Origin of the sequence: Paenibacillus sp. FSL R5-192, from assembly GCF_000517845.1 — a bacterium.
GTDB lineage: Bacteria > Bacillota > Bacilli > Paenibacillales > Paenibacillaceae > Paenibacillus > Paenibacillus amylolyticus.
In genome coordinates this window covers 1-104,888 of the sequence record NZ_ASPR01000011.1, presented here as the reverse complement: position 1 = coordinate 104,888, position 104,888 = coordinate 1, and the positions used below count along the sequence as shown (strand labels likewise).

Annotated in this window: 83 protein-coding genes and 1 pseudogene; 51 read left to right on the top strand and 33 right to left on the bottom strand. The window is 45.8% G+C overall.

Annotated elements, in window-relative coordinates; all coding sequences use genetic code 11:
- Window positions 1-111: 111 nt before the first annotated feature.
- The gene (locus tag C161_RS05985) at window positions 112-990 is read right to left on the bottom strand and encodes a PhzF family phenazine biosynthesis protein (protein WP_036668715.1); all 879 of its coding nucleotides are present in this window, start codon (window positions 988-990) and stop codon (window positions 112-114) included.
- A gap of 196 nt (window positions 991-1,186) precedes the next feature.
- Between C161_RS05985 and C161_RS05980 the strand changes: the two genes are divergently transcribed.
- On the top strand, window positions 1,187-2,113 hold the full coding sequence (locus tag C161_RS05980; RefSeq protein ID WP_036668743.1) for an NADP-dependent oxidoreductase: 927 nt from the start codon (window positions 1,187-1,189) through the stop codon (window positions 2,111-2,113).
- On the opposite strand, the gene C161_RS05975 is transcribed toward C161_RS05980, so the two are convergent.
- On the bottom strand, window positions 2,097-2,732 hold the full coding sequence (locus C161_RS05975; RefSeq protein ID WP_036668712.1) for a type 1 glutamine amidotransferase family protein: 636 nt from the start codon (window positions 2,730-2,732) through the stop codon (window positions 2,097-2,099). The genes C161_RS05980 and C161_RS05975 overlap by 17 nt on opposite strands.
- A 200-nt stretch (window positions 2,733-2,932) precedes the next feature.
- On the opposite strand from C161_RS05975, the gene C161_RS05970 reads away from it, so the two are divergent.
- The 3 genes from C161_RS05970 to C161_RS05960 all read left to right on the top strand — a co-directional run bounded on the left by C161_RS05970 (window position 2,933) and on the right by C161_RS05960 (window position 6,192).
- Window positions 2,933-3,670 carry a cyclase family protein gene (locus C161_RS05970; protein WP_036668710.1) on the top strand — a complete coding sequence of 246 codons (738 nt, stop codon included), beginning with the start codon at window positions 2,933-2,935 and terminating at the stop codon, window positions 3,668-3,670.
- A 375-nt stretch (window positions 3,671-4,045) separates the two neighbouring features.
- Window positions 4,046-4,783 (top strand): UMP kinase, encoded by a 738-nt coding sequence (gene pyrH / locus C161_RS05965; protein WP_036668708.1) that lies wholly within the window; start codon window positions 4,046-4,048, stop codon window positions 4,781-4,783.
- 536 nt (window positions 4,784-5,319) lie between these two features.
- Entirely contained in the window at window positions 5,320-6,192 is an 873-nt protein-coding gene (locus tag C161_RS05960; protein WP_084650057.1) for an AraC family transcriptional regulator, read from the top strand.
- A 262-nt stretch (window positions 6,193-6,454) separates the two neighbouring features.
- On the opposite strand, the gene C161_RS05955 is transcribed toward C161_RS05960, so the two are convergent.
- Together C161_RS05955 and C161_RS05950 are read right to left on the bottom strand one after the other, a co-directional pair.
- Window positions 6,455-6,907: an AAA family ATPase gene (locus C161_RS05955; protein ID WP_200869402.1), complete on the bottom strand. Its 453-nt coding sequence runs from the start codon at window positions 6,905-6,907 to the stop codon at window positions 6,455-6,457.
- Between the two features lie 279 nt (window positions 6,908-7,186).
- Window positions 7,187-7,387 carry a hypothetical protein gene (locus C161_RS05950; protein WP_026080945.1) on the bottom strand — a complete coding sequence of 67 codons (201 nt, stop codon included), beginning with the start codon at window positions 7,385-7,387 and terminating at the stop codon, window positions 7,187-7,189.
- A 95-nt stretch (window positions 7,388-7,482) separates the two neighbouring features.
- Here C161_RS05950 and C161_RS05945 point away from each other — a divergent pair, with 95 nt between their 5' ends.
- The 3 genes from C161_RS05945 to C161_RS05935 all read left to right on the top strand — a co-directional run bounded on the left by C161_RS05945 (window position 7,483) and on the right by C161_RS05935 (window position 10,115).
- Window positions 7,483-7,857 carry a hypothetical protein gene (locus C161_RS05945; protein ID WP_156946082.1) on the top strand — a complete coding sequence of 125 codons (375 nt, stop codon included), beginning with the start codon at window positions 7,483-7,485 and terminating at the stop codon, window positions 7,855-7,857.
- Window positions 7,858-8,404: 547 nt separating this feature from the next.
- The gene (locus tag C161_RS05940; protein WP_036668702.1) at window positions 8,405-9,412 is read left to right on the top strand and encodes an ROK family protein; all 1,008 of its coding nucleotides are present in this window, start codon (window positions 8,405-8,407) and stop codon (window positions 9,410-9,412) included.
- Between the two features lie 58 nt (window positions 9,413-9,470).
- Complete coding sequence (locus C161_RS05935; RefSeq protein WP_235193744.1) at window positions 9,471-10,115, top strand: sugar O-acetyltransferase; 645 nt, start codon at window positions 9,471-9,473, stop codon at window positions 10,113-10,115.
- 61 nt (window positions 10,116-10,176) lie between these two features.
- On the opposite strand, the gene C161_RS05930 is transcribed toward C161_RS05935, so the two are convergent.
- The 3 genes from C161_RS05930 to C161_RS05920 form a co-directional block, all read right to left on the bottom strand.
- Window positions 10,177-11,997 carry an ABC transporter substrate-binding protein gene (locus C161_RS05930; RefSeq protein ID WP_036668699.1) on the bottom strand — a complete coding sequence of 607 codons (1,821 nt, stop codon included), beginning with the start codon at window positions 11,995-11,997 and terminating at the stop codon, window positions 10,177-10,179.
- Between the two features lie 77 nt (window positions 11,998-12,074).
- Window positions 12,075-13,586: an ABC transporter permease gene (locus C161_RS05925; RefSeq protein WP_051449601.1), complete on the bottom strand. Its 1,512-nt coding sequence runs from the start codon at window positions 13,584-13,586 to the stop codon at window positions 12,075-12,077.
- A 36-nt stretch (window positions 13,587-13,622) separates the two neighbouring features.
- Window positions 13,623-15,065: an ABC transporter permease subunit gene (locus C161_RS05920; protein ID WP_235193743.1), complete on the bottom strand. Its 1,443-nt coding sequence runs from the start codon at window positions 15,063-15,065 to the stop codon at window positions 13,623-13,625.
- Between the two features lie 150 nt (window positions 15,066-15,215).
- Between C161_RS05920 and C161_RS05915 the strand changes: the two genes are divergently transcribed.
- Window positions 15,216-16,967, top strand: a complete 1,752-nt coding sequence (locus C161_RS05915; RefSeq protein ID WP_036668695.1) for an ABC transporter ATP-binding protein — start codon at window positions 15,216-15,218, stop codon at window positions 16,965-16,967.
- A 114-nt stretch (window positions 16,968-17,081) separates the two neighbouring features.
- On the opposite strand, the gene C161_RS05910 is transcribed toward C161_RS05915, so the two are convergent.
- The 3 genes from C161_RS05910 to C161_RS05900 all read right to left on the bottom strand — a co-directional run bounded on the left by C161_RS05910 (window position 17,082) and on the right by C161_RS05900 (window position 19,828).
- Window positions 17,082-17,861 carry a hypothetical protein gene (locus C161_RS05910; protein ID WP_036668693.1) on the bottom strand — a complete coding sequence of 260 codons (780 nt, stop codon included), beginning with the start codon at window positions 17,859-17,861 and terminating at the stop codon, window positions 17,082-17,084.
- A 114-nt stretch (window positions 17,862-17,975) separates the two neighbouring features.
- Window positions 17,976-18,737 carry a LuxR C-terminal-related transcriptional regulator gene (locus C161_RS05905; RefSeq protein ID WP_036668691.1) on the bottom strand — a complete coding sequence of 254 codons (762 nt, stop codon included), beginning with the start codon at window positions 18,735-18,737 and terminating at the stop codon, window positions 17,976-17,978.
- 26 nt (window positions 18,738-18,763) lie between these two features.
- Complete coding sequence (locus C161_RS05900; RefSeq protein WP_036668689.1) at window positions 18,764-19,828, bottom strand: suppressor of fused domain protein; 1,065 nt, start codon at window positions 19,826-19,828, stop codon at window positions 18,764-18,766.
- Between the two features lie 147 nt (window positions 19,829-19,975).
- Here C161_RS05900 and C161_RS05895 point away from each other — a divergent pair, with 147 nt between their 5' ends.
- The 6 genes from C161_RS05895 (at window position 19,976) to C161_RS05870 (ending at window position 28,433) form a co-directional block, all read left to right on the top strand.
- The gene (locus C161_RS05895) at window positions 19,976-20,269 is read left to right on the top strand and encodes an antitoxin Xre/MbcA/ParS toxin-binding domain-containing protein (protein WP_051449600.1); all 294 of its coding nucleotides are present in this window, start codon (window positions 19,976-19,978) and stop codon (window positions 20,267-20,269) included.
- A gap of 291 nt (window positions 20,270-20,560) precedes the next feature.
- Complete coding sequence (locus C161_RS05890) at window positions 20,561-22,018, top strand: glycoside hydrolase family 1 protein (RefSeq protein WP_036668687.1); 1,458 nt, start codon at window positions 20,561-20,563, stop codon at window positions 22,016-22,018.
- Window positions 22,019-22,153: 135 nt separating this feature from the next.
- The gene (locus C161_RS05885; RefSeq protein WP_036668686.1) at window positions 22,154-23,836 is read left to right on the top strand and encodes an S-layer homology domain-containing protein; all 1,683 of its coding nucleotides are present in this window, start codon (window positions 22,154-22,156) and stop codon (window positions 23,834-23,836) included.
- Window positions 23,837-23,884: 48 nt separating this feature from the next.
- Window positions 23,885-25,309 (top strand): glycoside hydrolase family 1 protein, encoded by a 1,425-nt coding sequence (locus C161_RS05880; RefSeq protein WP_036617361.1) that lies wholly within the window; start codon window positions 23,885-23,887, stop codon window positions 25,307-25,309.
- A gap of 233 nt (window positions 25,310-25,542) precedes the next feature.
- A complete protein-coding gene (licT, locus tag C161_RS05875) occupies window positions 25,543-26,394 on the top strand; it encodes a BglG family transcription antiterminator LicT (RefSeq protein ID WP_036668684.1) in 852 nt (283 codons plus the stop codon).
- 128 nt (window positions 26,395-26,522) lie between these two features.
- Window positions 26,523-28,433 (top strand): beta-glucoside-specific PTS transporter subunit IIABC, encoded by a 1,911-nt coding sequence (locus C161_RS05870; protein WP_036668683.1) that lies wholly within the window; start codon window positions 26,523-26,525, stop codon window positions 28,431-28,433.
- A 70-nt stretch (window positions 28,434-28,503) separates the two neighbouring features.
- Here the strand turns inward: C161_RS05870 and C161_RS05865 are convergent, their stop codons facing one another.
- Window positions 28,504-29,409: a LysR family transcriptional regulator gene (locus C161_RS05865; RefSeq protein WP_036668680.1), complete on the bottom strand. Its 906-nt coding sequence runs from the start codon at window positions 29,407-29,409 to the stop codon at window positions 28,504-28,506.
- 184 nt (window positions 29,410-29,593) lie between these two features.
- Between C161_RS05865 and C161_RS05860 the strand changes: the two genes are divergently transcribed.
- Window positions 29,594-30,181: an ankyrin repeat domain-containing protein gene (locus C161_RS05860; protein WP_036668679.1), complete on the top strand. Its 588-nt coding sequence runs from the start codon at window positions 29,594-29,596 to the stop codon at window positions 30,179-30,181.
- A 50-nt stretch (window positions 30,182-30,231) separates the two neighbouring features.
- Complete coding sequence (locus C161_RS05855) at window positions 30,232-31,575, top strand: uracil/xanthine transporter (RefSeq protein WP_235193742.1); 1,344 nt, start codon at window positions 30,232-30,234, stop codon at window positions 31,573-31,575.
- A 68-nt stretch (window positions 31,576-31,643) separates the two neighbouring features.
- Here C161_RS05855 and C161_RS05850 read toward each other — a convergent pair whose 3' ends face one another.
- Window positions 31,644-32,021 carry a PilZ domain-containing protein gene (locus tag C161_RS05850; protein ID WP_036617371.1) on the bottom strand — a complete coding sequence of 126 codons (378 nt, stop codon included), beginning with the start codon at window positions 32,019-32,021 and terminating at the stop codon, window positions 31,644-31,646.
- Window positions 32,022-32,209: 188 nt separating this feature from the next.
- On the opposite strand from C161_RS05850, the gene C161_RS05845 reads away from it, so the two are divergent.
- From C161_RS05845 to C161_RS05815, 7 genes are all read left to right on the top strand, one after another.
- Window positions 32,210-32,677 carry a DUF6386 family protein gene (locus C161_RS05845; RefSeq protein ID WP_235193741.1) on the top strand — a complete coding sequence of 156 codons (468 nt, stop codon included), beginning with the start codon at window positions 32,210-32,212 and terminating at the stop codon, window positions 32,675-32,677.
- A gap of 28 nt (window positions 32,678-32,705) precedes the next feature.
- Window positions 32,706-33,386 (top strand): hypothetical protein, encoded by a 681-nt coding sequence (locus tag C161_RS05840; RefSeq protein ID WP_084650051.1) that lies wholly within the window; start codon window positions 32,706-32,708, stop codon window positions 33,384-33,386.
- Window positions 33,387-33,413: 27 nt separating this feature from the next.
- Window positions 33,414-34,061, top strand: coding sequence for an SMI1/KNR4 family protein (locus C161_RS05835; protein ID WP_036668676.1), 648 nt, complete (start codon window positions 33,414-33,416; stop codon window positions 34,059-34,061).
- Window positions 34,062-34,075: 14 nt separating this feature from the next.
- A complete protein-coding gene (locus C161_RS05830) occupies window positions 34,076-34,402 on the top strand; it encodes a hypothetical protein (RefSeq protein WP_036668673.1) in 327 nt (108 codons plus the stop codon).
- 34 nt (window positions 34,403-34,436) lie between these two features.
- The gene (locus C161_RS05825; protein WP_036668671.1) at window positions 34,437-34,838 is read left to right on the top strand and encodes a hypothetical protein; all 402 of its coding nucleotides are present in this window, start codon (window positions 34,437-34,439) and stop codon (window positions 34,836-34,838) included.
- A gap of 182 nt (window positions 34,839-35,020) precedes the next feature.
- On the top strand, window positions 35,021-35,569 hold the full coding sequence (locus tag C161_RS05820; RefSeq protein WP_307720268.1) for a sigma-70 family RNA polymerase sigma factor: 549 nt from the start codon (window positions 35,021-35,023) through the stop codon (window positions 35,567-35,569).
- Entirely contained in the window at window positions 35,559-36,701 is a 1,143-nt protein-coding gene (locus C161_RS05815; protein ID WP_036668669.1) for a DUF4179 domain-containing protein, read from the top strand. The genes C161_RS05820 and C161_RS05815 overlap by 11 nt, the downstream gene beginning before the upstream one ends.
- A 124-nt stretch (window positions 36,702-36,825) precedes the next feature.
- On the opposite strand, the gene C161_RS05810 is transcribed toward C161_RS05815, so the two are convergent.
- On the bottom strand, window positions 36,826-38,811 hold the full coding sequence (locus C161_RS05810) for a beta-galactosidase (protein WP_084650049.1): 1,986 nt from the start codon (window positions 38,809-38,811) through the stop codon (window positions 36,826-36,828).
- 114 nt (window positions 38,812-38,925) lie between these two features.
- Between C161_RS05810 and C161_RS05805 the strand changes: the two genes are divergently transcribed.
- The 4 genes from C161_RS05805 to C161_RS05790 all read left to right on the top strand — a co-directional run bounded on the left by C161_RS05805 (window position 38,926) and on the right by C161_RS05790 (window position 44,289).
- Entirely contained in the window at window positions 38,926-39,768 is an 843-nt protein-coding gene (locus C161_RS05805; RefSeq protein WP_036668667.1) for an AraC family transcriptional regulator, read from the top strand.
- 290 nt (window positions 39,769-40,058) lie between these two features.
- Window positions 40,059-41,102, top strand: a complete 1,044-nt coding sequence (locus C161_RS05800) for a pectate lyase family protein (RefSeq protein ID WP_036668666.1) — start codon at window positions 40,059-40,061, stop codon at window positions 41,100-41,102.
- A 303-nt stretch (window positions 41,103-41,405) separates the two neighbouring features.
- Window positions 41,406-42,884, top strand: a complete 1,479-nt coding sequence (locus C161_RS05795) for a methyl-accepting chemotaxis protein (protein ID WP_036668665.1) — start codon at window positions 41,406-41,408, stop codon at window positions 42,882-42,884.
- 196 nt (window positions 42,885-43,080) lie between these two features.
- Window positions 43,081-44,289: a GNAT family N-acetyltransferase gene (locus tag C161_RS05790; protein ID WP_235193740.1), complete on the top strand. Its 1,209-nt coding sequence runs from the start codon at window positions 43,081-43,083 to the stop codon at window positions 44,287-44,289.
- Window positions 44,290-44,413: 124 nt separating this feature from the next.
- On the opposite strand, the gene C161_RS05785 is transcribed toward C161_RS05790, so the two are convergent.
- The gene (locus C161_RS05785; protein ID WP_036668661.1) at window positions 44,414-44,779 is read right to left on the bottom strand and encodes a VOC family protein; all 366 of its coding nucleotides are present in this window, start codon (window positions 44,777-44,779) and stop codon (window positions 44,414-44,416) included.
- Between the two features lie 164 nt (window positions 44,780-44,943).
- Complete coding sequence (locus C161_RS05780; protein ID WP_036668659.1) at window positions 44,944-46,596, bottom strand: alkaline phosphatase; 1,653 nt, start codon at window positions 46,594-46,596, stop codon at window positions 44,944-44,946.
- A 654-nt stretch (window positions 46,597-47,250) separates the two neighbouring features.
- On the opposite strand from C161_RS05780, the gene C161_RS05775 reads away from it, so the two are divergent.
- Window positions 47,251-49,494: a carboxylesterase/lipase family protein gene (locus tag C161_RS05775; protein WP_036668657.1), complete on the top strand. Its 2,244-nt coding sequence runs from the start codon at window positions 47,251-47,253 to the stop codon at window positions 49,492-49,494.
- A 144-nt stretch (window positions 49,495-49,638) separates the two neighbouring features.
- A complete protein-coding gene (locus tag C161_RS05770) occupies window positions 49,639-49,845 on the top strand; it encodes a hypothetical protein (protein ID WP_036668655.1) in 207 nt (68 codons plus the stop codon).
- A gap of 134 nt (window positions 49,846-49,979) precedes the next feature.
- Here C161_RS05770 and C161_RS05765 read toward each other — a convergent pair whose 3' ends face one another.
- Entirely contained in the window at window positions 49,980-51,566 is a 1,587-nt protein-coding gene (locus tag C161_RS05765) for a choice-of-anchor I domain-containing protein (protein WP_036668653.1), read from the bottom strand.
- A 321-nt stretch (window positions 51,567-51,887) separates the two neighbouring features.
- Between C161_RS05765 and C161_RS05760 the strand changes: the two genes are divergently transcribed.
- The 3 genes from C161_RS05760 (at window position 51,888) to C161_RS05750 (ending at window position 55,003) form a co-directional block, all read left to right on the top strand.
- A complete protein-coding gene (locus C161_RS05760; protein WP_036668652.1) occupies window positions 51,888-52,847 on the top strand; it encodes a helix-turn-helix transcriptional regulator in 960 nt (319 codons plus the stop codon).
- Between the two features lie 318 nt (window positions 52,848-53,165).
- Window positions 53,166-54,368 carry an MFS transporter gene (locus C161_RS05755; protein ID WP_036668651.1) on the top strand — a complete coding sequence of 401 codons (1,203 nt, stop codon included), beginning with the start codon at window positions 53,166-53,168 and terminating at the stop codon, window positions 54,366-54,368.
- A 191-nt stretch (window positions 54,369-54,559) separates the two neighbouring features.
- Window positions 54,560-55,003 (top strand): Hsp20/alpha crystallin family protein, encoded by a 444-nt coding sequence (locus tag C161_RS05750; RefSeq protein ID WP_036668649.1) that lies wholly within the window; start codon window positions 54,560-54,562, stop codon window positions 55,001-55,003.
- Between the two features lie 122 nt (window positions 55,004-55,125).
- Here C161_RS05750 and C161_RS05745 read toward each other — a convergent pair whose 3' ends face one another.
- Genes C161_RS05745 through C161_RS05735 form a run of 3 tightly spaced genes read right to left on the bottom strand, consistent with a single transcriptional unit; the run spans window position 55,126 to window position 57,069 of the window.
- Window positions 55,126-55,773: an Imm50 family immunity protein gene (locus C161_RS05745; RefSeq protein ID WP_036668648.1), complete on the bottom strand. Its 648-nt coding sequence runs from the start codon at window positions 55,771-55,773 to the stop codon at window positions 55,126-55,128.
- Window positions 55,774-55,826: 53 nt separating this feature from the next.
- Window positions 55,827-56,384, bottom strand: coding sequence for a DUF1697 domain-containing protein (locus tag C161_RS05740; RefSeq protein ID WP_036668647.1), 558 nt, complete (start codon window positions 56,382-56,384; stop codon window positions 55,827-55,829).
- A gap of 34 nt (window positions 56,385-56,418) precedes the next feature.
- Window positions 56,419-57,069, bottom strand: a complete 651-nt coding sequence (locus C161_RS05735) for a hypothetical protein (protein WP_036668645.1) — start codon at window positions 57,067-57,069, stop codon at window positions 56,419-56,421.
- Between the two features lie 336 nt (window positions 57,070-57,405).
- On the opposite strand from C161_RS05735, the gene C161_RS05730 reads away from it, so the two are divergent.
- Window positions 57,406-59,040 carry a DUF1593 domain-containing protein gene (locus tag C161_RS05730; protein WP_036668644.1) on the top strand — a complete coding sequence of 545 codons (1,635 nt, stop codon included), beginning with the start codon at window positions 57,406-57,408 and terminating at the stop codon, window positions 59,038-59,040.
- Window positions 59,041-59,125: 85 nt separating this feature from the next.
- On the opposite strand, the gene C161_RS05725 is transcribed toward C161_RS05730, so the two are convergent.
- Window positions 59,126-59,689, bottom strand: coding sequence for a TetR/AcrR family transcriptional regulator (locus C161_RS05725; protein WP_036668643.1), 564 nt, complete (start codon window positions 59,687-59,689; stop codon window positions 59,126-59,128).
- Window positions 59,682-60,896, bottom strand: a complete 1,215-nt coding sequence (locus C161_RS05720) for an MFS transporter (protein ID WP_036668642.1) — start codon at window positions 60,894-60,896, stop codon at window positions 59,682-59,684. Before C161_RS05720 ends, C161_RS05725 begins: the two co-directional genes overlap by 8 nt.
- Window positions 60,897-61,115: 219 nt before the next feature.
- On the opposite strand from C161_RS05720, the gene C161_RS05715 reads away from it, so the two are divergent.
- The gene (locus C161_RS05715; RefSeq protein ID WP_036617433.1) at window positions 61,116-61,922 is read left to right on the top strand and encodes an alpha/beta fold hydrolase; all 807 of its coding nucleotides are present in this window, start codon (window positions 61,116-61,118) and stop codon (window positions 61,920-61,922) included.
- 25 nt (window positions 61,923-61,947) lie between these two features.
- Complete coding sequence (locus tag C161_RS05710; protein ID WP_036668641.1) at window positions 61,948-62,931, top strand: sensor domain-containing diguanylate cyclase; 984 nt, start codon at window positions 61,948-61,950, stop codon at window positions 62,929-62,931.
- 130 nt (window positions 62,932-63,061) lie between these two features.
- Here the strand turns inward: C161_RS05710 and C161_RS05705 are convergent, their stop codons facing one another.
- Window positions 63,062-64,549 carry a DUF1565 domain-containing protein gene (locus C161_RS05705; RefSeq protein ID WP_036668640.1) on the bottom strand — a complete coding sequence of 496 codons (1,488 nt, stop codon included), beginning with the start codon at window positions 64,547-64,549 and terminating at the stop codon, window positions 63,062-63,064.
- Window positions 64,550-64,651: 102 nt separating this feature from the next.
- Between C161_RS05705 and C161_RS05700 the strand changes: the two genes are divergently transcribed.
- Window positions 64,652-65,308 carry a DUF2625 domain-containing protein gene (locus tag C161_RS05700; RefSeq protein ID WP_036668639.1) on the top strand — a complete coding sequence of 219 codons (657 nt, stop codon included), beginning with the start codon at window positions 64,652-64,654 and terminating at the stop codon, window positions 65,306-65,308.
- Window positions 65,309-65,460: 152 nt separating this feature from the next.
- On the opposite strand, the gene C161_RS05695 is transcribed toward C161_RS05700, so the two are convergent.
- A complete protein-coding gene (locus C161_RS05695) occupies window positions 65,461-66,801 on the bottom strand; it encodes an MFS transporter (RefSeq protein WP_036668638.1) in 1,341 nt (446 codons plus the stop codon).
- Window positions 66,802-67,082: 281 nt separating this feature from the next.
- Between C161_RS05695 and C161_RS05690 the strand changes: the two genes are divergently transcribed.
- Window positions 67,083-67,466: a VOC family protein gene (locus C161_RS05690; protein ID WP_192133516.1), complete on the top strand. Its 384-nt coding sequence runs from the start codon at window positions 67,083-67,085 to the stop codon at window positions 67,464-67,466.
- Between the two features lie 63 nt (window positions 67,467-67,529).
- Here the strand turns inward: C161_RS05690 and C161_RS05685 are convergent, their stop codons facing one another.
- Window positions 67,530-70,181, bottom strand: a complete 2,652-nt coding sequence (locus C161_RS05685; RefSeq protein ID WP_036668636.1) for a cation-translocating P-type ATPase — start codon at window positions 70,179-70,181, stop codon at window positions 67,530-67,532.
- Window positions 70,182-70,490: 309 nt separating this feature from the next.
- Here C161_RS05685 and hcp point away from each other — a divergent pair, with 309 nt between their 5' ends.
- The 5 genes from hcp to C161_RS05660 all read left to right on the top strand — a co-directional run bounded on the left by hcp (window position 70,491) and on the right by C161_RS05660 (window position 77,494).
- Window positions 70,491-71,783, top strand: coding sequence for a hydroxylamine reductase (gene hcp, locus C161_RS05680; protein WP_036668635.1), 1,293 nt, complete (start codon window positions 70,491-70,493; stop codon window positions 71,781-71,783).
- Between the two features lie 297 nt (window positions 71,784-72,080).
- Window positions 72,081-73,490, top strand: a complete 1,410-nt coding sequence (locus C161_RS05675) for a PTS transporter subunit EIIC (RefSeq protein WP_036668634.1) — start codon at window positions 72,081-72,083, stop codon at window positions 73,488-73,490.
- 227 nt (window positions 73,491-73,717) lie between these two features.
- A complete protein-coding gene (locus tag C161_RS05670; RefSeq protein WP_036668633.1) occupies window positions 73,718-75,343 on the top strand; it encodes a helix-turn-helix domain-containing protein in 1,626 nt (541 codons plus the stop codon).
- A gap of 102 nt (window positions 75,344-75,445) precedes the next feature.
- Window positions 75,446-76,462, top strand: a complete 1,017-nt coding sequence (locus C161_RS05665; protein WP_036668632.1) for an ABC transporter substrate-binding protein — start codon at window positions 75,446-75,448, stop codon at window positions 76,460-76,462.
- Window positions 76,463-76,468: 6 nt separating this feature from the next.
- Window positions 76,469-77,494 (top strand): NAD(P)/FAD-dependent oxidoreductase, encoded by a 1,026-nt coding sequence (locus C161_RS05660; protein ID WP_036668728.1) that lies wholly within the window; start codon window positions 76,469-76,471, stop codon window positions 77,492-77,494.
- A 537-nt stretch (window positions 77,495-78,031) separates the two neighbouring features.
- Here C161_RS05660 and C161_RS05655 read toward each other — a convergent pair.
- A complete protein-coding gene (locus C161_RS05655; RefSeq protein WP_051449599.1) occupies window positions 78,032-79,006 on the bottom strand; it encodes an ABC transporter substrate-binding protein in 975 nt (324 codons plus the stop codon).
- A 198-nt stretch (window positions 79,007-79,204) separates the two neighbouring features.
- Here C161_RS05655 and C161_RS05650 point away from each other — a divergent pair, with 198 nt between their 5' ends.
- Complete coding sequence (locus tag C161_RS05650; RefSeq protein ID WP_156946081.1) at window positions 79,205-81,061, top strand: AraC family transcriptional regulator; 1,857 nt, start codon at window positions 79,205-79,207, stop codon at window positions 81,059-81,061.
- A 216-nt stretch (window positions 81,062-81,277) separates the two neighbouring features.
- A complete protein-coding gene (locus tag C161_RS05645; protein WP_036668630.1) occupies window positions 81,278-82,048 on the top strand; it encodes an SDR family NAD(P)-dependent oxidoreductase in 771 nt (256 codons plus the stop codon).
- A 106-nt stretch (window positions 82,049-82,154) separates the two neighbouring features.
- Here the strand turns inward: C161_RS05645 and C161_RS05640 are convergent, their stop codons facing one another.
- Entirely contained in the window at window positions 82,155-82,787 is a 633-nt protein-coding gene (locus C161_RS05640) for a TetR/AcrR family transcriptional regulator (protein ID WP_036668629.1), read from the bottom strand.
- 164 nt (window positions 82,788-82,951) lie between these two features.
- Here C161_RS05640 and C161_RS05635 point away from each other — a divergent pair, with 164 nt between their 5' ends.
- The 3 genes from C161_RS05635 to C161_RS05625 all read left to right on the top strand — a co-directional run bounded on the left by C161_RS05635 (window position 82,952) and on the right by C161_RS05625 (window position 86,716).
- Entirely contained in the window at window positions 82,952-83,494 is a 543-nt protein-coding gene (locus C161_RS05635; RefSeq protein ID WP_036668628.1) for a CueP family metal-binding protein, read from the top strand.
- 175 nt (window positions 83,495-83,669) lie between these two features.
- The gene (locus C161_RS05630) at window positions 83,670-84,671 is read left to right on the top strand and encodes an ABC transporter substrate-binding protein (protein WP_036617469.1); all 1,002 of its coding nucleotides are present in this window, start codon (window positions 83,670-83,672) and stop codon (window positions 84,669-84,671) included.
- Complete coding sequence (locus C161_RS05625) at window positions 84,668-86,716, top strand: iron ABC transporter permease (protein WP_036617472.1); 2,049 nt, start codon at window positions 84,668-84,670, stop codon at window positions 86,714-86,716. The genes C161_RS05630 and C161_RS05625 overlap by 4 nt, the downstream gene beginning before the upstream one ends.
- Window positions 86,717-87,005: 289 nt before the next feature.
- Here C161_RS05625 and C161_RS05620 read toward each other — a convergent pair whose 3' ends face one another.
- Both C161_RS05620 and C161_RS05615 read right to left on the bottom strand, forming a co-directional pair.
- A complete protein-coding gene (locus C161_RS05620; RefSeq protein ID WP_036617475.1) occupies window positions 87,006-88,178 on the bottom strand; it encodes an aminotransferase class I/II-fold pyridoxal phosphate-dependent enzyme in 1,173 nt (390 codons plus the stop codon).
- 94 nt (window positions 88,179-88,272) lie between these two features.
- A complete protein-coding gene (locus C161_RS05615; protein WP_180361896.1) occupies window positions 88,273-90,348 on the bottom strand; it encodes a methyl-accepting chemotaxis protein in 2,076 nt (691 codons plus the stop codon).
- A 257-nt stretch (window positions 90,349-90,605) separates the two neighbouring features.
- Here C161_RS05615 and C161_RS05610 point away from each other — a divergent pair, with 257 nt between their 5' ends.
- Window positions 90,606-91,634, top strand: coding sequence for a hypothetical protein (locus tag C161_RS05610; protein WP_036668627.1), 1,029 nt, complete (start codon window positions 90,606-90,608; stop codon window positions 91,632-91,634).
- A gap of 79 nt (window positions 91,635-91,713) precedes the next feature.
- On the opposite strand, the gene C161_RS05605 is transcribed toward C161_RS05610, so the two are convergent.
- From C161_RS05605 to C161_RS05595, 3 genes are all read right to left on the bottom strand, one after another.
- Entirely contained in the window at window positions 91,714-92,433 is a 720-nt protein-coding gene (locus tag C161_RS05605) for an SDR family oxidoreductase (RefSeq protein WP_036617480.1), read from the bottom strand.
- A 174-nt stretch (window positions 92,434-92,607) separates the two neighbouring features.
- On the bottom strand, window positions 92,608-97,578 hold the full coding sequence (locus C161_RS05600) for a discoidin domain-containing protein (protein ID WP_051449598.1): 4,971 nt from the start codon (window positions 97,576-97,578) through the stop codon (window positions 92,608-92,610).
- A gap of 254 nt (window positions 97,579-97,832) precedes the next feature.
- Window positions 97,833-98,195, bottom strand: a complete 363-nt coding sequence (locus C161_RS05595) for a winged helix-turn-helix transcriptional regulator (RefSeq protein ID WP_036668626.1) — start codon at window positions 98,193-98,195, stop codon at window positions 97,833-97,835.
- A gap of 203 nt (window positions 98,196-98,398) precedes the next feature.
- On the opposite strand from C161_RS05595, the gene C161_RS05590 reads away from it, so the two are divergent.
- Window positions 98,399-98,935: an NAD(P)H-dependent oxidoreductase gene (locus C161_RS05590; protein ID WP_036668718.1), complete on the top strand. Its 537-nt coding sequence runs from the start codon at window positions 98,399-98,401 to the stop codon at window positions 98,933-98,935.
- 115 nt (window positions 98,936-99,050) lie between these two features.
- Here the strand turns inward: C161_RS05590 and C161_RS05585 are convergent, their stop codons facing one another.
- Window positions 99,051-101,114 carry a family 43 glycosylhydrolase gene (locus C161_RS05585; protein WP_036668625.1) on the bottom strand — a complete coding sequence of 688 codons (2,064 nt, stop codon included), beginning with the start codon at window positions 101,112-101,114 and terminating at the stop codon, window positions 99,051-99,053.
- Window positions 101,115-101,147: 33 nt separating this feature from the next.
- Window positions 101,148-103,082, bottom strand: coding sequence for a carbohydrate-binding protein (locus tag C161_RS05580; RefSeq protein ID WP_036668624.1), 1,935 nt, complete (start codon window positions 103,080-103,082; stop codon window positions 101,148-101,150).
- Window positions 103,083-103,967: 885 nt separating this feature from the next.
- Here C161_RS05580 and C161_RS05575 point away from each other — a divergent pair.
- Together C161_RS05575 and C161_RS32920 are read left to right on the top strand one after the other, a co-directional pair.
- The gene (locus C161_RS05575) at window positions 103,968-104,327 is read left to right on the top strand and encodes a hypothetical protein (RefSeq protein WP_036617491.1); all 360 of its coding nucleotides are present in this window, start codon (window positions 103,968-103,970) and stop codon (window positions 104,325-104,327) included.
- A gap of 34 nt (window positions 104,328-104,361) precedes the next feature.
- Window positions 104,362-104,888: pseudogene (locus C161_RS32920) on the top strand (YVTN family beta-propeller repeat-containing protein); the annotation flags it as partial.

Genomic DNA, 104,888 nt, shown 5'->3' with positions numbered 1-104,888 from the left:
GTCAAGTCTTTTTTCTTATTTTCACACATAAAAAAAGCAGGCTATCTTTTCGATAACCTGCTCATTTTATTGATTTTTTGGTCCTGCGCCTTAACTTAATGACATTGCCCACTAAGGGAGGTGTATTTGAATGTTTTTGATATGAATTGCGCTACCGCCAACCTGAATCTGTGTGATTTCATTAGAGCTGTCCAAAGTTAATCTGGCTCGGATCTCAGAGGGCCGATTCATGGTATACCCTTGTCTGATCGTGTACGTGTGAAGATGAGGATCTGTAAGCTGGTTGTATTGGGATAAATAACAGAGCATGGCACCATTGGATGTGCCTGTCGCGCTCTCTTCCGGTATATCATAAAGCGGTGCAAAATTACGGCATTCTGCCAGAACGTCCTCAGCATCTGATTCGAGTGTAAACACGTGATAACCTATGGCATGATGAGCCTTGCTTATTTCAGTGATACGCTGGAAGTCAGGATCGATACTGGTCAGAACATCAACATCCCTAACAGCTATCAGGATATCGGGTAACCCGGTAGACACAATCTGTACAGGTAGCTCGGAATGCAAATCCTCCATAGAAATACGTAACGAATCGGCAATCTGCTGTCGATCCACGATCTCCCCAAACTCCGGCAACGTCTGAGACAGATAGACTTCTCCATTGACTTCGATATCAACTTTAAGAATTCCGGCCAGTGTCTCCAGTGTATATGTACCAACATTAACGAGCTGCTGTGTCTTCATTAGATAAAATAATGCAATTGTGGCATGTCCACATAGATCGACTTCATCACTTGGGGTGAAATAACGCACTTTGAAATCAGCCTGATCCGATGGCATAACAAATGCAGTCTCTGAAAAACCGACTTGTCTGGCAATCTCCTGCATCTGGGTTTCAGACAAATGCGCTGCTTGTAAAACAACACCTGCGGGGTTTCCGCCATGAGCCTTGTCCGAAAATGAATGTAATGTACTTACTTCTACTTCCATCGTGTTACCTCGCTTGTTCAGTTATTGGGTTAAGATTTAACGTAATCGATAATGGACATTATATCACGATTGTTGAACGGGCTTGTGAATCCCAGATTGCTGTGAATTTTGAATGAATAGGTCAAGTGATCGCCGGGAAAGGGTAATGAAGGGAGAGAGAGTATAACAATAATCAATGGAAAGGCTGGGATTACTAATGAAAGCAATTGTGATTGAGGAATTTGGTGGAGCGGAACAATTGAAGGAACAAGAAGTAGCCAAGCCAACATGTGGAGTGAATCAGGTATTAATTCGAACACATGCCACGTCGGTGAATCCGGTAGACTTCAAAATCAGACAAGGTTATATGAAAGAAGCAGCGGAGAATTTTCCGTTGATTCTGGGCGGCGATGTTGCCGGTATTGTGGCTGAAGCAGGCTCAAATGTCACGAGGTTCAGAGAAGGTGATCGGGTATTTGCACGTCCGCGTCAATTCGGGACCTATGCAGAATATGTTGCTGTTGATGCAGACATTATTGCCCGTATACCGGAGAACTTGAGCTTTGAGGAAGCGGCAGCGATCCCGCTGGCTGCGATGACGGCATGGCAGGCACTTGTGGATCACGGACGTTTAGGCAAAGGGCAGAAGGTACTCATTCATGCTGGTGCAGGTGGTGTGGGAACGTATGCCATTCAGATCGCCAAGTCCCTCGGCGCTGAAGTGGCTTCCACGGCAAGTGAATCAAACGAAGCGTTGCTTCGTTCGTTGGGTGTGGATCATTTTATCAACTATAAAAAAGAAGATTTCTCGGAGATTCTCTCCGGTTATGATGTTGTGCTGGACACCATGGGCGGTGATATTCAGCGCGATAGCTTCAAGGTGTTAAAGTCTGGCGGGCATCTGGTATCCTTGGTGGAACAACCGGATGAGAAGCTTGCCAAGGAAGCCGGAGTAACGGCCAACGTCTTCATGATGGAGCCCAAAGGGGATCAACTGGATCAATTGGCTGAACTGGCTGCGGAAGGCAAGCTCAAATCGATTATTGATGGAACGTACCCGCTAACTCAACAGGGAGTAAGGGAAGCACATGAGAAGAGTGAAACCCATCATACCCGCGGGAAACTGGTTATTCAGGTGCAATAGAATTCATTAACTCGTAGAAGTATTTGGACTCATGAGTCTGATATAGATTGTACCAGGCCTGTAAGGTTTCTGGTGTATAGACATTCAACAGCTTCAACACATGCATTGTAAATTCTAACGGAGCTATTCCAGATGCAGTAACTAGATTTCCATCGGTTACTGCAGGCTCCGTTACATAATAGGTTTCTCCAGTATAATCTGGGCATATCATCTTCAGGTATTCTAAATCATTGCTTGTATGTTGTCTGGAATCCAGTATCCCTATTTTTGCAAGTGCAACTGTCGCACCGCAAATTGCCGCAATAACTGTCCCCTCTTCTATAGAGGCAGCAACTTTTTTCAATAGGGGATCATGGATGGTGTCCATCCAGGTGTTTCCTCCTGGAAGAATGATGAGGTCGTCACCTTTCAATGTACATTCATCAATAGAAATATGAGGAAGGATGTTCAATCCTCCCATGGTAGTTACCGGATGTTTATCCACGCCTACGGTCACGACCTGTAAAGGCTGGATCTCTTTCCTGAAATACCTTCCCGAGTTCAATTCAGCAGTTAGATATCCTACCTCCCAATCCGCCATCGTATCAAATACATATAGATATACGTTCTTCGTTTGCATCATACATGCTCCTTTTGTTTTCATGATTGAATGGATTACTCTTGTATTATAAATTAACTTCACTGACATCTACGGTCAGTGAAGTTTTTAAATTTGAAAATTAACAGCCCTAAGAACCAATATAGGGACTGCTCCCCAATTGTAGTGGAATAAGATATAATAGGAGAAATTTATTCCATTTTGTGCATGAGGTGATCAGGATGTCCAACGAACTCATTCAAGCCATTCAATTGTTAAAAGAAAAGAAATGGGTGGATCTGACCCATACGTTTGGTCCAGGCTCTCCACATTTTTCAGCTTTTGAGGCAGCACAATTCGATACACTGTTTGATCACGATCAAGGTTTCTTTGCCCAGAGCTTCAAGTTCCCAGGTCAATACGGGACACATCTTGATGCGCCGATCCACTTCGTTCGGGATACCCGGTATCTGGATGAACTAGGTTTGAAGGAGCTTGTGCTCCCGCTTGTGGTCATTGACCAGTCTGCCGAAGTAGAGAACAATCCGGATTTCACACTGGATGTGGAGCATATTCTTGAATTTGAAAGAGAGCATGGCCTGATTGAAGCTGGAAGCTTTGTAGCCTTACGTACCGATTGGAGCAAACGCTGGCCTAACCATGAAACATTTGATAACAAGGATGCGGAGGGCAACAGTCATGCACCCGGCTGGTCGGTTAGCGCGCTCATGTTTTTATTCGAGGAAAGAAAAGTGCAAGCCATTGGGCATGAAACCTTTGACACGGATTCAGCGGTGGATTATCAGAAGAATGGAGCACTTCTGGCAGAATATTATGTACTTGCCCAGGATACATATCAAGTTGAGCTGTTAACAAACCTGGATCAAGTGCCGGCTAAAGGCGCGGTAATCTTCAACATTGTACCCAAAGCGGAGAGAGCTTCTGGTTTTCCAGTTCGATCCTTTGCCATTCTGCCGTAATACGGGGTAGATCAAAAGCTGAAATAGTTAAATCAGGCACAGAACTCAGAATGATACTCAAGTAGAAAGCCGGCTAAATAGTCGGCTGTTTTTCAGCTAATGGGCAGGATAGTGGCAAGGTAGCTCTTTGATACGGCTCATCGTAAATCATTCTATAACTTATTGAAATTGCTTGCAGATTTAATATTGACGGTAATTGCAATTTAGCCTCACGTAATGTAAAATTACTTAACGGAAAAACATGGAAGGGGTGGGGGTATGAGGTGGAAAAGTAAGACTTATATTCAGTCGACTTGTGTAATTTCATATTTCCATTCCTGTAGGACACTAAAGCATTTATTGCTTTAGTGTTTTTATTTTATGGGGGTGTATTAATTGTCAAGGTATAAAAGAGTTCTCGTTAAGCTAAGTGGCGGAGCAGTAGCCGGAAACTCTGAATTTGGTTTTGAACCGGAAAGATTGGACCAAATCGCTGATGAAATTATGTCAATAGTAAACTTAGGAGTTGAAGTATCATTAGTTATTGGTGGGGGTAATATTTTTCGAGGTAATATGGCGGAAAGCTGGGGGATAGAAAGGGCAGAAGCTGACAACATTGGAACACTTGCGACTGTAGTAAATAGTTTAATGCTTCGTGGAGTTCTTAAAGCCAAGACCAAAAAGGAAGTACGGGTAATGACCGCTATACCTATTACTTCAGTTGCAGAACCATACATCCGTCTAAGAGCAGTTCACCATCTAGAGAAAGGCTATATTGTAATTTTTGCAGGAGGGAACGGTCAACCTTACGTTACAACAGACTATCCTTCAGTACAAAGAGCCATCGAGGTTAATTGTGACGCTTTATTAGTTGCAAAGCAAGGTGTTGATGGTGTTCTTAATGCAGACCCTAAATTTGATAAAAATGCAAAGAAATTTCGTTCGCTTCATTACAACGACGTTTTAGAACACAACTTAAAGGTAATGGACCAATCAGCTTTCATTTTGGCAAGAGACTACAATTTGCCAATGCATGTGTTTAACTTCGATAAACCAGGTTCGATGAAAGAAATCTGTGAGGGTAAGAATAATGGTACGATAATTAGTGGCGAATCAATTTTAGAGTTGGAATGAAGTATGTTAGAAATACTACTCTTCCTTGATTTAGCGGAACGATAGTTCCACAAAAGAGAAGTTCTATTCAAAATCCCACTCGGCCATGGAGTGGGATTTTGTTTATGTTGATATGTATATCTTGTGATCAAAAGATACTTTATGTTTTGATTCATTACGGTGATCCGTATCATAGGTAGAAGTACAGAACGTTACGCTAACGGGAAACGATAGCTCAATAAATCCAACAAAGCATCTGACCAACGTGATCGGCTGCTTTAGTTCAACTAACGGGCAGGATAGTTTAGGAATAGTCCAAGAATAGTTTGCCACCACAGTTGTTTTTCTTAAGCTATTGGGCAGAACTCTTTCAATATGTGTTAATATAAATCAAAATATGGGTTGTTAATCGGTCAGGAATGCTACATGCTGAAGCATTACATACAAAATTTCTCGTTTTGTACTTGAATTTCTAGACAAAATAGAGCATTTCTAAACAAGAAGGTGTTTAACGGTTCTTTTATACTGTAGGAGAAAGGAGATGAGAGATCCTGGAGATGCTTAAGCAGCTTAGTCAATCCATTGATTATGTGGAGCAACATCTGCACTTGCCGATTGAGATTGAGGACATTGCTAGGTCAGCAATGAGTTCAAAATATCATTTTCAGCGAATGTTTCATGCAGTAACCGGTGTTACCGTGACTCAGTACGTGAGGAATAGGCGGCTAACGCTTGCGGCGCAGGAGTTAGCGGGAACGGATTGTAAAGTCATTGATGTCGCGCTTAAGTACGGTTATGACAGTCCGGCGGCATTTACAAAAGCTTTTCGGCGGATGCATGGGGTAACACCTCTTGCGGCTAAGAAAATGAATGTGAAACTTAAAGCATTTCCTCGAATTTCCTTTCAAATTCAGATTAAAGGGGAAACCGAGATGAATTATCGAATCGTGGAGGAAATGGAATCAACAGTATTTGGTAAGAACGTTACTATCCATAAAGATGCCTATGAGGAGATACCCGTGTTTGTGGAGGTAATTTGGAGGAATGGTATTCATGATCAGATTAACGAGTTGGTAGGGAGACCAGCGGGATCATTGCTGTACGGTTATCATTTCGACTTTGACGAGGATGGGTCAAAGTGCTATTTGTTGGGAGCGGAACTGCCGGAAGGAAAACAGGTTCCAGATGAATTTACCGTCCTTAATGTTCCTAGTCAAACTTATGCGGTATTCGATAGTCGTGAGACGATTCCGAACGATGTAGAAATCGGATTGGGTATTCAAAATATCTGGAAACGCATCTACACAGAATGGTTCCCCTCGGTGAGTTTTGAACAAGTTGAAGGGCCATGTATAGAGAAGTATTACTGGGTTGATGACACGCACAAAGATTCAATCTGTGAGGTATGGATTCCGGTTAGTAAAAAGTAGAGACGGTTTCTTCCAGTTATTGGTCACCATTAGGTGGCCATTTTTTAATTAATACAATCAATGTCAAGTGTTTGAAGGACTTTGATGAACGATAAGAGTAAACTAATTATTATAATTAGCTCCAATATTTCTTTATTAAACTAACGGGAAACGTTAACTCAATAAAACTAAGAAAGCAGCCGATCATTGTGATTGGCTGCTTAGTTTGACAAGGTACTTAGATTGGTCGAACTGGGCGGTTTTGTACAGTGTGAGGAAGTGATCAGCTAGTGGAGTTGGCAATGAGCTCAAGCTCGGTTACAACTTCATCAAGCGGCTTCCTGATATCGATCTCAACAGTAGCTCCAGCACGTAAGAGAGGCTCAACACTAGCGACGTTTTGTATAATTTCTTCACGTTGATCGACGGTTTTTCCATAATCGTTCGTCTTACGGGAAGCTACACGTTCAAGGATTACTTCGAGGGGGGCACTTAACAACACTACTGCATCAAACAGCGGGTAAAACTTCCCCTGATTTGATACACAACCCGAAATGAATAAAGTACCTTCGCTATGTTCAGTGAGCAGCTCATCAATTCGATTCTCGTGCCATAACCACCCAGAACCATCCACATTCTCACTCCAACCATCATAATCGGTATCGATAATTCTATGCCCCCTATGAGCAAGTTCGCTTAGAACCGTTGATTTACCTGTACCCGACATCCCTGTCACCAGAATTATCACCTTCTTTTTTGATACTGAACCCGAAGTATTTGTCATATTTTCACTCCCTTTATAAGAAAGTCCTTTGGACTAGATTAACACATAAAGGCAATAAACTGGCAAGAGGCAAGTAAGCTTATCAGGAACCAAGTTCAGCTAGGATTTGACCTATTGGAAGCATAAATGTTTACTTTGGCAAACTTATGGGTTGAGTCACAACTAATGAATTCTAAATAATTCACTTATGTAAATAGCAAGGGAGGCGTATTCCGCCTCCTTTTTATGTTGTTACTTTTGATCCGAGTGAGGATCTTGATTAAATCTTTGAGAGATTTTTTTCTCTGTTTTCTTACGCCGTATCCAGCGCTTGAGTATGCCTTCTTCTTTGCGTTCTTGCAGTGTTTCCTTCAAACCTTGAATCATAAATTCCGATCTTCGTCTGTCATCCCGACTAATCTCGCGTAATTCCTTAATAAATTTGTCGTCCATATCTGCCTCTCGCTTATTCAGGATAATCCCATTATACCGAACGTACGTTCTTTTATCAAGTTTTTCCATTACGAATGATTTTCGAGATCTATATAGTGAAAAGAAGCACAGGAACAATACGCGGCATGTGTGAGAATGGTACTAGAGGGTTTGAGCATAATCCTCTTGCCAGTTTTTTGTTCCCGGGGATCATCCTATTGCTGGTTCTTGGCGTGATGCCTACAACGATTGCTATTTCGCTCATCCGCTACGTTCATTGGGGGATGGGTGAGAGAATGAATCTCTATCCTGACCGCTATTGGGCTTGGACTTTTTCGTTGTATACGGGGTTTGCTCTCATCATATGGATTATGGCGCAGGTGTACTGGATTCAGGATGTCTCTATCATTCACTTGGTCTATTTTGCATGGGGAGTGGGTATTCAAGTTGTGACCTTATTGCCCGGGGTACAGCGAATCTATTCAAAATAAACTGCTTGTATATTGAACAAACGGCTGCCGAAAGAATCGTTGAATGATTCTTTCGGCAGTTATTTTTTATAAGCATCGAGATAATACGTGTTGTTGTAGTCATGTTGTCCACATGTTCCTTGGACTGAAAAGGGCTCGGATAATTCTAAATCATATTGACAAAGAACCATTATTCTCGCATACTTACGTAATATACTTTATAAAGTCTGTTTATTAACTAGAGGAATAGTCACATGTGGTAAGTATCGCAAAATCATAATCCGCATGAAACAGGGAGGTAAGTATGGATGGTCTACGTTATTATGGCAGTTATAATTTGGGCAGGTACCTATGCAAGTATGGCCTTGTCAAATCAGCCGATGGAAGTGAAACCTGTGAAATCGATGGATGATTTGTTTGAGTGAACAAAGTAGCTCTGCCGATTTCGATCCATTGCCAGCACGATGGAACTCATGTGTTCGGGTAAGGCATTATGTTATGATATGGTGTGAATGACATCCATACCATTGCTTTGGCTCAATTGAACCAGAGTAGAAACGAGAGGGTTATGAAAAAAGCCAACGCTACAATGATGAAATACATCAATTTGAATAATGTGCGTGAAGTCATGCAGCAGATTGAGACGGCGACCAAACCGCAATTAGCTTTATTAACCAATCTTAGTGTTGTTACCATTAATGCGCTGATTCAGGAATTATGTGATGGCGGAGAGTTGTTTCAGGATAAAGTGGTTCCCTCTAACGGCGGTCGTCCTGCTCAGGCATATCGATATAATTATAACTTCAAGCTTGCTTTGGTTCTTTACATCAAAGAGATGAAAGGCCAGGAGTTGATTTCGGCGACGGTCATGAATCTGGAGAATAAGGTTGTGTTGAAGGAAGAGCGCATCTTGCCTGCTTTTGATAAACAGCATATGCTGCAACTTATCGCGCGTTTCATTAAGGAATATCCCTCCATTGATATGATCGGCATCGGTATTCCGGGGCAAGCCGTGGATGGGGACATCACGGTGAGCAGTCATGAAGAGCTTATCCATTCACATCTGATACGGGAGATCGAAAGCGAGTTTCAATTGAACGTTCTCGTGGAGAATGATGTTAATGCAGCGATTAGCGGATACTGTACACAGCATGCGGATATGAAGGAACAGAGTGTAGCAGGAATTTATTTTCCGAACCGATACCCGCCGGGTATGGGGATGATGTTGAATGGACAGATGATCCGTGGGAAAAACGGGATGTTTGGTGAGATCAAGTATCTTCCTTATTCACCTGATTGGCACCGTGACATGAGCAAAGATGATTTTGTAGTGAACGTATGTCACATCTTGCAAACGATTAATGCCGTCGTTGCCCCGCACCAGATTGTCATTTATCAGGAACGGGTGGAGAGAGAAGAGCTGGATTTGGCGTGGAAACAATACGGGAAGGATCACCCCATGCCGTCGTTGCCCGAGATTGTACATCAGGATTCGTTCCAACATGATTTTGATGCTGGGTTACGAGGAATGGTGCTTCAGGCGTTGAAGTCAGGCATTCTATCAGAAGCCTTATAACCCACAGTTCATGTCTGTGGCTTTTATTTTATAAGCTAACCCTTGTAGAGGAGGATTCATGATGCGTGAAGAAGAGAGAATCATGAAAGGCGTGTTGTTCAGTCCAAGTGATCCCGAATTAAAGATCATCAAAAGGCGGGCCCATAATCTCAGTCAGCGTTACAGTCAGACCTTTGAAGAACAGACTGAGGAAAGGAATCAGATACTACAACAGTTACTGGGGCAGATCGGTGAAGGTGGATTCATGCAAGGCCCCATCTTCTTTCATTATGGTGTGCATACCCGGATAGGCGAGCATTTCTTCGGTAATTACAATCTGACGATACAAGATGACGCGCAAGTGACGATCGGGGACTATACCAGTTTTGGACCCAACGTTACGATTGTTACCCCCATTCATCCCATGATTGCCAGCGAGCGGAGACAGATGGTGGACCAGAACGGTGATGTGAAGTCGCTATGTTATGCCAAACCGGTCACGATTGGTAACGATGTATGGATCTCGGCAAACGTCACAGTGTGCGGGGGCGTAACGATTGGAGACGGCTGTGTGATTGGAGCAGGTAGCGTGGTGACTCGTGATATTCCACCGCATTCTTTTGCAGCAGGCGTACCGTGCAGAGTTATTCGCAAAATTACTGATGCGGACAGCATGCGAAACTATCCCGATGTTCTGGCAGATTGCCGTGTGCTGGAAGAATAAAAAAAGGCTGCCATCAGGATCAAATAGATGATCCTGGTGACAACCTTTTTTTGTTATGCGTTTACTTGGAGGCGTTGTAGTTACTCAAGAATTCTTTTACTTTTGCAGGATCAGCTTTCAATTCATTCCCGGTCTGAACGAGCGGGCTTACTGTAGAGTATGCTTTGAGTTTGTTGTTCTTGTAGAAACTCAAAATCTCATCCTGATTAATGGAGTACAGCACGGCTTTTCTCAGGTCACTGCTCTTGGCAACTTCACGATTGGCCGTGTTGAACAACAGATAGGAGACAGCGTTACTTGGCAGACTTTGAAGTTTCAGTTTGCTGTCATTTTCGATGATGTCATACTTGGTTTCAGGTACACCGTAGTATAAGTGGATTTCACTGCTGCGAAGAGCAGAGAGGGCGCTGTCTGCATCCGCGATGAATCGGACGTTAACCTGAGCAATTTTTGGCTCATCTTCCGTGCCTTTACGGTAAGCCGGATTTTTTAAGAATACACCTTCATAGTCATTTTTATAAGACAAAATATAAGGTCCGCTAGTATAAAGGGTGTTATTGTATGCTGCGCCTTCAGTCACCGTGTTCTGATCACCGTAAGGAATATCTTTGTTGACATCAAAGGAAGCTACATCATATGTGTTGATGCTCTCCACCTGTTTTTTGGACACGATACCCGCAGATTGGTGAGCCAAATAGTTCAGTACTTGCGGGAAAGGTTCAGTTGTTGTCAGTTTAACGACCTGATATTTACCTGCGCTATTATCTGCTTTGGTTTTGTCCGTCACGAGTTCTGTAATTTTGCTACCCAATCCTTGTTCCAATGCTTCGAGGATTGTGCCCTTACCGCTGGATTGTTTGATGGATTGCAATGCACTCAGATCCGTTACAACCTCAGCTTCTTTGATATGTTCATGCAAACTGTACGTCCGGTGATCCGGAACGGAATCTTTATTTTTAGCACGATCCAGGGAGAAGATCACATCATCTGCACCGACACGTTCTCCTGTATCTACGGCTTTTTTGTTATCAATCTTCGCAAAGTTGATATCGTCTCTGAGAACGAAGTAGTAGTCCGAATTACCTTCAGCAATACTGAAATTATGGGACAGTGATCCATCTGCTGTCAGCTGATCGTCATCCGTCAAGTTAACGAGACGTACATACATATTGGTGTTCAACTGGTTGATGGAGCCGTCGTTTCCTTTGATTGGATCAAGGGAAGTCAGTACGGATGCACTTTGCGTCAGAATCAACGGATCTTTGGCATTTTTGGAGCTGTCCTTGAACTCAATCGGTTCCCAAGCCATGGCGCGGGATTTGGAGAGACGAACGGTGTCGACATTCAGAATGTCTTGGTTCACAGCCTGACTTTTCAGGGAAATGTACAAAGGAGCGATATACGCCTGATCCGTTACCAAGCGATCTTCCAATTGTTTGTACGTGTCTTTGTACTCATCCGGAGTTTGAGTAGCTGCCTGATCGATGAGTTTATCAAGTTCCCCATCCGCAAGGATACTGTAATCTCCACCTGTTTTGAAAAGGGAACGCACCGCATAATCGGGATTTCCCGTTACCGTTGTCCAGCTGGACAAGGCAATGTCATAATTCCCTGCATCCTGCTGGGATTTGAAGCTGCCGTAATCCGGCTGCAGGTTCAACTTCACATTGAAGCCGTTTTTAGTCAGCTGGTCGCGCACAATGTTTACATCATTTTCGGAAGAACTCATGGCGAGCAGTTCAATGTCAGCCGGTTTTTGTGCAGTTTCAGTTGTGTCCGCTGGTGCGGTCTCCGCCTGGGATTCAGTTTTCGTTTTTACACTGCAGCCGGAAATCACAATGACGAGAATTAATAGTAATGAGATCAGTGTACGTTTTTTCATGGGATTACCCTCCATATCTTGAATGTGTGATGTGTGATTTCTTTTTTTCTATATCATTCATTTCAATGACGAATCTTTTATGCCTTTTCCAGCTTGGGATCAAGCGCATCACGCAGACCGTCACCGAGAAAGTTAAACGAAAGAACCAGCAGAATAATAGCCAAGCCTGGATAAATCGCCAGATAAGAGTGGGTCTCCAGGTATGTACTGCCGAGCTTCAGAATGTTACCCCATTCCGGAATATGCGGCTCCACGCCGAGTCCCAGATAACTCAAACTGCTGGTAGCGATAACCGCTCCACCAATCGTGAGTGTGGACTTGATAATCATGGGCGCAAGGGAGTTGGGAATAATGTGTTTGAAAATAATCGTACGATTGTTGTACCCCAGTGCACGTGCAGCTTCCACAAATTCAAAAGTAGATACATAGAGCACACTGGCTCTCATGGTACGGGCGTAAGTTGGGATCGAACCCAGACTCAGCGCCAGAATGAGATTGACCGTATTGGCTCCAAACGCCGCAATAATGGCAATGGCGAGCAGAATTCCCGGAATCGCATAGAGAATATCCAGCAGCCGCATGATAATGTTATCCGTATGCCTTCCGTAGAAACCGGAGAATGCTCCGAGGACTCCACCGATCAACACAGGAATGATGGTCGACATGCAACCTACGATCAAGGAGATCTGGGCACCAAATACAATCCGGGAAAATAAACATCGTCCGAAGTCGTCCGTTCCCAACGGATACGCAAGGGAAGGCGGTTGAAGCAGCGCCGAGTAGTTATTTTCCACAGCCATGCTGTAGTCAAAGGTGAAAAAGCTGCAAATCGATATCGAGAACAGAAAAATGATAAAAAACAAACCGGACATGGCAGTCATATTTGGAGCAAGTCGCTCCCACAGATCATTCCAGAAGTTTGATTTTTGTTTCCCCTGTCTGCGAATGCGCCCAATAATGGAAATGCCGAGCAATAGGGCAAATACATTACCTGTGATTGAGGTCAGAATCAGTACTACACTGACACCGATCATCCAGCGAGGGAGGATAGAGGTCGCGTTATATCGGGATACGATAATCAGTACGACCAGGTCGATGACCAGAATAAATATGAGCACCGCCATAGCTGGCAGAAAGTTGTCAGCCACATAAGGTTTGAAAACATTTAACGCAGATACACCGATGACGAACAGCTGGGTTAACAGCATATATACCGCAAAGGTGTACTCCACATTCCTGGCTTTTCGAATCAGATGAAAGGCTGCCGTTACGATAAATATGTTGCCAGAAATGATGGCAAGCAGCTGAACCCAGGCTAACCTGCGGGTCAAAGTAGAGATCGTACCTGTACGGATCAAGTCTTTTCGAATCCGAAGGGTGATGACACTTTGGACCAGTGTGAAGAATACATAGATCCCAAGTATCGTTAGCAGAAATGGTTTGAACGTCTGCCCGCTCCAGTCATAACTGTTGAATAGCAGCAAGGCAGTCAAGAGAAGGGACGTGATCCAGGCGAAGCTGGCCTGACTGTATTCTCGAGAAGACTTAAGCCGGAAACGCATTTCTTGTGTTAAGGACGAGTTTGTCATAATACACCTGCTTTAAGAGGTAGTTCAACACACACTTTAATATTGTTTCATCTTGGAGCGCACTCTTGGATCAATAAAAGCGTACAGCAGATCAACCGCTACATTGATAATGGAGATCGTAATTGCTGTGTAGATTACTCCGCCCATGATACTCGGAATATCGGGGATGAATTGTTTATCCACAATATAGCTGCCGAGACCGCTGATATTAAACACTTTCTCCGTCACTGCTGCCCCGCCAAGCATGGCTCCGAATTGAAGTCCAACCACAGTTACGATTGGAATCAATGCATTACGTACAGCGTGTTTAAGCATGACCTGACGTTCGCTTAACCCCTTGGCGCGGGCGGTCATCACATAATCCTCATGAATGACTTCCAGTGTAGAAGACCGGGTCATCCGTGCCACCGCAGCCGTAAGTCCTGTGCCCAGCACAATGGTTGGCATAATGATCGACAGCCAGTTCTGCGGGTTGAAGGTGGCGGGAAGCCACTGTAATTTGATCGAAAAGTTCAGAATGAAAATAAGTCCTTGCCAGAAATTCGGGATCGATAATCCAATCAGAGCGATGAACATAAACGTATAATCGAACCATGAATTAGGCTTAATCGCTGAGATGATACCGATGGGCAATGCGATGACGAGTGCTAGCAGCAGGGAGATGACCGCCAGCGTCAATGTAATTGGAAACTTTCTTGCAATCGTTGCTGTTACGTCTTCATTTCCTGCAAAAGACTTGCCAAGATCGAAGAGAGCAACTCCCTTAATATTGTTCCAGAGCTGTGTAAGATAAGGCTGATCCAAGCCATACACCTGATTGAATGCTGCAATCTGTTCCTGCGTTGCTGTCTCTCCGAGAATGTTAGCTGCCGGGTTGAACGGAGACAGATACAAAATCGTAAATACGAGTGTGGCTACGCCCAGAATGACAAATACCGTCATCAGTATTCTTTCAAATATGTACTTTAGATAAGGATTTCCATACAAAAAGAGGATGCCATACATCAGACAGCCAGGAATAATGGATATCGCTAAAAACCACGGTTTGTCGATAAGGGTGTGGAATGTATCGGCCATCGTAAGACGTTGACTTCCCTGTTCCTGAAGTATGCGAGAAGTCCGCTCCTTCAACTCTTTCTGAACCGTTTCTTCCAACCATTCCTCGGTCTGACGTCTGAATTCTTCCTCACTGACCTGCTGCTGGAAAAAACGATGTTTGCGTCGTAGCTGTTCTTCGACTTCCAACTTCATCTTGTTCCGATAGGAAGAAGCGAGCAGTTCTTGCTCAGCCGTCTGCCTGGCGGCTACCCAGCCGTCATTTTTTCGATTCGAACGCCATATTAGAAACACGACCAGATTGATCGGTAATCCAAGAATGAACAGAACATATCGGTAGGAAGGGTGAATCAGCATTTTGCCATAAATAAAACTTAAATTGTGCACCAACCGCGAGAGTCTGCTGCTTTCTGCAAGATTCAAACCAAGCGTGCCTCCTTTCATTCAGGTTTAAATTGCATTATTCCGATTGATATAGTATATATTATTTAGGGTCTAAACAATTGTCAAGGAATTAAATGGTATACATATGAGATAAGTGAATGTGAAATACGGATGAGAGCTGGTGATAACATGGAACCTTTATTGAAAGTTAATGATCTATCGGTCTCTTTTCATTCTGGAGAGAGTGAGTTTCATGCAGTACGAGAGGTAAGTTTTGAAGTGCGCAAAGGAGAGACACTAGGCATTGTAGGCGAATCGGGTAGTGGCAAGAGTGTAACCGCACGTTCCATTATGAGGCTGCTTGCATCGCCGCCTTCACAGATGAAAAATGGAGAGATTCTGTTCAAAGGGGTCGATCTGGCGAATAAAACGCAGAAAGAGATGGAGAGCATTCGTGGGCGTGATATTGGCATGATCTTTCAGGACCCGATGAGTTCTCTTAATCCGACTATTAAAGTGGGTAAACAGATCTCCGAAAGTCTAATTAAACATCAGAAGGTGTCCAAAAGGGAAGCCAAGAAACAGGCGATTGCCATGATGGAGCGGGTGGGGATAACTCGTAGTGAAATACGCTACAACCAATATCCACACGAATTCTCCGGAGGCATGCGCCAGCGGGTCATGATCGGTATTGCACTTGCTTGTCGTCCTGAATTACTCATTGCCGATGAGCCGACAACCGCACTTGACGTTACGATTCAGGCACAAATTCTTAATTTGATGAAAGATATGCAGGACCAACTGGGCACATCGATTATCCTGATCACGCATGATTTGGGCGTAGTAGCAGGCATGTGTGATCGGGTTGTTGTTATGAAAGAAGGACAGATTGTGGAAACCGGGACAACAACAGAGATTTTTGCTAATCCCAAACACCCGTATACGATCAGACTTCTGAATGCATTACCACGTCTGGATCAGAAGAAAAAGCCCAAACCGGTATCGTTGGTCCCGAGAGATCTGGAAGACGATCAGCCGTTGCTTGAGGTGAAATCACTCAGACAACATTTTAATCTGGGCAAAGGTAACACCTTAAAGGCGGTTAATGATATTAGCTTTCATATTCGTCAAGGAGAGACGCTTGGCGTTGTAGGGGAATCCGGTAGCGGAAAATCAACCACGGGCCGTGCGATTCTGCGATTGCATGAGCCAACAGGTGGAGATGTACTGTTTAAAGGAGTCCCGCTCAATCGTTTGTCGGCTTCGGAGATGAAAACGATGCGTAGACATATGCAAATCATCTTCCAAGACCCCTATGCATCTCTGAATCCCAAAATGAGGATTATGGATATCATTGGAGAAGCGCTTGATATTCATCAACTTGCAGGCACTGCCGCTCAGCGGGAAAAGCGTGTGGAGGAATTGCTGGAGATGGTGGGTCTTGATCCCACCCATGCGCAGCGTTATCCACATGAATTCTCGGGTGGGCAGAGACAGCGGATCGGTATTGCACGAGCTCTGGCTGTGGAACCTGAATTCATCGTATGTGATGAGCCATTGTCTGCACTGGATGTGTCGATACAGGCTCAGATCGTACAATTGCTTGAAGAGTTGCAGCAGCGACTCGGATTGACGTATCTCTTCATCGCGCATGACTTGTCCATGGTTAAACATATCAGTGATCGAGTGGCGGTGATGTATAATGGGAAAATTGTAGAGCTGGCCGAGAGTGAAGAACTCTATTCCAACCCGCAACATGCCTACACCAAGGCTTTGCTATCTGCTATTCCCGTGCCTGATCCGGCGGTAGAAGCGAAGAAAAAGAGACATGTTGTCAAAGAAACAACTAAAGAAAATGTTGAAGTAGAGGACCGTTATAATCTCGAACATTCCAAGTGGGTAGAAGTCACGGAAGGGCACTGGGTAGCCATATCTAGTTAGATAGTGAAATATATAGTCTGTTTCAACGACAAAAGAACCCCGACGATGATCTCCACAGATCGTTATCGGGGTTGAGTTATATGTTCTTCGTATAATGGCAGTAATCAAAAGCGATTATTTGAATTGAACCGATTTCTTGATGGTATCAATCTCGGCTTTGGTCTTATCATCCACGTAAGTGAATATGAAGTTGAAAGCATATCCTTCAATAATTGTACTATAGTAATCTTGAGTAACGGTTGAACCGTCACCTGGATCCATCGTGATTTGCATCAGATCCATCTCTTTACCACCGATGGTTTCCGTTGTCATTTCCTTATAATCGTAAGGGAACTGGCTATCCACCATGAATTTTTTGGTTGCTTCCAGGTAGTCTTTACCTGTACGAATGCCTTGCAACAAGCTTACTTTCTCAGCAATGGCCATAGCGGAAGGGCCAACTTGACCTCCGTCCAATGGGTACTTTGAAGCCATAAGCAGATTCAATGTTTTGGTCTGAGACAGTTCAATTTGTTTTTTCTTTGTTTCATCATCACCAGCAATCGCTTCGGATGAAGCACTTGTCAGCTCATTCATGCCTGCAGCATCCTGGAACTCCCATGCTTCCGGGAATTTCAGAGATACGCCAAAATAGTCATTGGTGTAAGAACCTTTTTCCGTAGTCCCCAGCTCAACGTCTTGGGAATTATCAGTTTCTTTGGGCTCTTCGCTTGCTGGTTCTGTGTTCTCTGTTTCTTCTGTAGTCGCTGGTTCAGAATCAGTACCAGTCGTTGTTTCTGTCGGGGTAGTCTCTTCTGTTTCGGCTGTGTTATCTGCTTTGTCACCGCAAGCGGCTGCAACCAGCATAATCATAATGAGCATGGCGAATAAAGAAGCTTTTTTTGGAATTGTCATATTACCCTCCTGAAATGTGTGTGTGTTTGTTTCTCTCTCTCTACATGTTGCCTGCTTCCTAAATTGTAGCACAAACGTTCTCATATACTACCTATAGGAATCTATAGGGGTCTTCTATACATAAGACATTCGGCTGGCAATTGAAACAGCTTCTGTGCTGGATTGCACACCTAATTTGTTAAAAATCACTTTTTTGTGATGATTCACGGTGCATTCCTTGATCTTTAATTTCAAAGCAATGGCTTTTACCGTGAGGCCTCCGGCTATCATCTCCAGAATGGTTAACTGACGCTCGGTGAACTCCACCGCCGGTTTGTCGCACACTTCAGCAGTCTGTTGACTCTGGCAACAGTTCTGCATGTACGCTGGAATTAGCTTGGCAATGGCAATCAGTTCACCTTGCATATCTGCATTAATGGTGGACACATCCAGATAACCTACATGTTGCGATCCCATGAACAGAGGTGCGGCGTAACAATGCCAGCTTTGAAAATAAGGACTTTCATGCTGCTCGGGCAGCAACACTACAGGCTCGTTGCTGTCCATCGTTACAGATATGGCGTTAACTCCACAGCTCTGTGCAGTGAAGAACATGCCCGGACGAATGGGGGAATCTTCTACTACAGCTTTAAGATCTGAACTGTAATTCATCGAGAGGAGCACACCGTTGCTATCTGTGAGTAAAAAAAGATAAGTGCCCGTTAAATTCTCTTGTATAACCGAGATACTGTTCTGGAATGCATGAATCAGGAAATGATTGATTTTACGAAGCCTGTCCAGACTGGGTTTTGGTAAATAGTCAAACGGTGCCGTTCCTGCTGAATGTGAGCAAGTCGGAGACTCTTTGTGTCGTGAGGTAAATGTAATGGCAGGCATGTTGTTTCCTCCTTGCTGCACAGTTCTCATCCAATCGTTTGAATGACGTGTCCTTCCTGGTTCTTAATCTCTGTTCTAACAATCTGAACGATAATATGATCCAATGAAGTTATCTCAAATGTTCCTTCAAACGGGCGAAGGTTCTCTGCCAGCTCATCAACAATTTGTTTGTTCACCGTCAGGGTAACTTGTCTGTCCGATTCCAATACAGCTGGATGTTCTCCTGCTTCGAACAGAATATTAGTATCCGGTCCGATCAAGGATAGAGAGGCGCCTTTCGAAATTCGGCTACGAAGGATGGTGCCAACTAATACGGCTTGTTTGGCTCCAAGCTGGAGTTTGGCCGGAACCGATTTTTGCAGCAATTTTTTGCGAGGAGATTCCCAAGCCAGTTGTTGTATGAATAAAAATGCTGTGCTGGACCCGTCCTGTTCCATTCCATCCTCAACCGCTTGTATAACCGAAGGAATATCTGCGTACGAATTTCTCATCAGATCCGTCACATATTTGGGCATGAACATGGAGGAGGCAGACAGGAAGCCACGAGCATTCCAACTTTGAATCATTTCCAGTTCCCGACCTGTAATGCCAACCATCTGAATAAATTGCACTGAACCATTAGGCGTTGAGACCGCGGGTAGGTCCGGATCTTCAATAAACGAGAGAGCAGTCAGCAAAGTATCGGATTCCAGACAGATGGGGCCATTGGCGTCCATGTAATCTCCTGGCTGAAAGATATTTCCGCTGTTGAACACGTAACGTCCTACATTCTGTAGCAGATTCAGCGCCCAGGCTGGCGGATCAGTCTCTGCTTCACTGCGTGTAAGACGAAAGGTGAGCTCAAAACCATACCCGCTCTTGGATGCATCCTGCATCTCTTTTTCATACAATTCAGAGAAACCGTAGGTAACAAAATGCCAGTGAGGCATAGGGTAATCGACAGCATAAACGCTAATGCCATCGAGTGGATCGGGACCTCCAAGAATATACGGAAGGGCAGTGCCGTAGTGTTTTGGCTCTTGTTCCCCATACAATTCACGCATGGATTGATCAATCGCATCCCAACCAGATGTGTTTTCTTCCTGAGTCATTATTGAATCCTCCTTGACTGTTCTTTCCCCCGAAAAACATTTAAAATTAAGTCTACCTGTTACAGAAACGGATTCAAGCGGCTTAAGGATGAATTGTGTCAGATAGGACTTCGGTGTTATTAATTGCAATCCAGGGAGTGAAATTACATGAGTATGAAAGGTATCTATTTAAAGGAGTTTAATCATACAAGCTGGGACTCATTTTCCGAATTGTTCGAAGAACTTGGACAAAAGTTGGACCCTGAATGGGTAGAACGTGCGCGATTACAAGGGATTCCGGCAGATATAAGCCGCGTGCTTTTGTGTGAAATGGGGGAGTACGTTTTTGAATGGATAGCGAAAGATATCCCGGCTTTAGGGGACCAAAGTCCCGCTGTTTACCTGGAAACGGAGGAAGGAGCGCAGGCATTAAGGGCGGCCATTATGCGTATGCCACGTTAATTTTTTCGATGGTGAGAGTGTGCGAGCGATCATATGATCCAGTGAAGTTGATTTTGCAAAATAGATATGTTACGCTTACATTACAAGAGCAAACACAACAGAATATGCAATAACATCTTTTGATGGATTGTAACTGTGAAGACAGGCAAAACCTAAACTGATGGTGAAATGAAAGCTCCTTTTTTTGGTGCTATTTTACCTTGAGTTTAGGTTTTTCTTGTTTTCTGCTCTAAATCACACCATTTTTTACCTGGAAAAACCAAAATAAATTTCGAAAAGAGGTTGTTGTTCATGACCACGGCAAAAAAAGGATTCCCCGAAAACTTCCTATGGGGCGGCGCTACAGCTGCCAATCAATTGGAGGGTGCATTCGATAAGGACGGCAAAGGCCTCTCCACAGCGGACATGATCGCTCATGTTCCCAAAGAGAAGCGTACAGGCGGACATGCTATGGAAATTTCCTCTTCCCGAATCGAAGAGATCCTCTCCGGCAAATTTGAAGAACGTTTCCCGAAACGTTTTGGTATCGATTTCTACCATCACTTTAGAGAAGATATTGCATTGTTCGCTGAAATGGGCTTCAAAGTATTCCGTTTGTCCATTCACTGGGCACGTATTTTCCCGAACGGTTATGATCAAGAGCCGAATGAAGCAGGCTTGAAATTCTACGATGAAGTATTTGACGAATTGTTGAAATATGGCATCGAGCCCCTCGTTACATTGTCTCACTACGAGACACCGCTTGGCTTGACGCAAAAATATAACGGCTGGGCTGGCCGTGAAGTAATCCAGCACTATGTTCGGTATGCAGAAACGGTGTTCAACCGTTATAAAAATAAAGTGAAATACTGGCTGACGTTTAATGAAATTAACGTCATGCTGTTCAGCCCGTACACTGGCGGCGGCATTCTGATCGATAAAGTGGATAACAAGCTGCAAACCACTTATCAAGCGCTGCATCACCAATTTGTAGCAAGTGCATTGGTAACGAAGCTTGCTCACGAGATTATGCCTGGTTCCCAAGTGGGTTGTATGCTTGCTCGTATGGAAACTTATGCAGCAACATGTAATCCGGTAGATGTTCGTCTGGCTCAACACGAGAATCAGATTAACCTGTTCTTCACGGACATGCATGCTCGTGGTAAATACCCGAACTACATGGCTCGTTATTTTGAAGAAAACGACATCGTGATCCAAAAAGAAGCGGGCGATGACGAGATCTTGCTGAACAATACCGTTGACTTCATCTCCTTCAGTTACTACATGTCCGTAACCAAATCTGCATCTGCAGACAAGGAAGAAACATCGGGTAACCTGACTGGCGGCGTGAAAAACCCTTATCTGGAAGCATCCGACTGGGGCTGGGAGATCGATCCGATCGGTCTGCGCGTAACCTTGAACAACTTCTGGGATCGTTACCAGAAACCATTGTTCATCGTAGAAAATGGTCTGGGTGCATATGACCGAGTTGAAGAAGACGGTTCGATCCATGACTCCTATCGTGTGGATTACCTGAAAAAACACATCGAACAAATGAAAGAAGCCATCAAAGATGGCGTCGATCTGATTGGATTTACAGCATGGGGCCCGATTGACCTTGTGAGCATGTCCACTTCCGAAATGTCCAAACGTTATGGTTTCATCTACGTGGATCTGGATGACGAAGGTAACGGAACACTCAAACGTTCCAAAAAGGATTCATTCGACTGGTACAAAAACGTAATCTCCAGTAATGGTGAGCAACTGTAGTTCTCACGTTTTCTGAGCGGGCAAACCTGATATAACAGTTAGTGTTTAATGGAATTTAATATTCCTGAGGGCCTGCTGATTAGCGTTTGTCCGCTTTTTTATGTGCTGCAAACATTACATATGGAGGGATATCTTTTGAAAAGATGGAGTATGAACACAAAAAGTATGGGATGGATGCTTGCCCTGACACTAAGTCTGAGTGTGATCTGGCCAGCAACCGTTGGTGCTGAAAGCACCCAGGTTACTCGAATCCAGGCCAATACCTATGTTGGTGATCCTGGAGAGATGGTAGAGTCCTTTGACATTACTGTAGCAAATCCGGAGAAATATCAGAATCTGAAAGCTTCAGACTTCGAAATTACTGGCAATTATGATGGCTATCCTTTAAATGAAGCGGAAGAGATCATACAGAATGAGTATGAAGATGACGGGATAAAATTGACGATTCAGGATCATACCATCCATATGGAGGTCGAGCCGTTTAAATATCCAGGTGGATTTAAGTCAGCATTTGCAGTCACAAGCAAGGCGTATCCTGAACTTTCTTTTGACGATAAAAATGTAAATGTAGTCAAAACGCGTACGGTCGATGAGTTTGAAAAAGGACAATTTACAGGCAGTAATGGTGCGAATTTGTCCTACCAACTGAAACGAAGCACGTCCGAAGAACCGAAGCCGCTCATGGTATGGCTCCATGGTGGTGGCGAAGTTGGTACGGACGGGCGCAGCCATCTTACTGCAAATCGTGGAGCTGTAGTCTGGACGGAATCGGGGTATGATACTTCCGTACTGGCCGTACAGTATCCTGAGAATTACAGTTTCAAAATCTATGATAACCCGGAGCAACTGGCCCAGATGCAGGCGTACTTCGTGGCGCAGTATGAGTTGATTCAGAAGCTGGTTGCTGAAGGTGAAGTTGATCCGAATCGGATCTATCTGTCTGGTGTTTCCAGTGGCGGTGGTGGTGCCTTCCGTTTCTTGACACAATATCCCGATCTGTTTGCTGGAGCGATTATTGTAGCGGCCAAGGATACGGTAGCGGATTACACCGGATCTGTAGAAGCATTCAAAAAAGAACTGAAAGATATTGTGGATGTCCCAGTATGGATTATGCATGCCAAAAATGATCCAACCACTGACAGCCGGACAAGCTCTTTGGCTTATCAGGCTTTGACTGAGCTTGGAGCCAACCATGTCAATATGACGCTGTATGACGATGCATACATGGATAGCCAAAGACTGTACGGTGGCATGAAGCATTGGTCATGGGTACCGGCTTTTGACAACAAGGAAGTACTTGCCGACCTGTTCCAAATAAGCAAAGGTACTTCAGGGGAACAGGATGGAGGTAACATAGAGCAGGGAACAAAACCGACTGAGCCTGTGACAAGAGCGCAGATCGCCCTCGTGCTTGCCGACAAGTTAAATCTTCCTGAAGTATCCGAATCTGCTTACCCGTACACAGATTCTGCTCCTGAATGGGCTCGTCAGGCCATCGCAACAGTGACTAAGGCAGGATTGATGAAAGGTGTCAGCAATCAGATATTTGCCTCGGGAGAGGAAGTAACACGTGCACAGATGGCAGTGATCGTAGACCATATTTTGACGAGTCGCGGCTGGAATGATGCAGACGAGTCAACTGTAGTATTGTTCAAGGATTTGAATGATAAGCATTGGGCTTATGAAGCCGTTCAAAATAGTGCCAAAGCCGGTATTATGTCCGGTATGTCCAAAGATCAATTTGAGTCATCGAAGTCGGTTACAGGTGCTCAGCTGGAGCTGATTCTGCAACGATTGGAACAATTGCCAACAAACTAAGTTCAATAAACAACTTTATAATGATAAATAATGAGAGGAATGATTGACATGACTACACCATTTCCGAAAGACTTCCTATGGGGCGGCGCTGTAGCAGCCAACCAACTTGAAGGAGCTTATAATACAGATGGCAAAGGTCTGTCTGTTCAAGATGTAATGCCACACGGGATTACAACGCCTAGAACGGAAGCACCTACAGAAGATAACCTGAAACTGATCGGTATCGATTTTTACAACCGCTACAAAGAGGATGTTAAACTGTTTGCTGAAATGGGCTTCAAAGTGTTCCGTACATCAATCGCTTGGTCCCGTATCTTCCCTAAAGGTGATGAATTGGAGCCAAATGAGAAGGGTCTGCAATTCTACGATGACCTGTTCGATGAGTGTCACAAATACGGGATTGAACCACTCGTAACGATCTCTCACTATGAGACACCGCTGCATTTGTCCAAAACATATGATGGCTGGGTTAACCGTAAAATGATCGATTTCTACGAGCGTTATGTAACAGTTCTTTTCAACCGTTTCAAAGGCAAAGTTAAATACTGGCTGACGTTCAACGAAATCAACTCCATTCTGGAAGAGCCATTCATGAGTGGCGGCATCTATACGCCAAAAGCAGAACTGTCCAAACAGGATCTGTACCAAGCAATTCATCATGAATTGGTAGCCAGTGCCCTGGCTGTGAAACTGGGTCATGAAATTATGCCTGAAGCCAAAATCGGCTGTATGGTACTGAGCATGCCTACGTATCCGTTAACTCCGAACCCGGATGATGTGGTTGCAGCGATGCATGCGGAACAGCGCAATGATATCTTTGCTGATATCCATGCACGTGGGTATTATCCGAAATACATTAATCGTTATTTCAAAGCGAATAATATCAATATTAAGTTTGAAGATGGCGATGCTGAAATTCTGAAGCATACCGTAGACTTTATCTCGTTCAGTTATTATGTAAGTATCTGTGAGACTGGTGATCCCGAGAAACGTATCGAAGGAAAAGGAAACCTGTTCGCAGGTGTGCAAAACCCTTATCTGAAAGCAAGTGAGTGGGGCTGGCAGATCGATCCGCAAGGACTGCGCGTAACCTTGAACAAATACTGGGACCGTTATCAAAAACCATTGTTTATTGTCGAAAATGGTTTGGGCGCAGTCGATGAGCTGATTACGGACGAAAATGGCAATAAAACGGTGAACGATGATTACCGTATTCAATACTTGAATGACCATCTGGTACAGGTGGGCGAAGCTCTTGAGGATGGCGTAGAAGTGATGGGTTATACGTCATGGGGCTGTATTGACCTGGTAAGTGCTTCAACAGCAGAGATGAAGAAACGTTATGGTTTCATCTATGTTGACCGCAACAATGATGGTTCAGGAACATTGGATCGTTACAAGAAAAAATCATTCCATTGGTACAAGGAAGTTATTAGTACAAATGGCGCAAGTCTTAAAAACAACAACGAGTAAATACTAGTTCTATAAGCATAGTTGTGCAAGCACCTTCTGATGTCAAATTAACGCACATTAACCGCTTTCACAAAAACATTGTCATATGGATAATTATATGGTAAGATGGGCCTAAGGCTAATGAATACTGGATTGTTACTGTTCAATCAGGCAAAACCAGAAGCGGGGCATATTTCGTGACCTGCTTTGGTTTTGCCTTTTACTACTTTGACGGTGCAAGGTGATGTGAAGAAATGAAAATTGAGAAGGTGCTGAACAACAACGTAGTTACCGTAATTGATCCGGGAGGAAACGAACTGGTCGTTATGGGACGTGGAATTGCCTTCAAAAAGCATACTGGTGAATCGATTGACGAGAGTCTCGTCGAAAAAATATTCTCGCTTGAAAGTAAGGAAGTATCACAGAAACTCAAAACGCTTCTGTCTGATATCCCGGTTGAATATGTCGAGTGCTCGGATGAGATTATCCGTTATGCCGAGACGGTGTTAGGTGAGAAGCTGCATGAGAGCATCTACATTTCACTGACGGATCATATTCATTTTGCCATTGATCGACATCGTCAAGGATTGCAGATCCGTAACGCATTGTTCTGGGAGATCAAGCGCATGTACCGGAAGGAATATGCCATTGGACTCAAGGCGCTACAGATTATTGAGGAAACGTTAGGTGTCCTGCTACCCGAAGACGAATGCGCATTCATTGCAATGCATCTGGTTAATGCCCAGATGAACGGTGAGATGAGGGAAACGATCAGTATTACGAATATCGTTAAGGACATACTTAACATCGTAAGACGTAGCTTTGTGATTGAACTTGATGAAGATTCATTGAGTTATTATCGGTTTTTAACTCATCTGAAGTTCTTTGCCCAACGTGTATTGCAAGGAACGGCGATTGAAGATAAAGAAGAAGATAACCCGCTTCATGACTTGGTGAGCAAGCAGTATCCGGAAGCACATGCATGTGCAGTAAGGATCAGCGACTATACGCGTAAGATTTATAATCGGGTGTTGTCCAAGGAAGAAATACTGTATCTGACCATTCATATTGAACGAGTTGTCAGAAATGAACAAACAATTGAATAAAGTTGGGATTGTTACTGCTAAAAAGGCAAAACCTAAACGTTGAATAATGATAAGCTTTTCTGCTTTGTCATTATTCAGTGTTTAGGTTTTTTTTTAACCTTCATTACACATAAAAGGAGCAAAACACAATGGATAAACAACAATTGTCCAAGGATATTTTGAAGCTTGTTGGTGGCGAAGAGAATATTGATCAAGTCACACACTGTATGACAAGACTCAGATTTAACCTGAATGACAACCAAAAAGCGGACAAAGCGACGCTAAAAAATACACCAGGCGTTATGGGCGTGATGGAGAACGGTGGACAGTTCCAGGTTATCATCGGTAACGATGTGCCTATCGTGTATAACGCACTCGTTGGCAACATGTCCAAATCACCAAACGCAGATAATGCAACCTCAAGCGCTTCAACTGGGGAGAAGAAAAAGAGAAATCCAATAAGTGCGCTGTTCGACTTCATCTCAGGTATGTTTACACCAATCCTGCCTGCAATTACGGGTGCAGGTATGATCAAAGGTATCGTGGCCATCTTTGTCGCACTTGGGTGGTTGTCCGACACTAGTTCAACCTATATCATTTTGTCGGCGATTGGTGACGGTGCATTCTACTTCCTGCCAATCATTCTGGCAATTAGTGCTGCACGTAAGTTGGGAAGTAATATGTATATTGCCGCGGCGCTTGCTGCGGGCATTATGCACCCGACCATTACAGCATTGCTGGCCGATGGTCACAACTCATCATTTATGGGGATTACAGTCATAGCGGCAACGTATTCTTCTACAGTTATTCCTATTGTTCTAGCAGTTTGGATTGCTTCATATGTAGAGAAAGCCGTTGATCGTGTAACACATGCTTCACTTAAACTCTTGGTGGTTCCAACAGTAACCCTGTTAATTATGGTTCCACTGACGTTGATGACAGTAGGTCCATTGGGTACGGTTCTTGGTAATGGTTTGTCCGGTGGTATTTCATGGTTGTTCGACAACATGTCCATCTTCGCAAGTATCTTGATTGGTGGTACGATGTCACTGCTGATCATTACAGGTATGCACTATGCGTTGCTGCCAATCGTTGTTGGTTCAATGACAACACTGGGTTACGACTTTATCATTCCACTGATGTTTGCAGCTAACTTGGCACAAGGGGGCGCAGCATTTGGTGTAGGTCTCAGATCGAGAAATAGCAAAACCAAATCCCTCGCGTATTCCACAGGTCTTACGGCTATCATGGGGATTACAGAACCAGCGATGTATGGTATCAACATGAAGTTCAAAAAACCGTTTATTGCAGCCCTTATCGGGGGAGCGATTGCCGGTGGGTTCATGGGTATCTTCAATGTTAAATCGTACGTTATTACAGGACTTGCAGGTCTGCCGAGTGTGGCAGCATTTATCAGTCCAGCAATTAGCACACTGCTCTATGCTCTGGCTGGTGGTTTGATTGCCATCGTAGCTGCGGCAGTACTGACGTACATTCTTGGGTTCCAAGAAGAAAATGCATCGGAGCCAGTAGCTGCACCAGCAGCTGAGCCGGCAACACCAGCAGCAACAACTTCTGCTGCTGTAACTGAAGAAGCAAAAGCGCAAGATGAGCAAGTATTCAGCCCGATCACAGGTGAAGTTAAACCGCTGAGCGAAGTGCCAGACCCTGCGTTCTCTGAAGAGATTATGGGTAAAGGATTCGCGATTCAACCATCTGAAGGCCGCGTCGTATCTCCGATCAACGGAACCGTGTTCTCGTTATCGAAGAGTGGACATGCCATTGGTCTGGTAAGTGATACAGGCGCAGAAATGTTGATTCATATCGGGATTGATACCGTGAAGTTGAAAGGTCAGTTCTTCTCTCCTAAAGTTCAAGCAGGTGCAAAGGTATCTGTAGGTGATGTACTGATGGAGTTTGACCGGGAACAGATCGAAAAAGCCGGTTACACAACGATTACACCAGTCATTATTACAAACATGCATCAGTATGAGTCCATTGAGTCTGCTGGTCGCACTACGATCAAAGAAAAAGACTTGTTGTTCACAGCTAAAGCTTAACCATAAAAATGAAACAGCAGCTTCACCGGAATGTAATCCGGTAAAGCTGCTGTTTTTTGCTTATAGCCTTTTACACCACGGGAAGCATTCCCTGAACCAGTTGTACAAAGTGTTGTGCAGGCTTGGACAGATAACGGTTCTGCAACCAGACCAGCGCCGAGCCAACCGTGGAATGCTGATCCTGGATACGATATACGTGGAATGGGTGCTCGTGATATAGCTGTAGTACCGTGTGAGGCACGATGGAACTGGCGAAGCCGAGTCGGACCAGCTCGAGCAACATATTAATGTCTGAGCACTCACCCATGATGGAGGGGGTAACCTGATGCTCCCGGAACTTGTCCAGAATCAACTCGAACATGCCGAGTCCCTCTGTACTTGGAAGCAGTAGGGGGATACCTGTAAGCTGCTCAAAATAAGTCCCCATCTCCACTCCTGGTCCCATCTCTGTCGGACTATCAAGCGGTGTTGAAGAAATATAGAAAAGGGGCTCCTGTGGCAGATGCAGCACCTCATAACGTTCAGTCTGTACAGGCATGCGTACACAGGCAAGTTCAACTTTGCCATCTTCCAGCAATCGGCATAATTGCGCAGATTCATTTTGTTGAATTTTATAGGTAACCTGTGGATGGGTGGTGCGAAACTGTTGCAGTGCTTGCGGGATCAGGCGATCTGATATGGTATTGATGCCGATGGCGAGTTTGCCCCGTATGCCGTGACGGAAACTTTGCATCTCCATTACAGCTTCCTCCATATATTTGGTCAAGGTAACTGCATAATCATAGAAGCTGCGACCCGCCTGCGTTAGCTCCATCATACGCCCTTTGCGTTCAAACAAAATTACGCCAAGCTCTTCCTCCATTAACTTAAGCTGCTGACTTAAGGGTGGCTGAGCCATGTGAAGTCTTCGGGCTGCTGCTGTAATCTGTTTCTCCTCAGCAATGGCAATGAAATAGCGACATTGTTTGATATCCAAGTGGTTGTTCTCCTTCGCCTGCAATGTATATGTAATTCGTATGGAAAGGCAACAAAACATGTATTTTTAATATACTACGATCTTATGTTACCATACATTAGATTTGCATACCTGACTAACAGGGTTTGGTTTCTATATGAATATTACTGCATGAGAAAGACCTTGAATTGGAGGATAAAACAACGTGGTTAGAACAATACATGATGCTGCTCAAGCGGGCCATACCGATGAGGTCATTCGATTTATCACACAACAGGGTAGCCGGTTGAATGAACGGGATGCATTGGGGCGAACACCTCTGCTGGCTGCGGTGCACGGTAACAAGATAGACACGGCAAGGATGTTAGTGGACGCCGGAGCCGACATTAATCTTCGGGATGCACGATTGGACAACCTGCTGTTATACGCGAGTGCTGAGGGTATGTATGACATGGTCGAATTGGCGATCACAGCAGGTGCAGATACGAGGTTAACGAATCGTTTTGGCGGCACAGCCCTTATCCCAGCAGCGGATCGGGGCCATGTGGACATTGTGGAGCTTCTGCTGACACGCAGTGATGTGGATGTGAACCATATCAACAACCTGGGGTGGACAGCCTTGCTGGAAGCGGTCATTTTGGGAGATGGTGGGCCGCGTCACCAGCAGATTGTTGCCTTGCTTTTGCAATATGGTGCAGATCCAAAGATCGCGGATCGGGACGGGATTACACCGCTTGCACATGCGAGCCGGAATCGGTATGCCGAGATGGAACGACTACTAACCCAAGCCTGAAGAGACTTATACATTTATGAAACAGAACAGTGAAAGGATATTCCAAACGAATGAACAGACATCAAGAGCATTTTTTACAAAAGAATATGAAGGACGTATCTTCACTGATTTTGGCAGGTATACAGTGGTTTTTCTTCCTGTTTACCAATACCGTTGTTGTTCCGCTATCCATTGGACATAATTTTCATCTGTCTCCGGATGCCATCGCTGCCTCCATGCAGCACGCATTTATCCTTACCGGAGCAGTGTGCATTCTTCAAGCCGTATTTGGTCATCGATATGCGATTATGGATGGTCCGTCAGGGTTATGGTGGGGATTGACGCTAAGTTTGACGGTATCTGCTTCATCGGCCGGTATGAGTCTGGAGCGTATTGGCGGTGGGTTGGCTGCAGGTTTTCTGTTAGCGGGACTAACGATGGTGATTCTGGGCTGGCTGGGAGCAGCGCAAGTGCTGCAAAAGCTGTTCACACCTATGGTGAAGAGTGCCATGTTGTTTCTAATGACGATTCAATTAACGATGAATTTTTTCAAAGGTATGATTGGATATACGGAGTTTGGTCGTTTCAATCTGCCTGTTGCCGCATTGTCCGTTGTCATTGCATTTTTAGTGGCATGGATTCAATTAAAGGGTAGGGGGAAGCTGGGGAACTACGCGATCCTGATTGGGATTGTGGCAGGATGGATCGCTTATAGTCTATTGTTTCCTGGACAACATGGCGGACAGCCTAATCAGGCCCCGGCTGGTCTCGAACTGTTTCCGTGGGGAGCACCCAGATGGGAAGCGGGTATTGTCATTACTGCATTTTTCGTAGGACTGGTGAACATGACGAATTCGATCACCACATTAAGCACAGTTGAGAAACTATACCGGACAGAAACAACAAGCCGTCAGTATAGGCATTCCTATGCACTAACGGGTCTGTTCACGATGTTGTCAGCCTGTGTAGGTGTGCTGCCCTTTGGTTTATTTGCATCATCGATCGGATTCCTGGAGAGTACTCGCATTCTGCGTCGTGCTGCCTTGATAATTGGAGCGGGCATGTTGTGTGTGATAGGTCTTACACCTTCAGTGACAGCATTTTTTGCACAAATACCACCAAGCGTCGGCAGTGCGGTTTTGTTCGTGGCTTATCTTCAGATGTTCGGCACGGCACTAAGAACGCTTGAAGGTACAACGTTTAATTCTAAAACGATCTATCGTGTAGCGCTGCCGGTCCTCACGGGAGTTGCAGTCATGAATATTCCTGCTGAGGCCTTTCAAACCTTGCCCATGTACCTCATTCCGATCATAAGTAATGGTCTCGTCATTGGGGTATTGGTCTCACTGGTTCTTGAAAAAACCGTGAACTGGTCCAAAATGGAACAACCAGCGACAGTAAGTAAAGCGGCATAAAGAGTTTCACTTGCGACAGTCCAATTTGATTGGGCTGTTTTTTTGTTTTTTGTTATCAGGCTATATGGCTATTTCACGATAATTTTGCCTTGTCCTGCAAGCATTCGCATCTCTCTAGATAGACGGTCCTGGTTCCCATCCTGCATTTCGAGTTGAACACCATAGTGCCATGAGGTATTTTTTTCTTGACCCCAACGGAGAGTGCCTTCCATATATAGAGGGTCTTCAAAGAGCAGCATATTCATTCCAATCCGAATATCGTTATTCTCTACAGGAAGGGATAGCGGAAATGACAGCTGACAGCCGGATCGACTGATATCGCAGAGTTCGGCCTGAATGGGTTTGGCTGGTGCGTTAACCCCGTTGATGCTGAGAATATAGATCTCAAAGTGGATCGGTTCCTTCAATGTGTAGCGAAAGGGTTCTTTTCTATTGTTAATTGACATGGCTTGGCTTCCTCCATCAGGTTCAAAAAAAGTCAGTTATGCTTATATCGACCATTTGGAGCGAGAAATGAAGAGTTGCGCAAGCAGAGATGGTCCATGGGTTCCTTTTACACGTGTATCAGGCTTGATATAATGATGGAATATATTTCTGAGGTCAGACTTGGATCAGACAGAAGGGACGGATGAATATGAGAGGAACATTTCAAATGGTTACAGATACGGCAACATTGTGCCTGTATGATCTGGCAGCGTTAAAACATCGGCTTGAGGATACTTCGGACTGGTGGTCCATTTCAGTGGATGAGCTGGCTGAGGTGAATGCAGGTCATTGTCTGTTCTTGAATCTGGGTGCGGATGGAGTGTATGAGGTGGAATGGAGCCTGGAGGATGTAGAGGAGGATTCAGATCCAGATCACGGAGCGGAACGGGAAAAGGTGTATCATCTGCAAGTTCCGTCTGGGCACGTCTATCTGGGAGCGGCGGATGATGTCACTGGGGGTGAATTGGAGCCGGATGAGACGTGTGAAGGGGTTCTATTACAGTTAAAGCCGGGAAATTATGCGTGTATCGTCTCCAGAGAAGCCAGTCGGATCACCATTGTCATGACACCAAGTATTCAGGGAAATAACACGCTGGATGAATTAATCCGGATATAGTGTACATATACGAACAGGAGGGATTCACGTGCAGGATTGGAACGAGATAACGATGATGAATGCAGATGCCCTACGTAAACAAATGAGAATACTCGCTGCTTTGGATATCATCTTTTCGGAGGAAGAATGGTTACGCGTACATCATTATGAAGATAAACTTCAGCCAGGTGTGGCATGGGGAAACATCAATAACGGCGCAGGTGATCATCTGCATGTATTGTTTACGAACTCAGGCACGTTGATCAAAGGATTTGATCATGAGTCACCCTTGAGCCCACATGCTCGTGAGGACGGAGAAATCTATCCGGGCATGTATGATGAAGTGCCGGAGGCCTTGATGGCTGTACTGCGAGATCATGAGGAAACGTTGGATCTGGAGGATGTGACCTTTTGCCTATGGCAGGAAGGGAACGACTTGCCATGGAAGGTTGGTAACTGGATTCAGCTGGCGATGGCCGAGGAAGGCAAAGCGGACGCCAGAGGTGGCGCAGAATTTTTGCTGGGATATTTGGAAAAGAACCCGGAAGATTACGTTGATTGGGCCAAAGGGTACTATGACTTGCCGGATCTGCCGTTGGAAGCCGTAGCTGAAGTATGTGAAGGAAAACCGGTGACCGCCAGACTGATTAAGCAGTTGTGTCCTGAGCGAGATGTGGCAGCCACACTGGGTGAGTTGCAGCAACGCGGGTACGCCGTGGAACAAACGTAATGGAGTAGCAAAGGAGGGAAGTAGGCCATGTACAATGTACAACTGGAACGTATGCGTGAAAAGTTGATCACTCTCCGAAGTCTGGACCCGGATCTGGAGCTGTTTGGCGCAGAAAACCATGAATATGAAATGGCACCTGTATGGACACAGAAGGATATTGCGCAATTTGAACAGAAATGGCGAATTGAGTTGCCGGAGGACTATAAGCTATGGCTTCTTCATATGGGAACGGCTGGTGCAGGACCTTATTATGGTCTGGAAAACCCGGATGATGGCGTATACGCTGTGCTTGGTTATGATGATGAGCTGAATGCGATCTCGGACCCTTTCCAATTCACGGAAGCATGGAACTGGAACTATGACTGGTTCGATGATAGCAAGGAAGAAGAGGAATGGGAAGCGCTGGAACATGAATATTTTGATCCAAAATGGTCGGCAGGCATGCTACGCATCAGTGATTTTGGTTGTGGCATCTCCATGAATCTGGTTGTTAAGGGGGCCTCCTACGGAGAGATCTGGGTTGATGACCGGGCTAACCGCAATGGAATCTATCCTGATCAGTATTGGGGCAATACGAATCGATTACATTTTCTGGACTGGTATGAGTTGTGGTTGGATCGTTCAATCCATCAAATGCATGAACAAAAGCAACAATCTGGAGCGAACGAAGTCTGAAGGAGGTTGTACATATGGGCTGGGAATATGGGATTAGAACAACGGAGCCTGCGATTTTACCTGAAGTTGTGAAGCGTTTGGCAAGTTCATTAAAATTTACCGAAGTGTATAGTTTGGAACACCAAGCCAACGGCTTTGTATTGAAACGTGAAGATCCTTCCTGGCCTAGAGCCCTTGAAGTGTGGATAGAAAAAGCTTCCGGGATGGAAGAGATTGTGGATGGGGATTCGTATATCTACTGTTTGTTTCATATCTGGGGTGAAGAGGCGCGGAGCTGGATGCATCAGATGGAGCAAGAAACCAGGCGGGTTGATGGTGGTTTAATCTGGTTTGAACTCTGATGGGTAGAAGATTTGCCTGAAACAGGAGGAGCATATGGCTAAAAAATCAAAGAGAACAATTCCTGCGCTCATGTATCAGTATCAAGGTCCACAGCGGAATATGGGTTTTGTTTTATCCCCTTTATACATAGAAGAATCGGTTGAAGTAGAGATGGAAGACATGCTGTTCATATATAATGAAGACTTTGACTATATTCGTCCCGCATTGGATCGCACATTTCCCTTAACTGACCCGCGAACTGGAGAAGAGATGAAGGCACTTGATCCCTGCTGGGAGAATCCGATTACGAAGGAAGTGTGGGTGGGGATTTTATCAGAGCTGGATCAACAGGTGGTTGCAGAGCCAGAATTACGGATTTTTTTGAATCGGTTCACCACTTGGGTGAGAAATCATCTGCAATTGGCCGACGGGATCGAAGTCACCGGCAATTTGTAAGTTAGTTGATCTTGAATTGTTCATGCGTGTACGTAATTCAGTATATCGGCAGACGAAGTCCTATGTAATCAAGCTCCCTCATGATGATGGCGGAGCTTTTTTTGATGAACAAATATTAAAAACCGTTTGCTTCACTCACCCGTCTTATACCACAGAAAGAGAGAGAGAAGGAGGGATGCGGGGTGGAAACAAAAGCAGAGATGAACCAGAGGATCTATGTACAGACCGAAGACGAGACGGCATTTGTGCAATCTATTATGGAACATCAAGATACGCTCATTTCTATTGCCTACAGTTATCTGCGTAACCAGCAAGATGCGCTGGAAGCGGTACAGGAGATGACGTGCCGAGCTTGGATCAAACGTCGTACGCTGAATAATGAGAAGGCGTTCAAGTCGTGGATCATTCGGATTCTCATCTATGTCTGCATCGATGAACAGAGGCGCCGCAAGCGGGCAACACCTCTGGCGAAGGAGGATATGGAGGACAGCATTCCGGCGTCTTGGATGATTAGCGTTGACGATAATCGAATCGCTATGGAATCTCTTTTGCAAAAGGTGAAACCGAAATATCGCCATGTATTATTGCTGAAATATTATAACGACATGACACTGACGGATATTGCCTCCATCCTCGGCAAACCGGAAGGGACGATCAAGACCTGGCAGCACAAGGGACTCCAGCAGTTGCGCAAGTTGATGAGGAATAGGAGGGATTGGCATGACCACTAACCCGGAGGAGAAAGCACTTCTTGCAGATGCATATCAGGTGAAAAGAGAGAAACAGCAATGGAATCCGGCGGATACGACTGTTGCGATTCAACGTGGTCTCGCGAAGGGCAGAACAAAACGATCAGGTAGGACCGTTCATATCAAATGGATTACGGCAGTGCTGGTCACGGCCCTGGCCGCGGGTTGGTTTCTCTTAGGTCCGCTTGGGAGTTATGGTCAAGAGCAGGCAACATATACTGAGCCTGTAACCCATTGGGGAGTGCTAGAGCCCTTTCGTGGCCTGCTAACTTCGGATATGGACCGTGCTACGATTACTTCAACGCTCAATCATGGTTATGTGCAACTTGTGGATCGGACGGTTACATCGGGCATATATCAGTTTACCGTGAATGCGGTTATGGCAGATGAGAACAGGATAACCGTATTGTATACCGCCAAGACGGATGCTTCGCAAGAGATTTATTCGATAGTCAATACCAAGATGACGGATGCAAGAACAGGTTATGTCCTTGATAACGGAAATATAGGAGGTATACATTTTTCGAAGGATAAGCATACCATTTATGGCCGGAATACAATTGAGCGTAATCGAAATAAACCGCTGCCTGAGCAAGTGAATCTTCAGTTCCAGCTTTCTTCCGTTGTTCCAGATGTGGTGGAATATTCAGAAAACGGGGAAAAGGAACGGAAGTATCAATATTCCCAAAAAATGAATCTTTCTTTTGCGCTGGATCCTAAATTCTCTATCCCCAAAACGGAAATCCTCAACGTTAATCGTACGTTTACCGTTGGGGGTTATGAAGTTATGTTGTCAGAAGTGGAATTATCACCGCTTGTTACTCGGGTTAGATTTGTTTTTGAGCCGGAGCAAGAGATCGATTACAAAACGAAGTTGTCGATCAGTGAAGTCGTTCAGCCTCTTGAGATTGTAACTACCACTAAAAACGGGAAACAGACCAAGTTATCCATGGTAGGCGGGAGCGGAACGGAAGACGGAATGATGTATTCTTTCAGTAGCAATCTGTTGGACCATCCGGAGTCCATGGTATTAAAACTTCGTGGTAAACCAGATAAGGTCTATGATGATTTGCAGGAAGCCAAGAAGGATGAACTGGAAATCAAAATCAAATAAGATGAACTAACTGGCAATACTCTTATTCAGATTAGGTGGATGTTAGTGAAAGCAGAGAAGGGATGTCCCTCAAGGTTGTAAGCCTTGTGAGACATCCCTTCTTAAATAAGAAAAGCTGCTGATCTTATACAGTTAGTATATCTACTCCCAGAGCTGGAAGAGTCAACTTCTGATCCAATCTCTCGTTAGTCAACAAGCTGCGATAAGGAACGTCCAGCGTAATCTCTCGTTGCTCATTCGTCAGATTGATCAGAAACAGGAAGTTTTGCTCCCCCTTCGTTCGAATCGACAGCTCGACACCTTCCGGCAACTGGATTTTGGGCGCCAAATCCTTTTCCTTCAGTATGCCTTCAAACAACTGATAGAAATACGATGGCTCCGGCCAAGTGCCGACATAATACACTTCACCTTCACCAAACTTATTGACAGTAACTGCCGGTACACCCTCGTAAAAGTCGTTGTCATACCAGGCGATCGGCTCTGCACCTCGCAGTTCCAGTAGATCACACCATTGCTTCGCAGCGAAAGTCTTGCCCTCCGCGTTCCGTATCCGATGCTCACTGTTGCCGATGGCATCATATTCACTTACGACAACACCCGCCGCTTCACCCAGTAGCCCTGGCAGAGGCAGCATCTCACATACATTCCTCATGTTCTTCACGCCAGTCCGATTGGTAAGGACAACCGTACCACCCTTGGCTGCGAATCGCTCCAGCCGCTGTGCTACTTCTTCACTTAACAGGAAGAGGGAAGGGACAATGACCAGCTTGTACCCATCGAGCTCCTCAGTCCAGTTGATAACGTCTGTACCGACGCCCATTTTCAGAAATGCATTATGCATAGAGGACAAGTTGTCTATATAGTGCATTCCCCCTTCCGCCTGCGGCTGAAGGGAAAGCGCCGTATGCTGATCATGCGAATGCAGAATCGCAACCTGAGTAACAATGGTTGAGTCGGCCAAGAGTTCTCCTAACTGGTTCACCTCGCGAGTAAGCTCCGCGAACTCCCTGAACCTGCGTCCAGGAACATTGCTGTGGTCGATCAGCCCATGCCAGAACTGTTCCGCTCCGACGGTTGCACTCCGCCAGCGGAAATGGACGACCATATCCGCACCGCGGGCGATTGTCTGCCAGGAGCGAGCTCGGATCAGTCCAGGATACGGGGTGCGCTGAATCGGCATCCAGGCGCCCTGCGCTCCGCTGAGCTGTTCCATTACCCAGAAATTCCGGCGTTTGATGCCGCGAACCAAGTCCAGCGTAAGCGCTCCGTTCCTCGGAAACCGATCGCCATAATCGCGATACAGCTCATTCGGATAATAATCAACAGAGACGAAGTCCAATTCGTTGTGCATATCATAATAGTCCAGGCTATTCGGATATTGCCACATGTTATGCGTCACGAATTGATCTGGACAGTTACGGCGTAAAATCTCAAGCTGCCATCCCAGCAGATAGCCTACGCTGTCAGAACAAAACCGCTTGTACTCGAGAAGATAGGAAGGATTCATCGGTTTGCTGGCACCGAGTGGCGTTGTTACCTCAGCCCAGCTGCTGTACTCACCACTCCAGACGACCGTACCCCACTCCCGGTTCAACTCCTCCAGATTGGAATAACGCTTTTGCAGCCAAGCGACAAACGAACGATTACATGTATCACAATGGCATTCCTGGTAGTGCATCTCGTTATCGATTTGCCAGCCAATAACGGCGGGATGCTTACCGTAGCGCTGTGATATCGCTTCCACAAATTTGGAGCCCAGCATTCTCAAGGAAGGGCTGTTGTTGCAACGATGTCCACGCACACCTGGCCGAATGATGTGGCGTTGTTCATCCATGGGCAGCACATCCGGATACCGGGTTGTCATCCAGTTTGGCGGGGTATTGGTGGGAGTGCATAACACAATTTCCATACCACGCGAAGCGAATACTTCTATAGCCGCATCCAGCCATTCAAACTGATAATTACCCTCAGTCGGTTCCATTCGGCTCCAGGCGAACTCCGCCATTCGCACAACTGCAACCCCCGTCTGTTGCATAAGTATGGCATCTTTCTCCCATAACTCCGGGGTCCATTGCTCTGGATAATAATCAATTCCGATCTTAATTGTCATCCTGCGATCTCCTTTATTTATCAATATATTGCGATTATATGTTATATTAATTCGAGTGAATATCTTAAAAAATTAATATCATATAACAATATTAAGATCAGGAGAGTTAGTCGTATGCCTCATCCCAATCGTAATTTTCCAGTTTTATCTGCCCGAGACAAACTGCTCCCTTTTTATTTGCTTGGCATCGGCCTGCATCATGAACAGGAGCATATCCGCCGAGACCAAGGCATTGAGGATTATCAGTGGATACAATGTTGCAGCGGTGTGGGCAAGCTCAAGCTAAGTGAAACGGATCATATCGTCAAGCCAGGTATGGGCATGCTGTTGTTCCCTGGGCAGAAGCACGAATACTATGCGCTATCCGACAGTTGGGAAGTCGACTGGATCATTTTTGATGGCAACGGGTCAGCAAACTTATTTGAAACCGTGGGCATTGTCGACACATGTGTATACACGCTTGCACAACCTGAATATCTTCTATCCCGAATGCGGGAGCTGCTGCAAGCTGCCTTAACACCACAAGAGCAGACATTAAGCAATTACGCCTGCTCCGCTGTCCTCTATACCTTATTGACAGAGATTATTCAACGCGTATCTGTCGAGGGCAGCGATACCGTCGGGCAGCAGTATGAGCGAATAAAGCCGGTTCTGGACTATATTGAACAACATTATGCTGAAGAGATTACTTTGCCAACGCTGGCTGGATTGATCTGTGTCACACCAGAATATTTCTGTCATTTGTTTAAGAAGACGACAGGTATTCGTCCCATCAGCTATGTTAATCAGGTAAGAGTCAACAAGAGCAAGGAACTGCTGCTCGATAATGTGCAGCACGGGATGGAGGATATTGCTCGTCAAGTCGGCTTCGAATCTACGAGCTATTATGGAGCCATCTTCAAGAAGCTGGAACGAATCACACCTGGCGCCTTCCGCCGCAGCTATCAGAAGTCGTAACATATTATTATCCGCAAGCGAATGGTTTTTCTTCAGAGGCCTTAGGAACTGATCCGAGGGCGGATCAGTTCCAAGTTGTATCACATAGTACTCGTTAATAGAGCCGCTAATTAGCGGCTCTATTTTGTGTGAACGAATGGCCTGGTTTTACGTTTTTTCACTATATCTGATCTGCTGTTGCATAAAAATGATAATTGTTGTCTTTTTGCAATTTTTATATTGTCACAGCCAAAGTTACACGATATAATCGAGTTGTCTTTGAGGATAATATTATAAAGGATGGTGAAATTTTGAAGAAATTTTCGATGCTTTTACTCGCTGTAACTCTATTGTTGCTAACTGTCTCCACAGCCCCGTCTACATATGGTGCGGCCAGTTATCCAAACACAGGTACGAATGGGTTGACTGGTTTTGCAGGCAGTGCCAAGAATGAAAATGGTGTATCCAAGTCAGCTACGACAGGTGGCAAGAACGGTCAGGTGGTTTACGTTAGTAATCTCAATGACTTGAGAACACATATGGCAGGCTCTACAGCCAAAATTGTCGTTGTTGAACAGAATATTTCTTCCTCTACACTGCAAAAGGTTGAATTTGGAGCGAACAAGACACTTGTAGGTTCCTTTGGCAAACATACATTAACGAATATTCATTTCAGATCCACAAGTAGTTCAAGCAATGTGATTTTTCAGAATCTGACTTTTGAACACGCTTCCAATATTAATGCCAATGATGATATCCAGATGTATATCACTTCAGGCTCCAATTACTGGATTGATCATGTGACGTTTGCTGGTCACAGTTACAGCTCTGGCGGTAGTGATCTGGACAAACTTCTGTATATTGGCGATCGCGCCGACTATATTACGATTAGCAATTCCAAATTTGCGAACCATAAGTATGGCGTCATCCTCGGTCATCCAAATGATGGTAACAGCAGTTACAATGGAGTACCTCATGTGACGATGTCCAACAATTACTTCGAAAATTTATATGTACGTGGTCCTGGGCTTTTAAGATATGGTTACTTCCATCTCAAAAACAATTATGCAAACAACTTTAATCAGGCCATCACAATTGGTGAAAAAGCACGGATTTATTCCGAAAACAACTACTTTGGTGCTGGCGCTGAAAAGGGAGGCATCCTGGATGACAAAGGAAAAGGTGAGTTTACGGATACGGGCAGTACACCAGCGCTTAATAGTCCGATTTCTCCTAAAACGAACTGGAGACCAAGCTCCAATTACAGTTATCAGGTAGAAAGTGCCAGCTACGCGCGTGAGTTCGTCACCAAGTATGCAGGCTCCTCCAATACAACACTTGTATTCGGAAAGTAAGAGCTGCTACACATCGATTCATGACCAAAAAGGCCTGTCTTGTGCGTCACAACGCATAAGACAGGCCTTTTTTTATTTGTAAAATGATATGCTTACATATCATTTTACATTTCATATTCATTTTAAATGTTGAATACCGATATACATAAAGTAGCGCTGGTTTCATACTTATGAAGTTAATATGTACTATGCTAAGGCGCTGCGTATTTGCGATTTGCACATAAGCAGGACCAAAGACTACTAGATGTAGTACAGAAAGGCCCTACAACTTACATTTAACCTACATAAAAGGACGGGGTATGCATGGATCGTATGGACGAAATTATTTGGAAAAGGAACAAATTAATCGGTATCATTTTGTGGATTATTATTGCCATTGGTATGGGGCTGGCCTTTACGATGCCGAAGTTACTTGTGTCCAATGGAGTAGCTCTAGTCTTTGTAGTTTGGATTACATACGCTAATGCGAAAAAGAAACATATTCATCTCATTCCATGGCTGATTACCGTATTACTAACAATATGTGGAGTCTATGTCGGTTGGGGAACGGTCAATTTTGCGTTAAGTTTGGTCATAACCGCAGTTCTACTGTTATTTCCTAACAAGAAATTTTTTGTGGTTGGATTTTCGGTATTACTAGTCAACAGTGTTCTTCAATTATTTGTTATGAATACCGTTGACTCTGTTGAGCTAATAGGTAATATCGTAAATGTGGGACTATTCGCTCTCACGGGGGCCATTCTGATGCTGGTCTCCCAGCTGAATCAAAGGCTCTTCCATGAAAGTGAAGTACGCCAGAATGAGGTGGAGCATTCTAAGCAAAGAGTGGAAACCATGCTGGAGCGTGTGAAGGAATCGGTCGAAGGTCTATCACGTTATACAGATCAATTGAAGCAAAAAGTAAATGCGACTGGTTCTATCACCAATGAGGTGACGCTTGGGTTCAGTGAGGTTGCAAAAGGTGTTGAGTTCCAGGCGACCAGTGTGGCCGAGATCTCGGAATCCTTATCTGTATCGGATCAGCATATCAAGGACGTTGCTTCGTATTCGCAGCAGATGAAAGAGTTGTCCGCAAGTATGGCAACGAGCACGCAAACTGGAAGCACACAGATGGACCAGCTAAACATCCAGATGCAAGATCTATATGAAACGATCAATACAACTGCAAATGACATGCGAAAGTTCAACGAGGAAAGTGAATCCATGACGCTTATGCTGAACAGCATAGCGGATATTGCGAGTCAGACCAACCTGCTCGCGCTTAATGCAGCCATTGAAGCCGCTCGTGCGGGTGAGCATGGACGTGGGTTTGCTGTTGTATCAGAGGAAGTTCGCAAGTTGGCAGAGAACTCAGGTCAGTCCGCAAGTGATATCGGAACCATCCTGTCTCGATTAAAAGGACAGACGCAGGCACTGACAGATCGATTCGAACGTATTCGTCTATCTTTACAACAAGGAAGAGATAGCGTCCATACAGCAGAGGAAGTATTCCGTACGATCAACAGCAACTCTCAGCATGTGTTGAATCAAGCGACAGATATCGAGACTAGTTCGGCTACAATGAAGGAATCTTCCACCAGAGTTGTGAATGAAGTTTCCGAAATTTCGAGTGTAACGGAGCAATCCAGTGCAGCGACAGAAGAGATTCTGGCGAGCATGGAAGAACAACGTAACCTGACACAGAAGATGGTAGAGAGCTTTGGAGAATTGGAGCAACTGATTGTAGACCTGAATGAGTTAGTCTCGGATCATCAGGCTTCTTCCGTTGAGAATAAACTTTAATATTAATAGTTGAGGGCCTGTCGGTACGTATTTAGCGTACTATACGGGCTTTTTTCATCTGGAATACAGCTTGATGCCGACATTTTTTTCCTATACAGTGATGTGTAGAGTATGAAGAGCGTAGAACTGAAACTGTAAATGGTAGTTAAAAGAAGATGTAACCTCATGGGGGAGTAGAAGGTTGAAGGATAAAGGAATGAAAGATAGATTGGACTGTGATGACAGTACATATGAGGTTAGGAATGATAATAGGGCTGCACGCGTACGTTTTTATGATCAGCAATCGTTCAATGACATGGACTGGCCCGATACGGAGGATGGCAGATATGCCAGAGTCTATCTGGAACCTATGATGCTAGACGGGACCCAAAGCTTTATGTCCAACGTGGAAACGACATTGTTGCTCGCCCGAATTGATGATCTCGTTATTCCGCTGACGGTGAATGATACAGAGTATGATAATGCTTACGTTTGTTCGCCATATACGCATTATGTGAGTTACGCCAAGCAAGAATTGACCATGTTGCAGAAGCCTGTGTTGGAAAAAGGTCTTTCTGTGCTGCTCAGTCTAATAGGTTGGGGAATGAAGCAATCGCAAATCAACAAAGTTGTGCATGTGAACAACTGGTTGTTGTCCACCAATCTGTATCCAGCCATGTCCGGTGAACAAGCAGAATGTTTGCTTACAGCGGTACAAGAGCGATACCCTGAACATGTCATTGTGTTTCGCTCTTTGTGCCCTGGACTTCATCCCGATCTGACGGTGAGGCTAACGGAAGTGGGGTGTCGACTAATTCCGAGCCGACAAATCTACCTGTACCATGCGCATGATCCGAATTTTGGCAACTCGAAGTCACGTTGGCTGTTGAAGCGGGATTACGAATTATTGGGCAAGCATGGATACGAATTCGTTTCCGAATTAGATATGACGGATGCAGATATTCCGCGAATTGTGGAATTGTACAAGCTGTTATACCTTGAAAAGTACTCCTATCACAATCCGCAATTCACTGAGCGGTTCATTGCTGCTGCGATGGTATCAGGAACACTCAGACTCTATGGACTGCGGAAGGAAGGGTGCCTGGACGCGGTGATGGGTTATTTCTGCCGAAATGGAATCATGACAACGCCGCTGTTTGGTTACGACACAGCGGTGCCCCAATCCGTCGGACTATACCGCATGTTATCAGCTTGTCTGATCGGACAGGCTCGCGAAAACGGGCATCTGTTACATGAGAGCGCCGGGGCTGCGCAGTTCAAACGCAATCGCGGTGCTGTGGCGGATTTTGAATATTCCGCTGTGTATGAGCGCCACCTTTCGTGGGGCAGACGCTGGTGCTGGCTGCTGCTTGATCGGTTGTTGAATCGCGTAGGTGTGCCGCTGATGCGCCGCATGAAGCTGTAGACAGACATAAAGCTTACCGATACCACACCATTTTGGGGTATTGTGTGCATGTATGCAGTTTTAGCTTCACACATGCACACACAACTGGTCATCGTGATAAGCACATTTGTGCGCAGTTGCCTAATTAGACATGCTCTGAGAGTTGCACCTCGAAGCCATCTGGATCTGTAATGTAAATAAACCGCAGATGCGGATTGGGCTGGATGGGGCCACGCACAATCGGAATATTCAGTTCTGCCAGTCGTTCCATGGCTTCATCCAGCGAGTTCACCTCATAGCCGATCGACACGCCGGCCTCTGGTTTAAGAATGGATTCACTGCCCTCAATCAGTTCCAGCTTGGCTTCATTTTCCATGCCCAGCATGGCAATCTGTCGTCCACGGCTTTCGAATCTGCGCTGAATGGGAAGTCCGAGCATGTTGTGGTAGAACCCGAGCGAAGCTTCCAAATTACTGACCCTCAGCGTGATCCAGTTTAATTTGATCAACATGGGTGAATCTCTCCTTTTTCTTGCATGATATGTATTTTTGTTACGTTCATTATACGATAGGCGCTAGCAGGAACCTACTCCTTAATAATAAACAGTAAAATAGCTGCCGAAATATTCGGCAGCCAAATGGTGTAATCTCCTGTAGTCCTAGTATTTCTAACGAATTATTGAATCAGATCAACGGCCGTTTGTGGTACAAATGCCTCTACACCGTTATAAACAATGACACCCTCCAAAGTTGTCTTTTTGCCGTTCACCAGTGCAATATTTTTGTAGATTTGCAGTTCCAGTTTGGTGTTACCTTTTGAAACGAGGATCTTCGGATTTTTGGCGTCCGTCAGGTCCAGTTTGTATGTCGCGCCTTTGGCTGTAAATGCCTGTTTGGCAGGTACAAACAATTGTTTGCTCACGCTGTCAAGATCCAGATCCAGTACTCGTGCCATATATTTGGCGACATCCGTGTTATCAATCACACCGAATGGACGGTCATTGTTCGGAGCATACGTGTACAGCACAACATCTCCACCTGTATGACCACCGGTTGTCCAGCCAATCCCTGCACGTTTGCTGATCATTGGACCGATTGCATAGTTAAGACTGCCTGGCTCGGCCGCTTTAATGGTGGCAATCTCTTCGGAAGTCAGGTCGGTAATGCCATAGTATTGTTTCATCACTGCTTTGATGTTTGTACGCTTGGCATTCAGCTTCGCTTCAACGCCCTCGCCTGTCAGTTTGGCCTTTTTCAAAGGTCCGATAAATGTGGACAACGGCTCTTTATCGTATGTGCCGCTAGTTGCGTTGTTACCAATGGTGAGTCCACCATTACCGTGGTCCGTAACAGCCACAACGGCAGTCTCTCCATCCGCTTTGGCAAAATCCATGGCTACCTTTACGGCATCATCAAAAGCCAGCACGTCACTGATAATACCAATCGGATCATTGGCATGAGCTGCCCAGTCGACTTTACTGCCTTCGACCATCAGGAAAAAGCCATCTTTATCTTTGGACAGAACTTCAATGGCTTTGGATGTCATCTCGGCAAGGCTTGGCTGTTTTGCAGGATCACGGTCCATATTATAAGCCATGCCCGCTGGCGCGAACATACCCCATAGCTTGTTCGAATCGGATGCTTTCATTGCAGCTGGTGTAGTGACGTAATCGTAACCCAGTGCCTTGATAGACGAAACCAGATTCTCGCCGTCTTTACGTCCGGCTGGCTCAAGGTATTTGCTGCCTCCACCCAACACAACGTCCATACCATTGTAGACTTGTTGTTTGCTGAGTGCATCGTAGTTTTTACGGTCCGGATAGTGAGAGGAGAAGTCCGCTGGTGTGGCGTGCATAATCTCGGATGTAGCGATAATGCCGGTTGCTTTACCCGCCAGTTTGGAAGCTTCCAGTACAGAAGCGATCGGTTTTCTTTCGTCTCCAGGCGCAATAGCCTTTTGCCCAGGCATGGTAGCCTTGTCCGGCAGTACACCAACAAATCCGGTATGAGATTTATAACCTGTAGCAAAAGCAGTTCCGGCAGGGGCCGAGTCCGCAATCGGCGCATCGGCGGAGTGTGTCCGAACCATGCCACTTGCCATGGAGTCCAGCGTCAGGGACGAGCCCTTATACCAACGAGCCAGAGCGGTAGCATCGTTAGCCATACCGTCAGGAATCAGAATAATCACATTTTTAATCGGTGATGCAGATGTCGTTGAGGTGGTATCTTCCACAGCCCACGCTGCACTGCTTCCTCCGAGTGTAGCCGTAACAATTGTTGTCACCGCGAGCATCATTTTGGCTGCACGGACATTAAACCGGTTTAACATGAATGCATCCTCCTAGAATATATGTATATTGGTATCCCAAACCAAGTGTATACAACAATTGCTAAACTAACGTATGAAATGGGTTAACTATATGTAAAATTTACGATTAGTGAAGGATGCTGGAATTCCGGTGAACTGGACAAAGTGAGGAGTCGACGAATTAAGAGACAGTTCAAAGATCATATAGTGACGATTAAAAAAAGATATTGCGAACGCTTACATTATGTGCTAACATCACCATAACAACAGGATTGTAACCGTGTTCAGGGCAATACCTGTGTCAGTTCATTCGTTGGTTGTTTGTTCATCAAACGATTGATTGCGTTTACATTTTCATATGGAATGAACCTCATTCCTCAGGGTTGTTACTGATTGCAGGCAAAACCTGAATTGAGGGCAGTAGACCACGCTAAAGCGATGTCTGTTTGCCTTCGGTTCAGGTTTTTTTATATAAAAAAATGCCTGATGGCATGACCGTAAGCGCCGTAGCAGATATTTCAAGCAGAAAGGAGCGCAGCAGATTTAATTTTTCATAAAAATAGATATAGACTCATCCAGACATTGGAATACTGATTCTTAGATACGCATTTCAACTGAACATTTCCAATGAACTTATCCCATCACACACTATTCGACAGCGAGGAGATTTATGACATGAAAACCATTAAACGTTCGATTGCCGTAGCAACTATTCTGGGGTTATGTGTATCCGCTCTACCAGCTTATGCAGCAGGCAATAAAGGACCTTCTTCTTCTGCAGCGATGGACAAGCTGATCCAATCCGAGCTTATTCGCGGCAGCGGTCAAGGTGTTAATGCAGCTTATCTGAACAAAAAGGCAACACGCATTCAGGCCGCAGTACTTTACTTGCGTTTGTCCGGATTGGAGAAAGAAGCACTCGCTTATCAGGGATCGGAAACGTACGACGATGCGGCTCAGGCAGGCAAAGTATTGCAACCGGTCGTTGGTTACTTGAAGCAGCATCCGTATGTGTCTGAGATCGTAACAGGAACAGATAAGTTTGAACCTAATGCACCACTTACAGCGGAAGGGTATGCCGAAATGCTTCTGAAGGTGCTTGGATATGAAGCAGGTACGGATTATGAGCAGGGAGCGGCTTCCACCTATGCGGCTGGGAAAGGAATCATGGCGCTTCAAGGGAAGGGAGCGAGTCAACTTACCAACCGCCTGATGGCAGAGGCAACCGCACAGGCTTTGCAGATACAGCTCAAGAATGGCAGTGGAACCTTGGAGCAGAGTTGGTTGAAACATAAAGAAGCTGGGGCGTTCAAACCTCAAACGGTGCAACAGACCAAGTATGGCGCGATTGATGGCAAAACCTATGAGCAATATGGCACACTCGGCTGGCTCGGTGTTCCTTACGCGGCACCTCCGGTAGGGGAACTGCGCTGGAAAGCCCCGCAAGAACCAGAAGCATGGACAGGAACCAGATCGGCTAAGGAATTTGCAGCGAACAGCTTGCAGATCTCCGGCAAGACTACAGCAGGAAGCGAGGATTCGCTGTATCTCAATATCTGGCGTCCCGACACAACCAGTTCGAAACTTCCGGTTATGGTGTTCCTGCACGGCGGCGGGAATATGACCGGATCAGGCAAAGATTTTCAGGGTGAACAGCTTGCACGGAGCACCAACAGCATCATCATTTCCGTGAATTACCGTTTGGGAGCCCTTGGATTCTTCGAGAATGCAGCACTGAAAACAGGCAATGCCCTGGATGACTCAGGTAACTATGGTCTGCTTGACGCATTCCGTGCATTGGAGTGGGTGCAGGATAATATCGAAGGCTTTGGCGGAGATACAGGCAATGTTACATTAGCCGGACAATCTGCTGGTGCACGTGATGTGCTGGCAACTCTGATCTCTCCACTTAGCAAAGGATTGTATCAAAAAGCAGTTGCTTTCAGCGGAGGATTGACGACAGCATCACCGGAAGAAGGCGAGCAAAAATCCGAGGATGTGCTTGTGAAGCTACTCGTGCAAGAGGGGAAAGCGGCTAATGCAGAAGAAGCAAAAGCATGGATTGGCAAGCAATCTCAGGCACAGCTGGAGAGCTATCTGCGTGCACTGCCTGCGGACAAGTTGGTCACTGCGTTTGGCGCAACGGCAATCCGTATGGACCCATTCCCGCATCTGTTCCGGGATGGCACAGTGATTCCAAAAGAAGGATTTGACGCCATCAATAATGGAAATTATAAGAAAGTTCCTGTATTGCTCGGCAGCCTGGAAACAGAGTTCTCCGGATTTGCCTTCGGTGATCCAAACTTCTCTCCATCCATCACGGATGAGACTCTGTTTACCGATAAAACCAAGGCGGAGCAATATGCTGCTGCGTTGAAATACGGTAGCGAAGCTTATGCAGGCTTTAATGCAGAGCGTGTAGCGGAGCAATTGACCAGTGAAGCAGGTCAGCCACCGGTATATGCGTATCGTTTTGCATGGGGCACACAACCTGGGGTCATCTCTGAGCGTTTGCTCACGTTACTGGGCGCACCACATGGTGCCGATATGGACTTCTATACAGGACACGCAGACGGAATTGCTGCCTATTTCCCTGATGGGTACTTTAGCGATACAAACAAACCAGGACGTGATCAGTTGTCCGCCGCGATGGCAGCATATCTGAAGCAGTTCCTGTACACAGGCAATCCAGGCACGGGTGGATCACCTGATCTAGCGGCATGGACACCTTGGACGAAAGATGCTCAAGCCCCAATCATGCGTCTGGATGCTAGCAATACAACGGCAGAGATTGGCATGTCCACACAATATAATCAAGGCAAAGACGCCGTTATGGCAAAGATGAAAAAAGAATTGCCTGAAGAAACGTATAAACTGTTGACGGAAAAAGTGTTCGCAGGGCGTTTCTTCTGGGAATAAGGATCACCGGATAGGAAGGTATATATAGATAAATTGAAGCCAAGGGAGCATGCTGTCTTGGCTTTTTATACTGTTCGTTATGCTTAATTATGGTATTGTTGTAAATAAAATTAATAGAATGTCGGAAAGGGGAAACGTAAAGTTATGATTAGCTCTATAGGTATTGCAGGTATTATAACGCTATTAATTTTCTTTATTATGATTGGTCTTGTATTATATCTGGTTTTCTATCTTGTAATGAAGAGGTCTGGCGTCAAAGAGGAAGTATCCGCATTAAGGATGGAAGTACGAGTGTTGCAAGAGGAAGTCGAGCGGAACAGGCGGGAATTGGAAAATATGAAGCGTCGATAACCTTTGCAGCATTATATGTGGATACGTGGAATAGCGCGTACAATAGTATGAGAGGACAGGGGCTCTACGCCCCCACCTACTCAATACAACGTGACACCGCTCATTTCAGACTTTACATACCAAGGGTGCTCGAACTATTTCTTGGCAAAAAAACTAAGCGTTCCGGTGCTTTCATCTGCACTCACAAACAGGCTACGTCCGTTAACACGATGAATTCCCTCTGGTGATTCTCCGGCTGTAGGAATCAGACCCAGGTAGTCCGGATTGACCGGATCAGCAAGATCAAAGAACAAAATGGCATCTGCCCTTTCGGAAGCTACGGCTGCATACGTAGTGCCGTCTACAGTAGCAACGGTCAGGTTCTCCACTTCACTTCCCTTGTTGGGACTGCGATCATCCGGATACAAGCCGACCATAGCGGTTGCCTCGTCAATGAGATTCTGACTATCGTACATCCGCTGGCCTTGCAAATTCCAGACAGCAATATTACGTCCGCCTGCTTTTACACCATCCTCAAATTCATTCTTGCCCAAATCCCCTTCGTTAGCTGTCAGCAGGTATTTGCCATCTGCCGAGAAAGCAATTCCATCCGGTTCATAACGAGCGGTCAACGTCTCTTTAAACTGAACGATACCATCATCTTTCAGATCTGCTTGATGTGAAGTGGTACCCAGAGCGAAGATTGAGCTGATTTTTTTTGTCTCCAGATCTACGATGGCAACGACATTGTTTTCCTGTAGCGTGATGGCTGCTGTTTTACTATCTGGACTAATAGCAACATACTCTGGTTGTGGATCATGCGGATAGATGGCGCCTTCTACATTGTCCAGAGATACCGGCAAGTTGGTGATCTCACCCTCCAATACGTTCCCGCCAGCAAAAGATACAACCATAATGCTACCCGGACGTTTGGTGTTGGCATAGTCAATTTCATCGGCAGCTTTATTCAGCTCTTCATCCTCTATGGCGATCACCGCATGCAGACCGTCAGGTGACAGTGCAATCGAGTCAGGACCAATGCCCAGTTCATACGTTTTGACGGTTTTGTAGGTTGTCAGATCCACAATGGCAAGCAACCCTTCGTTTGCTTCACTGTCTGTATCCCCTGTACGAATAACAGCAAGACCGTATTTGCCATCTTTGGACACGGTTACGCTTGTGACTTCAGCTTTGGCGGAGAGGTCCTGGAAGCTGACTGTCTTTAATAGGTTGATGTTTTTCAAGTCAGCAATGTCCAGTACGGAAATGCTGCCATTGTCTGCTTCGGTTACGAGCAGGCGTTGTCCATCTGGCGTAGAGGCTGATATTTCTGCTTTTCCACCAGGCATCTGAAACGTTGCGGTCTGTTCAAAACCGGTTTTATTTTGTTTCAGGATCAGTTGATCCGTAATTAATTTTAGCGTTTGGGAAGATACATACGTTGTACCTTTGGTGATGTAGCTTTTACTGTCCAGAGGAGTTTTCACACCGTTGATGGTGACTGATGACGTTCCTATAGGAAGTTGTACTTTAGTATCTGCGATCTGGATATCAACACTGCGACTGCTTCCGTTCCATGTGACCGTACCCTGCATATTTTGGATGGCTGTGCGCAGTACGACATGATCATTGGTGGTTTTAGTTGCGTCAGCGGCATGAATCATTGATGTGTAGCTGGTTGCTCCTGCGGTAAGAATGGCAGTCATCGACAGAACGGCGAGCCATTGATTTCTCTTTTTCAATGTTCCAGATCCCCTTTATCGTTTCGTGTGTAATGAGTTGTACAATTGTTTTAGTATAGGGAGCTTATGTTAAGGAGAGGTAAGAGAAGTCTGCGATTTGTGTAAAAGGTTAGATAAGAGATATTTTTCCAAATTGGATATGTAAGTTAGCGTATAAAATGATGTTGCCACATGAAGAAAAAAGCAGACGTGAACCTTCATATATATAGGACTGGTCGAACGGGAGAAAATACGCTAAAATTATAATTGAGAATCATTATCAATTAATTCAGGCTTTCTTTACTGACAAGTCTGATCAAGATATAGGTGAGGTGAATACCCATGCGCACGCATGATGCATTAGGCGTAGTATATCAGCATTACCTGACCCAGGAACCTTACAGTCAGCAAGATGAACACACGTATCTGCTCTCTCCCAAGGCGGGCAGTGGTAATATTAAAAGAGTAACGACATACAGTGGCATTGAGATTTTATATTCCCAGGTTGAATATCATCAGCCTTATCCTACGTATTTTGCGTCCGAAACGCCCATTGTGGAATTGCAATTTGCCTTGTCAGGAGAGCGAAATGTGGATATATCCGGTCAGGATTATTCATTATCGATAGGGCAAGGGGCCCTTATTTTTATGCATGATTTCGAAGCGTGGTTCCATCCTCCGGCAAGGGAGCTGTATACGTCCTTTTCGCTGGGGATTCCGGTTTCTCTGTTCAATTATGCTGCGGCACAACTGGGCGGTTTCAAGTCGATTGCGTTTAATCAGGTGTTGGGACGAAAAGTGTTCAAGCCGATTGTATTTCAATTGGATAACCGGATACGAACGATGATTGACAGTCTGATTGTAGAATTAAACAACAGTTATCGATCATCCTTAATGATGGAAGCGACAGCGTTGGAGATCTTGAATCGATTTATGATCCAATTGTTTGATCTGGCGCCAATTCCCGCGGGATTCTCCAGAGAGGACATCCGGAAGTTACATACGGCACGGGAGATTATGGAGGCTTGTATGGTAGATCCTCCATCTTTGCTAGCATTGTCCAGACAGGTGGGTCTTAACGATTTTAAATTAAAAAAAGGATTCAAGGCACTTTTCGGAAGCACGGTGTTCGAATATTTGCGTCAGGTTCGTCTCGACAACGCCATGAAGTTGTTGCGCAATCAGAATAACAACGTCACCGAGGCCGCGATTGCGGTCGGTTACAGCAATGTCAGTGCCTTTTCGCAGCAATTTTATCGCAAATTCGGCGTGAAGCCCTCAGAGATGAAAAAGATTTATTAAATAAGATGAACAGAAACTTTACACGAGAACGAAGAGTGCAGAACCAGTCTGGAGAAGCGGAGCGTTCGCCTTTATCAACGGATTTCTCCCTTTAATAGAAGGGAATCACGGAAATCCGGTGATAACAGCGATCGGAAGATGGTACTGTAATCGTAGTGGTCTGGTGTAAAGTTTTAAGGGTTGATCTTATTTAAAAAATAAGATTAATAAATCCGTCTTGCCGTGAATTGTTCCGTATAGAGGCAGTAAGAATTCTCTCAGCCTTGTATACTCCAGGTACAGTGGGTACTGTACTGAAATATAGAGGAGTGTACAAACATGAATAGAATCAGAGGAAGTATTTTTTTTAGCGTATTTGCAGCCATGTTGGGTCTGATGCTGATTGCACCCATTATGCCACCACTTATTCGCGAGTTGGGCATGAAAGAAAGCCATTCCGGTCTTATTATCTCGCTTGGGTCCATTATGATGGCTGTCATGGCTCCGGTATGGGGCAGATGGAGTGATATAAGAGGAAGAAAACCAATTATATTGATTGGATTCATAGGTATGTCCGTGAGCTGTGCATTATTTGCACTGGCATTGTACGGGGGATTAAATGCATGGATCGGAGGGGGGCTCCTGTTAACCCTTCTGATTGTGACGCGCAGTCTGATCGGCATGTTCATTCCGGCGGTGCTGTCTTCTGCCCAAGCCTATATGGGTGATGTGACAGAAGGTGAAGATCGGGGAAGTGGGATGGCGATTATCAGTGCTGCGAATGGACTGGGCCTTGTATTTGGACCTGCGATTGCAGGAGCTTTTACCCTTATCGGTCTGCTCTGGCCGCTTTATTTTGGCATTTTTATAGCGATAGCTGCGTTTATCATTGCCTTGTTGTTAATCCCGTCAGCCAAACCGGTCATTCAGGCAAAACCGCCTAAAGTCAACCCGTTCCAACGTGGTTTACGAATGTACCTTGCTGCCGGCTTAGTCACGATGATGGGTATCATGACACTACAGGTTGTCGGGGGATTTTATTTTCAGGATCAACTGGCTCTATCCTCAGCGGGGACGGCCCGAATGGTTTCGTTTGGACTCATGTTCTCTGGAGCAGCGATGTTGATCATGCAGGTCATTCAGATGAAATGGTTGAAATGGAAGCCACGCCCAATGATTTTGTTCGGGTCCCTTTTCCTGATCGCAAGTATGATCCTGTTTTTGGTCTTTAATGTGTTATCCATGTATTATTTCTCGTTTTTCCTGTTTGGCATGGGTTCGGGTCTGATGATGCCGGGGTTCATGGCAGGTGCTTCGCTGGCAGTTAGCAAAGAACAGCAGGGAGGTGCAGCGGGATTGGTAGCAGCGATTCAGGGGATATCCGCCGTCATTACGCCTTTACTTACAACGACACTTTATCAGGTGGACAAACATGTTCCATTTATGTTCGTAGCTGTTCTGGTTGTCTTGCTGGCAATCATGATGATGGGAATGCGGAAGAATGAATCCAATACTGTAACGGACCCCATTCATTCGTTATAGTCAGACAAAGTCAGAAGATCAAATAAGGTCAAAATAAAAGAAAAAAGGATCTATTTTAAAATAGTGAACCATGATGAAAGAAAATCGGTTTTTTTCGTCTTTTACAGACTTTGAGCCTTATTTGCAAGGGTATTATAATAATCAATGTAAGCAACACCAATAAACCAACCACACAAAAGGAGCTGATTTTCATGTTTGATCTGATTCCGTTTCGTAAACGAAATGAAGACCCGTTCGGACACATGTTGAAATCCTTCAATGACATGGTTGAGAACTCATTCCTCTCCCCTTTTGGAACTGGCTCCCAGCCATTCCGGACCGACATTCGTGAGGAAGAAGACAAATATTCGGTAGAAGCCGAGCTTCCGGGCATCGCCAAAGAGGACATAGACATTCAGGTTCAAGGTAATGAGTTGATTATTCGTGCCAAACGCAATGATGTAGTGGAGCAGAAGGATGACTCCAATCGAATCATACGGCAGGAACGCCGTTCCGGCGAATTTATCCGTCGATTCTATGTTGATCATATTGATGAGGAGCACATTAAGGCCAGATTGGAAGAAGGTGTGCTGAAGCTCGAGATTCCGAAACGTCCTGGTGATGATCAATCTCGCAGACGCATTCAAATTGACTAAACCAGATGCAAAATGTGTAGCTGAAGAAGTTGAGCTATCCCTTTATGGTAATAGGCATGGAAGAACATCTGTAAAGATGTTTTGTCATGTTGTCCCATGAAGGGATTTTTTACATAACCGGGTTAATGGAATTGAATATGAATTGTGCTGCATAGGAATGTAGCGGAGAAGCCGGATACGGCATCCAAGTTAACACGGATCTGATCGGCTGCATAAGTGAAACTTAGCTGTAAACAAACGTTAGATGCCTCCACAGGGGAGAACATCTCTTGCTGAATATGTTCAAAATGGAAGTGCACCTGCTGTTCCCATTCCTGATCAGCATTATGCGTTAGCACAAGAGAGAGGGATTGTATATTTTGGACTGTTTCCAGCTGCACATCCGTAATTTCGTCATAATGGAAGGGAGGGAAATAGCCCAGAGTTTCGATTACATGTTGCGCTCCGAGGATGGAAGCCAAAGGAGAAAATTCACGTTCCAACCTCCGAATATCCATTAACTGTGCCTCGTACTGAGGACTTGTATAGAGCAGGAGAGAGTCTGGTTCGCATTCCACGACTGTTCCGATAAAAGCAGCCCAGTTCGCGGTACCTTCCTCACCAACGGTAACAAGCAGTTGATCTTGAGCAAGCAAGTCGATTGCCCTATTGGTATGGAATTTCACTCGAAAACCTTGTCCCTGTATCTGCCAGGGAGTCTGGGGTGCATACCAGAATGGTTCCCGCTCTACGGATCGGACGCTGACGTTTAATGTCCATGCTCTGTTCATTAGACTACCTCCAATTGCCACAAGCTGCGTGGCATCATCTCCACCTGTCTGTATTATTTCTCTGCTGCTGCTTGCATCAGGGCATATATCTTACGTGTGGTATTCACATTTCTAACCGTCATATAGGCATATACTTTGGATCCCACAAGCTTGTTCATGCCACTTTTGGATGCATCTTCTCTGCTGACTGAGTATAAAATCGCTCCGGGAACATAGATTAGTGTGCCGATTCCCGGTTTGATGGGCAGCTGGTCCAGCACGGAGGGCTCATTGATCTCATCCCAGAGGAACATCACATCACTTTTGGCTGTGTCATCATTAACCCATTCTTCTGGCAGTGCCTGAATAACACTTTGGATTTCATCCATATTCCGCACCATTACCCTGATCTGTAAGCCAAAATCGGCGGCGATGGCCTGTTCTAACACATGGGATATCTCCCAATTTGCATCGGCACGTTCCTGATGATCGGCAAAAATAATATTGCCAGAATTGATATAGGTAACGACATCCAGCATGCCTGCTTGTTCAAATGTTTCTTTCAGCTGCTTCATATTAATTTTATTGTTCCCGCCTACATTAATGCCTCGTAGCAAAGCCACATAGATCATATGGGCGCCCCTCCAATTCCTTCAATTCACTGTTTTAACAAAAGGACAGATATTCGAACAGATGAGCAGTATACTCTTCTCCCAACAGATCTTGCAATAAAGGTTCCACTTGCTCCAGATACTGGGGCTTGGTTTCATAGGTTTCTTCATCTTTTACTTCTCCGGCATAGGTACGCGCCGCTTCAATCAGGATGGCTAGTGCACTGAAAAAGTCTGATAGTGAATCAGCAACACGGTTTGGTTCTCCACCTGTAAAAGCGGCATATACGGGAGAGTTTGGTGCTTCCACATCTACAATTAACGGATCATCGTTAAAGTTTGCGATGACAACGTGAGTTTTTGGCCAAGTGGAGGACTCCTCATAAGGTTCATTCATGCCAATCCAGCGGAACCCCAGTTGCTGACGAAGCAGATGTTCAGGTGCGACAAAGGAAATAAGTGCGGCATCACCGATTTCGACGGCGGCATTTTTCATTTTGAGTGTACCTTCCGCATCCGCATCCATCATTTCATAATGATTGTACAGATACTGAAGTTCTGGAGAAAGAGGTATTCGTGTATCCACTTCCGGCTGGTGATGTTGTTCGCGGGGACGCAGATCATGATTTTTGAAAAGTCCATAAGCTTCATTATATAAATCCTGCTGTTCCACCAAACGGCTTAAGGCCGCATCCAGTTGTTGCATGATGTCTGAGTCCTCCTAATAACATTGATATAATAACAGGCCGATTCGTTTGATTCTTGGCTATAAGCATTATACTATATCAAAGATAAATTCAAAAAAACATTTGAATACGTTTACATTCATGAGTGGACATGATATACTTTCACTCAAATAAGGATTGTTACTGCTTCGGGCAGGCAAAACCTGAACATCACTATGCGTGGACTTTGTTCCATTCATAATGTTGTTCGGGTTTTTTTGCATTCTACGGTCCATATTAAGGATAGAAAAAACAGAGGACGTACTTATTTCCAACCCAACACTAACATCACGCTGTACAGAAGAAAGGGGAGCATTATGAACAAGAGAAAATGGTTAAACGGTTTTGCCGCAGGTTGTCTCAGTATCATCCTGGTGATTAGTGGGTGCGCATCCAAAGCGCCACAAACCGTAAGTGACACACCGAATCAGCCGACAGAACAGACAGAGAATGAAACCCAGGAACCTGCAAACAACCAAGCTGCCAAAGGCAGAACAGTGATTACAACCGACGGTGAAGTGGATGATATGAACTCCGTCATTCGTTTCCTCTTATATTCGAATGAAATGGACCTTGCCGGAATTGTACTGACCAGCTCGGTGTATCATTATGCTGGAGACGAGGAAGAGGGGATCAAACCCTTCCGCTGGACAGGCACACAGTGGGTGTACGATATGATCGATGCCTATGGCGAGATCTACCCGAACTTATCCAAACATGCGGATGGGTACCCGGAGCCGGAACAGCTTCGAGCGATGACGAAGATCGGTAATATATCCGATAAAGGGGAGATGGAGAAGGAAACCGAAGGTTCCGAGTTCCTCGAAACTCTTTTCCTCGACGATGACTCCCGAGACCTGATTGTTCAGACATGGGGGGGCACCAATACCACAGCCCGAGCGCTAAAATCGATTGAAGAACAGTACAAGGATACGGCCGAGTGGGATACGATTCGCAAAAAAGTCAGTGACAAACTGGTCCTGTACATCATCCTCGATCAGGATGACAGCTACAACGAATACATTGCGAAGAATTGGCCAGATATCCGCATTCTCAACGACCAGTCGAACTTCTGGCATTTTGCCTATGCATGGAAGATGCATGCCGAAGAAGTGAACAGTAAGCTTCATGGCGACTGGATGGTCAAGAATATTCTGAACGGACATGGCAAGCTGATGGATATGTATGCATCGATGGGTGATGGTAAAATGATCGAAGGCGAACTAGCCGAAGAACAACGGGGAAGTGCTGAGTATCTGAAGAACAATCCACAATATGACAAGTACGATTTTATATCTGAGGGTGACTCTCCTTCCTTCTTTTATCTGATTGATAATGGGCTGCGCAGTATGGAAGACCCTTCCTACGGCGGTTGGGGTGGACGCTTTGGGGTTGTGAACGACAAGCTGTTTAGAAACAATGTGCTTGATTACGATCCCTACACCAAACGCTATGAAGCCGAATACTCTCTGATGAGATGGTTTGACGATGTGCAGGATGATTTTGCAGCACGTGCAGACTGGGCAGTTGCAGACACTTACGAAGGTGCCAACCATAATCCGTCATTAACGATTAAGGAAGGGCTGGATCTGAGTGTTAGTCCTGGGGAGGAAGTTACTCTTCACGCGGAAGGCACAGACCCGGATGGAGATCAACTGACCTATACGTGGTGGAGATATTTCGAAGCGGACACTTATGAGGATTCCAAAGTAACACCGAACAAAGTTCAGCCTGAAATGGCGGGTGACCTGCAGCTTGGATTGCATCGTGAACTTGCCAAGGATGAGCAGGTGGATACGATAAAATTACAGGGCAGTGACACCGAAGCGGTGACATTTACCGTTCCTGACGATGCCAAATCGGGTGATACCCTTCATATCGTTGCCGAAGTACAGGATGATGGAGAGCATCAGTTGAAGCGTTATCAACGTGTGATCCTAACCGTAAAATAAAGAAATAGAGGGGCTGTCCCAAAAGTCATCAACATGGCTGGTGGGACACCTCTCTTATTTGTGTAGTCTGATCGTAATTGATCCGTTAACGCTGGACGCCTGACCAGAAGACATTCCAGGTGATTGCCAAAGCTTGTTCATAGGATTGCCGTGTCTCATACACGAGCTGTACATCCAATCCATCCATCACGGTGACAAAAGCTACGGTGGCTTCTTCCGGACTCAGGCGTATATCGGAATGTCTGGTAAATACGGCTGCCAGCTCTTCCTTCAGTGTCCCGAGGTACGTTCGATACTGGGCTAGCACAAAATCATGCACCTCCAGCGGTGTGATAAAAGACAAGATATACATAAAAGCAACGTTTGGGTGAGTCAGAAAGCGATTTTTGTGTTCATGCAAAAAGGCATATAGCTGCTGATCCAAAGTTTGGGTAACAGACTCGCTGAAGAATTGGCGTACAAACTGTTGTTCCTCCTGCACAACTTCCTCATATAACTCCAGCAATAACGCTTTTTTGGATGAATAATGATAAGCCAGGGATTGCTTGCGAATGCCTGCCTCTTCGGCAATCTGCGCCATCTTGGTCCCCTCGTAACCCAGACGATTAAAATGTTGAATGGCAATTTCCTTGATTCGTTTTTTACTCAATGTCTACCTCCAGTTGGCGAGCTGTATACCTCTGCTGTTTTTGGGAGTATACCAAATATAACAAGATATATACCACAAAAATGCCTATAGAGATAGCATACACCACCGTATAGGAAAATGCAGAAGCCACAACGCCCAGGATCAACGAACCACCGCCAATTCCGAGGTCAAAGAAGTTAAAGAAGGAAGCCATCGCACTTTCGTGCTCATGTTCTTCTACAAGATTCACACACCAGGTCTGAATCGCCGGGAATATGGCACCAAAACCAAAGCCGTATAACGCACCGGCGATCAGGAATTGCACATCACTCTGGGCGATAATCAGAACCAGTAGCCCCGCGATTGCAAACACGGCAGAAGGTAACAACACGGAACCTGGTCCCCATCGATCAAACATTTTCCCCGAAAACAGTCGAACGGCGAAGCTGGCAATGGCAACGATGAAGAAAAACCAGGCTATATTCTCGAACCCTCTTTCGGCGGCAAATAAAGCCACAAAGGACATGATTGAACCCGCTGCAATGCCAACGAGCATAATGAGAAGGGAAGGGAAGAGTACCTTCTTTTCAATCAGTTTCACCGAAGGGACATGAGTTTGCATAGACTCGCTACTACCTTCTGTTTTCGGCTTTCTGGATACAAACACTGTCATTAGGAGAGCTAACAGCAAAATGCACATACCTCCCATAAACAGGCTCTGGTAGTCGTACCTAAACAACAGGCTTGTTCCAATCAATGGACCAATGGATATAGCGACCGTCTCCCCTACGCCGAAATACCCCATACCTTCTCCCCGGCGATCTCTTGGTATGTTTTCAGTGGCAATCGTTGCAAAATATGTCGTTGCCAAACCAAATCCGAATCCGTGGATCACTCGAAATACAAGAATCATCCAAATACCTGACGATAGGTAGTATGCGCCTGTCATTAATGCACAGATAGTGATGCCGATAATCAATAGATATTTTTTATCTATTCGAGCTGCCAAAACAGAAGTGAAGGGTCGAATCAAGATGGCAGAAAACATAAATACGCCGGTAACAAGCCCAATTTGGGAGGCTTCGCCACCAAGACTTGAGACAAACAAAGGCAAGGTCGGAAGCAACATTTCAAATGCCATAAACAATAATGCGTTGGCTAACATGATAAATAGGAATGATCTTCCCCAGAGTTGCTGAGGTGTAGAGCTATGTGTTGAAGTACTCATGGTTTTCCTCCGTAATATTGATCTCTGTCGCGCGACATGTTGAACTGATTTTACCTGACGATCGTCAGATTGTAAAGCGCGTATTCAGAGCAGGAGTTCATGATTTTTTAGTGGATGAGAGAAGTTATTAATTATTTTTAATTCATATTCCAACATTTTCCGGTATACTAATCAGATAAAATGATTCAAGTGAATACTACCTCGGAGAGGTGATATGCAATGACGGTTGATATACTTGTAAGAAATAATGTTAAGGTACTTGGCTCGGGTAGCCAAACGATTGTATTTGCTCATGGTTTTGGATGTGATCAGGATATGTGGCGTTACATTATTCCAGGTTTTATGGAGAACTACCGTGTGGTGCTGTTTGATTATGTTGGATCTGGCGAATCTCAAATTAACTATTATGATGCTATCAAATATAGCAACCTTCAAGGATACGCCCAGGATGTGCTGGAAGTTATGGAAGCGCTCGAACTAAAGGACACCATATTTGTCGGGCATTCCGTCAGTAGTATGATTGGTATGCTGGCGTCAATTCAGAACCCCAAATATTTCAAAAAAATTATAATGTTAGGGCCCTCCCCACGTTACGTGAATGATCTGCCGAATTATTATGGAGGTTTCGATCGGAATGATATCGATGAATTACTTGAGATGATGCAGATGAATTTTATTGGGTGGGCGAGTTATCTGGCACCCATTGTGATGAACAATCCGGAACGGAAAGAGCTGACGGAAGAGTTGGAGAAAAGCTTCTGCTCCAGAGATCCGCATATTGCGAGACAATTTGCCGAAGTGACGTTTTTATCGGACTGTCGTATTGATCTGGAGCAGGCAACTGTGCCAACATTGATTCTTCAGTGCTCGGATGACAGCATTGCCCCGGTAGAAGTAGGGGATTATTTACACGCTCATCTGAAGAATAGCCGATTGCAACAGATGACGGCCAAGGGACATTATCCGCATCTAAGTCAACCGGAAGAAACCATCCGAATGATTAAGGATTATTTAACGAGCGCATAAAACGCGGAAGAAAGGCAGTTATTCCATGGATATACAATTAGATCTGGCTCCCTGTGGATACTTCTCTATCTCTGATTCGGGCGTCGTACAGTCGATTAATCAAACTATGCTTACGATGCTTGGATATGAACGCGATGAGCTCATAGGGCAACATATTGAATCCACCATGTCGGTAAGCAACAAGGTGTTTTTCCATACGTATTTCTATCCCTACATCCAGTTATATGGACATGTGGACGAGATGTACTTCACGTTCCGTACCCGTGATCAGCAGGCTGTTCCCGTTCTGCTTAACGGTGTTCGTCAGACCCGTAACGGAGAAAGCGTGGTAGATTGTGTCGTTGTAGTCATGCGTAAGCGAATCGAACATGAGAAGGATATTTTGCATACCAAAACGAAGCTACAAGAGTTGTATCAAGCGACGCAAGAAGCGAACAAGGAGCTTGAACGACTGCATGAGGAATATAAAATTAAAGAGCAGGCGTTAATCAAAGTGAATGATCAGTTGGAGACACTGGCCTCCACCGATTTGTTGACAGGATTGAAGAACCGCAGGTTTTTCCAGGAAAAAATGCTTGAAAGTTTGATGATGTTCCAGGAGAAACAACGTTATTTCTCCCTTCTGGTTGTGGACATTGATCATTTCAAAAGCATTAATGATACGTACGGACATCCGATCGGAGATCTGGTGCTTGGCAATCTGGCAGGGCTGCTGCAAACGGTATCGCGAAGTACGGATGTGGTTGCACGTTACGGTGGAGAGGAATTTGTTGTCATTCTTCCAGATTGTGAAGAGGAGCAGGCGATCGGTATTGCAGAACGATATCGTTCACAGGTTGCTTCAGCCGACTGGGGTGAATATAACATTACTGTGAGTATCGGTGCTGCCACTGTAGTAGAGGAAGATACGGAAAAGTCCTTGTTCCAAAGAGCGGACAACGCCCTGTATGCCTCCAAAACCGGAGGACGAAACCGGGTGACACATGCAGCTCAGATGGTGAGAAGTTAAGGATTGGATTGCATCAAAAGAAAGCAAAAAGGAGCCTGTGTATGATGAGGGAGATGATCCCACATGCACAGGTTCCTTTTATTTGCGTGACACAGATTGACTAAGTTGAGATGGCAGACTCAGGGTTAATCTATCGCGGAGCAAGGTAACCATACGCCTTAGCCGGAGAGTTCGCCTGAGGACGAAAATCTTCGCTCGGTTCATCCATAAATGCCGGGTTCACATATATGGAGTGTGCGTCATTGCCAGATCCCTTGATGTAGGCAGCGATGCCGGAGTAGGCTTTATTTTTCCAAACCCACAGGGCATCTTCCTGCTCACCTGGTGAGTAATAGACATTATGGTCAAACATATTGCCGGTATTGCTAGTATATTCGTTGTATATCAGTACTTCCGAGCTGCCCGATACGAGAATGTTACGCATGAACGTATTGTTCTTTGTCCGTGACTGCATGAATAACTGTCCATTGCCTGCATTCAGGGTATCATTCCCCACAAGTGTATTGTACATAATCTTGCTGTCCTCGGTAGCTCCTCGTTCCTCGTCATAACCTCCCATGGCAATACCCGTCAATCTGTTGGAATAAATCAGGTTATCACGCACGGTAATGTTGCTGGTTGAACGTCCGGCATGCTCAGAGGCAATCTCAATTCCGATGTCGCTCCGATATACCCGGTTCTGGTCGATGATATGATCTTTCCCGCCATCTACATAGATGCCGCCCGCCGAGTTGGTATCATTGGGCAGGTCTTTACCGTAGGAGGGGTTGTTATTGGACGTAATATCGTATACTTCGTTGCCTCGTACAATGCCGTTCCGAGCCTGATCGTATGTATCGTCCTCGGACGTACCCTCGTACCCGATCAGATCAATACCAATATTATCGGAATCATGGATGATATTGTCCTGTATGGCAAAGGTATCAACATTACCGTTAACTGCGAGTGACTCGCTTGAACCGAGTGTAAGATCATACAATTCATTATCCTTGATGATGATATCGCGTAAAGCTTGAGGGTGCTCTGTGCCATATATGGCAATACCGTGGGCATCCCTGCCCCGCAAATCGGGACCTTCAGGAGTTGCGTAACTAGCAATCGCGTGTATGGTGTTGCCTAACAGCTGAATATGTTCACCTGCTCCGTGGACATAGATCCCGGATGGAACTTGGCCCCCAAGTTTGGTTGTAAAATTACGAATTTCGAGATTCTGAATCGTGATATAACTGGCATTTTCAATTTCAATCAACCCTTCAATGCCCCGGACAGATAAACCTTTACCATCAATGATAACCTGCTCCTGAGGATAACTTGAAAATAGGGTTGGATTAGCGGAAGAATTACCGCTCCGGATGATTTTGACTTTCTGATGATAGACACCTTCACGCAAATAGATCGTGCTTCCTGGCGAAGCATGGTCTGCTGCGTGCTGCAACGTTTTCCAAGGAGATTGAATCGTTCCTTTATTCGAGTCGTTTCCTTGGGGTGATATGTAATGGATGACCTGGGGATCAGATTTTTGAACAGAAACGGGTTCCTTCATGGCAGATGTATGATTCTGACAACCGGATACAAGCAACATCAGAATCGGAATCATAAGTATAACTACGCGAATCAAATCGTTTCCCCCTTGAATTTAGCTTTGAAGATAGATTATAGCAGATTTGAACGGGTTAATAACCCATGATATGCTCTTATAAAATCAGCGAGGAGACTGCTCATGAATACATTAACGATAGCTGAATTAGTAGATCGGGAGAATCACGCATGGGAAGAACTTAAGGAACTCCTGGATAGTGGGCAAAATACATATGTGTATGTTCCAGCAAAACAAGAAGCTGGAGAGGATACCCTTTATCGTCTGCAAATAAGCACCAAATCCTATTTGGGGGCTGTTGCTTATGAGACAGAAGGTATTGTACTGGACCATGGCTGGATCACGCTGCTTGGTGCGGGTGGTGACAGTACATCGGGGAGTCTCACCAGTTGGAATGGTGTAAGTGAGCAACCTTGGGTAGATGTACTGGAAGGTATGATGGTCGTTGCATATGATGCGGCAGGTGGTTTCTTCGGACTGGATACAGGCAAGTATGGCCGCACGGGACACATTTATTATTTTGCACCGGATACACTCGAATGGGAATCGACAGAACTGGCATATTCAGGTTTCATCAACTGGCTGGCGAATGGTGATCTGGAGCAGTTCTATCGGACCTTTCGCTGGAAAGGCTGGCAAGAGGATATGTCTCAGCTCCAGACAGGACAAGTATTTGCGTATTACCCACCACTTTGGACGCAGGAAGGTGACGGCGAGAGCAGTAGTAAAGCCCCAATTAGCATAATGGAGGCCTGGAAGTTTGCACTGGACGGTAAATAGTTGGCATGCTGCTGTAGGACGAAATCAGGAAATTAACCGGTAAATTCAAGTTCATTGAGTGATCTACTTTAAAAAAACGGCATTCTGTTCCAAACTAAAAAAGGCTCGCGCTTGGCGCGGGCCTTTTTGTTCTGAACTTTAAACATCAATTATCAATTGTCCAATGTAACAGGTTTAATGCTTGAGCGTGAAGCTCTGCTATGCCAGACGGTCAACCCGAGTGAAACAACGCAGACGAGCAACAGACAAGCATACACCACATGATAAGCTTGCTCGACCGAGACTCCCGGAATACTGTGTAGCAGCAGCCCACATACGGCTACAGACACCGAACCACCGAAGAACTGAATCAATTGTAACATGCCCATACCGGAACCGATTTGCGCTTTGGGCAGCACACGTGACGCTTCATTATTCAGTGAAGCCATGGAGGCTGACAGTGCCGGTGAGAAAAAGAGATAACCACTGGTAATGATCAAGGCGGATTGATCCAGTCCGAGCATAAATAAGGCAAGTACCGCTGCGAGCAGGATGTGTCCAATGATCATAAATCGCATATTGCCATAACGGTCGATCCAACGCCCGACGAAACGGGTGCAGAATGCTGCGACGATTGCCCCAGGAGCAATCAGCAAACCAATGGCGAGCGAAGAGCGCCCATATAGATCAGCAAGCACAAGCGGCATCAAAAACAGATTGCCCAGATTCACCACCAGCACGCAGAATCCGATAAGGATTAACCGGGTGTATCCTGGCGTTTGGAACACTTGTGGATTCACAAACGGAAGACTCGCTTTCCGAATATACAGGAGATGTGCAATAAGCGAGATAACGCCTATGGCGAACCATAACCAGGATTGCTGGGTGATCGCTACCAGAAGTGTAGTGGCATTAATGACGGTTAATATGGCACCAATCACATCGAACGGCTGATCTGTTTTGACGGATTCACGGGGGAGAAAATAGAGCAATACAGGCAGAGCGAGCAGGACAAGCACGGTTATGGCAAAAAGTCCGTTCCAGCCCCAGTACTCGCTAATGAGTCCGCCGACAATGGGGCCAAGTCCAAAAGCCATGGCGCTACCTGATGAGATCAGCGCGATGGCAGCTCCGCGTCGTTCCACCGGGATGTAACGACTTGCAATGACGAGACCCAACCCGGCCATAACTCCTGCACCCGCAGATTGCAGAATACGTGTCAGTAACAGGATTGCAAAGTTATGCGCGAACAACCCTAGCAATGAAGATAACCCCAGGATCAGAAGCCCGACCGTTAACAGTTTGCGTACCGGGATACGGTCTGACAATCGACTGTAGATCACCGTCGACAGGGCGTAACCAATTGAATAACTTGAGATGACCCAAGACCCCAGGTCCGAGGTAATCTGCAGATCATGAATAATGACTGGCAAAGAAACGTTGAACATGGTGGTATTCATCACAACGATGAACAGGCAACATGTCCAGAGTGGCATGACAATTTTATCTTTCACGGTACCATTCCTGTCTTGGGTATGAATATGAAGTCGGATAGAGCTTTGATGAAAATGTGATGAAAAGCAATATATCATTTTACACCCCATTTCATCATATGGCAATAATGTCATACTAATTCATTTGGTGTGATGAGCATAGAAATATTAATAATAAACAATAGACGGATTTCCTGAATTTAACTAAAATGATCATTGAACATACATAAGCAGATGGATCAGCGGTTAGGTAACTAGATATGTAAGTAATTAGCATGTTTAAAATGAAGGAGATTATACCCATGACTCATGCATTATTAATGTCCCATAGCGTATTTCCGACGCTTGATATGAATCGAACCGCGCAGTTTTATGAAGAAAAGATGGGCTTTCGGGTCGTCGAATATCTCGATGCCGCGGAACCTCATATCTGCCTGTATCGTGATCTTACCGAGATTATTTTGACCCAAAGCAATGGACAGAAGGTCATACCCAACAGAGAATTATATGGCTATGGATATGATGCATATTTTATTACCCAGAACCAGGAAGAGCTTCAACAGGAATTGATCAACGCAGATGTGAAAATCGTACGTGCCCTCAATCATACAGACTATAATAACAAGGAGTTTGTGATCGAGGATATTGATGGACGCTGGATCGCTTTTGGCATCAAACAGGGATAATTAGATACAGAAACAGGCGCTCCGATAACGGGCGCCTGTTTGTGCATGTTATAACTGCAGATCTTACGCCACAGTAACTTGTTTGCCGCGATTGCGAATCCACTTGATGACATCCATGAGAATGACTGCAGCAAGAGCAAGTCCGCCTGCAATCAGGAACTCATTCCAGCCGAATGTATCCGGGATGGCGAAGACACCGCGAACACCTGGAATCAGTGTGATTGCATAGAGACAGAGACATACCAGAATGGAGCCAAGCACGAATTTATTGGTCGTGAAACCCACCTGGAAGATCGTCTGTGTGTTGGAACGTGCTGCAAAAGTTTGCAGACTGCGTGCCAGAATCAAGGTTGTGAATGCCATAGCCACACTGATTTCCTCCGAGATGCCAAGTCCAATATATTGGGACACAATAACAGCCGCACCAATCAGGACACCACGCGTAATCACAGCTTGCAGGGTTCCGCCTGCGAAGATACCCTCGTTAATATCACGCGGTTTGCGTCGCATGACATCCGGCTCGGGTTTCTCTGTACCCAAAGCAATGGCAGGCAGGGAGTCGTTCACCAGATTGATGAACAGCAGCTGTAGGGCCGTAAATGGATTAACCCAGCCGACGATCAAGGCAAACAAAATGGCGATAATCGCGCCGAGGTTACCGGCAAACAGGTATGCGATGGCTTTTTTGATGTTATCAAATACCATCCGTCCAACACTGACCGCATTCACGATGGAGACAAAGTTATCATCCGTCAGAATCATGGCAGCCGCATCCTTGGCGACATCTGTTCCGCTACCCATCGCTACGCCGATGTCGGCTTGTTTCAGCGCAGGTGCGTCATTAACTCCATCTCCGGTCATGGCTGCAACTTTACCTTTTCGCTGCCATGCACGCACAATCCGGATTTTGTTCTCAGGTGATACTCTGGCGTAAACCGAGATATGTTCAAGTTGTTGATCCAGCTCCTCATCAGACATTTTGTCCAGTTCGGCTCCGGTAATGGCGAGGTCATCCGGTTCGGCAAGGCCGATATCCACACCGATCGCCTGAGCCGTTGTTTTGTGATCTCCAGTGATCATGATGGTGCGAATGCCCGCTTTTTTGGACTCTTCAATAGAACCGTATACCGCTTCACGCGGTGGGTCAATCATCGCTGTCAAACCAACCAGTGTCAGATCATGCTCGTCATCAATGGTGACCTGGTTTTTATCATCGAATTTTTTGTACGCGTAGGCCAGCACACGGAAGGCACGTTTCGAGAAGGCCTCATTTTTTTCTTCAAACTGTGTGCGAATCTCAGGTGTGAGGGGCTGAACCTCACCGTTGATAAACACATGACTACAGCGACTGAACAGCACATCAGGTCCACCCTTGGTCAGCAAAGCCGTCTGTCCCTCAAAGGTATGCACCGTACTCATGAGCTTTCGATCCGAGTCAAAAGGAAGCTCAGCTTCACGCGGGAACTGGTCACGGATTTCATTGTAATCCTTGTTCACCCGGTTGCTGAAGGCAATGAGGGCCACTTCGGTTGGATCACCCAATTCCTTGCCTTCCTGGTTAATATTTGAATCATTGCAGAGCACTGCAATATGTAACAGACGCCGTTCCTCTTCCGACCACTGATCGGGATCATCGGGGAATTCGTCCTTGGTGCCATGGGGAATGTAATAATCAACGACAGTCATCTTATTCTGAGTTAGCGTTCCTGTTTTATCCGTACAGATGATACTGGCAGAGCCGAGCGCCTCAACGGCAGGCAGTCTACGAATGATCGCATGTTGTTTGGCCATCTTATTTGTTCCGAGTGACAATACGATAGTCACAATGGAGGATAAGGCCTCAGGAATGGCAGCAACCGCAACAGCTACGGCAAACATCAGTGCATTTACGATGGAAGGCCCGATATTCTCCGTACCTTCGGTCAACCATACACGACCGGCTTCAATGCCAAAGATGAGAATCGACAAGCCCAGGATGAAAAAGCCCAGTTTTTTGCTAAATGATTCCAACTTGCGCTGTAATGGTGTGTTCTTGGCTTCGGCATTTTCAATCAGTTCGGCAATTTTGCCGATTTCGGTTTTGAGAGCTGTACCTGTAATGACAAGCATGCCCCGTCCATATACGACCAGTGAGCCACTGAAGGCCATATTGCGACGATCTCCGATTGGAGCCTCATCCGGGATGGTATCGGCGTGTTTCTCCGCAGCTTCGGACTCTCCGGTCAACATGCCTTCGTTGATTTTCAAACTTCCTGATTCCAGGATACGCCCGTCTGCCGGGACATAATCACCTGCATCCAGCATAACAATATCACCGGGAACGAGTTCCCTCGCTGGAATGGTTTTTTTCTGCCCGTCACGAATGACCTTGGCTTCAGGTGCAGACATTTGTTTCAGCGCGTCAAGTGAACTCTCGGCTTTTTTGGTCTGCACTACACTGATCACCGCGTTGAGCAAAATAACCAGGAATATGATCAATGATTCAATCAGGTGTCCAAGTACAACCTGTACCGCGGCTGCAATCAGCAGCACGATGACCATCGGATCTTTGAAATTTTCGAGGAACAATTTCCAGACGGGTGTTGCATCTTTACCTTTTAACTCGTTATATCCTTCCGTTTCAATTCTCTTGGCAGCTTCGGAGGTCGTAAGTCCCTTGGAGGAACTTTGTACATCCTGAAGGGTTTCCTCCGCACTGTGTCTGTAATGTTGCAATTGACCAGCTCCTTGAATATTAGATTTCTCTGTGTATTACCCTTACGGGCAAAATCTAGAATCGTTTCATTTTCGTATTTTTTTAAGATTATGGATTTATACGTTTTTAGCTGTACACAGTATTTTTCATAATGATCCGAGATATGCCTTTTTTTGAATGTTATTATTTCCAGTTTGGATGATAATCTGGAGAACCAAATATAGATGTTGGATCAGAAACTGTGTGCACCATCACACTAGCTCATATCAGGGTCTGTTACGCTATTACATAACGAACTGCGTTTAATCTAAGTTTGGAGGGGAAACCATATGTTTTGTTATCAGTGCGAACAGACGCCGAGTGGCGGGTGTACCGTGGTAGGGGTATGCGGCAAAAACGAAACAATCGCAAGTTTGCAGGATACGATGATTTTTGCGTTAAAAGGCATCGCTGCTTATGCGACACATGCACGCCAGTTGGGATATTCTGATCCTGAGGTGGATCGGATTACACATGAGGCATTATACATGACATTGACGAACTCGAATTTTAATGTACAGGAACATCTGGAGATGGCGATGAAGGTAGGTAATGCAGCAATCCGCATTATGGATGTGTTGGATCGTGCGCACACGGACCGCTTTGGTGTACCGCAACCGATTACGGTTAGCCAGAACCAGATTGAAGGACAGTGCATCGTGGTAACAGGGCATAATCTGTATGCATTGGAGGAGTTGCTTCGTCAAACTGAAGGGAAAGGAATCAACATCTATACCCACTCGGAAATGTTGCCTGCACACGGTTATCCGGCGCTGAAGAAATATGCCCATCTCAAGGGTAATATCGGTAAAGCATGGTACGATCAGCGCAGACTGTTCGAACAATTCCCGGGTGCTATTCTCGCAACGACGAACTGTGTTATGCCGATCAAAGGCACATATGCAGACCGCTTTTTCTCATACGAAGTGGCGGGTCTGGAGGGCGTTGCCAAAATTACAGAGGATGACTTCTCACCCCTGATTGAACGCGCATTGTCACTGCCTGCGGCTAATGTACAGTCCGAGCAAGTTTTAACGACAGGATACCATCATGAGACCGTGATTGGGCTTGCGCCCGAGATTATTCAAGCGGTGAAAGACGGGCATATCCGTCGATTCTTCGTTATCGCTGGTTGTGATGCGCCAGGCAAAGGTGGCAACTACTATCGTGAACTTGCGACATCCTTGCCGAATGATACCGTAATTCTGACGACTTCCTGTGGTAAGTTCCGCTTCAACGATGTGGATTATGGTACGGTTGGAGACACGGGTATACCGCGTTATATCGATCTGGGTCAATGCAACAATTCCGGTTCTACGGTGAAAATTGCAATGGCTTTGGCGGATGCTTTTGGCTGTACCGTGAACGAGTTACCTGTCAGCATTGTGCTGTCCTGGTTTGAGCAAAAAGCAGTTGCGATCCTGCTTGGCCTGTTCAGCCTTGGCATTCAGGACATTCGTATTGGACCAAAACCGCCTGAGTTTATATCGGAAGGTGTCTTGGATGTACTCGTAGATATGTTTGGTCTAAAGTTAATTATAACGGCAGAAGAAGATATGAACGCGATGTTGGCACTGTCATAGGATGAGGATGTATATTTACGTGCAACATCATCTGATGACTGCGAATGTCGGTTGTGAGTATGAAGAGTATGACTCATAAGTACAGATGGATAAGAGCCTACATAAAAGTAGGCTTTTTTGCTTTTTCGACTTTCATAGGTCCATATACCTTGTATAAATGAACATGAAATGTCAGGTAAATTAGTTTTTTTATCCTATTGAAGTTTTTTCATGGAAATGTGTATATAGATAGAGGCATATTAGATCATAACACATCACAAAACACGGGTTTACCGTAATATGAGGAGATCGTACATAATGCATGACACACAAATTGAAGATTGGTTGAAACTCGCAGGTGGCAAGGAGAACATTAAGCTCGTAGAACATGATAAGGACACAACGACACTGGTACTGAAGGACAGTACACAGTTGAACATGTCGGCTCTTACCTCCGCAGATGTTGTAGCAAATATTCGGGTAACAGGTGAGCATTGTCATCTGGTAATAAGAGATGAATCTTCACTCATCTACAATACGTTACTGGGTATGGACGCTTGGGATTCGACAGGGACAGCGTTGCAGGAAGCGGGACACGCGAAGAAAAACGGATTCTCGATCTTACATTTTGTATCCGATGTATTCAGGCCCTTGATGCCTGCGATTCTCGGAGCCGCTGTTATTAAAATTATAGTCGCCATTATTGCGTTAATGGATACGTACAGTTCTGCCGACTCTTCAGCATTGATGGACAGCCAGACCTTTACGATCTTCAGGATCATTGGAGACGGTGTATTTTATGTACTGCCTATATTGGTAGCAATCAGCACAGCTTATCGGTTGAAGAGCAATATCTATGTTGCAGCATCTATTGGCGGACTCATGTTTTATCCGGAGATGACCATGCTGATGTCAGGGGAAAAAGAGGTGCATTTCCTGGGTTTGCCACTTGTGTCTCAGCCTGCTTTTTACTCTACGCCCATCTGGGTCATTCTAACGATCTGTGCAGCCGCCTTATTGGAAAGAGTCGTTGAACGATGGAGTCCAAAATTCTCCAAAGGGATGGTTGCTCCATTCCTGACGTTACTGATTCTTGTTCCGCTAGTATTGATGATACTTGGTCCAGTCGGCACCTGGATTGATGAATATCTGCCGGAGGCATTGAATTCACTAGTAGCTAATGCTCCAGTGTTGTCGGTGATGTTACTGGGAGCTGTCTTCTCACTGATGTTAATTATGGGATTACACTACTGGCTGATTGCCATCATCATTAATGAAATGGTTATGAATGGTGGTTCTATGGTGATTGCTGCCATGTTAGTGGCGATTGTTGGACAAGCGGGGGCTGCGCTTGCAAACGGAATCCGCTCGAAAGAGCCAACATCCAGAAGACTTGCTTTCTGGGCTACTGGAACAGCCCTCCTTGGAGTTGTAGAGCCTGCATTGTATGCGGTCAACATGAGAAAAAGATCCTCTTTCTATGCGGCATTGCTGGGTGGAGCTGCGGGTGGACTATATTTCGGATTGTTATCTGTCAAGGCATTTGCTATGGTGGGGAATCCGAGCTTGGTCAGCCTCCCGCTCTTCATCGAAGAGGGTAGCCTGAATCTGTTACACACTTGCATTGGTGTGGTTATTGCGTTTGGTGTCTCAGGTGGACTAACGTATTGGATGGCAGGAAAAGGACAGAAACGGGGACAGGGGTCACCGAAAGCCAGCATTGAGTAATACGTAAAACGTAGCATTGAAAAGTAGTATTAAAGTTGTAAGAAAGAGCCTGTGCCTTGTGGTACGGGCTTTTTTGTTGTGTTTTTCTGATTAATGTAAGTATGAAATGTATAATCGCTGTCCTCCATGTTATTCAAGCCATACCTTGTTGGTTATGGAGTTGTCATGTATTTTGATATAGTGAAAACTATAAATCTGGATTACTAATCCCTTTGAAAGGATAACCTATGTCTGACAACATGGAATGGATTGCTCAATGGAAGTCAACGAATGCACTAAGCAACGCATGGATAACAAAAGGCGAGCTGCATCACTTTTTCAGTCACACCTTGATATTTATCATTGATGGAAAAGCGATCTGGAATATAAATGGACACCGAGTTCACGTCTCCTATGGAGAATTAATTGCGGTTGAAGAGAACTCCGTAATGGAGGTCATTGAAGGTGGCAACCTGGATCTGGCAGGCTGGCATGTTCAGTTCGATACATATTCGGTGCTGCATGATAGACGGGAAGCTCAGAAGTTCGAATGGCGGTTACCGTCAGGAGAGGCGTATCAGAAAGTGCAACTGTCCGGTGGAAGTCTGGCAAGTATCATTCAGCATTGGAGTGAAGTGCATACACAGGATCAGAGTGCAGAAAGGGTTGGCAATCAGCATTTGTTATATGAGTTGTTAAGTAATCTATATCGGAAACAACCGGATGACGAGTTGAAGCCAGAACACGGTATACTTCGCTCCATTGACTACATGCAGCAGCATTATGATCAGGTCATTACACGTACACAGTTAGCTCAGATTGCCGGAATCAGTCCATGGCATTACTCCCGCAAATTTAGTGAGCGATATGGTAAGCCACCTCTGGATTATCTTGCACACTACCGGATCTATCGCGCGCAGGAAGAACTGATATTAACCGCTGCAACCTCACAGGATATTGCCAAAAAGTCTGGATTTGAAGATGCTCATTATTTTAGCCGGCGCTTCAAACAATTGACTGGCGTATCACCTAAGATATATAGGCAGACGATGAAGCAGCGCAAAATCGTATCACTTTCTCCAATCTGTGCAGAAATTATGATTCATCTGGGTGTCATCCCCCATGCCGTAGTGGTAACTCCGATCCTGTTGTCTCCACATCACCGTGAACAATTTACCGCTCATGGAGTGAAGATGCTGGAGGTGACACAGTATGAGGTGGAGATAGAACTTGTTCGACAAGTTCAACCGGAGATGTTGATTGGAAACGTATTGACGGAAGAGGTCAAAAGGGAACTGCGCACAATTGCACCGATTCTAACCGGACTTCATCAAGATGTAGAACCAATGCTCAATCAATTGGCAGCCTGGTTTTATAAAGAAGATGAGGCTTATAGACTGCATCAGCAGATGAAACACGAAGTCAGCGTAGCTAAGCGACAGTTGCAACCCTTCATCCAATCCGCGTCCACTGTCATGCTGCTGAGGGTAGAAGCATTTGGTTATCGATATCTGGGTGGGCATTCACACGGGGTATCACACTTGTTATATGAACAGCTTGGATTAACACTGCCGCAAGCACTGGATTCAGGTACAGCATGGTTTAACCCTTGTTCGCTTGAACTGCTCAAACAAGCCAATCCCGATTACCTCTTTGTGGAGAAGCGAATCATGCAGCACTTCAGTGCTGAAGAGAATATGAGGAAACTATGGGAGAGTCCGCAATGGAACGAGCTGAAGGCTGTGAAAAATAATCGGGTATTTTACGTAGATACTCACCTGTGGGTAGACGGTCACGGAATAACGGGACACACTCTGATTCTTAATCAGATCATTCGCCATTTTGCGGAATCTTTTCATGAGAGAGCACAATAATCCAACTGAATACGCACGATATGCTATGGAAGCAACACTTCTTATTTGATACTATTTGATAATAATTATCATTATCAATATACATAAGGGGCGAAGTATATCATGTCACGAAGATTTAAAGGGTTGGGCATCATGCTGTTGGTGATCAGTATGATGTTGGCGGCATGTTCCGGTGGAACCAAGGAAGAGAATGCTACAGCTGGAACAGCAGGGGCTTCAACTGAAGGAGCAGCGAGTACTGCAGAAGAAACAGCGACTGAAAGTGGGACTAAGGTGGTGAAGGATCAGTTTGGAGAAGTAACGATTCCAACTCATCCTCAAAATCTGGTTGTGTTTGATTCGATTTATGCCGAGTATCTGATTGAAATGGGTGTTACACCCCAAATCGTTTTGTTAACTCCAGAAGTTGAAGCGGAATACCGCCCTGATTATTTGAAAGAACACGGGGTCCAGATCATTGAAGTCGAGCAATATCAATATAATTATGAGCAGTTGCTTGCGTTGTCACCGGATATGATTCTTACCGCTGGCGAAGGTATGGAACAGGGCGTATATGATGAATTGTCCAAAATCGCTCCTACAGTGGCACTTGATGCCAACAGTGAAATGAAACGTGCTATGCCAAAGCTGGCTGCCATATTTGACAAGAACGAAGAATCTGCCAAAGTACTGGCTGAATTCGATGAGAAAGCCTCACAAGCGAAAGAGAAAATTGCGACAGCCCTGGGAGACAAGACCGTATTGGTTCTCCGGGTAGAGCACAATCGTTACCGTTTCATGGGTCCCAAAGGAGGAAGCAGCAGTGTTTTCTTCTATGATATCCTGGGTCTGAATAGTCCTGAAGCGATCAAAGACTCTACAGATTGGTTTAGCCAGTTCTCTCTGGAATTCTTGCCTGAGATGAATCCGGATTATATTTTCCTGGAAGACAGAACCCTCGTAGGTTATGACACGAAGAAATCTATGGAAGATCTCAAAGCAAGCCAGGTGTGGTCGAATCTGGAGGCTGTGAAGAATGATCATGTCTTCCCGTTGAAGACAAGCCAATTCGTATCGGGTGTGGGTCCAATTGGCTCTGTAAAATTGATGGACTATGTTGTTGAAAAGTTGGTGCCATAGATGACGATGGAGACACAATTGGATATCTACGATATTACCATCGTTGGTGGGGGACCTGCTGGAATGTACGCCTCCTTTTATAGTGGCATGAGAGCCATGCGTACCAAGATCATCGAAGCCAAACAGGAACTCGGCGGATTCATGCGTACATACCCGGAGAAGCTGATCTGGGATGTGGGCGGGGTTGATCCGATTCGCTGTGAGAAGCTGATTGAATCGCTGGAGAGACAAGCGAGAACGTTCGATCCAACGATTGTATTTGGGCAGGAAATTGCTGAGCTTGAACGACGTGAAGATGGTGTATTTGTACTCATGTCTAAAACAGGGGAGCGCCATTACACACGTACCATCCTGTTATGTGCGGGCAGAGGCATGACCCAGGTGCAAAAGCTGGATGTCGAGGGTGCCAATCGGTATGAGCTGACAAATCTGCACTATACGATAACGGATCTGTCCCGATTTGCCGGGAAGCGTGTTCTGATCTCGGGTGGTGGTGATTCCGCAGTCGACTGGGCGAATGAAATGGGCAAAATAGCAAGTGAAGTTACGGTGGCACACAGACGTCATGAATTTACCGGACACGAGTCGCCAGTTGCTCAGATGAAAGCTCAGGCCAACGTCATGACGCCATTTAACATCTCACGCTTATACGGTACAGGTGATAAAATCGATCGTGTTGAGTTGGCCCATGTAGAAACTGGTGAGATCACACATGTTGAAGTGGATGAAGTTGTCGTAAGCCACGGATATGATCGTGATTTCGGTAACCTTGTGCAATGGGGACTGGCGCGTGAAGATTACGGCGTGTCCGTTGATCAGCGCATGCGTACCAACATTCCAGGCATATTCGGAGCAGGTGATTTCATTACTTATGGAAGCAAAGTCAGGCTGATCGCAGGTGCTTTTAACGATGCGGTGCTCGCAGTCAACAGTGCCAAGACGTATCTGGAACCTGCTGCTTCCGATATGGCAGGGGTATCTTCTCACAATGCCCGGTTTTATGAGAAAAACAAAGCGCTCTCCAATACGTAGATAGGTTTGCGTGAATGGAAGGCAATCTGAAGAGCCCGACACAATTTCGAGATCTCCTCGAAATTGTGTCGGGCTTCAAAAAAAGTTTACACAAACAGCGCCCACCAGAACGAGGTGGCGCTGTTTTATTTGGTTTGAACATGTCACTATTATCAATAAGGATACGCTGAGATGGATAAACGGTCTTGAATCTCCAGACTGCCGATCTTGGCGAATGGATAGATGATTTTCTAAGGAACTCAGGACATCTTATTTGGCCTTCAGCTCATCTTCTTAAATTGTAAGGTCCATCAGACACGTTATCTACCAAAATCCCCTTATAAAAAAACTGAAAACGGCTTGTTAATCGGATATAGAGTGTCTCAAGTTCTTTAGGTTTCTGTAGGCGCTTCAAATCGTTGAATAAGACGTCTCAGATTCGTCAGTGCCTGCTCGCACTTGAAAGGTACGTTCTCATACATTCAGGATTCAGTGCGCTTGCCTACGCTGAACACGTTCAGGTTCGGTTTCGGGCCTCACTAGAATTGAAAACTCGCGCTAATTCAGCTCAGTCTGTCCACTTGCGAGTCGATCTGCGATCTCTTCGGCTTGTAGAATGGAGGTATAGGGATCAGCAGTGAAATATTTATGAATATCCAGTTTGTAGATATGGTCGTTCTGCACCGCAGGCAGATTGTCCCAGACGGTAGGCAACAGGGAGTGATCTTTCGTGCCTTCTGTAACCATCATCAGTAGGTAATCACCTACATACTCTCCAAAGACCTCCGCGCTAGCTTCCAGGTTTTCTTTGCCTTGGTCCAGAAGATCTGATTTTACCTTGGGTGCCGGAGTTAGTCCAAGCAATTCATAGGCTGCTCTTCCACCACGATTGGCGCTGTTGCCGATAATGGCTGGGTTCTTCAAAAAGTTAAAATCGGCAACGGTGAAGGTGGCACCATCCGGAATGACACCTTTAATTTTGGCCTGAGCTGCTGCGATCCGTTGTTTAAATGATTCGTTCCAAGTTATAGCTTCTGCTTCGCGGTTCAGAATCTCGCCCATGGCTGTCACTTCTGCTTCCATGGAAGCATACTGATCGGGTACGAATACGACAGTCGGAGCGATTTTGGAATAGGTCTGAAATTTCTCCTGGTCCCATGTGATAATCAGATCCGGTTCCAGCTCTACCATTTTCTCAAGTGAAACCTCACTGTGGTTACCCAAATCCGCGCTATCCACAAGTTTGTCACGCAGGAATACTCCATAATCCAGCAGGCTACTCGGCACACCAACTGGTGTTACGCCGACAGCCAGAACATGTCCTATATTCCAATCAACGACAACCCGCTCCGGGTTGAGGGGGACTGTAACGTCTCCCATCATCGTGGAGAGTGTTCTTGTTTGCGGTGCGGTGTTTCCTGTTTCTGTCGCCCCAGGTTTCACGGTCTCTTTCTGGGTACAACCACTAATGAATACGGCCATGATCAGCAAAACAGGCAGGGTGATACGATACCAAGCTTTCTTAAACAACATGACGAACCCTCTTTCTAATTGATAATGATTTTCATTTAATATAACTCTAGAGACAATCTAACGATTGCACAATAACCAATTCGGAAGCGGAAGCATAACCATTTCAGAACTCAATCGACAGGTTGAACTGAGAATGATTATCATATATGATGAGGCGAAGCTTTGGATGTGGTAACGAGGAAACACAAAGAAAGGTCCATGACGATGAACATAGAAGAATACGGGGCATTATGGGAGCATATAACAATCCGATTACTGGATATTCGGATTATGACCGTTAACATCAGTGAAGATCCTAATACGTGGACGCTTCCCTCGAATGCTTTTTTACTAATTACGAATGGCAAGGGGAAGATCTGGCTTGGTCAGGCGATGCATCACATTAAAGGGACATATATTCTGCACGCCTCCAAAGGAACGCGCCTGGATTGTCTGGCTAAGAAGCCGATGGAAATACATATGTTGTCTTATTCGTCACCAGAGTCAGAGAAGCCAAATACTGAAAGATCCCAAACATATACTGGGTCGGAGTCTTTGCAAGTAAGTTTTGGTTTTGAACCAGCGTGTCCATTGCCATTAATTGAAATCATGCAGTTGATATACAGACAATGGAATGAACTACAGTCAGCAGGCCGGATTCAAACCAAGGCGCTGTTCTACCAATGGCTCGCCGAGATGCTGAAACAAATGCAGGAGCAGAAGTTTAACGATGCTAAGCTGGATCGGGTAGATCAAGCGGTGCATTATATGAAACGTCACTTCGGGGAACCACTCAAGATAGAACAGGTAGCTGAAATGCTGAATTGTAGTCCAAGGTATCTAAATCAATTGTTTCAGCTTCAATTAAATACGAGTCCCAGCCGTGTGCTGTCACAGATTCGGATGGAACAGGCATTAAAACTACTGGTGAGCACGAATGGGACCTTACAGGAAATCGCGGAGAGAGTAGGCTATGAGAACGGCTACACGCTAAGTCGTTATTTCAAGAAACATTATGGTGTATCTCCTGAGTTTTACAGAAAGCGTCGAGAGTGCAGTGCTCCAGATGTAGCCCTGCAAACATTCCAACCACTTGCCGTTCTGGAAAGTCATTATTCGGGATGGAGCGAACGAACGGTACCCATACTTGAAGCCGACCAGACCTGGCCAGAACAGGAGATTGTAGATTTGAAAGGAGTCCAAGTGAGGAAACCCCCAGCGCCCGCGGTACCAAGAGCCAGAACTCGGATGCTTGCCACAAGCATGGGCGAGATTACGATACCTAACAAGCCTAGCCGTGTTGTCGTCGACTGGAATTTGGGAGAAGTACTGGCATTGGGAGTGACGCCTCTCGGAGCGCCGCATTCACTCATTGAAAGTAACCAAATGCTGGAGCCTTATATCTATGATCAAGTACAGGATATCGGCAATCATAATTTTATCTCGCTCGAAAAAGTGCTTGAACTGGAGCCCGATTTGATTATCACCTGGAATCGTGCTGCTTACGCTTCCTATGCCAGAATTGCACCAACGGTGGTCTATGGAGGGACTGGTTACGGCTCTGTCGCGGAGGAGATTCGAGAGATGGGACGTATTCTGAATCGCCAGACAGAAGCCGAAACATGGATTAACGAATACGGGCGGAGAGTACATACTTTGCAGCAAACGATCCCGGGCAAGGTCTCCGCAGAGAAGACATTTACCGTCATTGATCCGAACTGGGGAGAACATATTACCCTTGTGGGAAATACGGGAACTCGTGGAGGTAAGGCAGCCTACGGATTACTGAACTTGAAGCCAGCAGGCAAGGTTCGCCAGGAACTATTGGAGCCGGGCCTGGAATACCTGGATATTGCGCGGAGTGCGGTAGGTGGGTACCTGGAGGACTACCTGTTGGTGTTGGATAATGGTCCAAGACACGAACTTGATCAAGCTTCAGGCAAACCATGGCAGAAGTCTATCGAGACAGATCACTGCCAGATTATTAGCCTTGACTGGAATAGATATTTCCTCTCCGACCCGTTGTCTGCGGTGCTGCAAGCCGAGGAAATGGCAGACCGGATTATGGCACCTTGAGATGGAATACAGTATGAGAGTGAAAACAACAGATTGGTTTAGATTTGTGGATTAACTTTGACATAACAGACAAAAGGAAGCACACATTATCGGTTATCCCACAAAAGCCTGTCTATTTGCTGATTGAAAGAGCTTTCATTTCATCCGTATACTAAAGGTGTTAATAGATTGGGTGTCGTAATGAGGCACTCATCGTAATAGGAAAGGATGATATGAATGGGCAGATTAACTGGAAAAGTTGCAATTATAACCGGTTCCGCAAGTGGAATGGGATTGGCAGGTATTCAATTATTTGCAAAAGAAGGAGCCAAGGTAGTGGCTACCGATGTGGCAGTCGAAGCTTTGGAGGAACAGGTTAAACAGATCGTAGCTGGTGGCGGTGAAGCCATTGCGTTGAAGCTGGATGTGTCCAGCCCAGAGTCCTGGAAAGCTGTTGTGGAAGAAACCGTATCGAAATACGGCAAAATAGATATTCTGGTCAACAATGCGGGAATTCATATGGCCAAAGGCATTTTGGAAGCTGAGTTAGAGGATTGGGACAAGGTTATGTCCATTAATGGTACAGGTGTATGGCTCGGCATGAAGGCAGTCATTCCTTATATGCAGAAGAATGGACAAGGTTCGATCGTTAATACCTCTTCCATTGCAGCAATCATTGGTGGAATAGCGGATGCCCAGGGCGCGGCTTATAGTGCTTCCAAGGGATCTGTACGTTCATTGACCAAACACGGGGCACAGTGGTTTGCCAAAGACAATATTCGTGTGAACTCCGTACATCCGGGTGCTGTGTTTACGGGTATGGTGGAGAAAGCAGGCATCAAATCACAGGTGGAGATGGGGGAGAATTACAAAAATCTTGCTCCATTGCCTCCACATGCTGGTGAATCTATGGATATTGCTTACGCCTACCTGTTTTTGGCATCTGATGAATCCAAATTCATTACAGGTGTTGAGTTGCCTGTAGATGGTGGATGGATCAGCAACTAATTAAAATAAACGTTTCGACATATTAAAGAGGTACTGTATCTCAAGCTTCAAGGGAGACAGTACCTCTTTTTAACAACAGATCCCACTACAGAGTTATGGCGTAACGTTATCTTGATGGACTCGTTGCAGAATGGAGATTAGACCGATAAATCTCTTGGGATCGGTTCATGCGTGTGAATTCCAACAGTTGTTCAGCCATATAGGAGGCGCTGTATTTGAAATTGCTTTGCACCCAACCCGTAACTAAACCAAGAACGGCATTAGCCTGATAACAGGCGAGAAGTTCCTTATCCAACCGTGGATCAGGCGACAGATCGGTTACATCCTCCAGATACAAGTTCTTAAGTGTTATATAGAGTGTATCCCTGAAATCCAGTAGCACGTTAGAATTAACCAGCAATGTATAGAAGGAGGCATGAGCCAGCACATGGTCAAAAATTTGAATTGCTGAGGCGTTAAGGTCCTTAATATCGAAATCTCGGAAATGCTGATAGGGTGCTCGATAGGCTAATTTTAGATCGTCAATCACGTCATTTAACAATTCATCAAACAGGTCTTCTTTGTATACATAATGCTTGTAAAATGTGCTGCGGTTCAAATCGGCGGATTTGACAATATCGGTGATGGTTATACTGGCCAAGGGCTTACGGGACATCCATTCCAGAAGGGCTGTTTTCAGAGCCAGTTTGGATTTGTGTACTCTTCGATCGGTGTCAGATACAGATGGAGACTTAAACATATACACAACCTCCCTTACTTATCAATGATACAGTGCACAGGCAGCAAATTACTCTTGCTACAATACAAAAATGTGAATATATGGTTACTTTGGTGTCGTAAACTGTCCGTATCACTGTGTTCTCCCTTATAATAAACCAAAACGGACGAGGAGATGGACTCCAAATGAAGAAACAAATGTGGATCATTGCAAGTGTTGCAGTTGTGATTGTAATCGGAACCTATCTGTTTGCAAACAATACGGGCAAGGATGAGGCGGGCACAGCCAATGCGCCCAACATCCGAAAATTGGTGGAAGATATCAGCACAGGAAAAGAGACACCGGAATCTGCCTCCATTAATGCCAAACAGTTAATCGTCACCGATCAAGATGAAAAAACCATTACATATGATTTGCCTGAAAATGAATTTTTCCTTTCCATTGCACCCTATGTGGACCAGACCCATCCCTGTGCAATTCATAGCTTGACCGGTTGTCAGGGGGAAATGAGCAATAAGGAATTTAGCGTTACCATTCACGATTCTCAAGGCAACACTTTTATGAAAGATGAAGTAATTAAGTCTGGTGCAAACGGATTTATGGATTTTTGGGTGCCTAGAGACAGAACCTATCTGATTCGTATTGTTGGAGATGGAAAGGTTGCAGAAACGCAATTGTCTACATATGAAAATGATAATACATGCATCACTACGATGCAGTTGAGTTAACAGCAATCAATAGAAGGGAAGGATGGCTTTTGAGCTATTCTTTCCTTTTTTATTTGATAAAAGAATGGGAATAAGGTACTTTCCATTGACAAAAATTCATTCCTACGGCATAATCCAATAGTGATAATGATAATTGTTATCATATAAATACATATTAACAGGGGAGAAAAGAGATATGAAAAAAGGGTTGAATGGACTGTTGATTATGCTGGCCTTTGTGCTGGTTTTGGCGGGTTGTGGTAAAACCACGACTACAACAGATACAAGTCAAGGTAGTGGCTCGGGTAGTGCTCCGGCTGAAGAGACAGCAGGTCCTGTTACCGTGAAGCATAAACGTGGAGAGCTTAAGCTGGACAAGCCAGCAGAACGTGTTGTTACGCTTGAATGGACATATACGGAAGATGTCGTTGCCCTGGGTGTTCAACCAGTAGGTAACGCAGATAACGCTAACTATAAAGTGTGGGTAACATCCGAAGCAGCACTGGATGACAGTGTAACGGATATCGGAACACGCAGTGAACCCAACCTGGAAGCTATTGCTGCATTGAAGCCAGATCTGATCATTGCCAATGCGGATAATAACACGGCGGTCTACGATCAGCTGAATGCAATTGCTCCAACGATTGAATATGACCCGTATGATGGTGACGGCTATGATTATGACAAGATGACAGAGATCTTTAATAACATTGCAACAGCTCTCGGTAAAGAAGACAAAGCAAAAGAAGTTCTGAGTGATCTCGATCAACACTATGTAGAAGCCAAAGAAAAACTGGCTGCTGCGGGGAAAGAAAACTTCAACTTTGCACTGACGCAAGCGTTCACATATCAAAATGCAGTCAGCCTGCGTATGTTTACCGATAACTCGGTTGTGATTGGTACTTTGGACAAAATCGGACTGGTTAACGAATGGAAGCCGGATAAAGTTGAGAACTATGGCTTCTCTACAGTAGGTATTGAATCCTTAACCGATGTAAAGGACAGTAACTTCATTTATATTACACAACCAGACGATGACGTCTTTGGCACAGCCATGAAAGATAACTCGGTATGGAACGGACTGAACTTTGTGAAGGAAAAACGCACATATCAACTCGATAGTACAACATGGACATTTGGTGGACCGATCTCCTCCAAAGTATTGGTTGATGGGGTAGTCGAGGCGATTACCAAATGAGTTCGGTTCAAGGATCTAAGCCAGCTATGAATTGGCGCACAATAAGCATATATGGGGGCGGTCTAACCGCTCTCATCGTGCTTTTTTTTGTAAGTCTGTGTTATGGAGAAGCTTCCATTCCTTTGCATGTCGTTTGGGACGCTCTTACAGGCAGACAGGATTCATTAGAGCACAATATGGTCTGGGACTTGCGCATGCCGCGTACAGTAATCGGTATTCTTGCGGGTGGCGCACTGGCTGTTGCGGGCGCTTTGCTGCAAACGATTACTCGTAATCCATTGGCTGCTTCAGATACGCTGGGCATTAATGCAGGAGCGTACTTTGTGGTGGTGCTGGGAGCTATCGCTTTTCCAGGTCTATTAAGTCAGTCGCCTTTTCTTTTCGCAGCACTAGGTGGTTTGCTGGCAGCATTTGCGGCTTATTTCATGGGCGGCGGACGAACATCAAGCCCGGTTCGACTTGCGTTGTCCGGTATGATTGTATCGATGGTGCTTGGTTCATTTACAAGTGCATTACATATTTTTTTCTCCATGGAGACACAAGGGTTGTTCCTTTGGGGTTCCGGAACACTTGTCCAGAATGACTGGAGTGGAGTGTTTTATGCTTTGCCTTGGGTGGTTGGTATTACCCTTCTCGCGTTAATCCTGTCCAGACAGTGGGATATGCTGGAGTTGGATGAATCAACGGCTTCTTCCTTGGGACAAAAGGTTACATTGGCTCGTGCAGTAGGGTTAATTCTTGCTGTATTGCTGGCCGCTGTGATTGTCAGTGTAATCGGACCGATTGGCTTCGTGGGACTGGTTGCACCTCATCTGGTTCGATTGAGTGGTGTACGTTCTAACCGATTACTTTTACCCGGTGTGTTCATATGGGGCGCAGCGCTCCTGGTTGGAGCAGATGTCCTCGCCAAGATGGTGCATAACTCCAGCATGGAACTGCCAACGGGTGCCGTTATGGCGATCATTGGTGCACCGTGGCTCATCTGGCTTGTTCTTACACGCATGAAGGCTGCAAACGGATCAGGCATGTCTACTTCAATGAGCACAGGAGGAGCTGCGCGTCGCTTTGCATTTGGCCCGATGGCTGTATTATTCTCAGTCATAACGGTCGTGCTTATCTTGCTCAGTACGATGTTTGGCGGTATGCGAATTCCCCTGGCCGATTGGTTACCAAGTCTGTTCCAATCGGATGGACTGTTCTCCGCGCTGATTCAGCTTCGGATTCCGCGTACACTTGTTGCCGCAGGTGCAGGAGCTGCACTGGCAATCAGTGGTGTACTCATTCAGATGGCGGTACGTAACCCGCTGGCAGATGCTTCAATTGTTGGTGTGTCCTCAGGTGCAGGGCTTGGAGCGATGATGGTCATCATCTTATGGCCGGGTCTTCCGATATACTTGCTGCCAATTGCGGCAATCATCGGTGCAGCCATTGCTGCAGTGGTGGTGTTCTCCCTCGCCTGGAAGAAAGGACTGAACCCTTCGGCGGTTGTGTTGCTGGGGATTGCAATGTCTGCCATTGCTGGAGCAGGTATTCAGATTCTGATTGTCCGTGGTGCGGTTTACGGTAGCAGCGGATATATCTGGCTGACAGGAAGCACCTATGCTCGTACCTGGGAACAGGTGAGGGTTATCGGATTATTTTTAGTTATTCTGGTACCGGTGGCTTGGTGGCTGGCACGCAGATTCGAACTGCTGGTATTCGACGACAATAGTGCATCCGGGCTTGGTCTCGGAGTACGTCGTACACGATTATTGGCCATGACAGTGGGTGTATTACTTGCAGCAGGTGCGGTTGCTTGTGTAGGAACCGTTGGTTTTATCGGTCTGATTGCACCACATATGGTACGGCTACTGACGGGGAATAAGTTAAGACGATCCATGTTCCTATCCGCATTAGCGGGTGCAGTCATGCTGGTGCTCGCCGATACAATCGGCAGAACCGTTATGGCGCCGACAGAGATTCCATCAGGCATACTCATTGCGATCATCGGAACGCCGTACTTCCTGTATCTGATGTATCGTTCCAACTGGCGCAAGTCTGTGTAAAAAAGTTCAAACCTGAAGCCTGCTCCCCGAGCAGGCTTTTTGCTGTCACGGTATGCCCTCCAGCCATGATCTTATGTTCCTGTTTAACCCGGTTGCATAGATATTGGATCATTGGACCTGACGTGGTACCCACAGATAACCTTACCCGATGAATGGCTAGTTCATCTGCAAATGACAAAATCCCCTCACGTCTACAAGAAGTAGAGACCACGTTATCAAACGTGAAACTCTTACTCTCTGTGGACCTTGAGGGGACTTTTTGCTTGAGCACATTCGAATCGTACTCCCGTTAGCTGGATTTCAGAATCCCGCTGTCATCGACGGATTGTACCGCTTGTTGCAATATTTCATTATCCTGAACAAGCGCGAATCGAACGTAACCTTCGCCTGAAGGACCAAAGGCACTGCCTGGGGTTGCGATGACTCCTGCATGTGTAACCAGATCCATGGCAAATTGCTCCGAGCTGTCGTAGTGCGCCGGAATCCGGCTCCAGACGAACATCGTTGCTTCAGGTTTAGCGATGGGCCAACCGAGATTGCTGAATCCATCACAGAGGATGTCTCTTCGCTGTTCATAGATTGCTCTGACCCGTTCAACCTCGGATTGATCACCGGTAATGGCGGCAATTGCTGCTTTTTGGACCGGTAGGAACATCCCGTAATCCATATTGGATTTTAGCTTTTTCAGCATGGAGACCATGGTTGCATTGCCCACACAGAAGCCGATTCGAGCTCCTGCCAGTCCGTACGTTTTTGACAGGGAATTGAATTCCACACCGACGTCCATGGCGCCAGGGAATGCGAGGAAGCTTCCACATGACTTTCCGTCAAACACGAGCTCGCTGTACGCATTATCGTGAAGCACGATAATATCATACTTCTTGGCAAAGGCAATCAGGTCAAGATAGAACTGATCCGGTGCCATCGCAGTTGTCGGATTGTTAGGATAGGAGACCAGCATGAATTTTGCTCGATGAGCGATATCTTCCGGTATATCCTGAAGCTGAATAACATACCCGTTTTCTTCTTTTTGCGGCATATAATACAGTTCTGCACCTGCCAGTAACGGTCCATCCGCAAAGACTGGATAGCAGGGGTCAGGGACTAACACCAGATCACCTTCATCGACAATGGAGAGGGATATATGTGCCAGCCCTTCCTGTGAACCGAGCAAGGAACAGATCTGTGTTGCTGGGTCTAACTCGACCTGATAGCGTTGCTTGTACCAATCGCTTGTAGCTTGCAGCAACTCACTCTGATCATTCACAGCATATATATAATTAGCCGGATCAGCAGCGGCCTCGCATAGTGCAGTTATAATATGCTGCGCAGGTGGGATATTCGGCGTACCCACACTGAGATCAATAACGGGCTGACCGTTCTCCAGTCTGCGGCGCTTGATCTCCAGCAACCTGGTGAAAATTCCTTCGTTGAAATGATCCATTCGTTTGGCAAAGTTCATGATGATGATTCAGCCTCCAATCCTCTTCGTACGCATATTCATTAATAATAAATGGACAGCGACTAAAAGAGAAGAGCAGGGGAAAGCTTGCGGATCATGACTTTACTTTAAACTGACTTAGTTCGTCTTGCAGTTTGCCAGATAGCTGGTTCAACTGTTTCGACAGATCCGCTACCTGTTCGATACTATCCAGCTGATCCTGCGTGCTGGCGCTTACTTCTTCCGTCGATGCCGAGTTCTCCTCTGTGGTGGATGAGATAATCTCCAGTGCCTGGAATATCTCATCTTTGTGTTTGTGTACATTGGCGGTATTAGTGGTAATCTGCATCATACGTTGCTGTAGATCTTTCAGGTCTTTGTTAATACTGAAGAAAACATGTTTGGTATCTTCTACGGATTTGGCATTCTCCTCCGCAATCTTCATACCGCGCATGGTATGTTCAACAGACAGGGTTGTTTTCTCTTCAATAACATTCACCTTTTTGTTGATTTCCTCTGTTGCCTGAGCCGTCTGTTCTGCAAGTTTGCGGACCTCTTCGGCAACGACGGCAAATCCTCTTCCATGTTCGCCAGCACGTGCAGCCTCGATGGAGGCATTCAGGGCGAGCAGGTTCGTTTGAGAGGCAATCTGTTTGACTGTATCCACAAAACTGGATATTTCATTCCGACTCAGGTCAATCTCCTGGATAATAGAGGACATTGCTTGGGTGGACAGGTGGTTTTCCTCGGACCATTTCGATAATTGTTCCACGACCGCAAGTCCTTGGCTGCTTTGATCAGCAGATGTCTGCACGACCGTTCCCATAGCCTGCGCATCGGTAGCAATTTCATCAATTTGGCTGGATAATGAGCCTGTTTTGCGTAAGATATTTTCCGTTTCGATGGACTGATAATTCGTAGCATTGGCAATCTCGTTGATGGCTGTTGATGTGTCATTCATGGTCACAGCCGTTCGTGAGGAGATGGCTTGCAGATCATTCGACGACTGGTTCAGGATTTGCGCCGAGCTGCCGACCATTTGCAGCATGCCCTGAATTTTCTGCACCATGGAATTCAAGCCGGTGGCGATCTGTCCAATTTCATTATTAGATTTGATATCCAGTTTGACAGTCAGGTCACCTTGTTCAATCTGTTTAATCTTGGCCAGCAGCTGTGGTATGGAGCGTAACAGACGGCGAAGGGTAATGTAACAGATAATCACAAGCAGAAGGGTGGCTGCAGCAAAACCGCCAAGTGTAATCCACGTGAATGTTTTTAATTCCGCAAGAACTTCTTCTTCGGATATAGTCAGACCAACGGACCATCCCGTATCTTTGCTGGTAGCGTAGCCGATATATCGACGTTCCCCATTGTCGTTCATAAGTTGTACGCCGTTTTCACCCGCAAGCATTTTCTTGCCGATGTCTCCCATGTCCCCCGTACTGTTCAGGATGTTCTCCTTTAATACCTTCTCTTGATCCGGATGGTACAGAATTTCCCCGCTCTTGGACAGCAACATGGAATAGCCCGTGCTTCCAAGGGAATAACTCTCCATAATCGCCGGGATATCCTTGAATGCAATATCCGCTGCGGCAAAGCCGATCGTGGTATTGTTTTCGTCTTTGATCGGATAAAAGATACCCATGAGTACATCGCCTGCTGCAATATCAATGTACGGATCGGAGAAATAAAGTCCGTCTGCGTCGGTAACCGGCTTGTAGTATGGACGTGATTGGATATCAAAGTCCGGTGCAGATACGACACCATCATTTTGAATCCAAAAGCCTTTTCCATCCAGACCCGCGACCCAGGCATCGGCAAACGAAGGCTCTGCCTTAACGATAGCGGCGAGTGTCGCCTGTGTTTCCGCAGCGTAGGTTGAACTTTTCGCATCCGCAGCAGATGCTGTTGTTTCTATGTATTGCTGAAATAATGTGTTGGTGGACATTTGCTTGACCAGTGCACCTTTTTCCTTGAATAGTGCATCAAATTCACTAACAATGGCTTGTGTCTTGGTCTGGAGCATGGATTCCTGCTGTTTCACCAGAATGTTTCGTGTGCTTGCAAACATAAATGTTCCCAGCACGGCAAAGACAACTACGATAATGATCAGCAGCACAATGGACAACGTATTTGCCATACTGGATGTCCGTGCTCCCGTTTTCCCCCACTTGTTCAACATGTTCGACATATTCCATCTCCCCAGATGATTAATAAAAAGCTCAAAACGCCTAAGTTATATGTCGGCTTAATCTATAGTTTTATGTAGATTTCTGTCGAATAATCCTGAAAGCGACGGAAAGGAAAGGCATGAGTATGAGAAGGATGAAAGGGGAGGGATGAAAAAAGAGGAAAGGAATGAAAAACGGGAATGGGTGGTGGTTCATCCAGTCGATCTTGTTTATAATGGAATGAATTGGAACTATGGATGGAAAAGGGGGATTATCTGTGAGTGAGTTATGGCATGCTTCAATACAGGGGGTTCCATGGAATGCCGAAAAGATGCACCAGGCGGTGCATCTGTTGCGTCGCAGAGCAACGGTTCATTTTCGCGTTGACGCGGATACATACGAGGACCTTGCCGAGCTCGATGCCAAAGTATTCTTTGCCCGGCCGGATCTGATTCTGCACATATCACATATGGACCCTAAAGGGGTGTATTCATCCGGATTTTTGGGGCGACTGGCACAGTTGAAACATGTGTCTGCCTTGCAGCTTGATCTTTCGCAGGCTCAGGATTTGACGATACTGGGTGCGATGGAGCAACTGCAGTTTCTAAGATTGAATTCACCTGCAAAGGCGACCGTGCTCGATTTTATTAAACACTACAAACGATTGACCTTTCTTGAACTGCGTGGCAAATTCAACGGATTTGCTTCCATTGCGGCATGTCTCCAACTGCATACGCTCATTCTGAACTGCACGATCGAAAGTGCTGATGTGTTAGCGGAACTGCCTATGCTTCAGTATCTATCCCTGGATCACTGTGAGTTAAAAGGGGGACTGGATGTATTGACACAGTCGACCATCTCGATGTTGAAGCTCAGCTCTGTTCGCAAACTGACGAGTATTCAGGGACTCGAACAGATGCGCGGGCTGGAATATCTGCATCTGTCCTTGCCCAAGCTGGAGCAGTTATGCGACTTTTCCCATATGACCTCTCTCAGACAGCTCGAACTGGACTATATGAAATCGTTGCGGGATACCAACCATCTATGGACAGCCCGTGCTTTGGAGTCTATTGAACTGAAAGAGATGAATACGGCACTCAAGGCGGATTCTTTTGCTGGACTAACAGGGTTGGAGCACTTACGCCAAATCGATTTTCGTTTTATTGATGTTAACAAAGGACGAATTGCAGCTATGCGTGATCACCTGGACAAGGCCGGAAAATCCCATTTGTTATATGAAAATATCCCTGAGCAAGAACGCCTGAATTCTATAGGTATTGCGCACTTGTCGCATGTATTAATGTAAACGGGCTTCTGTCCAGCGTGTGTATACAGAGCGCACTCCGGTGAACGGACCGATTGAGGCGTGTAGATGTCATTGCTATCTAGGTGTTCGTATCCGTTAATGCAGGCATGTTGATCTCTTTCACGCAGGCCGCTTTGGACAAGCTGATGATACATCGAACGATGGAGACCATGTCCTGCAGGGGAATGCGGGTCCCATCATACTCGGCCAATGCACGTTCCATCCCGTCTTCATACGGAATTTCTGCCGCCAGTTCTCCCGGGTTGATGCATGTCACCGCGATGCGGTCATTTCTCGTATGTTCTCTTAGAGCTTCCGTAATACCCCGTATGGCAAATTTGGAGGCGACAAAAGAAACCTGGCTGCTGCCTGCATTGCTCAAACCGGCTGTTGAACCAATCAGGATGATCTTGCCTGCTTCAGACTGGCGGAGCTGAGGCAGTAAAGCCTGTATACATACAATTGTAGAAGTCACATTCACATGGATCAGCTGACTGATATCTGCGGGTTCATCCTTATCAAACGTGTAGTGCTCTTCAAATCCTTCCTTTTCCCAGATCCCCACGTTATAAATAAGCACATCCAACGTCTCGCCTTGAAGTTGGCTGGCAACTTGCTCTGCGGCCTGAAGCTCGGAAAGATCAGCCTGAATCCATATTCGCTCGACGCCATCCTCCACGGACAGACTTTCCGGCTTGCTGCGGGAGACCACCCAGACCTTATCACCGGATTGTGGCACACCTCTGACAAATGCATCGCCCAATCCCTTGCTTGCACCAAAGACAATTATATTTTTCAAATAAAGCCCTCCTTATCGATTAGAAATTAATAATATTTACATTAATCTATATCTTACTATAAAGGTGATATATGGAACATGAAGTTTACATGAGGTATGCTTCATCCTTATCAAGAAAAACCACCCCTGCCCCGCAAGGACGGGAGAGAGATGGTTGGAGAGATCATGATAACATTAATGGTAAAGTTTTAACTCGGCGATGGACCACCACCACTCGGGAGTGTCCGCGGTCAAGGCAATTTTGATGTATCGCGCCGTTTGTCTGGAGAACGTATGTGAGATGACAGGTCCTGTTCCCAGTGCTTCCGTAACCCCTTCCCAACGTTCGCCATCATCAGAAGTGAAAAGCTGGAAGCTGCGAGCATAATCGTTGCTGCTGCTGCCTGAGTCCATTGTCAAGCGGCTGAAGCTCTGCTTGCTTCCCAGATCAATCTGGACCCATTGACTGGCATGTTGACCAGATGAAGAGGTCCAGCGTGAATTCAGATCGTCGTCGAGCATCGCCGCAACATCTTCAGAGGTGGAGGCAGTCGCTGTCCATGATGTTCGATCCAGTTCAGCAGGTAGCAGATGATCCTGTTCCTCGGATATCCAAGGTGTCTGATCAGCGGTATAGACCTCTAATTCAGCCACGGACCACCAATGAGAATCGGTACCCGTCTGTACGACCTTAATATAACGTGCCTCATGCAGTGTAAAAGCGATAGAAAGTAGCGCATCTGATCCTTCACCCGAAGCCAAGGCTTTTCCCCAATGCTCTCCATCCAGAGAAGTATATATTTCATAACCGCGAGCAAAGTCTTCCCGGCTGTGCGCGCTGTCCAGCACAATCCGATTCACTGGCTGCGAGGCTCCCAGATCAAGCTGAATCCATTCGCCGCCTGTTTGAGTCTGACCGGAGGTCCAGCGTGTTTGGTCCGAGCCGTCGAGTATAGCCGATGCATCGTCTCCGGAGGAAGCTGTCACGGACCAGCCATCTGGCAGCAGCCTCTTTTGTTTGCCCGTTCCATTATGATGAACAAACAACTCGGAGATCGTCCACCATTGATCGGAATCCCCGATCTGCACCATTTTCACATAACGTGCTTGCTGTTCAGGGAAAGTGATGGACATGCGTCCAGGCGTGCCTTCGCCGCCCGCAATGGATGTGCCCCAGTGTTCACCGTCATCCGAGACATAAATCCGATACTGTCTCGGATAGTCTTCTTTCGCATGGCCCGGGTCCAATTCTATGGCATCGAAAAAACTCTTTTGGCCGAGGTCAATGGTAATCCATTGTCCTTTGGTTTGCTTCCTACCGTTTGTCCATAGTGTATCTGAACTTCCGTCCAGCATATTGGCTGTAACATCTGCTCCTTGAGTAGAGGAGGCGGTTACGATCCATGAAGAGCGATCTGGAGGCGGTACGGGCTGTGGGAGCTCTGGTGTTGCTTCAAGTTTGCCAAATCGGGCAAGCTTTAGTTCAGAGATCGACCACCAGCTGTCTGCAGAGGAAGTCAATACAATTTTGACATAACGGGCGGTTTGCATGCCCAAATCAACGGACAGACTTGGAGATGTTCCTGCTCCCTCTGCGATAGGCTCGCTCCAGTTCTCGTTATCTTTGGATACGTAGATTTCGTACCCGTGAGCATAATCACCGCCGTTGTTGCCGGAGTTCATGAATACCGTATCCATAGTCTGTTCGCTACCCAGATCGATATGCAGCCAATCGCCGGGCTTCTGAATCTGTCCGGATGACCAGCGTGTAGTCAGATCACCGTCCACCATGTGCTCTACCGGCTCCGAACTGGAGGATGCCGTAATGGTCCATTGGCTCCGATCGAGATAGACTACACCCTGAGAGGCATCCGGCTGTTTAACGACGGAATGTTCCAGCGGGTTAACCTTTACTTGCGCTTTGGCATACACGGTAGCCGAACCCAAAGCGCCATGGGCATTGTAGAAATGAACGGTTTTGACAGTGTCGGACGGATTCCAGATTTGAGCTGTATAGACGCCGTCTTTTTCATACACGGTTGCTGCCGGATCATCTGCCCATATATCCATCGTGCGTGTTCCCGTAGAAGCCATGCTGTGCATGAACCAGTACGCGTTAAAACCTTCATTTTGCTGCATCTCGCTCGTATTCCATTTGGCTAGAGCACCTTGCGGGTCTCCAATGGACTGGAATGGCCAGATAATATGCTGCCATGTGCGCTCCTGCTGACCACCCAGGTCCTTAATGAGACCATTGTAGAGAGCCTTAGTATTCTGCGGATCACGTCCATAATAGGTCATCCATTCCGCTGGCGGCAGCCAGTGAATACCGTAAATATGCTCCGCCTCATTAGAGAAGTACGTTCCATACAGGTAGGCGCTGCCGTACACATGACCTATCGTAGCGTGTTGGTAATCCTCCAGCCAGTTATCCCCGTCATAGTTAAACCAGTATTGCTCGGCAGCTTTCTCTTCAGTCATGAAGCCCCAGATCCCGGTGTCGCGATAGGCTTTGTTGCCTGTCACCTCACCCCACATATATTGGCCGACCCAACTAAAGAGCGCTTCTCCTGCGGCCTCCTGGTTATTCCCGCTGCGATTATCGGCGTAACCACCTGCCCAGGAGTGACCAGCGTACGGATCAAAATTGCGAAGCCATGGAAACTGATCATCTGTCCGTGAAGGATTGGCATAGTCCCGAATCAGAAGCTCAACCATGTCGCCGTAATCTTGCAAGAATGTTTTGTCATATGTGGCCAGTACAGCCGATGCAAAAACGTAATAACCGTAGGTGAAATGATGATCTGTCAATCCGGTATTAACACCGAATCCACTACCGTAAGGGAAGATGGTTCCCCATTCATCCGAATAATAAAAATAATACGAGTGCAAAGGTTCGTCCGGCGAATAGGTATACCAATCTGTCAAAATGGTTCGAAGCAGGGACAGATAGTTGTCTCGTCGTACCGTATCTCCTATCTGGTCGCTGATGAGTACACCCAGTGCAAGTGGATGAAGCTTTTTCCCTTGCCAGTAAGGATCCTCGCTCATCAGATTGCCTGCGGTATCCGCGTCAAGCTGATCCAGATAGCTGATTAATTGTGCACGCGAGTAGGTTGGATCATCTGGCTCCACAAATTGCGGAATAATGCCATAGAATCGATCCTGTGTCGTAAACGTATTGCCTTCACTTACTTTCATCATGCCGCGAATGGAAGGGTAAGCAAGCTCCGTTACCGGAGTAGTCGCTAGTTTCCATTGGTGCGGCAACAAGGCCATCAGTGTCTCGGAGGAAAAGCCTGCCCGCTTCGTCCGGGTTACCGAGTTGAAGGTAGTCGTTACAAGTGAAGTGCTCTCATTATAATTGTAGTCCACTGTTGTATCGGTTACAAAGGCGTAGGCATGCCGGTAATAATAAGACAGTTCTGCCGCGGACGGCAGGGTAGCCAGGGACAGATAGTCTTCGCTCTGGCCCAGCTTGATTTTGAGCGTATTGCCAAGTTTCATAAATACGGTTCCTTCAGGTGCAAAGATCCCGTAGTTTCTTGTAAAGGTCTGAGGCGTGGGCGCTCTGTCCTGATTGGTTACTTCAACACCGATATGATCGGCCGTCAGCGATTCTCCATCATTCAGAACAATTTCACGGTTCTGATCATCGAAGAGACGTGTGATGTTGGGAGAACGAACAATAATGGTGTCCGGGTTATCGAAGGTGTTGTACAGGAAAGGGGAACCTTTCACAAACGTGGTATTCATTTTGGCTGTGTCATCATCGCTCATGATGATCGTTGCGGAATAATCCCCATATCCCGCCACCTTGGTATTTACCTCCGCCGGGTTCATATTGCTGGTGCTCATGATCAGATCCGGTTCACCGTCAGCGTCCATAGAACCACCATCAGCCGAAACGTAACCAGCTCCGGGATTCAGAAGTTGAAGTCCTTGTTTGGTATATCTGCTTTTAAGCGGAAGTGTGACCAGACTGTTGCCATCCCCCAGATCGGATACAAGAATAGACTGCCACCAGTCATTGGAAGGGAGGGGCGCTGTGATGTCAGCCGTGCGATTTTTCGGGTTTTTCGGCTGCAGCATGGTGATGTCATTTACAGCGTAACTGCCGGAACCCACCTTTACCGAGGACGGTTCAGGGATATTCGGAATTGTATGCACAGGTTTGGCATCGCCTTCGATATACTCGTAGACGTCGAATGCGTACAGGGAGTATCCGTTGGTTGTTCCTCTGCCAAGTCCGGCTAATTTCACATACCGTGCTTCGGCGTATACCGGAATCTCATCCCGTCCACCGTCGCTGTGCAGTTCCCGGTATAATGTAGTCCACTGGTCTGCATCATTTGATACTTGAATATCGTATGCACGTCCAAAAGCGTTTTCCCATTGTAGGGATACGTTCCCGATTTCCCGGACTAGTCCAAGGTCTACAACAATCCATTCCTGATCCATGTAGATGGAAGACCAGCGTGTATCCGGACGGCCATCCGTTACATTCCGGGCTTCGTAATTCCCTTTTTCCATTTTGGCTTTATCCTCGGCTGAACGGCTGGGCTCATCAATTTCTTCCGAAGATGCTGTAACCGGTTGTCCTAGTGCAAGGTTCATTGCTAATGGTTTGGGAGGTGGATTTGCTCCGCCCGTCCCATATACATTGAATTCGTATACAGAGACGCCATAGGCTGGCTGTGCTCTTTGATGACTGAACAAGCGCACATATCGAGCCTCCGCTGTGACCTCAATTTCTGTCAGGCCGCCTTGCCCCTTCGTTGTTGAGTAAACAGACTGCCAGTTGACCTCGTCGTTGGATACTTCCAGATCAAAGGCGGAAGCATACGCATTTTCCCACTGGATGGAGATGCCCGAGATGGAGGCCACCGTGCCTAAGTCAACATAGATCCACTGCGGATCTTGCTGCCATATGCTTTCCCAGCGGCTGTTTTTGTTGCCGTCAACCACAAGATCTGCCGTATTGCCGCCCAGAGATGAGGAACTGTACACAGGCCGGTTCAGGGATAACAGATGATGTTCCTCATCTGCGGCGTTCACTTTTGAGACCGGCCACAGCGGGATGCTGCTAATCAACAACAGAACAGATAACAGCAAGTTCATGTAGATGTTGTGTGTTTTTCCTCTTTGACTCGTTCGTACCTTCATATGACTACTCCTTTGTTAGCCCTTGCCATCTCACCAGACAGAGCTTCTCTTATTCTCTTACTCGCTACCGTATGTATCATTTTGTTTCCCGTGTTGCTTTTGTGAGATGTGAATCCAATGCTCAACACGGGATATTCAGGTGCCCCATTTTGTATATCGATCATTTTGTCTGGAATATAAAGGTTTTTTAATCGTTTTCGTGGAAAAAGAGACATATGTCCTACATAATGTATGGGGAATGTGCAACTGTGAAATCAAGATTTGGAATCGTTGTTCTCCAACAATACGATATCTTCGCCCCGTTGTTGCCTGTGAGCAATATTGTCCCTCCCCCAAGCACACATGACATCCACGATGGTGTTGGCGGTAACGCCATATTCTGTAAGTCCATATTCTACTTTGGGAGGCATCTGTTGGTAGACATGTCTGGTGACAAGGCCGTCCCGCTCCAGCTCGCGCAATTGTTGAATCAGTACTTTTTGCGAAATGCCCGGGATGCTGCGCCCTAATTCGCCCGTTCTCTTTACTCCGGACATCAATTGACAGATGATCAGCGCCTTCCACTTGCCACCTATAATTTCGAGCGTCGCTTCAATGCCCAGATTGTATTGTTTCATCCTGATTCACCTCAGTTTAAGTTTTACGTGTTATATAGGGTGTAACTATTTATTTTCTCACGGTTCTGACACTGAAGTCCATACACACTTTGAGGTAACCATCTTACTTCATTGTGTGTATTTTCTTTTGACTGGATGTGGTCGATAATGGTCCATATTCAATAAAGAAACCAGCACCCTGGATGGGAAGAAAGGAACTTATGATGAAAACACTTGTTATTCTGGCACATCCCGATATCGAAAGTTCAAGAGTCAATCGTCGCTGGAAGGAGGAGTTGTTGCAGCATACAGATGATATTGTTCTTCACGAATTATATTTGGCCTATCCCGATTGGAAGATTGATGTTTGCCGAGAACAAGAGTTGCTGGAGACGCATGATCATATGATGTTGCAGTTCCCGTTATATTGGTACAGTTACCCACCGCTGCTAAAGAAATGGTTTGATGACGTGTTTACCCATGGATGGGCGTACGGATCGAAAGGTAATCGATTGAAGGGAAAGCGGATGGGTCTGGCCATGTCCATAGGGGATAAGCAGGAGAATTATGCGAAAGATGGTTCCATCGGTTACAGCGTAGAGGAACTTGTTGCACCCTTCGTAGCAAGCATGAATCATGTAGGGGTTCAGGCGCTGCCGTATTATGCAGTCTATGGTGCCTCGTTCCAGGCTACGGATGAAGAGATTAACCGAAGTGCTGAAGAATACATGCGTTATATAAAGCAGTTCCGGGATTTTTGAAGTTAAAAGGTGAAGCTCTTCATAGAAAATGTACTGAAAAGGACCTGGCTCACACATGGTGGAGTCCCAGGTCCTGATCAATAAACGAAAAATTAATAACCGAATAAAACTACATTTATTCTACGCGGAAATAATCGAAATCTGCATATCCTCCGGTAGACTTCGTTGCATAATTGAATAGTGCAAACCGATATCCCATAAAGTGTGGCAGGGTGTAAGACATTTGAAGTGTATTGCCAATGGTTGTCCAGTTGCTGCCGTTCAGGCTATAAGCAAAGTAGGCTTTGTCGGTTTGGTTCGTAAAATCACAGATGACGCGTAGATAGATTCTGTTCTGGTTGAATGGCACAGTTGCTACTTCAGTCATGGTGCCGGAACTGGCATTAGCCATAACGATGGATTTAGTGCTGCCCGTCATTTTTACGCCGACAAAACCATATTTGGCCTGAAAAGCAGCGAGTCCAGCATAATCACCATCCTTCATGCCGGCTGTATCCAAAGCGGTCATCCCTGTGCTTTTTGGACCAAAGGTTCGTTGTGACAGCGTGTTGCGGGCTTCTAACAGGTTTTTGCTGATTTTGCCCGCGGTTAACCGCATGAAACCGGGCCGCTGGAGCAGGGACCAGTTGGCAGCATCAGGGTTATGATTCCACTGCCAGAAAGTAGCGAGACTGGATGTACCGGAAGATGAATTGCTCGTCAGGGAGACGTCATCTACATAAAACGCCATCAAATCATTAGTCGGGTCCGGATTCGAGTTATACGGTGTTTCCACAAAAATGAAGCTTTGGGACAGGTCTGCATTCGACGGAACGGTATACGTACCTTGAATGGTACCCCACTGTCCGCGGGTTAACGTCGCACTGCCCATAATGGTAATTCCGGTATAACTTGCACCGTTCTGGATGCTAAGATTGAACGTTTTGGTTGCAGGACCAGTAGTGTATTTGATCTTTGCCGAAAAAGAGTATGTTCCTCCCGGTACTAGCTTCCCTGTAACCATCTGTTTGGCTCCGCCTGCTGTCTGCTGTCTGCCGCTGACGAGCAGACTTTTTGTACCGCTGAACGCTTCGGCATTCGTTAAGTTGATGGTTGTCGTATTGTTGCTGGTCCACGGCTGAATGTTACTTTCCTCAAAGCCGCCGTTCACTAACAGTTGCGTTACTGAAGGTGTGCCTGATGTGGTTGCGTTGAACTCATCGGACCCGTAGATTTTGGCAGCAGGCTGACCTTCAACGGGCATATTCATGTTAAGGGGAACCTTGCCGTTCACCCCAAACACAGGCCAGTTATCAGACCACGTCACAGGAACGAGATAGGGGATGCGTCCAATGGCCCCGCTATCACGAAACAGCAAACCGTACCAAGCGCCGGATGCGGTATCCACGATGCCTCCTTGGGCGATTCCCGAGTCTCTGAGTACAACTTTACCTGTGTATGGACCTGTCAATGTGTTTGCACGATAGGCAAGCTGAATGCGACCATCACCCGAAGGCCAGGCAATCAGGAATACATAGTACATACCATTGATCTTCTGAATGTGTGCTCCTTCTGCCTTTACAATCATGTTGGAGCCGGCTACACTGCTTGCGTTTGGAATCAGGACCTGATTGAGCCCGCCGGATTTAACGGCTTTGGCATCAGGTGTCAGCTCAACGATACTGATGTTATCACTGCCATGAACAAGAAAGGTTCGATTCCCGTCAAACAAAAGGGAGGGGTCATGGTAATAACTGTTCAATGTGTAAGGTGTCCATGGCCCTGTTTCAATACTGCTGGTTTGGTAAATATACGTCTTGCCCGTGGAAAGCGAGCCAAAGGCCACATAATATATACCGTTGTTGTACCGCAAGCTGCTCGCCCAGGAACCATGCCCATACTCGTTTTGTCCATTGTTCAGATTCTGTATATCCCCGTTTCCAAGCGTATCGTATACATAGTTTACGATGCTCCAGTTGACCAGGTCGTAAGACTTCATGACCGGGACTCCCGGATTCATATGCATCGTTGTGCTTGTCATATAAAATGCATTGCCCACCCGAATGACGTCACTGTCAGGAACATCCGCGTAAATAACCGGATTGCTGAACGTTGCGGCTGAAGCTGCCGGACTTGTCAAAGGGAATGATGTTATAAGCAAAGGAAGAGCGAGTAGAAGAGTACTGATTTTTTTCCACATATTCTATCCTCCCAATTGATCATGTCCTATGAATTAAAGCGAGTACTCCAGATAATCAATGTAAGCATCCCAAGTGCCATTATCCGTTGTTACGACCAGTTTGATTTCCTGATTGCCTGTACCGTGAGTGATGCCGGTGAGGGTTTGAACGGTCGGCTCCGTTCCCGTGAAGTAGAAAGAACCGGCGGTTACACCCCCGATGACCAGATCAACACGGGCTGTACTATTATTGTTGGAAGCGCCGCGGACAGAGAATTGATGGGTTGGGAATGCAAAATATTGATTGTATGCTGCATAATCATTGTTCCCGTAAAGAGCGACTCCATTAAAAGGGGAACTGATCACACCAGCGTATTGGCCGCCAAGCGTCATATTCTCGGCTTCGTAACGGGTAACGTTTGGATTGGGATTTGGATTAGGATTTGGGTTACCGCCCGAACCGGATGTGAACTGCCAGTAGTCCAGTTTGAACAGATTTCCATTGCCCGAGCCTGTAAACACCAGATACAAACGATGTACCCCTGTAGCGTTGGTAACATTGGTCTCCATCTCGCGCCAAGTTTGCGAACCACCGGTTGAGCTTACGTTAAGTGTTCCAACTAGTGGGCCTGTCGGACTGTCCAGTCGAACCTCGATGTTGCCATTTCCGGTAGAAGCGACATTGGCCTTGAACTTGGAGGCTCCAGCTGAGCCAAAATCAACATTGCCGACCGCGATCCAATCCCCGTTATGAATATTAGTGACATTCTGATTGGCTACAGGTCCACCGCTCGCTTGACTCGGTTCAGTGTTAATTCCTGCTTGCCAGCCAATGGTTTCGGCTTCCACGCGGACATACGGGTTGAGGTTAGTGGTCTGAGGTACACCTGTCATATTCCCCTGAACTTCCTGGATTGTTCCATCCGCATTATGTGTCAGTTTGTTGATATGTGTGGAACGGTACCCTTTACCATCACCGAGGAATGCCTTGCTTACCGTTTGCGCATGGTACGCCACATACCATTCGTTGTTGAATTGGAACACGGCATGGTGGTTATTGCCGCCTACACCGAAGAACGTGCCGGGATTTTTCAGAAAGTGTCCTTTATACGTGAAAGGCCCCATCGGGCTGTCGCTGACCATGTATCCGATCTCACCTTTTGGATATGCAGTGGGGTGTGTTCCCGCGAAGTTGATGCAGTAGGAGTAATAATATTTGCCGTTATACTTGTGGATGCCAGAATCTTCGAACATATAAGGAGAATCAATAGTCACAGCACTGCCCACCACACTGGTCATGTCGGCACCGAGACGAATGACCCGAGCTGTTTTGGGATTGGCAATGGAAGCAGCATTGGTATCGTTCGGGATGCCGCCTCCAGCATACAAGTAAGCAGAGCCATCATCATCGACAAGTACAGCCGGATCAAAGAGCCATGTTACGCCGGACATACCCGGTGTACCGTGAGTCAGGAGGGCACGACCAATTGGATCGGACCACGGTCCAATGGGGGAATCAGCCGTGAGTACGCCAATACCTCCACCCGAGTTGGCAAAGTACAGGAAAAACTTTTCTTTGCCAGCAATGGTTTTCTTCGCCATGGCAGGAGCCCAGGACTGAGTAGCCCATTTGGCAATTCCTTGTCCATTATTGGCATTATTCGCACCCGCTACCGGGATGGAACCATGGTCTGTCCAGTTCACCATGTCAGCTGAGGAGATGACGTTAATTTTCCCAATCGTGCTGTACTGGTTCTCTCGGACAGAGCCGTCACTGTTGTACAGATATGCATCACCTGTCATGTAGACATAGACCCGATTGTTATGGACGAGCACATAAGGATCGGCTCCCAGTTTATGATCGATGAGGGGGTTAGAGTTTCCAGGAAGTTTGGCAACGGCTGCATTGGCTGCATGGCTTGATTCCATGGGCAGGGTGACAAAGATTAACAGACACGACAACAACAAAACTAGCGGTTTACGAATCATACGTTTCGCCTCCATGAGATTGGATTAGTTGGTGAGCTAAAATTCAGGATAGCTGAGATGATGAAATGCCGAAAAAACGAAAAGATTTTCCTCATGTCACCCCCTTCTTGAAATAATGGTTAGGTTGGCTGTTAGGATAAGTCTTCATGTTGTCATGTATGGTTTAAGCCAGACAACCTGTGCACCGGGTACGTGGTCACGGCAGCAAGGGGAGTGGCTATAACCCGAAGTAAGCCTGCATCTGTGGGTGCGATTAGAAAAACTATAATCTGTCAGGTTTCTTTTTGTAATCGCTTTCAATAAAATGGGCTAGAACACTGAAATTTGGCGAAGAAAGAGGTTTGGCCACATTTAAATGTAATTATATTTCATATTTTCATTTAAATGTTTATTAACTTGACGATATCATATCACAATTTTAAGATAATACAATCTTTTTCTATTTTTTAGTAGAGGATGAAGAAAATGATTATTCTATGTGTTTAACATTGGGCTTGATGGTAAAATACGATCTCATATTCTATAAAACTACACTTTCAAGCATAGCTTTACCCGGCCAACAATTAGATACGAGAAAAAGACGTCTTAAGCTGTGACCGTTTCCCTGGAATCTACCAGAGGAACGGTTATTTTCGTTTTTTTCTGGAATCGATCCTGGTTATATAACAAAATCTACTCTTACTTGCTGACCAACTTTGACATTGCATTACATATTCCAGTTTTTGTATAGCTAAAGCCCTGAGCGTAGAAGGTTGTTAAGTGATAATGGTGGGGTGCCCCCTGTGTTTTGTCCACACCGTTGATTGAGTGTTTGAATATTACTATCGAGTGAGCTTATGCCAAATACTGCTAGAGTCAGAGGTTCATAAAGGTGGGATGGGAAAAATGGCTATTTTGTCAACTGGGCCGATTGAAAACAATCCGGTTTCCGGGGTTAGACCGACCCAACAGGTAACGATTAGATTGGTAAGTCGGGCTGAGGTGGACTCTGTAACAGTATCCATTCAGGGGTATGTGCTAAGCACAACAAGAACGCTGTATGTGAGTGAAGTAATCAGTATTGCTCCTAATGAAGCAGTGACCAGAACTTATTTTGCAGATTTAGCTGCTTTTGAGTTTGTTTTTGGAACAGACGTGGAAGGTGTGGAGGAAGTAGGGATTTCAGTGTGGGGCAAACAAGCCTCTGGGCAATTGGTAGATGCACACCGGGTGGTGGAGCACGAAAAAACAGTTAATGACATCTAGGAGATCAGAAATCCCCAAAAGAGGAGATGTAGCGATGAGCTTTTTATCAACAGGGCCAATAGAAAATAATGCTGTTAGCGGTGTAAGGCCGACTCAGACAGTTACAGTCAAAATTGATAACCGTAGTGATGTGAGTACCTCAACCATACAAATACAAGGGTATTACATGAGTGGTGGAATGAGGGTTCTGTATGTCAGTGAGTCTTTTGACATCGCACCTAATCAAATAGTAACCAACAACTATTTTGCCAATTTAGATGCCTTCGAGTTTACTTTTACAACAACAGCGACGGTTAATGATCCTGTGCAAGTATCCGTATGGGGTAAGAGCAGCACAGGCGCATTGGTAACAGCCCATCGTTTGGTTTCTTCCGAATTGCTGGGTGAAACCCCAAGCATCAACGGAGCTACAGGCGCAACTGGGGCTACGGGGGCGACAGGCACACCAGGGACAGCTGGAGTGACAGGTGCAACAGGAGCACAAGGCACAGCAGGTACAACGGGAGTAACCGGAGCAACAGGCACAGCAGGTACAACGGGAGTAACCGGAGCAACAGGCAC

What these genes read in the sequence shown, in the direction of transcription:
- C161_RS05985 (WP_036668715.1), bottom strand. Translation starts at nt 990, where the DNA reads ATGGAAGTAGAAGTAAGTACATTACATTCATTTTCGGACAAGGCTCAT.
- C161_RS05980 (WP_036668743.1), top strand. Translation starts at nt 1,187, where the DNA reads ATGAAAGCAATTGTGATTGAGGAATTTGGTGGAGCGGAACAATTGAAG.
- C161_RS05975 (WP_036668712.1), bottom strand. Translation starts at nt 2,732, where the DNA reads ATGCAAACGAAGAACGTATATCTATATGTATTTGATACGATGGCGGAT.
- C161_RS05970 (WP_036668710.1), top strand. Translation starts at nt 2,933, where the DNA reads ATGTCCAACGAACTCATTCAAGCCATTCAATTGTTAAAAGAAAAGAAA.
- C161_RS05960 (WP_084650057.1), top strand. Translation starts at nt 5,320, where the DNA reads ATGCTTAAGCAGCTTAGTCAATCCATTGATTATGTGGAGCAACATCTG.
- C161_RS05950 (WP_026080945.1), bottom strand. Translation starts at nt 7,387, where the DNA reads ATGGACGACAAATTTATTAAGGAATTACGCGAGATTAGTCGGGATGAC.
- C161_RS05940 (WP_036668702.1), top strand. Translation starts at nt 8,405, where the DNA reads ATGAAAAAAGCCAACGCTACAATGATGAAATACATCAATTTGAATAAT.
- C161_RS05935 (WP_235193744.1), top strand. Translation starts at nt 9,471, where the DNA reads ATGATGCGTGAAGAAGAGAGAATCATGAAAGGCGTGTTGTTCAGTCCA.
- C161_RS05930 (WP_036668699.1), bottom strand. Translation starts at nt 11,997, where the DNA reads ATGAAAAAACGTACACTGATCTCATTACTATTAATTCTCGTCATTGTG.
- C161_RS05925 (WP_051449601.1), bottom strand. Translation starts at nt 13,586, where the DNA reads ATGACAAACTCGTCCTTAACACAAGAAATGCGTTTCCGGCTTAAGTCT.
- C161_RS05915 (WP_036668695.1), top strand. Translation starts at nt 15,216, where the DNA reads ATGGAACCTTTATTGAAAGTTAATGATCTATCGGTCTCTTTTCATTCT.
- C161_RS05910 (WP_036668693.1), bottom strand. Translation starts at nt 17,861, where the DNA reads ATGACAATTCCAAAAAAAGCTTCTTTATTCGCCATGCTCATTATGATT.
- C161_RS05905 (WP_036668691.1), bottom strand. Translation starts at nt 18,737, where the DNA reads ATGCCTGCCATTACATTTACCTCACGACACAAAGAGTCTCCGACTTGC.
- C161_RS05900 (WP_036668689.1), bottom strand. Translation starts at nt 19,828, where the DNA reads ATGACTCAGGAAGAAAACACATCTGGTTGGGATGCGATTGATCAATCC.
- C161_RS05895 (WP_051449600.1), top strand. Translation starts at nt 19,976, where the DNA reads ATGAGTATGAAAGGTATCTATTTAAAGGAGTTTAATCATACAAGCTGG.
- C161_RS05890 (WP_036668687.1), top strand. Translation starts at nt 20,561, where the DNA reads ATGACCACGGCAAAAAAAGGATTCCCCGAAAACTTCCTATGGGGCGGC.
- C161_RS05880 (WP_036617361.1), top strand. Translation starts at nt 23,885, where the DNA reads ATGACTACACCATTTCCGAAAGACTTCCTATGGGGCGGCGCTGTAGCA.
- licT (WP_036668684.1), top strand. Translation starts at nt 25,543, where the DNA reads ATGAAAATTGAGAAGGTGCTGAACAACAACGTAGTTACCGTAATTGAT.
- C161_RS05870 (WP_036668683.1), top strand. Translation starts at nt 26,523, where the DNA reads ATGGATAAACAACAATTGTCCAAGGATATTTTGAAGCTTGTTGGTGGC.
- C161_RS05855 (WP_235193742.1), top strand. Translation starts at nt 30,232, where the DNA reads ATGAACAGACATCAAGAGCATTTTTTACAAAAGAATATGAAGGACGTA.
- C161_RS05850 (WP_036617371.1), bottom strand. Translation starts at nt 32,021, where the DNA reads ATGTCAATTAACAATAGAAAAGAACCCTTTCGCTACACATTGAAGGAA.
- C161_RS05845 (WP_235193741.1), top strand. Translation starts at nt 32,210, where the DNA reads ATGAGAGGAACATTTCAAATGGTTACAGATACGGCAACATTGTGCCTG.
- C161_RS05835 (WP_036668676.1), top strand. Translation starts at nt 33,414, where the DNA reads ATGTACAATGTACAACTGGAACGTATGCGTGAAAAGTTGATCACTCTC.
- C161_RS05830 (WP_036668673.1), top strand. Translation starts at nt 34,076, where the DNA reads ATGGGCTGGGAATATGGGATTAGAACAACGGAGCCTGCGATTTTACCT.
- C161_RS05825 (WP_036668671.1), top strand. Translation starts at nt 34,437, where the DNA reads ATGGCTAAAAAATCAAAGAGAACAATTCCTGCGCTCATGTATCAGTAT.
- C161_RS05815 (WP_036668669.1), top strand. Translation starts at nt 35,559, where the DNA reads ATGACCACTAACCCGGAGGAGAAAGCACTTCTTGCAGATGCATATCAG.
- C161_RS05810 (WP_084650049.1), bottom strand. Translation starts at nt 38,811, where the DNA reads ATGACAATTAAGATCGGAATTGATTATTATCCAGAGCAATGGACCCCG.
- C161_RS05805 (WP_036668667.1), top strand. Translation starts at nt 38,926, where the DNA reads ATGCCTCATCCCAATCGTAATTTTCCAGTTTTATCTGCCCGAGACAAA.
- C161_RS05795 (WP_036668665.1), top strand. Translation starts at nt 41,406, where the DNA reads ATGGATCGTATGGACGAAATTATTTGGAAAAGGAACAAATTAATCGGT.
- C161_RS05790 (WP_235193740.1), top strand. Translation starts at nt 43,081, where the DNA reads ATGAAAGATAGATTGGACTGTGATGACAGTACATATGAGGTTAGGAAT.
- C161_RS05785 (WP_036668661.1), bottom strand. Translation starts at nt 44,779, where the DNA reads ATGTTGATCAAATTAAACTGGATCACGCTGAGGGTCAGTAATTTGGAA.
- C161_RS05780 (WP_036668659.1), bottom strand. Translation starts at nt 46,596, where the DNA reads ATGTTAAACCGGTTTAATGTCCGTGCAGCCAAAATGATGCTCGCGGTG.
- C161_RS05775 (WP_036668657.1), top strand. Translation starts at nt 47,251, where the DNA reads ATGAAAACCATTAAACGTTCGATTGCCGTAGCAACTATTCTGGGGTTA.
- C161_RS05770 (WP_036668655.1), top strand. Translation starts at nt 49,639, where the DNA reads ATGATTAGCTCTATAGGTATTGCAGGTATTATAACGCTATTAATTTTC.
- C161_RS05760 (WP_036668652.1), top strand. Translation starts at nt 51,888, where the DNA reads ATGCGCACGCATGATGCATTAGGCGTAGTATATCAGCATTACCTGACC.
- C161_RS05755 (WP_036668651.1), top strand. Translation starts at nt 53,166, where the DNA reads ATGAATAGAATCAGAGGAAGTATTTTTTTTAGCGTATTTGCAGCCATG.
- C161_RS05750 (WP_036668649.1), top strand. Translation starts at nt 54,560, where the DNA reads ATGTTTGATCTGATTCCGTTTCGTAAACGAAATGAAGACCCGTTCGGA.
- C161_RS05745 (WP_036668648.1), bottom strand. Translation starts at nt 55,773, where the DNA reads ATGAACAGAGCATGGACATTAAACGTCAGCGTCCGATCCGTAGAGCGG.
- C161_RS05740 (WP_036668647.1), bottom strand. Translation starts at nt 56,384, where the DNA reads ATGATCTATGTGGCTTTGCTACGAGGCATTAATGTAGGCGGGAACAAT.
- C161_RS05735 (WP_036668645.1), bottom strand. Translation starts at nt 57,069, where the DNA reads ATGCAACAACTGGATGCGGCCTTAAGCCGTTTGGTGGAACAGCAGGAT.
- C161_RS05730 (WP_036668644.1), top strand. Translation starts at nt 57,406, where the DNA reads ATGAACAAGAGAAAATGGTTAAACGGTTTTGCCGCAGGTTGTCTCAGT.
- C161_RS05720 (WP_036668642.1), bottom strand. Translation starts at nt 60,896, where the DNA reads ATGAGTACTTCAACACATAGCTCTACACCTCAGCAACTCTGGGGAAGA.
- C161_RS05715 (WP_036617433.1), top strand. Translation starts at nt 61,116, where the DNA reads ATGACGGTTGATATACTTGTAAGAAATAATGTTAAGGTACTTGGCTCG.
- C161_RS05710 (WP_036668641.1), top strand. Translation starts at nt 61,948, where the DNA reads ATGGATATACAATTAGATCTGGCTCCCTGTGGATACTTCTCTATCTCT.
- C161_RS05700 (WP_036668639.1), top strand. Translation starts at nt 64,652, where the DNA reads ATGAATACATTAACGATAGCTGAATTAGTAGATCGGGAGAATCACGCA.
- C161_RS05690 (WP_192133516.1), top strand. Translation starts at nt 67,083, where the DNA reads ATGACTCATGCATTATTAATGTCCCATAGCGTATTTCCGACGCTTGAT.
- hcp (WP_036668635.1), top strand. Translation starts at nt 70,491, where the DNA reads ATGTTTTGTTATCAGTGCGAACAGACGCCGAGTGGCGGGTGTACCGTG.
- C161_RS05675 (WP_036668634.1), top strand. Translation starts at nt 72,081, where the DNA reads ATGCATGACACACAAATTGAAGATTGGTTGAAACTCGCAGGTGGCAAG.
- C161_RS05670 (WP_036668633.1), top strand. Translation starts at nt 73,718, where the DNA reads ATGTCTGACAACATGGAATGGATTGCTCAATGGAAGTCAACGAATGCA.
- C161_RS05665 (WP_036668632.1), top strand. Translation starts at nt 75,446, where the DNA reads ATGTCACGAAGATTTAAAGGGTTGGGCATCATGCTGTTGGTGATCAGT.
- C161_RS05660 (WP_036668728.1), top strand. Translation starts at nt 76,469, where the DNA reads ATGGAGACACAATTGGATATCTACGATATTACCATCGTTGGTGGGGGA.
- C161_RS05655 (WP_051449599.1), bottom strand. Translation starts at nt 79,006, where the DNA reads ATGTTGTTTAAGAAAGCTTGGTATCGTATCACCCTGCCTGTTTTGCTG.
- C161_RS05650 (WP_156946081.1), top strand. Translation starts at nt 79,205, where the DNA reads ATGACGATGAACATAGAAGAATACGGGGCATTATGGGAGCATATAACA.
- C161_RS05645 (WP_036668630.1), top strand. Translation starts at nt 81,278, where the DNA reads ATGGGCAGATTAACTGGAAAAGTTGCAATTATAACCGGTTCCGCAAGT.
- C161_RS05640 (WP_036668629.1), bottom strand. Translation starts at nt 82,787, where the DNA reads ATGTTTAAGTCTCCATCTGTATCTGACACCGATCGAAGAGTACACAAA.
- C161_RS05635 (WP_036668628.1), top strand. Translation starts at nt 82,952, where the DNA reads ATGAAGAAACAAATGTGGATCATTGCAAGTGTTGCAGTTGTGATTGTA.
- C161_RS05630 (WP_036617469.1), top strand. Translation starts at nt 83,670, where the DNA reads ATGAAAAAAGGGTTGAATGGACTGTTGATTATGCTGGCCTTTGTGCTG.
- C161_RS05625 (WP_036617472.1), top strand. Translation starts at nt 84,668, where the DNA reads ATGAGTTCGGTTCAAGGATCTAAGCCAGCTATGAATTGGCGCACAATA.
- C161_RS05620 (WP_036617475.1), bottom strand. Translation starts at nt 88,178, where the DNA reads ATGAACTTTGCCAAACGAATGGATCATTTCAACGAAGGAATTTTCACC.
- C161_RS05615 (WP_180361896.1), bottom strand. Translation starts at nt 90,348, where the DNA reads ATGTCGAACATGTTGAACAAGTGGGGGAAAACGGGAGCACGGACATCC.
- C161_RS05600 (WP_051449598.1), bottom strand. Translation starts at nt 97,578, where the DNA reads ATGAAGGTACGAACGAGTCAAAGAGGAAAAACACACAACATCTACATG.
- C161_RS05595 (WP_036668626.1), bottom strand. Translation starts at nt 98,195, where the DNA reads ATGAAACAATACAATCTGGGCATTGAAGCGACGCTCGAAATTATAGGT.
- C161_RS05590 (WP_036668718.1), top strand. Translation starts at nt 98,399, where the DNA reads ATGAAAACACTTGTTATTCTGGCACATCCCGATATCGAAAGTTCAAGA.
- C161_RS05585 (WP_036668625.1), bottom strand. Translation starts at nt 101,114, where the DNA reads ATGTGGAAAAAAATCAGTACTCTTCTACTCGCTCTTCCTTTGCTTATA.
- C161_RS05580 (WP_036668624.1), bottom strand. Translation starts at nt 103,082, where the DNA reads ATGATTCGTAAACCGCTAGTTTTGTTGTTGTCGTGTCTGTTAATCTTT.
- C161_RS05575 (WP_036617491.1), top strand. Translation starts at nt 103,968, where the DNA reads ATGGCTATTTTGTCAACTGGGCCGATTGAAAACAATCCGGTTTCCGGG.